Origin of the sequence: Tenebrionibacter intestinalis, assembly GCF_016632365.1 — a bacterium.
GTDB lineage: Bacteria > Pseudomonadota > Gammaproteobacteria > Enterobacterales > Enterobacteriaceae > Tenebrionibacter > Tenebrionibacter intestinalis.
Map to the genome: position 1 here is coordinate 57,672 of NZ_JAEPBH010000001.1, position 114,674 is coordinate 172,345.

At 54.6% G+C, this 114,674-nt stretch carries 109 protein-coding genes, 2 pseudogenes and 1 riboswitch (1 of these 112 only partly in view); of the genes and pseudogenes, 57 read left to right on the plus strand and 54 right to left on the minus strand.

All coding sequences use genetic code 11. The annotated features are described in order from the left end of the window. Nucleotides 1–44: 44 nt before the first annotated feature. The 3 genes from JJB97_RS00285 to znuC form a co-directional block, all read right to left on the minus strand. Entirely contained in the window at nt 45–308 is a 264-nt protein-coding gene (locus JJB97_RS00285) for a DUF2534 family protein (protein WP_238711779.1), read from the minus strand. A gap of 214 nt (nt 309–522) precedes the next feature. After that, nucleotides 523–1,308, minus strand: coding sequence for a zinc ABC transporter permease subunit ZnuB (gene znuB, locus JJB97_RS00290; protein ID WP_238711780.1), 786 nt, complete (start codon nt 1,306–1,308; stop codon nt 523–525). Next, nucleotides 1,305–2,060 carry a zinc ABC transporter ATP-binding protein ZnuC gene (gene znuC / locus JJB97_RS00295; RefSeq protein WP_238711781.1) on the minus strand — a complete coding sequence of 252 codons (756 nt, stop codon included), beginning with the start codon at nt 2,058–2,060 and terminating at the stop codon, nt 1,305–1,307. The genes znuB and znuC overlap by 4 nt, the downstream gene beginning before the upstream one ends. 78 nt (nt 2,061–2,138) lie before the next feature. Between znuC and znuA the strand changes: the two genes are divergently transcribed. From znuA to lpxM, 3 genes are all read left to right on the plus strand, one after another. Next, entirely contained in the window at nt 2,139–3,074 is a 936-nt protein-coding gene (znuA, locus tag JJB97_RS00300) for a zinc ABC transporter substrate-binding protein ZnuA (RefSeq protein WP_238711782.1), read from the plus strand. Between the two features lie 15 nt (nt 3,075–3,089). Further along, nucleotides 3,090–4,412 (plus strand): murein DD-endopeptidase MepM, encoded by a 1,323-nt coding sequence (gene mepM, locus JJB97_RS00305; protein WP_238711783.1) that lies wholly within the window; start codon nt 3,090–3,092, stop codon nt 4,410–4,412. 435 nt (nt 4,413–4,847) lie between these two features. After that, nucleotides 4,848–5,810: a lauroyl-Kdo(2)-lipid IV(A) myristoyltransferase gene (gene lpxM / locus JJB97_RS00310; protein ID WP_238711784.1), complete on the plus strand. Its 963-nt coding sequence runs from the start codon at nt 4,848–4,850 to the stop codon at nt 5,808–5,810. 99 nt (nt 5,811–5,909) lie between these two features. Here the strand turns inward: lpxM and JJB97_RS00315 are convergent, their stop codons facing one another. From JJB97_RS00315 to JJB97_RS00325, 3 genes are all read right to left on the minus strand, one after another. Then, complete coding sequence (locus tag JJB97_RS00315; RefSeq protein ID WP_238711785.1) at nt 5,910–6,047, minus strand: hypothetical protein; 138 nt, start codon at nt 6,045–6,047, stop codon at nt 5,910–5,912. Between the two features lie 228 nt (nt 6,048–6,275). Further along, entirely contained in the window at nt 6,276–7,718 is a 1,443-nt protein-coding gene (pyk, locus tag JJB97_RS00320) for a pyruvate kinase (RefSeq protein ID WP_238711786.1), read from the minus strand. A gap of 120 nt (nt 7,719–7,838) precedes the next feature. Next, nucleotides 7,839–8,708, minus strand: a complete 870-nt coding sequence (locus JJB97_RS00325) for a MurR/RpiR family transcriptional regulator (RefSeq protein WP_238711930.1) — start codon at nt 8,706–8,708, stop codon at nt 7,839–7,841. Nucleotides 8,709–9,050: 342 nt separating this feature from the next. Here JJB97_RS00325 and zwf point away from each other — a divergent pair, with 342 nt between their 5' ends. The 3 genes from zwf (at nt 9,051) to JJB97_RS00340 (ending at nt 13,238) form a co-directional block, all read left to right on the plus strand. Next, nucleotides 9,051–10,526, plus strand: a complete 1,476-nt coding sequence (gene zwf, locus JJB97_RS00330) for a glucose-6-phosphate dehydrogenase (protein ID WP_238711787.1) — start codon at nt 9,051–9,053, stop codon at nt 10,524–10,526. A gap of 226 nt (nt 10,527–10,752) precedes the next feature. After that, complete coding sequence (gene edd, locus JJB97_RS00335) at nt 10,753–12,600, plus strand: phosphogluconate dehydratase (protein WP_238711788.1); 1,848 nt, start codon at nt 10,753–10,755, stop codon at nt 12,598–12,600. Next, a complete protein-coding gene (locus JJB97_RS00340; RefSeq protein WP_238711789.1) occupies nt 12,600–13,238 on the plus strand; it encodes a bifunctional 4-hydroxy-2-oxoglutarate aldolase/2-dehydro-3-deoxy-phosphogluconate aldolase in 639 nt (212 codons plus the stop codon). The genes edd and JJB97_RS00340 overlap by 1 nt, the downstream gene beginning before the upstream one ends. A gap of 135 nt (nt 13,239–13,373) precedes the next feature. On the opposite strand, the gene purT is transcribed toward JJB97_RS00340, so the two are convergent. Continuing rightward, complete coding sequence (gene purT, locus JJB97_RS00345) at nt 13,374–14,555, minus strand: formate-dependent phosphoribosylglycinamide formyltransferase (RefSeq protein ID WP_238711790.1); 1,182 nt, start codon at nt 14,553–14,555, stop codon at nt 13,374–13,376. Between the two features lie 135 nt (nt 14,556–14,690). Here purT and JJB97_RS00350 point away from each other — a divergent pair, with 135 nt between their 5' ends. The 3 genes from JJB97_RS00350 (at nt 14,691) to ptrB (ending at nt 18,288) form a co-directional block, all read left to right on the plus strand. Further along, the gene (locus JJB97_RS00350) at nt 14,691–15,026 is read left to right on the plus strand and encodes a YebG family protein (RefSeq protein ID WP_238711791.1); all 336 of its coding nucleotides are present in this window, start codon (nt 14,691–14,693) and stop codon (nt 15,024–15,026) included. A gap of 405 nt (nt 15,027–15,431) precedes the next feature. Beyond that, nucleotides 15,432–16,097, plus strand: a complete 666-nt coding sequence (locus JJB97_RS00355; RefSeq protein WP_238711792.1) for a tellurite resistance TerB family protein — start codon at nt 15,432–15,434, stop codon at nt 16,095–16,097. Between the two features lie 133 nt (nt 16,098–16,230). Next, the gene (gene ptrB / locus JJB97_RS00360) at nt 16,231–18,288 is read left to right on the plus strand and encodes an oligopeptidase B (RefSeq protein WP_238711931.1); all 2,058 of its coding nucleotides are present in this window, start codon (nt 16,231–16,233) and stop codon (nt 18,286–18,288) included. Between the two features lie 4 nt (nt 18,289–18,292). Here ptrB and exoX read toward each other — a convergent pair whose 3' ends face one another. Together exoX and JJB97_RS00370 are read right to left on the minus strand one after the other, a co-directional pair. Next, nucleotides 18,293–18,952: an exodeoxyribonuclease X gene (gene exoX, locus JJB97_RS00365; protein WP_238711793.1), complete on the minus strand. Its 660-nt coding sequence runs from the start codon at nt 18,950–18,952 to the stop codon at nt 18,293–18,295. 176 nt (nt 18,953–19,128) lie between these two features. Next, complete coding sequence (locus tag JJB97_RS00370) at nt 19,129–19,359, minus strand: DNA polymerase III subunit theta (RefSeq protein ID WP_238711794.1); 231 nt, start codon at nt 19,357–19,359, stop codon at nt 19,129–19,131. 148 nt (nt 19,360–19,507) lie between these two features. On the opposite strand from JJB97_RS00370, the gene yobA reads away from it, so the two are divergent. The 3 genes from yobA to JJB97_RS00385 are packed head-to-tail and all read left to right on the plus strand — an operon-like array spanning nt 19,508 to nt 21,107. Next, entirely contained in the window at nt 19,508–19,879 is a 372-nt protein-coding gene (gene yobA / locus JJB97_RS00375; protein WP_238711795.1) for a CopC domain-containing protein YobA, read from the plus strand. Next, entirely contained in the window at nt 19,879–20,754 is an 876-nt protein-coding gene (gene copD, locus JJB97_RS00380; protein ID WP_238711796.1) for a copper homeostasis membrane protein CopD, read from the plus strand. Before yobA ends, copD begins: the two co-directional genes overlap by 1 nt. Nucleotides 20,755–20,768: 14 nt before the next feature. Then, nucleotides 20,769–21,107 (plus strand): YebY family protein, encoded by a 339-nt coding sequence (locus JJB97_RS00385; RefSeq protein ID WP_238711797.1) that lies wholly within the window; start codon nt 20,769–20,771, stop codon nt 21,105–21,107. Nucleotides 21,108–21,675: 568 nt separating this feature from the next. Here the strand turns inward: JJB97_RS00385 and JJB97_RS00390 are convergent. Then, nucleotides 21,676–22,392 carry a hypothetical protein gene (locus tag JJB97_RS00390; protein WP_238711798.1) on the minus strand — a complete coding sequence of 239 codons (717 nt, stop codon included), beginning with the start codon at nt 22,390–22,392 and terminating at the stop codon, nt 21,676–21,678. Nucleotides 22,393–22,603: 211 nt separating this feature from the next. Between JJB97_RS00390 and JJB97_RS00395 the strand changes: the two genes are divergently transcribed. After that, nucleotides 22,604–23,248, plus strand: coding sequence for a metallophosphoesterase (locus tag JJB97_RS00395; RefSeq protein WP_238711799.1), 645 nt, complete (start codon nt 22,604–22,606; stop codon nt 23,246–23,248). A gap of 1 nt (nt 23,249) precedes the next feature. Here JJB97_RS00395 and JJB97_RS00400 read toward each other — a convergent pair whose 3' ends face one another. The 5 genes from JJB97_RS00400 to yebS form a co-directional block, all read right to left on the minus strand. Continuing rightward, nucleotides 23,250–23,441, minus strand: coding sequence for a YdfD/YebW family protein (locus JJB97_RS00400; RefSeq protein WP_238711800.1), 192 nt, complete (start codon nt 23,439–23,441; stop codon nt 23,250–23,252). Nucleotides 23,442–23,659: 218 nt separating this feature from the next. After that, nucleotides 23,660–23,899 carry a YebV family protein gene (locus JJB97_RS00405; protein ID WP_238711801.1) on the minus strand — a complete coding sequence of 80 codons (240 nt, stop codon included), beginning with the start codon at nt 23,897–23,899 and terminating at the stop codon, nt 23,660–23,662. 96 nt (nt 23,900–23,995) lie between these two features. After that, the gene (gene rsmF, locus JJB97_RS00410) at nt 23,996–25,462 is read right to left on the minus strand and encodes a 16S rRNA (cytosine(1407)-C(5))-methyltransferase RsmF (protein WP_399197833.1); all 1,467 of its coding nucleotides are present in this window, start codon (nt 25,460–25,462) and stop codon (nt 23,996–23,998) included. 219 nt (nt 25,463–25,681) lie between these two features. Continuing rightward, nucleotides 25,682–28,303 (minus strand): PqiB family protein, encoded by a 2,622-nt coding sequence (locus JJB97_RS00415; protein WP_238711802.1) that lies wholly within the window; start codon nt 28,301–28,303, stop codon nt 25,682–25,684. After that, nucleotides 28,272–29,555 carry a membrane integrity lipid transport subunit YebS gene (gene yebS, locus JJB97_RS00420; RefSeq protein ID WP_238711803.1) on the minus strand — a complete coding sequence of 428 codons (1,284 nt, stop codon included), beginning with the start codon at nt 29,553–29,555 and terminating at the stop codon, nt 28,272–28,274. The genes JJB97_RS00415 and yebS overlap by 32 nt, the downstream gene beginning before the upstream one ends. A 125-nt stretch (nt 29,556–29,680) precedes the next feature. Between yebS and JJB97_RS00425 the strand changes: the two genes are divergently transcribed. The 11 genes and pseudogenes from JJB97_RS00425 (at nt 29,681) to rlmA (ending at nt 39,649) form a co-directional block, all read left to right on the plus strand. Then, nucleotides 29,681–30,175: a GAF domain-containing protein gene (locus JJB97_RS00425; RefSeq protein ID WP_238711804.1), complete on the plus strand. Its 495-nt coding sequence runs from the start codon at nt 29,681–29,683 to the stop codon at nt 30,173–30,175. Between the two features lie 101 nt (nt 30,176–30,276). Then, nucleotides 30,277–30,951, plus strand: a complete 675-nt coding sequence (gene proQ, locus JJB97_RS00430) for an RNA chaperone ProQ (RefSeq protein WP_238711805.1) — start codon at nt 30,277–30,279, stop codon at nt 30,949–30,951. Nucleotides 30,952–30,970: 19 nt separating this feature from the next. Next, nucleotides 30,971–33,013 (plus strand): carboxy terminal-processing peptidase, encoded by a 2,043-nt coding sequence (gene prc / locus JJB97_RS00435; RefSeq protein ID WP_263457805.1) that lies wholly within the window; start codon nt 30,971–30,973, stop codon nt 33,011–33,013. A 351-nt stretch (nt 33,014–33,364) separates the two neighbouring features. Next, nucleotides 33,365–34,246: a protease HtpX gene (gene htpX, locus JJB97_RS00440; RefSeq protein ID WP_238711806.1), complete on the plus strand. Its 882-nt coding sequence runs from the start codon at nt 33,365–33,367 to the stop codon at nt 34,244–34,246. Nucleotides 34,247–34,901: 655 nt separating this feature from the next. After that, a complete protein-coding gene (kdgR, locus tag JJB97_RS00445; RefSeq protein ID WP_238711807.1) occupies nt 34,902–35,693 on the plus strand; it encodes a DNA-binding transcriptional regulator KdgR in 792 nt (263 codons plus the stop codon). 338 nt (nt 35,694–36,031) lie between these two features. Beyond that, entirely contained in the window at nt 36,032–36,175 is a 144-nt protein-coding gene (gene mgrB, locus JJB97_RS00450) for a PhoP/PhoQ regulator MgrB (protein ID WP_238711808.1), read from the plus strand. Between the two features lie 72 nt (nt 36,176–36,247). After that, the gene (locus JJB97_RS00455) at nt 36,248–36,526 is read left to right on the plus strand and encodes a YebO family protein (RefSeq protein ID WP_238711809.1); all 279 of its coding nucleotides are present in this window, start codon (nt 36,248–36,250) and stop codon (nt 36,524–36,526) included. A 15-nt stretch (nt 36,527–36,541) separates the two neighbouring features. Beyond that, nucleotides 36,542–37,565, plus strand: a pseudogene (locus JJB97_RS00460) (MBL fold metallo-hydrolase). A gap of 531 nt (nt 37,566–38,096) precedes the next feature. After that, nucleotides 38,097–38,239, plus strand: a pseudogene (locus tag JJB97_RS00465) (DUF2627 domain-containing protein); the annotation flags it as partial. Between the two features lie 14 nt (nt 38,240–38,253). Further along, nucleotides 38,254–38,463, plus strand: coding sequence for a transcription antiterminator/RNA stability regulator CspE (cspE, locus tag JJB97_RS00470; RefSeq protein WP_001062678.1), 210 nt, complete (start codon nt 38,254–38,256; stop codon nt 38,461–38,463). Nucleotides 38,464–38,833: 370 nt separating this feature from the next. After that, entirely contained in the window at nt 38,834–39,649 is an 816-nt protein-coding gene (gene rlmA / locus JJB97_RS00475; protein WP_238711810.1) for a 23S rRNA (guanine(745)-N(1))-methyltransferase, read from the plus strand. Here rlmA and mntP read toward each other — a convergent pair. The 5 genes from mntP to manX form a co-directional block, all read right to left on the minus strand. Then, nucleotides 39,646–40,215: a manganese efflux pump MntP gene (gene mntP, locus JJB97_RS00480; protein WP_238711811.1), complete on the minus strand. Its 570-nt coding sequence runs from the start codon at nt 40,213–40,215 to the stop codon at nt 39,646–39,648. The two genes, rlmA and mntP, sit on opposite strands and share 4 nt — an antisense overlap. A gap of 8 nt (nt 40,216–40,223) precedes the next feature. Then, nucleotides 40,224–40,400, minus strand: a riboswitch (yybP-ykoY riboswitch). A gap of 196 nt (nt 40,401–40,596) precedes the next feature. Beyond that, a complete protein-coding gene (locus tag JJB97_RS00485) occupies nt 40,597–41,055 on the minus strand; it encodes a DUF986 family protein (RefSeq protein WP_238711812.1) in 459 nt (152 codons plus the stop codon). A 54-nt stretch (nt 41,056–41,109) separates the two neighbouring features. Next, complete coding sequence (locus JJB97_RS00490; RefSeq protein ID WP_238711813.1) at nt 41,110–41,961, minus strand: PTS mannose transporter subunit IID; 852 nt, start codon at nt 41,959–41,961, stop codon at nt 41,110–41,112. Between the two features lie 12 nt (nt 41,962–41,973). Beyond that, entirely contained in the window at nt 41,974–42,774 is an 801-nt protein-coding gene (locus JJB97_RS00495; protein WP_238711814.1) for a PTS mannose/fructose/sorbose transporter subunit IIC, read from the minus strand. A 62-nt stretch (nt 42,775–42,836) separates the two neighbouring features. Next, a complete protein-coding gene (manX, locus tag JJB97_RS00500) occupies nt 42,837–43,811 on the minus strand; it encodes a PTS mannose transporter subunit IIAB (protein WP_238711815.1) in 975 nt (324 codons plus the stop codon). Between the two features lie 452 nt (nt 43,812–44,263). Here manX and yoaE point away from each other — a divergent pair, with 452 nt between their 5' ends. Then, complete coding sequence (yoaE, locus tag JJB97_RS00505; protein ID WP_238711816.1) at nt 44,264–45,823, plus strand: TerC family protein; 1,560 nt, start codon at nt 44,264–44,266, stop codon at nt 45,821–45,823. A 12-nt stretch (nt 45,824–45,835) separates the two neighbouring features. Here yoaE and JJB97_RS00510 read toward each other — a convergent pair whose 3' ends face one another. From JJB97_RS00510 to pabB, 4 genes are all read right to left on the minus strand, one after another. After that, nucleotides 45,836–47,413 carry an EAL domain-containing protein gene (locus tag JJB97_RS00510; RefSeq protein ID WP_238711817.1) on the minus strand — a complete coding sequence of 526 codons (1,578 nt, stop codon included), beginning with the start codon at nt 47,411–47,413 and terminating at the stop codon, nt 45,836–45,838. A gap of 135 nt (nt 47,414–47,548) precedes the next feature. Beyond that, a complete protein-coding gene (locus tag JJB97_RS00515; RefSeq protein WP_238711818.1) occupies nt 47,549–48,913 on the minus strand; it encodes an L-serine ammonia-lyase in 1,365 nt (454 codons plus the stop codon). Nucleotides 48,914–49,109: 196 nt separating this feature from the next. Continuing rightward, a complete protein-coding gene (locus tag JJB97_RS00520; RefSeq protein ID WP_238711934.1) occupies nt 49,110–49,673 on the minus strand; it encodes a CoA pyrophosphatase in 564 nt (187 codons plus the stop codon). A 22-nt stretch (nt 49,674–49,695) separates the two neighbouring features. Further along, complete coding sequence (gene pabB, locus JJB97_RS00525) at nt 49,696–51,072, minus strand: aminodeoxychorismate synthase component 1 (RefSeq protein WP_238711819.1); 1,377 nt, start codon at nt 51,070–51,072, stop codon at nt 49,696–49,698. A gap of 110 nt (nt 51,073–51,182) precedes the next feature. Between pabB and JJB97_RS00530 the strand changes: the two genes are divergently transcribed. Next, nucleotides 51,183–51,365, plus strand: coding sequence for a YoaH family protein (locus JJB97_RS00530; protein WP_238711820.1), 183 nt, complete (start codon nt 51,183–51,185; stop codon nt 51,363–51,365). 32 nt (nt 51,366–51,397) lie between these two features. Here JJB97_RS00530 and JJB97_RS00535 read toward each other — a convergent pair whose 3' ends face one another. Then, nucleotides 51,398–51,745, minus strand: a complete 348-nt coding sequence (locus JJB97_RS00535; protein WP_238711821.1) for a RidA family protein — start codon at nt 51,743–51,745, stop codon at nt 51,398–51,400. A gap of 133 nt (nt 51,746–51,878) precedes the next feature. Between JJB97_RS00535 and JJB97_RS00540 the strand changes: the two genes are divergently transcribed. From JJB97_RS00540 to rnd, 5 genes are all read left to right on the plus strand, one after another. Continuing rightward, a complete protein-coding gene (locus JJB97_RS00540; protein WP_238711822.1) occupies nt 51,879–53,789 on the plus strand; it encodes an ATP-dependent DNA helicase in 1,911 nt (636 codons plus the stop codon). A 69-nt stretch (nt 53,790–53,858) separates the two neighbouring features. Continuing rightward, a complete protein-coding gene (gene tsaB, locus JJB97_RS00545) occupies nt 53,859–54,554 on the plus strand; it encodes a tRNA (adenosine(37)-N6)-threonylcarbamoyltransferase complex dimerization subunit type 1 TsaB (protein WP_238711823.1) in 696 nt (231 codons plus the stop codon). Between the two features lie 43 nt (nt 54,555–54,597). Further along, nucleotides 54,598–55,191 carry a Slp family lipoprotein gene (locus JJB97_RS00550; RefSeq protein WP_238711824.1) on the plus strand — a complete coding sequence of 198 codons (594 nt, stop codon included), beginning with the start codon at nt 54,598–54,600 and terminating at the stop codon, nt 55,189–55,191. Nucleotides 55,192–55,395: 204 nt separating this feature from the next. Beyond that, nucleotides 55,396–57,081, plus strand: a complete 1,686-nt coding sequence (gene fadD / locus JJB97_RS00555; RefSeq protein ID WP_238711825.1) for a long-chain-fatty-acid--CoA ligase FadD — start codon at nt 55,396–55,398, stop codon at nt 57,079–57,081. A gap of 68 nt (nt 57,082–57,149) precedes the next feature. After that, nucleotides 57,150–58,271 (plus strand): ribonuclease D, encoded by a 1,122-nt coding sequence (rnd, locus tag JJB97_RS00560; protein WP_238711826.1) that lies wholly within the window; start codon nt 57,150–57,152, stop codon nt 58,269–58,271. 157 nt (nt 58,272–58,428) lie between these two features. Here rnd and minE read toward each other — a convergent pair whose 3' ends face one another. From minE to minC, 3 genes are read right to left on the minus strand one after another with little or no spacing between them, the layout of a single operon-like run. Continuing rightward, nucleotides 58,429–58,695: a cell division topological specificity factor MinE gene (minE, locus tag JJB97_RS00565; protein WP_238711827.1), complete on the minus strand. Its 267-nt coding sequence runs from the start codon at nt 58,693–58,695 to the stop codon at nt 58,429–58,431. Between the two features lie 3 nt (nt 58,696–58,698). Next, complete coding sequence (minD, locus tag JJB97_RS00570; RefSeq protein ID WP_238711828.1) at nt 58,699–59,511, minus strand: septum site-determining protein MinD; 813 nt, start codon at nt 59,509–59,511, stop codon at nt 58,699–58,701. 23 nt (nt 59,512–59,534) lie between these two features. Further along, nucleotides 59,535–60,227 (minus strand): septum site-determining protein MinC, encoded by a 693-nt coding sequence (gene minC / locus JJB97_RS00575; protein WP_238711829.1) that lies wholly within the window; start codon nt 60,225–60,227, stop codon nt 59,535–59,537. Between the two features lie 120 nt (nt 60,228–60,347). Here minC and JJB97_RS00580 point away from each other — a divergent pair, with 120 nt between their 5' ends. From JJB97_RS00580 to lysM, 4 genes are all read left to right on the plus strand, one after another. Further along, entirely contained in the window at nt 60,348–60,623 is a 276-nt protein-coding gene (locus tag JJB97_RS00580; RefSeq protein WP_238711831.1) for a YcgL domain-containing protein, read from the plus strand. A 516-nt stretch (nt 60,624–61,139) separates the two neighbouring features. Beyond that, complete coding sequence (locus tag JJB97_RS00585) at nt 61,140–61,799, plus strand: fumarylacetoacetate hydrolase family protein (RefSeq protein WP_238711833.1); 660 nt, start codon at nt 61,140–61,142, stop codon at nt 61,797–61,799. A gap of 93 nt (nt 61,800–61,892) precedes the next feature. Beyond that, the gene (locus tag JJB97_RS00590) at nt 61,893–62,339 is read left to right on the plus strand and encodes a YcgN family cysteine cluster protein (RefSeq protein ID WP_238711835.1); all 447 of its coding nucleotides are present in this window, start codon (nt 61,893–61,895) and stop codon (nt 62,337–62,339) included. Between the two features lie 693 nt (nt 62,340–63,032). Next, nucleotides 63,033–63,476, plus strand: a complete 444-nt coding sequence (gene lysM / locus JJB97_RS00595; RefSeq protein ID WP_238711837.1) for a peptidoglycan-binding protein LysM — start codon at nt 63,033–63,035, stop codon at nt 63,474–63,476. A gap of 196 nt (nt 63,477–63,672) precedes the next feature. Here lysM and dsbB read toward each other — a convergent pair whose 3' ends face one another. Then, nucleotides 63,673–64,206, minus strand: a complete 534-nt coding sequence (gene dsbB / locus JJB97_RS00600) for a disulfide bond formation protein DsbB (RefSeq protein WP_238711839.1) — start codon at nt 64,204–64,206, stop codon at nt 63,673–63,675. A gap of 264 nt (nt 64,207–64,470) precedes the next feature. Between dsbB and fadR the strand changes: the two genes are divergently transcribed. Next, nucleotides 64,471–65,190 (plus strand): fatty acid metabolism transcriptional regulator FadR, encoded by a 720-nt coding sequence (gene fadR / locus JJB97_RS00605; protein WP_238711840.1) that lies wholly within the window; start codon nt 64,471–64,473, stop codon nt 65,188–65,190. Nucleotides 65,191–65,335: 145 nt separating this feature from the next. Here fadR and JJB97_RS00610 read toward each other — a convergent pair whose 3' ends face one another. Next, nucleotides 65,336–66,874, minus strand: coding sequence for a SpoVR family protein (locus JJB97_RS00610; protein ID WP_238711842.1), 1,539 nt, complete (start codon nt 66,872–66,874; stop codon nt 65,336–65,338). Between the two features lie 205 nt (nt 66,875–67,079). Here JJB97_RS00610 and JJB97_RS00615 point away from each other — a divergent pair, with 205 nt between their 5' ends. After that, complete coding sequence (locus tag JJB97_RS00615; RefSeq protein ID WP_399197852.1) at nt 67,080–68,483, plus strand: D-amino acid dehydrogenase; 1,404 nt, start codon at nt 67,080–67,082, stop codon at nt 68,481–68,483. A 322-nt stretch (nt 68,484–68,805) separates the two neighbouring features. On the opposite strand, the gene JJB97_RS00620 is transcribed toward JJB97_RS00615, so the two are convergent. Together JJB97_RS00620 and ldcA are read right to left on the minus strand one after the other, a co-directional pair. After that, nucleotides 68,806–70,545 (minus strand): potassium/proton antiporter, encoded by a 1,740-nt coding sequence (locus JJB97_RS00620; RefSeq protein ID WP_238711935.1) that lies wholly within the window; start codon nt 70,543–70,545, stop codon nt 68,806–68,808. Nucleotides 70,546–70,629: 84 nt separating this feature from the next. After that, nucleotides 70,630–71,544 (minus strand): muramoyltetrapeptide carboxypeptidase, encoded by a 915-nt coding sequence (gene ldcA / locus JJB97_RS00625; RefSeq protein ID WP_238711844.1) that lies wholly within the window; start codon nt 71,542–71,544, stop codon nt 70,630–70,632. A gap of 97 nt (nt 71,545–71,641) precedes the next feature. On the opposite strand from ldcA, the gene emtA reads away from it, so the two are divergent. After that, nucleotides 71,642–72,256 (plus strand): membrane-bound lytic murein transglycosylase EmtA, encoded by a 615-nt coding sequence (emtA, locus tag JJB97_RS00630; RefSeq protein WP_238711845.1) that lies wholly within the window; start codon nt 71,642–71,644, stop codon nt 72,254–72,256. 43 nt (nt 72,257–72,299) lie between these two features. Here emtA and treA read toward each other — a convergent pair whose 3' ends face one another. From treA to iolD, 13 genes are all read right to left on the minus strand, one after another. Continuing rightward, nucleotides 72,300–74,117 (minus strand): alpha,alpha-trehalase TreA, encoded by a 1,818-nt coding sequence (gene treA / locus JJB97_RS00635; protein ID WP_238711846.1) that lies wholly within the window; start codon nt 74,115–74,117, stop codon nt 72,300–72,302. A gap of 470 nt (nt 74,118–74,587) precedes the next feature. Beyond that, the gene (nanQ, locus tag JJB97_RS00640; RefSeq protein WP_238711847.1) at nt 74,588–75,055 is read right to left on the minus strand and encodes an N-acetylneuraminate anomerase; all 468 of its coding nucleotides are present in this window, start codon (nt 75,053–75,055) and stop codon (nt 74,588–74,590) included. Then, a complete protein-coding gene (gene nanK, locus JJB97_RS00645; protein WP_238711849.1) occupies nt 75,049–75,927 on the minus strand; it encodes an N-acetylmannosamine kinase in 879 nt (292 codons plus the stop codon). The genes nanQ and nanK overlap by 7 nt, the downstream gene beginning before the upstream one ends. Next, the gene (locus tag JJB97_RS00650; protein WP_238711851.1) at nt 75,924–76,613 is read right to left on the minus strand and encodes an N-acetylmannosamine-6-phosphate 2-epimerase; all 690 of its coding nucleotides are present in this window, start codon (nt 76,611–76,613) and stop codon (nt 75,924–75,926) included. Before JJB97_RS00650 ends, nanK begins: the two co-directional genes overlap by 4 nt. Before the next feature lie 10 nt (nt 76,614–76,623). Then, nucleotides 76,624–78,138 carry an MFS transporter gene (locus tag JJB97_RS00655; RefSeq protein WP_238711853.1) on the minus strand — a complete coding sequence of 505 codons (1,515 nt, stop codon included), beginning with the start codon at nt 78,136–78,138 and terminating at the stop codon, nt 76,624–76,626. A gap of 128 nt (nt 78,139–78,266) precedes the next feature. Further along, nucleotides 78,267–79,160, minus strand: a complete 894-nt coding sequence (gene nanA, locus JJB97_RS00660; RefSeq protein WP_238711855.1) for an N-acetylneuraminate lyase — start codon at nt 79,158–79,160, stop codon at nt 78,267–78,269. Between the two features lie 134 nt (nt 79,161–79,294). After that, a complete protein-coding gene (gene nanR, locus JJB97_RS00665; RefSeq protein WP_238711856.1) occupies nt 79,295–80,077 on the minus strand; it encodes a transcriptional regulator NanR in 783 nt (260 codons plus the stop codon). Continuing rightward, nucleotides 80,064–80,321: a hypothetical protein gene (locus tag JJB97_RS00670; RefSeq protein WP_238711857.1), complete on the minus strand. Its 258-nt coding sequence runs from the start codon at nt 80,319–80,321 to the stop codon at nt 80,064–80,066. The genes nanR and JJB97_RS00670 overlap by 14 nt, the downstream gene beginning before the upstream one ends. Before the next feature lie 55 nt (nt 80,322–80,376). Then, the gene (locus JJB97_RS00675; protein ID WP_238711859.1) at nt 80,377–81,882 is read right to left on the minus strand and encodes a sugar porter family MFS transporter; all 1,506 of its coding nucleotides are present in this window, start codon (nt 81,880–81,882) and stop codon (nt 80,377–80,379) included. A gap of 431 nt (nt 81,883–82,313) precedes the next feature. Next, the gene (gene iolE / locus JJB97_RS00680; protein ID WP_238711860.1) at nt 82,314–83,213 is read right to left on the minus strand and encodes a myo-inosose-2 dehydratase; all 900 of its coding nucleotides are present in this window, start codon (nt 83,211–83,213) and stop codon (nt 82,314–82,316) included. 33 nt (nt 83,214–83,246) lie between these two features. After that, entirely contained in the window at nt 83,247–84,131 is an 885-nt protein-coding gene (locus tag JJB97_RS00685; RefSeq protein WP_238711861.1) for a sugar phosphate isomerase/epimerase family protein, read from the minus strand. Between the two features lie 38 nt (nt 84,132–84,169). Continuing rightward, on the minus strand, nt 84,170–85,183 hold the full coding sequence (locus JJB97_RS00690) for a Gfo/Idh/MocA family protein (protein ID WP_238711863.1): 1,014 nt from the start codon (nt 85,181–85,183) through the stop codon (nt 84,170–84,172). 56 nt (nt 85,184–85,239) lie between these two features. Beyond that, nucleotides 85,240–87,180 (minus strand): 3D-(3,5/4)-trihydroxycyclohexane-1,2-dione acylhydrolase (decyclizing), encoded by a 1,941-nt coding sequence (gene iolD / locus JJB97_RS00695; RefSeq protein ID WP_238711865.1) that lies wholly within the window; start codon nt 87,178–87,180, stop codon nt 85,240–85,242. Nucleotides 87,181–87,671: 491 nt separating this feature from the next. Between iolD and JJB97_RS00700 the strand changes: the two genes are divergently transcribed. Next, the gene (locus JJB97_RS00700) at nt 87,672–89,585 is read left to right on the plus strand and encodes a bifunctional 5-dehydro-2-deoxygluconokinase/5-dehydro-2-deoxyphosphogluconate aldolase (protein WP_238711866.1); all 1,914 of its coding nucleotides are present in this window, start codon (nt 87,672–87,674) and stop codon (nt 89,583–89,585) included. 142 nt (nt 89,586–89,727) lie between these two features. Next, nucleotides 89,728–90,570 (plus strand): MurR/RpiR family transcriptional regulator, encoded by an 843-nt coding sequence (locus JJB97_RS00705; RefSeq protein WP_238711867.1) that lies wholly within the window; start codon nt 89,728–89,730, stop codon nt 90,568–90,570. A 52-nt stretch (nt 90,571–90,622) separates the two neighbouring features. Here JJB97_RS00705 and iolB read toward each other — a convergent pair whose 3' ends face one another. Beyond that, nucleotides 90,623–91,432: a 5-deoxy-glucuronate isomerase gene (iolB, locus tag JJB97_RS00710; RefSeq protein ID WP_238711869.1), complete on the minus strand. Its 810-nt coding sequence runs from the start codon at nt 91,430–91,432 to the stop codon at nt 90,623–90,625. 20 nt (nt 91,433–91,452) lie between these two features. Then, nucleotides 91,453–92,958 carry a CoA-acylating methylmalonate-semialdehyde dehydrogenase gene (locus tag JJB97_RS00715; RefSeq protein WP_238711870.1) on the minus strand — a complete coding sequence of 502 codons (1,506 nt, stop codon included), beginning with the start codon at nt 92,956–92,958 and terminating at the stop codon, nt 91,453–91,455. A gap of 366 nt (nt 92,959–93,324) precedes the next feature. On the opposite strand from JJB97_RS00715, the gene JJB97_RS00720 reads away from it, so the two are divergent. Continuing rightward, nucleotides 93,325–94,146, plus strand: a complete 822-nt coding sequence (locus JJB97_RS00720; protein WP_238711872.1) for a TIM barrel protein — start codon at nt 93,325–93,327, stop codon at nt 94,144–94,146. A 364-nt stretch (nt 94,147–94,510) separates the two neighbouring features. On the opposite strand, the gene ychF is transcribed toward JJB97_RS00720, so the two are convergent. Then, nucleotides 94,511–95,602, minus strand: a complete 1,092-nt coding sequence (ychF, locus tag JJB97_RS00725; protein WP_238711873.1) for a redox-regulated ATPase YchF — start codon at nt 95,600–95,602, stop codon at nt 94,511–94,513. 124 nt (nt 95,603–95,726) lie between these two features. Then, nucleotides 95,727–96,311, minus strand: a complete 585-nt coding sequence (gene pth, locus JJB97_RS00730) for an aminoacyl-tRNA hydrolase (RefSeq protein ID WP_238711875.1) — start codon at nt 96,309–96,311, stop codon at nt 95,727–95,729. A 272-nt stretch (nt 96,312–96,583) separates the two neighbouring features. On the opposite strand from pth, the gene ychH reads away from it, so the two are divergent. Next, on the plus strand, nt 96,584–96,862 hold the full coding sequence (gene ychH / locus JJB97_RS00735; RefSeq protein ID WP_238711877.1) for a stress-induced protein YchH: 279 nt from the start codon (nt 96,584–96,586) through the stop codon (nt 96,860–96,862). An 88-nt stretch (nt 96,863–96,950) separates the two neighbouring features. Here ychH and prs read toward each other — a convergent pair whose 3' ends face one another. The 3 genes from prs to lolB all read right to left on the minus strand — a co-directional run bounded on the left by prs (nt 96,951) and on the right by lolB (nt 99,487). Further along, nucleotides 96,951–97,895, minus strand: coding sequence for a ribose-phosphate diphosphokinase (gene prs / locus JJB97_RS00740; RefSeq protein ID WP_238711879.1), 945 nt, complete (start codon nt 97,893–97,895; stop codon nt 96,951–96,953). Between the two features lie 114 nt (nt 97,896–98,009). Further along, nucleotides 98,010–98,876 (minus strand): 4-(cytidine 5'-diphospho)-2-C-methyl-D-erythritol kinase, encoded by an 867-nt coding sequence (gene ispE / locus JJB97_RS00745; protein ID WP_238711880.1) that lies wholly within the window; start codon nt 98,874–98,876, stop codon nt 98,010–98,012. Further along, the gene (gene lolB, locus JJB97_RS00750; RefSeq protein WP_238711882.1) at nt 98,873–99,487 is read right to left on the minus strand and encodes a lipoprotein insertase outer membrane protein LolB; all 615 of its coding nucleotides are present in this window, start codon (nt 99,485–99,487) and stop codon (nt 98,873–98,875) included. Before lolB ends, ispE begins: the two co-directional genes overlap by 4 nt. A gap of 262 nt (nt 99,488–99,749) precedes the next feature. Between lolB and hemA the strand changes: the two genes are divergently transcribed. From hemA to JJB97_RS00815, 13 genes are all read left to right on the plus strand, one after another. Continuing rightward, nucleotides 99,750–101,006 (plus strand): glutamyl-tRNA reductase, encoded by a 1,257-nt coding sequence (hemA, locus tag JJB97_RS00755; protein WP_238711936.1) that lies wholly within the window; start codon nt 99,750–99,752, stop codon nt 101,004–101,006. 39 nt (nt 101,007–101,045) lie between these two features. Beyond that, nucleotides 101,046–102,128: a peptide chain release factor 1 gene (gene prfA / locus JJB97_RS00760; protein ID WP_238711884.1), complete on the plus strand. Its 1,083-nt coding sequence runs from the start codon at nt 101,046–101,048 to the stop codon at nt 102,126–102,128. Continuing rightward, a complete protein-coding gene (gene prmC / locus JJB97_RS00765) occupies nt 102,128–102,970 on the plus strand; it encodes a peptide chain release factor N(5)-glutamine methyltransferase (protein WP_238711885.1) in 843 nt (280 codons plus the stop codon). The genes prfA and prmC overlap by 1 nt, the downstream gene beginning before the upstream one ends. Nucleotides 102,971–102,975: 5 nt before the next feature. Continuing rightward, nucleotides 102,976–103,365 carry a SirB2 family protein gene (locus JJB97_RS00770; protein WP_238711887.1) on the plus strand — a complete coding sequence of 130 codons (390 nt, stop codon included), beginning with the start codon at nt 102,976–102,978 and terminating at the stop codon, nt 103,363–103,365. 3 nt (nt 103,366–103,368) lie between these two features. Next, nucleotides 103,369–104,178, plus strand: coding sequence for an invasion regulator SirB1 (sirB1, locus tag JJB97_RS00775; protein WP_238711888.1), 810 nt, complete (start codon nt 103,369–103,371; stop codon nt 104,176–104,178). Nucleotides 104,179–104,222: 44 nt separating this feature from the next. Then, nucleotides 104,223–105,077, plus strand: coding sequence for a 3-deoxy-8-phosphooctulonate synthase (gene kdsA / locus JJB97_RS00780; protein WP_238711889.1), 855 nt, complete (start codon nt 104,223–104,225; stop codon nt 105,075–105,077). Between the two features lie 547 nt (nt 105,078–105,624). Beyond that, nucleotides 105,625–107,064, plus strand: coding sequence for an ammonia-forming nitrite reductase cytochrome c552 subunit (gene nrfA / locus JJB97_RS00785; protein ID WP_238711890.1), 1,440 nt, complete (start codon nt 105,625–105,627; stop codon nt 107,062–107,064). 44 nt (nt 107,065–107,108) lie between these two features. Further along, nucleotides 107,109–107,672 carry a cytochrome c nitrite reductase pentaheme subunit gene (gene nrfB / locus JJB97_RS00790; RefSeq protein WP_238711892.1) on the plus strand — a complete coding sequence of 188 codons (564 nt, stop codon included), beginning with the start codon at nt 107,109–107,111 and terminating at the stop codon, nt 107,670–107,672. Then, nucleotides 107,669–108,340: a 4Fe-4S dicluster domain-containing protein gene (locus JJB97_RS00795; protein WP_238711893.1), complete on the plus strand. Its 672-nt coding sequence runs from the start codon at nt 107,669–107,671 to the stop codon at nt 108,338–108,340. The genes nrfB and JJB97_RS00795 overlap by 4 nt, the downstream gene beginning before the upstream one ends. Next, nucleotides 108,337–109,269, plus strand: a complete 933-nt coding sequence (gene nrfD, locus JJB97_RS00800) for a cytochrome c nitrite reductase subunit NrfD (protein ID WP_238711894.1) — start codon at nt 108,337–108,339, stop codon at nt 109,267–109,269. Before JJB97_RS00795 ends, nrfD begins: the two co-directional genes overlap by 4 nt. Continuing rightward, nucleotides 109,262–110,962 carry a heme lyase NrfEFG subunit NrfE gene (nrfE, locus tag JJB97_RS00805; RefSeq protein WP_238711896.1) on the plus strand — a complete coding sequence of 567 codons (1,701 nt, stop codon included), beginning with the start codon at nt 109,262–109,264 and terminating at the stop codon, nt 110,960–110,962. Before nrfD ends, nrfE begins: the two co-directional genes overlap by 8 nt. After that, a complete protein-coding gene (locus tag JJB97_RS00810) occupies nt 110,959–111,348 on the plus strand; it encodes a cytochrome c-type biogenesis protein CcmH (RefSeq protein ID WP_238711897.1) in 390 nt (129 codons plus the stop codon). Before nrfE ends, JJB97_RS00810 begins: the two co-directional genes overlap by 4 nt. Next, entirely contained in the window at nt 111,345–111,869 is a 525-nt protein-coding gene (locus JJB97_RS00815; protein ID WP_238711898.1) for a TPR domain-containing protein, read from the plus strand. Before JJB97_RS00810 ends, JJB97_RS00815 begins: the two co-directional genes overlap by 4 nt. Nucleotides 111,870–111,901: 32 nt before the next feature. Here the strand turns inward: JJB97_RS00815 and chaA are convergent, their stop codons facing one another. Next, the gene (gene chaA, locus JJB97_RS00820; RefSeq protein ID WP_238711899.1) at nt 111,902–113,002 is read right to left on the minus strand and encodes a sodium-potassium/proton antiporter ChaA; all 1,101 of its coding nucleotides are present in this window, start codon (nt 113,000–113,002) and stop codon (nt 111,902–111,904) included. Between the two features lie 415 nt (nt 113,003–113,417). Here chaA and chaB point away from each other — a divergent pair, with 415 nt between their 5' ends. Further along, nucleotides 113,418–113,651 carry a putative cation transport regulator ChaB gene (gene chaB / locus JJB97_RS00825; protein ID WP_238711900.1) on the plus strand — a complete coding sequence of 78 codons (234 nt, stop codon included), beginning with the start codon at nt 113,418–113,420 and terminating at the stop codon, nt 113,649–113,651. 137 nt (nt 113,652–113,788) lie between these two features. Here chaB and JJB97_RS00830 read toward each other — a convergent pair whose 3' ends face one another. Further along, a complete protein-coding gene (locus tag JJB97_RS00830; RefSeq protein WP_238711901.1) occupies nt 113,789–114,142 on the minus strand; it encodes a DsrE/DsrF/TusD sulfur relay family protein in 354 nt (117 codons plus the stop codon). Nucleotides 114,143–114,536: 394 nt separating this feature from the next. Here JJB97_RS00830 and JJB97_RS00835 point away from each other — a divergent pair, with 394 nt between their 5' ends. Beyond that, nucleotides 114,537–114,674: the start of a YchO/YchP family invasin gene (locus JJB97_RS00835; RefSeq protein WP_238711937.1), read on the plus strand. 1,275 nt of this gene lie beyond the right edge of the window; 138 of the gene's 1,413 nt are visible here — the first part of the coding sequence; it begins with the start codon at nt 114,537–114,539; the stop codon falls past the right edge of the window.

Below are 114,674 nucleotides of genomic sequence, written 5' to 3' on the forward strand. Positions count from 1 at the left end.
ATACGTCCAGGACCGGGGCGATGGCCCCCGGTTTGTGCCGTCAGCTAGCTGTCGTGGTTAGATTTTGGGCCAAGAAAGTAAAAGGCGAAAGGCAACGAACCGATAATCGTAAACATGATGCTATAAATGAAAACCCAGGCGCCCTGTATCACAAACAGCCCCAGCGACCAGTTCTCAATAGGTAAATTGTATTGATCTTCCACACCCTTAAACGTCACGCGCGAAATGACTGAAACGGCAATGACAAATACTACCGCGGCGGCGATAAGGAATTTTTTAAAGTCGCGAGTGCGCGTGATTGGCAACATAATTTCCTCCCTGACGATAGAAAAACGTGATTGTTGGCGGCGCGACCGGGTAGGGTATCGGAGGCGTTGATATACAGGGTAACTGCGCCGGGCGCAAACTTCATCTGTTAATTTATCCATTGTCTACTGAGCGCGGTGGGCTGCAAAAGGTTATCGGGACGCCTCTTTATTTCATCAGGGTATCCCGGGCCTGCAGCAGGCGGCTTACTGTCGGTTAATCCACCTGGCGGCGCATCATGCTGAGGATAAACAGCAGCGCGGCGGCCAATACCACCGAGGGGCCGGCGGGGGTATCATAACAGGCAGAAAAGGCCAGCCCGCCCGTAACGGCGAGCGCGCCGACAACCACGGCGAGCCATGCCATCTGTTCCGGGGAGCGGGCGAAGCGACGGGCGGTCGCGGCCGGAATAATCAGCAGTGAGGTAATTATCAGCGCGCCGACAAATTTCATTGCCACACCGATGGTGAGCGCGGTCACCAACATTAGTATCAGCCGTACGCGCTGTAGCGAAACGCCATCCACAAAAGCCAGGTCCTGGCTGATAGTCATGGCAAGCAGATTACGCCACTGCCAGCACAAAATAGCGACTACAGCGGCGACGCCTGCGGCGAGGGTCAATAAATCTTCAGGCGTGACCGACAGCAGGTCGCCAAACAGATAGGCCATTAAATCAACGCGAATGCCGGACATCAGGCTAACCACAACCAGGCCAAGGGAGAGGGCGCTGTGGGCCATGATGCCAAGCAGCGTATCAATGGCGAGGTTCGGACGTTTTTCCAGCCATACCAGCGCCAGCGCCAGCAGCAGCGTGACGGCGATGACTGCGTAAAACGGATTGATATTCAGCAACAGGCCAAACGCCACGCCGAGTAACGAAGCGTGGGCCAGAGTATCGCCAAAATAGGACATGCGGCGCCAGACGACAAATGAACCCAGCGGGCCGGCCGCGCAAGACAGCATAAGCCCGGCAAGCCAACCGGGAAGCAATAGTTCAATCATGGCTGGTCGTTCCCCTTGCGCAACACAATTTTGCCCTGCAAATCGTGACGATGGTTGTGATGGTGGCGATAAATGCCAAGTTGCTGAGCGCCGCGCGTGCCGAACATTGAGATAAATTGCGGATGCGCGCAGACCGCCTCCGGCGTGCCGGAACAGCAAATATGATGGTTAAGGCATAGCACTTCATCGGTTTTGGCCATCACCAGATGAAGATCATGAGACACCATCAGCACCGCGCAGCCAAGTTCGCGGCGCAGTCTGTCGATTAAGTCGTACAGCGCCAACTGGCCGTTGACGTCTACGCCCTGCGTAGGTTCGTCGAGCACCAGCAGTTGCGGTTGATTAAGCAGGGCGCGCGCCAGCAGTACGCGCTGGGTTTCGCCGCCGGATAGTTTCTGCATCGGCGCATCCATAAGATGGGCGGCCTGTACGCGCGTCAATGCAGGCTGGATATCGTTTTTCCTGACGCCAGGACGCAGGCGCATAAAGCGACTGACCGTAAGCGGTAAAGTGGCATCGAGGTATAATTTCTGCGGGACATAGCCGATGCGCAGATTGTGGTTGCGCTTGAGTGTACCGCTATCCGGCGCTATCAGGCCCAGCACCACGCGCACCAGCGTTGATTTCCCCGCGCCGTTGGGACCCAGCAGCGTCAGTATTCTGCCTGCCCGCAAATTTAGCGAGATATCAGTAAGTACGCGACGCGCGCCAAAGGAGACAGCGATGTTTTCCAGCGAGACGAGAGTGGTCATGTTGTTTTAAACGTTGCAGAAGTTATCGAATGTTATAATATCACACTTCCTTTCTTCAAAACGATGACCAGACGCATTATGTTACATAAAAATACGCTTCTTTTCGCTGCTTTTTCCGCCGCGCTGTGGTGTGGGATAAGCCCCCTCGCTCAGGCAGAGATTGTGACCTCAATAAAGCCGCTTGGCTTTATTGCTTCCGCCGTCGCAGATGGCGTAACAAAGACCGCTGTTTTGCTGCCTGACGGGGCTTCAGAGCATGATTATGCGCTGCGCCCGTCGGATATAAAACGCTTACAAAACGCGGAGTTGGTGATATGGACAGGGCCGGAGATGGAGGCGTTTATGATCCGGCCTGTAGCACGGCTTCCTGCGCAAAAAAAGCTTGCCCTGGTGACGCTTGATACCGTGAAGCCGCTGCTTATCAAAGGGGACGCTGCCGGCGATCGTGAACATGGGCATGACCATGAAAAAAGTGACGCAGATCACCATCATGGCGACTACAACATGCATTTATGGCTATCCCCAGAGATTGCAAGGCTTTCAGCGGTTGCAATCCATCAGAAATTAGTTGAACTTATGCCTGAAAATAAGAACAAATTGGATGCTAACCTTCAGCGTTTCGAGGCAGAATTAGCAAAATCCGATAGAATGTTGGCAAACAAGCTGTCACCGCTAAAAGGAAAAGGGTATTACGTGTTTCATGACGCCTATGGGTATTATGAACAACATTTTGGACTCACGCCGTTGGGCCACTTTACCGTCAATCCTGAAATCCAGCCGGGTGCGCAGCGCTTACATGAAATCAGAACACAATTGGTTGAGCATAAGGCGGTATGCGTCTTTGCTGAACCGCAATTCAGGCCGGCCGTGATTGAAGCCGTTGCCAGAGGAACGCGGGTTCGTATGGGGACGCTTGATCCTCTTGGCACCGCCATCCCGTTAGGTAAAGACAGCTATACGCAATTTCTTACACAACTTGCGCATCAATACGCCAGCTGCCTGAAAGGAGAATAATGAGGAAGTGAATACGTGCAACAGATAGCCCGCTCTGTCGCCCTGGCGTTTAACAGTTTACCGCGACCGCACCGCGTGATGCTTGGGTCGCTTACGGTTCTTACTCTTGCGGCCGCTGTCTGGCGGCCCTTTGTGTACCACACCGAATCAGCACCTGTCGCGAAAAGCATTACCCTGGGAAAAGATGATATACGTTCCCTGCTGCCTGAAGCCAGCGAGCCTATCGATCAGAACGCGCAGGAGGATGAAGCGATTCCGCAGGATGAGCTTGACGACAAGATAGCTTCAGTGACTGGCCTGCATGAATATGTGGTTTCCACTGGCGATACCCTGAGCAGCATCCTTAACCAGTATGGCATTGATATGACGGAAATCGGCCAACTGGTGCAGGCTGATAAAGATTTGCGTAACCTGAAAATCGGCCAGCAACTTTCCTGGACCCTCACTGCCGAGGGCGATCTTAAGTCACTGACGTGGGAGATGTCGCGCCGCGAAACGCGCACCTACGAACAGGCCAAAAACGGCGTGTGGAAGATGAAGAGTGAAACCCAGCAGGGAGACTGGGTTAACAGCTTGCTTAAAGGCACCTTCAATGGCAGCTTTGTGACAAGCGCGCGCTCGGCTGGCCTGACGACCACCGAAATCAACGCGGTGATTAAAGCAATGCAGTGGCAGATGGATTTCCGTAAGCTTAAAAAAGGTGACGAATTCGCTGTGCTGATGTCGCGTGAAATGCTCAACGGCAAGCGCGAGCAGAGCCAGTTAGTCGGCGTACGCGTGCGCAGCGGCGGCAAAGATTACTATGGCATTCGCGCCGAAGACGGAAAATTCTACGACCGTACAGGCGCCGGGCTGGCGAAGGGGTTTATGCGTTTCCCAACTTCGCGGCAGTTTCGCGTTTCTTCTAACTTTAACCCGCGTCGCGTTAACCCTGTGACCGGGCGAGTGGCCCCCCATCGCGGCGTAGATTTCGCGATGCCGCAGGGAACGCCTGTTATGGCGGTGGGTGACGGCGAAGTAGTGGTTGCCAAGCGCAGCGGCGCAGCAGGCTACTATGTGGCTATCCGCCACGGGCGTTCTTATACCACTCGCTATATGCATCTGAAAAAGCTGCTTGTTAAGCCCGGCCAGAAGGTAAAACGCGGCGAGCGTATTGCACTGTCTGGCAATACCGGGCGCTCCACCGGCCCGCATTTGCATTATGAAGTGTGGATTAACCAACAGGCGGTTAACCCGCTGACGGCTAAGTTGCCGCGTTCGGAAGGGTTGACTGGCGCAGAGCGTCGCGAATTCCTGGCGAAAGCCAAAGAAGTGGTGCCGCAGCTTCGGTTTGACTGACGAAGGGTATCCTTCTGCGAGCCGGGCAGTAGGGGCCGTTGTCAATCGTCGGGCCGAAGGATTTCGGCGCGAAATGGCAGAAAATGGCCGCAGGTAAATCACCCCCCATGATTTTCGTCTGAGAGTAAAAAGAGGGCAAAATCAGGCGCTTGCTCCCTTTGTCAGCACGCCAGGCCGGTCTGTGACCGGCTCAGCTTGTTGACACAGAAAGAAAAAACGGGATTTTTCCTTCTTTGTGGTAAGCAGGCGAAAATCAATGCGTTGATTTTCCTTATTTTTTATTGCATTTCATCCATCCTGTCTGCGACAGGATGGAGTTTGTCAGCAGTCTCGACCGGTCTGTGACCGGCTTTTTCTTTGGAAATGCCCCAGCTACCGGTAAAATACCCGCCGCTTGTCACGTCACTAACCAATCGGCTTCGTGCCGGGAAGAGCATGGAAAAACAAAAAAAATCCGCTAACGAATTTATACCTGCGTTCCAGAAATCCTTCCTGCATCCACGTTACTGGGGATCCTGGCTGGGCGTATTGACATTTGCCGTGTTGGCCTGGACGCCTGCGGCTATTCGCGATCCGCTGCTGGGCGCGCTGGGCCGCGCCGCCGGCCGACTGGCTAAAAGCGCGCGTCGCCGGGCGCGAATCAACCTGCTGTACTGTTTTCCCGATATGCCCCCGGTAGATCGCGAAGCTATTATCGATCGCATGTTCGAAACCGCGCCGCAGGCGATGGCGATGATGGCCGAGCTGGGCTTGCGCGATCCGAAGAAGGTGCTCCGGCGCGTTGACTGGCACGGAAAAGAGAGCATAGATGAGATGCGGGCTAGCGGTGAAAAAGTGATTTTTCTCGTCCCACACGGCTGGGCGGTAGATATTCCGGCGATGTTAATGGCAGCCAGCGGCCAGAAAATGGCGGCTGTGTTCCATAATCAGGGCAATCAGCTATTTGATTACATCTGGAACCGCGTGCGTCGTCGTTTCGGGGGAAGAATGCATGCCCGTAATGACGGCATCAAGCCTTTTATCAGCTCAGTTCGCCAGGGCTACTGGGGCTATTATTTGCCAGATCAGGATCATGGCGCCGAACATAGCGAATTTGTCGATTTTTTTGGCACCTATAAGGCAACGCTGCCCGCCATTGGCCGTCTGATGAAGGTGTGCCGCGCTCGTGTTGTGCCACTGTTTCCGGTATACAACGCCCGTACGCACAGGCTTGATATCCACATTCGCCCGCCGATGGACGACCTGCTGGAAGCGGATGACCGGACGATTGCGCGCCGTATGAACGAAGAAGTGGAAATTCTGGTAGGCCCGAACCCCGAACAGTATACGTGGTTATTAAAACTGCTTAAAACGCGTAAAGCCGGTGAACCGGAGCCTTACGTACGCAAGGACCTTTGAATAATGGGGAAATAACGAGGGCATACCTCCTTTATCATCCGTGCAACGAGGCTGTCTGGCGCATGCTGGCCACCTGAGATTAAGTCTATGTTCCATCCACTAAAGCCCGGTGACAAATGAGGCTTCGGATGAACGGGCAAAGCGGGCCATCGCGGCCCGCTTTGCAGGCGCCTGCGCCATAACGAAATTCGCGCTCACCGCCAGGTAATCAGCCTGCGGCTGTCTCGTTCGCTCCATCCTGCCATTCCGGGCGCGCTGCCCGCCTGTTCAGCGGACGTCAGCGCTCCATCTGTAAGCCTGTAGGCGTTAAAAGCGAACAGGGATGCTGAAAGAAAATAAAAAAGAGGCCCGGGTCGGGCCTCAATGTGGCATGGTTTTTTTGACAAGAGTAGGAGTCGTTATTCACACACAGGCTTAACCGGCGGTTAACAGCCTGTCTGGCCTTTTTTGTTGATGTACGCTCCTTTAGTCCGCGGTCAGTATACGCGTGGTATTGGTAGTGCCGATCGTGCCCATGACGTCCCCCTGTGTGATGATAACCAGATCGCCGGACATCAGGTAGCCTTTATCGCGCAGCAGCGTCACGGCGTCATGCGCAGCGGCCACCCCTTCACTCTGGCTGTCGAAATGAACCGGCGTGACGCCGCGATACAGCGCCGTCAGATTTAGCGTACGCTCATGGCGCGACAGGGCGAAAATCGGCAGGCCGGAGCTTATGCGCGAAGTCATCAGGGCAGTACGGCCGGATTCGGTCATTGTAATGATGGCCGACACGCCTCGCGTATGGTTTGCCGCATACATTGCCGACATGGCCAGCGCTTCTTCCACGTTGTCGAACTGCACATCCAGGCGGTGTTTGGAAACATTGATACTGGGGATCTTTTCTGCGCCCAGACATACGCGCGCCATTGCAGCCACGGTTTCCGCCGGATATTGCCCGGCGGCGGTCTCGGCCGAGAGCATTACAGCATCTGTGCCGTCAAGTACGGCATTTGCCACGTCCATAACCTCAGCACGCGTCGGCATCGGGTTGGTTATCATGGATTCCATCATTTGGGTCGCGGTGATAACGGCGCGATTGAGTTGACGAGCGCGACGAATCAGCGATTTCTGGATCCCGACAAGCTCAGGATCGCCTATCTCCACGCCAAGATCGCCACGGGCGACCATGACCACATCGGAAGCCAGGATAATATCATCCATCGCCTCTTCGCTGCATACTGCTTCAGCGCGTTCTACTTTGGAAACAATATGCGCATCACAGCCGGCGTCGCGTGCCAGACGGCGGGCGTAATTCAGATCTTCGCCGCAGCGCGGGAAGGAGACGGCCAGATAATCCACGCCTATTTTGGCCGCGGTGAGGATATCAGCCTTATCTTTTTCGGTCAGGGCCTCTGCGGAAAGCCCCCCGCCAAGCTTGTTGATGCCTTTATTGTTAGAAAGCGGGCCGCCGACGGTCACTTCGGTAAACACTTTCATGCCCTGAACTTCCAGCACTTTCAACTGAACGCGCCCATCATCAAGCAGCAGGATATCGCCGGGTACGACATCCGCCGGCAGGCCCTTATAATCGATACCGACTTTTTCTTTATCGCCTTCGCCTTTACCCAGGTTGGCGTCGAGCAGAAATTTGTCACCGACGTTCAGGAAAACTTTGCCTTCTCTGAAGGTGGAAACGCGTATTTTAGGTCCCTGGAGATCGCCCAGAATCGCGACGTGGCGGCCCATTTTTGCTGCAATTTCGCGCACTTTATTCGCCCGAAGCAGATGGTCTTCCGCCGTTCCATGAGAGAAGTTCATGCGTACAACGTTTGCGCCAGCAGCGATAACTGCTTCAAGATTATTATCGCGATCGGTTGCCGGGCCTAACGTGGTGACAATTTTGGTTCTGCGTAGCCGTCTGGACATTTAATACTCCGTTGACTGAAACAACCTGGTGCCAGGTGAACTGTAAAATCGAGGGGTAAGTCGGTATATGACCCGATACATTACCCGAATGGCTTTGACTGTGACAACGTTGTTATACATTCACGACGTTTTGCCGGAAACAGATGTCGCTTTATCAAAGCGTGATACCCGCAACGCTTCCTTGACCCGCTTCAAGTTATCTCTAAATTTTGCGCCACGCCGCAGGGTGAAACCGGTTGCCAGCACGTCAAGCAGCGTTAGCTGGGCCAATCGCGATACCATTGGAATATAGATATCAGTATCTTCCGGCACGTCCAGCAGCAGCGCCAGGCTGGCGACATGGGCCAGCGGCGTGTCGGCAGTCGTGATGGCAATGACCATCGCGCCGTTTTCCTGGGCCAGTTGCGCCAGTTCGACAATCTGACGGGTGCGGCCGGTATGAGAGAACAGCACAACGGCGTCGCCTTCGGCGCAGTTCATGCAGCTCATGCGCTGTAAAACGATATCGTCAGTCCAGAATACCGGCACGTTGAAGCGCAGAAACTTATTCATGGCGTCATGGGCTACGGTGGAAGACGATCCCAGACCGAAAAATGAAAGTTTTTTAGCCTGCGTCAGCCAGTCCACTGCACGGTTTATGGCGTTCATATTCAGCCCGTGACGAACCTGGTCAAGACTTGCCATTGCCGATTCGAAAATTTTATCACTGTAGGCCCGCACGTCGTCGTTTTCGTCAACGTTGCGGTTTACCCAGGGGATGCCGGTAGCAAGGCTCTGCGCCAGCAATAATTTGAAGTCAGGGAAACCACGGGTATTGAGGCTGCGACAAAAACGGTTCACCGTGGGTTCGCTCACGCCAGCCTCGGCGGCCAGTGCGGCGATACTTTTGTGAATGGCGTCCTGCGGCGCTGCCAGAATGGCGTCGGCCACTTTACGCTCCGATTTGCTCAGGCTTTCCAGTCGCGCCTGGATATTTTCCAGCATATTCATCATCGACAAAGTTCTCATACAATGTTTGATACCCCCGACCGGTGAAAATCGCGTGTCGGTGAGGGGTTGAATATACTCTGCGCTGCTCAGGCCGCGGTACCGACAGACAGAGGATGGTGTTGTTTTTTTTCATTACATGATCGCGCTCCGCTTTCCTGAACGGGCGCAGCAAAAGAAAATAGACAAATTCGCCAGGCCGTATAGCGTGCGAGCAGTCAGTTTCTGGGCGAATGGCACAACCAGTGTTCCGCGCTTTCGGCAAATGAAGTACAGTGCAGCGTAATAAAATTACACGTTGAGCCTGGCCAGAGCGCCGGGCTGGCCGATAACGAGGAGAACAACATGGCAGTAACGCAAATAGCTCAGGCGTGCGATCTGGTCATTTTTGGGGCAAAAGGCGATCTCGCGCGCCGCAAATTGCTACCATCCCTGTATCAGTTAGAAAAGGCAGGCCAGATTAACCCCGATACCCGCATTCTCGGCGTCGGGCGTGCGGACTGGGATAAAGCCGCATACACCAATGTTGTGCGTGACGCGCTCGAAACCTTCATGAGTGAGGAGATTGACGAGGCGTTATGGGACAAACTTAGCGCGCGCCTGGACTTTTGTAACCTTGATGTTAACGATATCGCAGGGTTCAGCAAACTAAGTAAAATGCTGGATCAAAAAAAACGCACCACCATAAACTATTTCGCTATGCCGCCAGACACTTTTGGCGCTATCTGCAAGGGCTTAGGCGCGGCGAAGCTCAATGCCAGGCCCGCGCGCGTGGTAATGGAAAAACCGCTTGGCACGTCGCTGGAAACATCTCAGGAAATCAACGATCGGGTCGGTGAATACTTTGATGAAACCCAGGTGTATCGTATTGACCACTATTTGGGCAAAGAAACGGTGCTTAATCTGCTGGCGCTGCGCTTTGCTAATTCGCTGTTCGTCAATAACTGGGACAACCGCACCATTGATCACGTGGAAATTACCGTAGCGGAAGAAGTGGGCATTGAAGGGCGCTGGGGATATTTCGATCAGGCCGGCCAAATGCGCGACATGGTACAAAATCACCTGCTGCAAATACTTTGCATGATTGCTATGGCGCCGCCGCCGGACCTTAGCGCCGACCACATCCGCGATGAAAAAGTAAAAGTATTGCAGGCGCTACGCCGTATCGACCGCACCAACGTGCGTGAAAAAACCGTGCGCGGCCAGTACACCGCCGGTTTTGCTCAGGGTAAAAAAGTACCGGGTTATCTGGAAGAAGAAGGGGCCAATAAGAGCAGCAACACCGAGACGTTTGTCGCTATCCGCGTGGATATTGATAACTGGCGCTGGTCCGGCGTGCCGTTTTACCTGCGTACCGGCAAGCGCCTGCCGACCAAGTGTTCTGAGGTCGTGGTGTATTTCAAGAACCCGGAATTGAACCTGTTTAAAGAATCCTGGCCGGAATTACCGCAAAATAAGCTGACCATCCGCCTGCAGCCTGATGAAGGCGTGGATATCCAGATACTGAATAAAGTGCCGGGTCTTGACCATAAGCACAACCTGCAAACCACCAAACTTGATTTAAGCTATTCCGAAACCTTTAACCAGACACATCTGGCCGATGCTTATGAGCGGCTGTTGCTGGAAACCATGCGCGGAATTCAGGCGCTGTTTGTACGCCGTGACGAGGTTGAAGAGGCGTGGAAATGGGTGGACTCCATTACGGAAGCCTGGGAGGCGGATAACGATGCGCCGAAACCGTATCAGGCTGGCACATGGGGGCCGGTTGCTTCCGTGGCGATGATCACACGCGACGGGCGTTCATGGAATGAATTTGAATAAGCGCGGGGGCGCTTTTGTATTTTACCGGTAACATGATCTAACGCATAAGTCGTATACTTTTTTTGTCTGTAAAGCCTCGCGAGGTTCTCCCGTGAGGCTTTTTTATTTACACTGGCAAAAGCGTTTTCGCCCTGCACCGGCCTGTAATATGCGTTTGGCGGGGCTTTTCGTTCCGTTTGCAAAGAATGTGTTCTACTCAGGGCATTACAGATTATAAGGAGTCTCTGTGAATCCAGAAATGTTACGGGTAACAAATCGCATCATCGAACGCTCTCGACCTACCCGCGAAGCTTACCTTGCAGGCGTTGACGCCGCGAAGACAAATACAGTACGTCGTTCTACGCTGGCCTGCGGCAATCTGGCCCACGGTTTTGCAGCCTGCCAGCCTGAAGATAAGGCGGCGTTAAAGAGTATGTTGCGTAACAACATCGCTATCATCACCTCTTATAACGACATGCTCTCCGCCCACCAGCCTTACGAACATTATCCGGAACAAATACGCCAGGCGCTGCACAGCGTTGGCGCTGTAGGGCAGGTTGCAGGCGGCGTGCCCGCTATGTGCGACGGCGTGACACAGGGGCAGGACGGCATGGAGCTGTCGCTGCTGAGCCGGGAAGTGATTGCTATGTCTGCGGCCGTAGGGCTTTCCCATAATATGTTTGACGGCGCGCTGTATCTTGGCGTTTGCGATAAAATTGTACCAGGGCTGGCGATGGCGGCCCTTTCTTTTGGGCACCTGCCTGCGGTATTCGTACCGTCAGGGCCAATGGCAAGCGGCCTGCCGAATAAAGAAAAAGTGCGCATTCGCCAGCTTTTTGCCGAAGGTAAAGTGGATCGCAGCGCGTTACTGGAATCTGAGGCGGCGTCTTATCACGCTCCCGGTACCTGCACCTTCTACGGTACTGCCAACACAAACCAGATGGTGGTGGAATTTATGGGAATGCAGTTGCCGGGCGCTTCGTTTATTCACCCTGACGCGCCGCTACGCGCAGAGTTGACTGCCGCCGCAGCGCGCCAGGTGGTGCGTATGACCGGCAATGGCAACGCCTGGATGCCGCTGGGAAAAATGATCGATGAAAAAGTGGTTGTAAACGGCATTGTGGCGCTGCTGGCGACTGGCGGCTCCACCAATCATACCATGCATCTGGTCGCGATGGCGCGCGCGGCGGGCATCATTATCAACTGGGACGATTTCTCTGATCTGTCAGAATCCGTGCCGTTAATAGCGCGTTTATATCCTAACGGCCCGGCGGATATTAATCACTTCCAGGCGGCGGGCGGCGTGCCGGTGCTGATGCGTGAACTGCTCAAAGGGGGGCTGCTGCATGAAGATGTTAATACCGTAGCCGGCTTCGGTCTGCGGCGTTACACCCTGGAGCCGTGGCTTAATGCCGGTAAACTGGACTGGCGTGAAGGCGCAAACGCCTCTTTGGATAAAGACGTTATTGCCGCTATCGACAAGCCGTTTTCCCGACATGGCGGCACCAAAGTACTCAGCGGCAATCTGGGGCGCGCGGTTATGAAAACCTCCGCTGTACCGCAGGCTAACCTGGTTATTGAAGCGCCAGCGGTGATTTTCGAAAGCCAGCACGATGTCGTGCCTGCGTTTGAAGCGGGTAAACTGGATCGCGATTGCGTCGTGGTGGTGCGTTATCAGGGGCCGAAAGCGAACGGCATGCCAGAATTACATAAACTGATGCCGCCGCTCGGTGTATTATTGGACCGCGGTTTCAAAATTGCGCTGGTGACCGATGGTCGCCTCTCCGGCGCTTCCGGGAAAGTACCCTCTGCTATCCACGTTACGCCGGAAGCGTATGATGGCGGCCTGTTGGCGAAAGCGCGCGATGGCGACCTGATTCGCGTTGACGGCCAGACCGGCGAACTGACGCTGCTGGTAGACAGCGTCGCGCTGGCGCAGCGTGAAGCGTATCGCCCCGATCTGAGCGCTGTGCGTAGGGGAAGCGGGCGTGAAATGTTTAACGCGCTGCGTGAAAAGTTGTCAGGCGCGGAGCAGGGCGCAACCTGTATTGAATTTCAGGAAGTTGGTTTAACCTTCACGAGAGAGAGTCTCTGATGAATAAATGGAAAACAAGTGCGGAACAAATTCTGACTACCGGCCCGGTTGTACCGGTGATTGTGGTCAAAAAAATAGAGCACGCCGTACCGATGGCAAAAGCGCTGGTCGCAGGCGGCGTGCGCGTACTGGAGGTGACCCTGCGCACCGAGTGCGCAATGGAGGCGATTCGCCTTATCGCTGACGAAGTGCCGCAAGCCATTGTCGGCGCCGGTACCGTAATTAATTCACAGCAGCTTGCCGATGTCACCGCGGCAGGCGCGCAGTTTGCTATTAGTCCGGGCCTGACTGAACCGCTGCTCGATGCCGCAACGAAAGGCAGCATTCCGCTCATCCCCGGTATTAGTACTGTTTCTGAACTGATGTTGGGAATGGATTACGGTCTGCGCGAGTTTAAATTTTTCCCGGCTGAGGCCAACGGCGGCGTGAAAGCGCTCCAGGCCATCGCCGGCCCATTCTCACAGGTACGCTTTTGCCCTACCGGCGGCATCTCTGCGGCTAACTATCGGGATTACCTGGCGCTGAAGAGCGTGCTGTGTATCGGCGGATCGTGGCTGGTGCCGCAGGATGCGCTGGATACGGGCGATTACGCGCGCATCACTCGCCTGGCGCGCGAGGCGGTTGACGGCGCGAAATAACTCGCACAAGCAAAGCCACGCGCGCCAGGCTTTTATATCGCCGTGGCTTTGCGTAACGCCGGTGTTTTGTTATGACGGGGCAACACATGCCCCCGTTTATATTTGCGGCGTATGTGCAGGCTTGCGCGGTTGACTTTAGCGCATCGGTCCCTCAACGCACAGTTTTGCGACCGCGCTCTTTGCTCGCCCAACCGCGCTGTCTACGGTTTCACCCGTTGCCAGCGCCACGCCCAGCCTGCGTGAACCGTCGATTTCCGGCTTGCCGAACAGGCGTAGCTGCATGCCGGCTTCGCAGGCGACGGCAGGGTTAATAAAGCGTATATCGTTGCTTTTCAGCGACGGCAACAGCGCCGCTGATGCCGCCGGGCCGTACTGGCGAATGGCGCCGACAGGCAGGCCGAGAAAGGCGCGCACGTGCAAAGCGAACTGCGATAAATCCTGTGAAATCATTGTGACCATACCAGTGTCGTGCGGGCGCGGCGAGACTTCGCTGAATATCACTTCATCGCCGCACACAAACAGTTCTACGCCGAACAGGCCATAGCCGCCGAGCGCGCGGACGATTTTTTCCGCCACAGCCTGCGCTTTTGCCAGCGCAGCAGGGCTCATCTTCTGCGGCTGCCAGGATTCACGGTAATCCCCGTCCTGCTGACGGTGGCCAACGGGCGCGCAAAAATGGATACCATCAACTGCGCTGACCGTAAGCAACGTAATTTCAAAATCGAAATTTACAACCGATTCCACAATGACGCGGCCGGCGCCGGCGCGGCCGCCCTGTTGCGCGCAGTCCCACGCTTTAGCAAGCTGTGATGCGCTGCGAATAAAATATTGGCCTTTGCCGGAAGAACTCATGACCGGTTTGACGATACAGGGCAAACCTACCTCGCTAACCGCCTGATGAAACGCGGCTTCGTCGTCGGCAAAACGATAGGCCGAGGTGGGTAACGCCAGCGCTTCGGCGGCAAGGCGGCGAATACCTTCGCGATTCATGGTTAGCTGCGTGGCTCTGGCGCACGGTGCCACGCGTAACCCCTGGCGCTCAAGGGCGACCAGCGCGTCAGTGTCGATGGCTTCGATTTCCGGCACGATATAATGCGGCTTTTCGAGCGCAACCAGCGCTGCAAGCTGAGCGCCATCAAGCATATTGATAATATGACTGCGGTGCGCAACCTGCATAGCAGGAGCGTCGGCATAACGATCGACTGCAATAACTTCCAGACCCAGGCGTTGGCACTCAATAGCCACCTCTTTTCCCAACTCTCCTGAACCCAGCAGCATAACGCGCGTGGCTGAAGGACGCAGCGCGGTTCCTAACATAACAACCTCTCGTTCCCGGTAAAAAAACCGGCGCAGTATAAACGAAAACGATTGCGTATGCAGCCGTCTGGCAAATTGTTCACGCAACGCATTTTTGTTATACTGTTTATTAATACAGTGGATCCGGAGCTGCACATGACGGTAGAAATTAAATACGTGGTTGTCAGGCAAGGTGAGGAAAAAATGTCTTTTGCCAGTAAGAAGGAAGCTGATGCCTGGGATAAAATGTTGGATTTGGCCGAGGCGATGGGCGAGTGGTTAACCCGCTCGCCGGTGATGCTGGAGCCGGAACAGGTCGACGGGCTTGCTATGTGGTTGGCGCAGGAAAAAGATGCGCTTAACGCATTGCTGAAAACCGGCAAGCTGCCGAAGGAGGCCGCTGCGCCGCTGGCGGCAGACAGTCCGGCTGCCGCGTCGGATGAAACGCCCCCTTGCGCGCGCGGCGCTAAAAAAACGCGCGCTGCTGCCTGAGCGGCGCAGGTGGCAGGCTATCCCGGCGTCTTACGTAATGAACGTGGCGAAGTAAAAGAAGAAAGCGTAGCGATAAGCCGTGGCTACGCCCGCATGGGGCGGTCTTTGCGTGGCCGGATTACCGGCACATTTTATCCGGCTGTTGTTATACGGCGACGCTGCGCGGCGCCGTTATAATTGACGTTGACGCACATGAGAGAAAACGCAGGCGCTGCTTTTCCGGAGGGGCCAGCCGACATTTCATGCGCTGTTTTCCCCAGTTTATTTTACAGGCGGTTGGGGCCAAACCCGGTCGCCCCCGGCGTTTTGCGCAGTCTACGTTTTGCTTTATTTTCTTTTCCCTACGCTTCCTGACAATGGATGTCATACGCTGCGGGTATCACTGGCATATTCCCGGAGGAGATAATGGCAAACTGGTTAGGCCAACTGCAGACGATGCTGGGGCAGGCAAGCGGCCAGCATCAGGAAAATAAGCAGGAACAGGGGTTGAGCAAACTGCTGGCGCCAGGGGCGCTCGGTGGCCTGGCAGGCCTGTTAGTCGCCAGTAAATCATCGCGCAAGCTATTAACCAAATATGGCGGTAGCGCGCTGCTGATTGGCGGCGGCGCGCTGGCAGGTTCGCTGCTCTGGAATAAATATAAAGATAAAATCCGCCAGTCTCACCAGGGAGAACCCGAGTGGGGCCGACATACGACGCCGCTGGATATGCGTACCGAGCGGTTGATTCTGGCACTGGTTTTTGCCGCAAAAAGCGACGGCCATATTGACGATAAAGAACGTCAGAATATTGAGCAACATCTGCGCGAGGCAGGCGTGGAACAGCAGGCGCGCGCGCTGGTGCAGCAGGCCATCGAGCAACCGCTCGATCCGCAGCGTCTGGCTCAGGGCGTGCAGAATGAGGAAGAAGCTCTGGAACTCTATTTCCTTAGCTGCGCGGCTATTGATATCGACCATTTTATGGAACGCAGCTACCTTAATGCGCTGGGTGATGCGTTGAAAATCCCCCAGGACGTGCGCGAGGGTATAGCGCACGATATTGCACAACAGAAACGCCAGCTCCCCGCAGGTTAGCGATATTTACCCGGCTTGTGGCAAACGTGTCCACGGGCCGCGCTGGAACCTTTCGTTTCAGGCACCGCTTGCAAGTCTTGCTGCTTTTGCACACCCTTAAAGGAGTGTGACAGACAAAAAAGAAGACGACGACATGCCTCCAAAAGCGAAAAAAGTGCCGCACGCCCTTACCATTCATGGGGATACACGCATTGATAACTACTACTGGCTTCGGGACGACGACCGATCGTCTCCTGATGTGCTGGATTATCTTCATGAAGAAAACGACTACGGTCGGCGTATCATGGCATCTCAGCAGGCGCTTCAGGACAGTCTGCTAAAGGAAATGGTAGGGCGCATTCCCCAGCGTGATGTTTCAGCCTCCTGGGTGAAAAACGACTATCGCTATCGCTATATTTTTGATGAAGGCTGCGAATATGCTATCTGGCAGCGCCAGTCTGCGCAGCGTGAAGAATGGGAGCCGTGGGATAATCTGCTGGACTGTAATAAACGGGCCGCGCACAGCGAATTTTATACGCTCGGCGGCCTGTCTGTTACGCCTGACAATACCGTAATGGCGGTCGCGGAGGATTTCCTGTCGCGTCGTCAGTACGGTATCCGTTTTCGCCACCTTGCAACCGGCAACTGGTATCCTGAGCTACTGGAAAATGTTTCGCCCGATTTTGTGTGGGCGAACGATTCAACGACGCTTTATTACGTGCGTAAACATCCGGTTACGCTGCTGCCTTATCAGGTATGGCGCCATACGGTGGGCAGCCCGTCGCGCGATGACGAGCTGGTTTATGAAGAGCGGGACGATACGTTTTACGTTAGCGTTCATAAAACCTCGTCGCGCCATTTTATTATTATCGCGCTTAATAGCGCCACCAGCAGCGAAGTGCTGCTGGTGGATGCCGAAATGCCCGATGCTCAGCCGCAGGTTTTTTTACCCCGCCGCCGGGACAGGGAATACAGCCTCGATCATTACCAGCACTATTTCTGGATACGCTCTAATCATGAGGGGAAAAATTTTGGTCTGTATCGCACCCGGCTGCGCGACGAGCGGCGCTGGGAAGTGGTGATCCCAACGCGCGAGCGCGTCATGCTGGAAGGCTATACATTATTTACCGACTGGCTGGTTGTGGAAGAGCGCGAGCGCGGGCTGACCAGCCTGCGACAGATCAACCGTAAAACCGGCGAAGAGAGCGGAATCGCGTTTGACGATCCGGCCTATGTGACCTGGCTTGCCAATAATCCGGAACCGGAAACGGCGTGGTTACGTTACGGATACTCATCGATGACAACCCCGGATACGCTATTTGAGCTGAATATGAATACCGGCGAGCGGCGCATCCTGAAACAGACCGAAGTCAACGGCTTTGACGGCGATAACTATCGCAGCGAGCATCTGTGGGTAAAAGCGCGTGACGGAGTGGAGGTACCGGTATCGCTGGTGTATCACAAAAAGCATTTTCAACGGGGGAAAAACCCGCTGCTGGTATACGGCTACGGCTCTTACGGCAGCAGCATCGACGCTGATTTCAGCACCAGCCGCCTCAGCCTACTGGATCGCGGGTTTGTTTACGCCATCGCTCATGTGCGCGGCGGCGGCGAGCTTGGGCAGTGCTGGTATGAAGACGGAAAGTTCCTGAAAAAAATGAACACGTTTCATGACTATCTCGACGTATGCGACGCGCTGTTAAAGCAGGGCTATGGCGCGCCGGGACACCTTTACGCGATGGGGGGCAGCGCGGGCGGGATGCTGATGGGGGTGGTTGTTAACCAGCGCCCGGAACTGTTTCACGGGGTAGTGGCGCAGGTGCCGTTTGTTGACGTTGTGACCACGATGCTTGATGAGTCTATTCCGCTGACTACCGGCGAATTTGAGGAGTGGGGGAATCCGCAGGATGAGAACTATTACTGGTATATGAAAGAATACAGCCCCTATGACCGCGTGGAGGAAAAAGCATATCCGCATATGCTGGTGACAACCGGACTGCATGACTCCCAGGTCCAGTACTGGGAGCCGGCGAAATGGGTAGCGAAGCTGCGGGAAATGAAACGCGACGATACGCTGTTGCTGCTATGCACTGATATGGATTCCGGCCACGGCGGCAAGTCCGGGCGGTTTAAATCCTGGGAAGGGGTGTCGCTGGAGTATGCGTTTCTGGTTGCGCTCGCGCAGGGCACGCTACCGGTTAAAACGCTTTAGACTGTTACGTATCCAGCCAGTGGCGCAGCGTCAGACGCAGCTCGGGCGTCATCGTCTTAAGATTACTGGACATCCAGCGCAGATAACCGGGATCGCGTCGGGCGATATCTTCAAACGACTCGCCGCGATATTTACCAAACGGCAGCGCCTGCAGCAGCGTCGGACGTCCGGTAATAGCGGCCATTTGTTCAGGCGTCCAGCCCGACACTTCCATAATGTGCAACAGTAACGCAGCGGTAATATAGCAATCAAACAGCGCACGGTGATGATGCAGCCCCTCAGGCGTATCAATGTGCAGCTTTAGCGATTTATAAAGCCCCATATTGCTGTATTTAATACCCGGCCACAGATGACGCGCCAGGCGCAGGGTGCAGATCCATTCTCCCCGCATATCCGGCAGTACGCGGCTGTCGAAGCTGGCGTTATGGGCAACATACCAGGCGCTACCGAGATAGCGCGGGATTACGTCTTCAATCCAGGGCTTAGCCGCCACCATCTCTTCAGTAATACCGTGTATCGCCATAGCCTGCGGGCTGATGGGCCTGTCGGGGCGCACAAGGTCGCTCATTGGGTTGGCAATACAGCCGTCGATGATATCGACTGAGGCGATCTCCACAATCCCTCCCTGCAAACCGCAGGTTTCAGTATCGATAATTCGTAGCATAGCGATTATTCAGAAGATGCCGCCACGGGCGACAGGTCAACATAATGTGGCATGATAACGTTAAACAGATGCATTTGCTTATCCGATTGCAGAATAGCTCTGAGCCGTAATACCGATAGCGTGCGCCGATAACGCTGTCATTTCCCGGCTTATCGCCCTTTCTGCGGGGCTGCCGGTTATTTGCTTGTCGGTTCCCACGGCAGACGCGAGAGATTGACTGAGGCCAGACGGTGAGCGATTAACCGCTCCCGAAACCAGTCGCGCAGTTTTTCAGGTTGTTCTCTTTCCACGGCTTCAGCGATAACCGGCATATTGTAACGTTCTTTGAAAGCGACGCTGGCAGCGGCAAGATCTACGTTGACCTTATCCATCTCGCTTTGCTCCAGCTCCGCCAGGTTATATTTCATATCGACCTCCGTACTAACGGCGTTGACGTTACTGCGCGCAGCGCGTATTGACAAGTATTTCTGCTTTATTGAATGGCAGAAAGATGGATCCGGGGTTGTGCGAGGGGTATTCTGGGCGCTTATTTTCATAAGTAAAGGGAATGACCGTATGGCCTTACGTATCAATTACCTTGCATCTGCGCTTCTCATCGCTTCTTTTTCTCCCGCTGTTGTTTTCGCCCACGCGCACCTGGTATCACAGATACCGGCGGCGGACGCCCGCGTGGGCGCTGCCCCACAAACGCTAACGCTGCGCTTTTCTGAAGATGTGGAGCCATCGTTTAGTGGCGTAACGCTGAGCGGCCCGCAACGGCAAAAAATCGCTACCGAAACCGCACGCGTCGATCCGGGTGACAACCGAAACCTGATTGTTGCGCTACAGGCTACGCCGGGAGTGGGCGAATGGCGGGTTGACTGGCATGCTGTGTCGGTTGATGGTCACAAAACCCACGGCAGCTATCGTTTTCACGTAGAGCAATAATGCTTGATGCTGCTTTTGTCTGCCTGAGGTTCGTCCACTTTCTGGCGCTGATGCTGCTGGCTGGCGCCGCCGTCTGCAGCGAGTGGTTGGCGCGCGGAGATTTTCGCGCCGTGATGGCGCGTCGTCTGGCGTGGCTATGGTTGCCGTCGGGGATGATTAATGCTGTCGCCGTGCTGTTGATTGTGGCTCTACAGGCGGGGCTAATGGGGCAGGGCTGGGGAGATGTCTTCAACCCTGCTGTCTGGTTAGCGGTGCTGGGTACGCGTTTTGGCGCCGTCTGGCTGTGGCAGATTATGTTGGCCGCTATTACTTTAACTGCGGTGGCGCTTCGTCCATACCGCCTTCAGCCTCTGCTAATCTGCCTCGCGGCTGTACAACTGATAATGCTGGCGGGTACTGGCCATGCCACGATGCATGAAGGCGTTACCGGGCTGCTACACCGCCTTAATCACAGTCTGCATTTGCTATCAGTGGCATGGTGGATAGGCGGGCTGCCGCCGCTGCTAATTTGTATGCGTATGGCGCATAAGCCGCGCTGGCGTGAAGCTGCGACTGGCGCGATGATGCGGTATTCGCGCTACGGCCATATTGCGGTGGCGCTGGCGGTCATCACCGGTATAGTGAACAGCCTGTTCATACTGGGTTGGCGATGGCCCTGGCACAGTGGTTATGTGCATCTGCTGTTGGTAAAAATTGCGCTGGTGGCGGCCATGATCGGCATTGCGCTGGTCAACCGTTATGTCCTGGTGTCGCGCTTTACGCGTGATGGCTTTCGCGCTCAGCGCACGTTTGTGATGTTGACACAACTTGAGGTGGCGCTGGCGCTGTTGGCGCTGGCGGGCGTGAGTCTTTTTGCCACCTTACAACCTTTTTAATTGCGGAATGGTTAATGATGAAAAAATTACTGACAACGCTGTTGCTTGCGGCTTCAGGCGCTGCTCTGGCGGCGCCGCAGATAATGACGGTAAGCCGATTTGAAGTGGGCAAAGATAAATGGGCTTTTAACCGTGAAGAGGTCATGCTCGCCTGCCGCCCCGGCGGCGCGCTGTTTGTGATTAACCCGAGTACGCTGATGCAATATCCGCTTAACGATGTAGCGGCAGCACAGATTAAAGAAGGCAAAACGCGCGGTCAGCCGATTGATGCTATTCTGGCAGACAATCCCGCCGCGCCGGGGCAGAAGATGAGTCTGGCGCCGTTTATCGCGCGCGCGCAGAAGCTTTGTTGATGCCGTAAATATAAAAAACCGCCAGGCTTCCTTACCGGAGCGGCGGTTTTTTCTAAGGAAAAACAAGAGAGCACAGGATTTTTCTCTGCCTTACCGGCAATAAGCTGGAAAACCTGCGGCGTTCGACTACTCTTATAAAGCAAGGCGACTTAGCCTGCATTAATGCCAACTTTTAGCGCACGGCTCTCTCCCAAGAGCCATTTCCCTGGACCGAATACAGGAATCGTATTCGGTCTTTTTTTATCTTTTTTAAAACAAACGGTTACAGTTAAGATGCCGAAATCCTTCGTATAGCTGTATTCCCGCTTTGTTTTTATACCACAACAAAAATTACTTTAACAATTAATTTACGGAAAAATAATCCTGTCATCCGATGCTCACTTATCGCGTTTACCTGATTTGCCTTTGTTGGGGCCTGCGTCGGGTAGCCTGACAGACCTGGGGGCAAAAATAACATCCTGTGCGCCTTTGTATTGCCCGGCCCCGGATGCCCGATGCTTCGGTTTTAATGCGCAGGCGCCCCTTTACGCGGGTTCTGGCGGCGCATCGGCAGGTGGCCTGTAGGCGCTCAGTTTAGCGAATCACGGATGGGGTTGGCAGAGGCGCAATAAGCCAGGTTTTCAGTTGCCTGTAGAGGCTCCTGGAGTGGAGCAGGCCGGTTAAGTAAAAGCGCGCGCGTTTTCGTTTTCAGGCCCGGACAAAACCATACGCTGGAAAATAAACACAGCGTATAGCCCATCAGTTCAGTGCCTTCTTCAATAGCGGTTTTAACCGCCATGACATAATTATCCCCAAGCAGCGTCTGCCAGAATGCGCTCATCCCAAAAAGGCGGGAAAAAATCAGTATAGTGACCAGCCCGCAAAGGGTATAACCCGATGCCGGGTGGCGGGTGAACGCATTAAGCCCCGGCAGCACGGAGTGGCGCCAGCGCCGGGCGAACCACAGCGCCGCCGCGGTAGTGATAAGCGCAAACCACAGCCACGCGCCGTGATAAATAGCGTCAAAATAGTAATCCAGCTCCCGGATGAGCAGCGCAGCATAAAAACCGGCAATAAGTATGCAACCCCCGCGCAGCGCGGGCGTTTTTAGCGCACTGCGCAACCACAGCGCGGCACAGGCCAGTAAAAGAGCTTCCTGGGTGAATTCAGTCACTGATATTTCACCAACATGGTTATGTAAGCACAGCACGTCTACAAAAAGAATGCCGACAGAGAGCGCCGCACAGTTGGCCAGCAGCAGAAAAATAATGAATGTATTCAGCGCGGGACATTTACGTCTTAGCATATATCACCTCAATGTTTCTGTTTATGGAAACATATCGTGGTTAATTAAATAAAATTTGTTGAATTCTGCTAAAAAACGCCTTTTATTTTCCTGTTTGTGCTGTTGTGTGTTGAATTATCCACAATAAGCTTATTTATTAACCTGCAGAATAGGGGAAGGCTTTTTTATAGACAGGGACCAGGTGGTTATACTTTTTACTCTGAGGCGAAATATGTATCAGCGAATTAACGGCGCGGCGTGGCGACATATTTGGTTGGTTGGCGATTTGCACGGTTGCCTGGCGCTGTTTGCCCGTCACCTGAGGCGGCTGCGATTTAATCCCTGGTCCGACCTGGTTATCTCCGTAGGCGATCTTATCGATCGTGGGCCAGATAGCCCTGGTTGTCTGGCATTGCTTGATAAACCCTGGTTTCGCGCTGTGCGTGGAAACCATGAAGAAATGGCAATGGATGCGTTGCGTAGCGAAGACGTGTCAGCATGGTCGTTAAACGGCGGTAACTGGTTTCGCCAGCTTGATAAGCTGGCGCGTGCGCAGGTTCAGGCGCGTTTGTACCGGTGCGCCGAGCTACCGCTGATTATTGAACTGCATGTCCAGGGGAAAACAGAGATCGTTGCACATGCGGACTATCCTTCCGACAGCTATGTCTGGGGTAAACCGGTAGACAGACAGCGGGTGGTATGGGGGCGGGAGAGGATTACACGCCACCTGCGCGGGGAGGGAAAAGCAATAGCGGGCGCCGACCGCTTTTGGTTTGGGCACACGCCGCTACAGGAGCCGCTGCACTTTTATAACCAGCATTATATTGATACAGGGGCGGTATTTGGCAACCGGCTGACGCTGGTACAAATGCAATAGCTCAAAAATCGCTGTATTCGTGAGCGGGATTCCAGAAACCACTGATGAATTCCTCCACGGGATAACAACCGCCGTGACGAATGCGCTGTTCTTTCATTGCTGACAGACACTGCGCTTCAGTATTGAATACCTCAATAACAAGATCGTCACAGCCTCCGTGCAGATAGCAGACAAACAAAACCAGCGCGAACATGACAACCCCAACTCCACCCTCTTCGCGGTTAAGTGTAGGGCAAAGCGGCGGTAAGGAAAATAATGATAAGTTAACGAGGCTATAAGCCGGACAGCTTCGTCCCGAATCGATTGAAAGCTAAATAAAAAAATCAAAAAGGCGGATTATAACGAAGGTAAAACCCTATTTTCCTTTTTGGCAATATGCGCAATAACCCGTCTGGCGACGGGTTTGGGGGGTCAGCCTATGCGCATAATCCAGGCGTGATTGCTGCGGTCGTAATGCTCAAGGTAGAGAAGAGAGTGTTCGCCGTTAAGCAGTGCAGGAACGCTGCTTTCGTGATCCCAGGCATCAAGCTGCATGCACAGATCGGGATCGGAATTGCAGGGGATACTTAAGGTTCTCTCACCCTGAGTTTCGCTACTTAATTCGGCATCGTCGATTTCGAAATTGCCGATTCTGACGCTGGTTTTAGCCATAACAAGCTCCCTGATTTTTCGATAGTCTGGTATGACCAGATATGGCCATACAGATCCAGAGTAGCCTGTTTTACGCCTGTTGCCAGGGGAAAAAGGTTAATTATTATCCGCGATAAGCGTGTCAGCAAACAGTTTACCGTCCCGCACCAGTTCGCGGGGATAGCTATTTTTCAGACGCGAGCCCACCCGCTTAGCCAGCCCCAGGACGGCGCCTTGCCAGGTTACAATAACGACATCATGCGTTGGCGTCGCGCGCGGATAAATATCCCGTCCGCGAAACCATTCCTGCGCCTCCTGCGCGCTCAGCGCCCAGGCGCAGTCGTGGCCTGCGTCGGCAAGCGCAATGACGGCTTCGTGCTGCCAGCGGTAGCCTTTATTAAAAACTTCCGCAAGGCGAAGACCGATACGGGAAAAGCGTACTTTGCCCAGCAATGGCGCGATATCGGCAGGAAACAGCCACAGCTCTTTATCTCGCTGCCACAGCGTGTGCGCATCCGGCAAGCGTAAACCGACCCGGGCTGCCGCCAGCCTGACCTCGTCCTGCTCGCGCGTTTTTAGCGGTGTGAAAGGAAAATTGCCGGTTTTATAACGCGGGGCAGGCAGTGGGGCAACGCTGCCCGTTTTATGCAGGCGTGCGACGAAAAAGCCTTCGCAGTCGTATATTTGCGGGAAGACATGCAGAAAACCTTCGGCAGTAAGCGCTTTTTCGGCGCCGTCGAACAGATTGTTGAGCGGCACGACTTCCAGCGCGTTGGGATAACGCTCCAGTAGCCAGCGGCACACCTGCTGATTTTCCTGCTGGTTTAGCGTGCAGGTAGAGTAAACCAGCATCCCGCCGGGGCGTAGCGCATGAAAGGCGCTGTCAATAAGCGCACGCTGGGTTGCGGCAATTTCGCTGTTGCTGTCGGGCGACCAGTTGCGCAGGGCGTCCGGGTCTTTTCGTATCACGCCCTCGCCTGAACAAGGCGCGTCAAGCAGAATGGCGTCAAAGGTTTCAGGCAGGGCGGCTGCGAACACCCGGCCGTCAAAATGGGTCAGCGCTGCATTGCTGACGCCGCAGCGGCTGATATTGGCGTGCAGAACCTTGACGCGGCTGGCGGCATATTCATTGGCGAGAATGACGCCACGGTTTTCCATGCGCGCTGCGATTTGCGTGGTTTTGGAGCCGGGCGCGGCCGCCATATCCATAACGCGCAGCGGCGCGTTGCCGTCGGCAAAGAGCGCGCTGACCGGCAGCATGGAGCTGGCTTCCTGAATATAAAACAGCCCGCACAGGTGCTCTGCGGTGCTGCCCAGCGGTAGCGCATCTTCGTCGTCACGCGTTATCCAGAAGCCCTCGGGGCACCAGGGAACGGGCGACAATCGCCAGCCGTAGGGCGCTACGCGGGCAAGGAAATCTTCGACGCTGATTTTTAGCGTATTGATGCGCAGGCTGCGGCGCAGCGGGCGCTGGCAGGCAGCAATAAAATCGTTGAAATCATGCGCGGCTGGCATAGCGGCGCGCATAGCGTCAAGAAACGCCTCAGGTAAAAATGAAGGGTTCTGAACCAAAGGATGCCCCATCAGAGTGCTCTGTATAAGACGCAATCCTACCATATGCGCCCCGATAACTCATCGGGGCGCTTAGATTGATGACAAAGCGGATAAAAGCGGGGGGATTGCTCTCTTTTTCTGTTTACCGAAAACCCATTTTTTTGATTTTACGAATTATTTTTTTGCGCTTCGGGCCAAAGGCGTTTGGCGGCAGTCTCTACGCCCCGGGATTTCATCGGAGCGCTGCGGTTAGCGGGGTAGGGCCGTTCCCCATTCGCGCCACTCTTTGGGCTCATTATCAAGGAGCAGGAAGTGTTTGCCCGGCTGCGCTTTTGGCGCCAGCGGGGTGCCCGGCGGCGTGGCAAACTGGATGCCGCCGCGAATGAATTGATTAAATGTGCCGGTTTTCACCACTCCGCCTGTCAGCCCAAAATCCAGGCTATAGCCGGAGGCCAGCCAGAATACGGAACTATTACGCACCAGATGCTGATAGCGCTTACTGATGCGCAGCCCCACCATTACGCGATCGGAAAGATCGCCAAGGCGCATACCGGTTACGGTGCCTACCTCCATCCCCCGAAACAGCACGGGCGTTCCGACGCTGAGCGCGCCGGCGTCTGGCACTTCAACTACAATACTCAGGCCGTCAAGATAGCGAGAGTCGGTAATGGTGGCTTCCTGGATTTCGAAACTGCGTCGTGGGCCGCCGTGTCCCGGTTCTACATTGATATAGGGTTGTAAAATGGTGTCGAGGTTTTCCACCCCGGCGGCGGAAATTTTCGGCGTAATAATGGAAAAACGCGTGCCGCCGCGAGCGAAGCTGTCAACGTATTGCGGGTATAGCACCGCAGTGGCCTGTACCTCGCTGCGATCGGTGAGTAGCTTGAGCGATGCTAGCTGACCGATATCAATACCCAGATAGCGAATGGGCATCCCTGGCGAGAGCTTGCCGGCATCAAACGCGTGCAATGTAATCTGGCTACCGACTGCGCGCGCGGCGGTTTCTGAAGGGTAGAGCACGCGTTTGCCGCTTTTTCCTGCGCCTGAAAGGTTGTCGAAGCTAATGGCGCCTTTCAGCGCGCGAGATAGCGGCGATGCCTGCACGGTCAGGCCGCTGCCGTTGAGCTGCACCTTTGCGCCGCCTTCAGCCCAGAATATGCTGTCCGGGGTGAGCAGATGACGGTACTGCGGCTTAATATAGACGTCGATATCGAAAGCGTTGCTGCGTGGGCGAATAACAATGACTTCGCCTACCTCAAATTTGCGATAGAGCACAACGGAACCCGTCTGTACATTGGGCAGACTGGAGGCTGAAAGCGTCAGTGTGGGCGTGGGGCGTTCGCCCTGGTTGTTTTCAATAGCGCGATCGAGGTTGGCATAGAGCGGGTAGGCGGATTTTAGCGCGCCGTTTTTGCCCGGCAGAATACGGATGCCGCCGTTAATCCACTCCCCGGCGCTGGCGCCGAGAAACTCCACGCCATCTATGCCCACTTTTACATCCACGCGGCTATTTACTACAAATTTACTGTCGCCTTTAATCAGCGATTTGTACTGAGGGTCGATGGCGATAGTGAATTTAACGCCGCCGGCGGTAAGGCTGCGATCAATCACCTGGCCTACCTGTACGCCGTGTAACTTTAACGGTTGACCGGCTTCAATCCCGTAACTTTCCGGCGCATTAAGCGTCAGTTTCAGTACGCCTGGCCGCTGGAGCGGCGTTTTGTTTTCAGCTAAGACTACGAAGTTATCACGCGCCGCCCCTTCGCCGGGGATAAGTTCAAAAGACGCGCCTTCCAGAAGACTGTTGATGCCCGGGTTGCTGAGCGACAATTCAGGTTTACGTAATTCAATGCGCGTATGTGTACGCATCAGGCTAACGACGCTCGGATCGACGGTCAACACGCCGGTCACGCCACCGTTTTCCTGAAGATCAAGTTTGGTGAGCGTTCCCACTTCCAGCCCCTGGTACATTAACCGCGTTGCGTTGGCCTTAAGGCCATCGCCGCCGGGCAACTGTAGCTTGATTTGTACGCCGCGCTGACTGTGCGCCAGGTCCGGATAAAGCGTAAATGTCGTGTTCTGCCGGGCGGCATCGGAGCCTGTTGGCGAGTCGAATGCGATAGCGCCATTAACCAGTGCGCTCAGGCTTTCCAGCGATACCCGGGCGCCGCTGAGCCCCACGTCGGCCTTCACGCCTGAAACGTTCCAGAAGCGGCTGTCCTGTTTTACCAGGCTTGTAAAGCGCCGATCGATGATCACATCAATGGTTACCCCCTGATTACCGGGATTAATCGCGTAGTCATACACGCGACCGACCGGAATTTTGCGGAAGTAAACCTGCGAACCGCTGTTGAGCGAACCGAGGTCGGGCGAGGTTAAATGGATCATCAGCTCGCCGTTATTAAGATGGTATTTGGGCTGTGTATCCAGCGCGACAAAGTGATCCTGCGCTTTGCCCTTGCCTGGCATCATGCCGATATAGTTACCGCTCACCAGCGCATCCAGCCCGGAAACGCCCGCCAGAGAGGCTTTAGGCGTTACCAGCCAGAACTGGGTTTCAGCGCGCAGCGCGTCCTGCATATCGCTTTTTATGCTGACCGTTACTTCAATTTTGCGCAAATCTTTACTGGGGCGCACGGTTTGCACGGTGCCTATCTCCACGCCCTGGTAGCGTACTGGCGTGCGTCCGGCGATGATGCCGTCTGCGGAGATAAAATCGATTGTGACGGTCGTTCCGTGCTCCTGCCAGGTCTTCCAGCCCAGCCACAGAGCAATAAGCAGCGCGATGACCGGCAGTAGCCAGAAAGGGGAAATACGGCGTTTTGTTTTAATGTGCGCTTCAGTCGGTGAAGCTGGCGTTTCCTGACTCATGTGCATCCCAAAGTAATCGGCTGTCCAGCCATTCCACTGCAAGAATAGTCAAAATTACCGCAGCGCCGAAATAGAACGCCGCAGGCCCCATTGTAAAAGCCAGAAGTTGGTCGCGATTGACCAGTGACATGGTCAGTGAAATAACAAACAGATCGAGCATCGACCAGCGCCCGATCCAGGCGATAAAACGCAGCAGCAGGACGCGCGCGCGCAGGCCCTGCACGCATTTGAAATGAATGCTAAGCAGCAGCGTAATCAGCACCAACACCTTAGTGAAGGGCACCAGTATACTGGCGATAAACACTACGCCCGCCACGGCGGCGTTGCCGGAGGCAAGCGATATAATGCCGGAGAAAATGGTATCTTCCTGACGCGCGCCGTTAACGTAAACGACTGAGACAGGTAGAAGATTAGCCGGAATCAGAAAGATCAGCGAGGCGATCAGCGCCGCCCAGCACTTTTGCAGGCTCATTGGACGGCGTTGAGTCAACGGTATGTGGCAGCGTGGACAGCGGCCATGCGCGTCCGGCAGCCCGGTGAAATGGCAGCCGAGACACACGCGCAGCTTATCGCTGTAATAACGCGCGGCGGGTTGGGGGTAAAAGCGCAGCCAGAGCTGCTCAATGTTAAGATGAATGAGCGTCAGGATACTGAGCAACGTCAGCGCAACAAAAGCCCATAGCCCATAGCCGTGGGTAATATAGGCGTATTCCTGCACTTTAATTGTGGCAACGGCAATGCCAACCAAATAGATATCCAGCATAACCCACTCTTTGAGCCGCGCCAGCATCAGTAAAACTGGACGCAAATTTACGCCAAGGCGGTTGCCAAGCCACAGCCAGATAATGGCTAGCGCAAGCGTAACGGGAGCGCCCACGGCGCAAAACAGTATCATTGAAGCGGTTATCGGATCGCCTTGCTGTGCTATCTGCCAAATCCCCTGCATAACGTTGGCATTGATATGGCTGCCGAGCAACCACAGTTCAAGCAACGGCGCGCCCCAGGCGAAGGGCATCAGCAGCAGCATGGCGACCGCCATGCTAATAAGGCGAGACAGCGGCCAGTCACGGCCGTTGTGTACTTTGGCGTGACAACAGGGACAGTAAGCGTTTTGCCAGGGTTTCACCATCGGCAGCAGAAAGGGAGTATCGCATTCAGGGCAACGTTGATAGCGCGGGCGCGGTAAGGCTGCGCCGATGCGCTGAATGACGAGGGGGGTGTCCTGTGTTAAAAGCCGGTGTTTTAGCGCCATAATCGCTTTTTCTTTTTTTACATTCGCTCATCATAGTAACGTATTCGTGATTTGCCTTGAGCATGACAGCATTTAATGCTTAGTTTAACGGGGCAATAAACTGTGAAAAGGTAAGTAAGAAATCAATGGGCAAGGAACAATTTTACGCGGAGCTTAACCGCGATTTTCGAGCGCTAATGGCAGGCGAGACGCATTTTCTCGCCGTGCTGGCGAATACCAGCGCGCTGCTTTTTGAGCGCCTCGCTGGCGTAAACTGGGCCGGTTTTTATCTTCTTGAAGGCGATACGCTGGTACTTGGGCCGTTTCAGGGTAAAATTGCCTGTGTGCGCATCCCGGTTGGCAGGGGAGTATGCGGCACGGCGGTTGCGACCCGTGAAGTTCAGCGCGTGGAGGATGTTCACGCATTTGAAGGCCATATTGCCTGCGATGCGGCCAGTAAGTCTGAAATCGTTCTGCCGCTGGCGTTCAATAATCAGATTTTTGCTGTTCTTGACATTGACAGTACTGATACGGGGCGATTTGACGCGCAGGACGAGCGCGGCCTGCGCGAGCTGGCGGCGAATCTTGAGACGGTAATTGCCGCGACTGATTTTAAAAAATACTTAGCCTTTGGCGCATAAGAAACAACGGTTAACGTAGCATTTGCCGATGGGGTCATTATAATGGCGCCTGTTCATGCCTGCGGCCTGGCCGGCAAAGCCCGTTGTAATCAGGAAATTTCATGGAAAATCAACCCAAGTTGAACAATAGTAAAGAAGTGATCGCCTTTCTGGCTGAGCGTTTCCCGCAATGCTTTAGCGCTGTAGGTGAAGCTCGCCCCCTGAAGATTGGCATTTTTCAGGATCTGGTTGCGCGCGTGGAAGGCGAAATGCAGCTTAGCAAAACCCAGCTTCGTTCCGCGCTGCGTTTGTATACGTCCAGTTGGCGCTATCTCTATGGCATTAAATCCGGCGCTATCCGCGTTGACCTTGACGGCAACCCGTGTGGAGAACTGGAGGAACAGCATGTAGAACATGCCCGCAAACAGCTTGAAGAGGCGAAAGCCCGCGTCCAGGCGCAACGCGCCAGCCAGCAGGCTAAAAAACGCGAAGCCGCGGCCGTTGCCAGCCAGGAAGACGCGCCACGCCGTGAGCGCAAGCCCCGTCCCGCGCCTCGTCGTAAAGAGAACGCTGAACAGCGTAAGCCGCGCGCGGAAAAACAAACGCGTGAAAATGCCGCAACGCGTCACACGCCGGTAACCGATATTTCCGCACTGAAGCCGGGCCAGGTCGTAAAAGTTAAAGCAGGTAACAACGCGATGGACGCAACCGTTGGAGAAATCACGAAAGACGGTGTCCGTGTGCAGTTGGCCTCCGGTATGTCATTGATTGTACGCGCAGAACATTTATTGTTCTGAAACGGAGGTCGACCAGGGCATGAACGCTTTATGTAAGATGACGGCCGCCGCCAGTCTGTTTCTGTTCGCGGGAAGCGCGCTGGCGGTGGGCAACATCACGCGCGCTGACCAGATTCCTGTTCTGAAAGAAGAGCCTCAGCACGCGACGGTGAGCGAGAGAGTAACCTCGCGTTTTACCCGTTCGCACTATCGGCAGTTTGATCTTGACGACGCCTTTTCAGCAAAAATTTTCACACGTTATCTTAATCTGCTGGACTACAGCCACAATGTGCTGCTGGCAAGCGATATCGAGCGGTTCGAAAAACAAAAAACAACCCCTGGCGACGAGCTGCGCAGCGGCAAGTTGACGGTGTTTTACGATCTGTTTAACCTGGCGCAGAAGCGGCGTTTTGAACGTTATCAGTATGCGCTCGCCGTGCTTGATAAGCCGGTGGACTTCACCGGCAACGATACGTTTGATCTCGATCGCAGCAAGGCGCCGTGGCCGGCCAGCGAGGCTGAGATAAATCGTCTCTGGGATGCGAAAGTAAAATATGACCGTTTAAGCCTGAAGCTTGCCGGTAAAACGGATAAAGAAATTCATGATACGCTGGCGCGCCGTTATAAATTTGCCATTCGCCGCCTTGCGCAGACCAAAAGCGAAGACGTTTTCTCGTTGGTGATGACCGCTTTCGCCCGTGAAATCGATCCGCATACTAACTATCTTTCTCCGCGCAATACTGAACAATTCAACACAGAGATGAGCCTTTCTCTTGAAGGCATCGGCGCGGTATTGCAAATGGACGATGATTATACCGTCATCAACTCGATGGTTGCCGGCGGCCCGGCGGCAAAAAGCAAATCTATTAGCGTGGGCGATCGCATCGTTGGCGTTGGTCAGCCCGGTAAGCAGATGCAGGATGTCATTGGCTGGCGTCTGGATGACGTGGTCGCGCTTATTAAAGGGCCGAAGGGCAGTAAGGTGCGCCTTGAAATTCTGCCGGCCGGTAAGGGAGCAAAAACCCGTATTGTGACGCTAACGCGCGAACGCATTCGTCTTGAAGATCGCGCAGTGAAAATGACGGTGAAAAACGTCGGTAAGGAAAAAGTCGGCGTACTGGATATTCCGGGTTTCTATGTGGGGCTGACTGATGATGTAAAAGTGCAGCTTCAGAAGCTTGCGAAGCAGAATGTCAGCAGCGTTATCATCGATCTGCGCACTAACGGCGGCGGCGCGTTAACCGAAGCGGTATCGCTTTCCGGGCTGTTTATCCCTTCCGGGCCTATTGTGCAGGTGCGCGATAATAACGGTAAAGTGCGCGAAGATAGCGATAACGACGGTATGGTGTATTACAAAGGTCCGCTGGTAGTCCTGGTTGATCGCTTTAGCGCCTCCGCGTCGGAAATTTTCGCCGCTGCGATGCAGGATTATGGTCGCGCGCTGATTGTTGGGGAGCCAACCTTTGGAAAGGGCACCGTACAGCAATATCGGTCCCTGAATCGTATCTATGACCAGATGCTGCGCCCGGAATGGCCAGCGCTGGGGTCGGTTCAATACACCATCCAGAAATTTTATCGTATCAACGGCGGCAGTACGCAGCGTAAGGGCGTGACGCCGGATATTCTGATGCCGACCGGTAGCGAGGAAACTGAAACGGGTGAAAAATTTGAGGATAACGCGCTACCCTGGGACAGCATCAAAGCCGCGACCTGGACGCGGTCAGACGATCTGACGACGTTTGTGCCCGCATTGCTTAAGCTACATCAGGCGCGTATTGCGAAAGACCCTGAATTTCAGTACATCTTAAAGGATATTGCGCGCTATCGCGCCATGAAGGACAAGCGTAACACTGTTTCGTTAAATTACGCGCAGCGTGAAAAAGAGAACGAGGAAGATGATGCTACCCGCCTGGCGCGAATTAACGATCGTTATAAGCGCGCCGGGAAGGCAGCGCTGAAGAAACTGGACGACCTTCCCAAAGATTACCAGGAGCCAGACCCCTATCTTGATGAAACGGTGCTCATTGCCAGCGATTTGGCAAAAATGGAAAAAGAGCGGCCAGCGCCGCAGCCGGGCAAATAAACGAGCGGACAGGCACAAGAAATTGTGCCTCGGCGTGTTGATAAAGAAGGAAAAACGGGTTTTTCCTTCTTTTTGGTAAGCAGGCGAAAATCAATGCATTGATTTTCCTTACTTTTTAATTGTGTTTCATCCATCCTGTCTGCGACAGGATGGGGTTTGTCAGCAGTCTCAGGCACAAGAAATTGTGCCTGTTTTTTATCCCTCTTTTTTTGAGTCAGCAAAATGCTACAAAATGTAAAGTTGTGTCTTTTTAGACACCTGACGGCGCTGAAAGCTTGAAAACGAGGTGACACCCCATCAGGATGTAAGGAATCGTGCAGTGCATTTGTTAATTAGAGGTAAAAATAAATTATGATGCGAATCGCGCTTTTCCTGATGACCAACCTTGCTGTCATGGTTGTTTTCGGGCTGGTGCTGAGCCTGACGGGAATACAATCCAGCAGCGTTCAGGGATTGATGATTATGGCGCTGTTGTTTGGCTTTGGCGGCTCGATTGTTTCGCTGCTTATGTCCAAATGGATGGCGCTGCGCTCCGTTGGCGGAGAGGTGATAGAGCAGCCGCGCAATGAAACGGAGCGTTGGCTGATGGAAACTGTCCAGCGCCAGTCGCAGCAGGCGGGCATTGCTATGCCGCAGGTTGCTGTCTATCACGCGCCGGATATTAACGCCTTCGCGACCGGCGCACGCCGCGATGCGTCGCTGGTCGCTGTCAGTACCGGCCTGTTGCAGAATATGAGCCAGGACGAAGCTGAAGCGGTTATTGCGCATGAAATTAGCCATATCGCAAATGGCGACATGGTGACAATGACCCTGATACAGGGCGTAGTAAATACCTTTGTTATCTTCATTTCGCGTATTGTTGCCCAGATTGCGACCAGCTTCCTGAGTGGTAACCGCGACGATGGCGAAAGCAACAACGGTAACCCGATGATTTATTTTGCCGTGGCGATGGTGCTGGAACTGGTGTTTGGTATTCTGGCGAGCATCATTACGATGTGGTTTTCCCGCCACCGTGAATTCCACGCTGACGCCGGCTCTGCGAAGCTGGTGGGGCGTGAAAAAATGATTGCTGCGTTACAGCGCCTGAAAACCAGCTACGAGCCGCAGGAAGCAAGCAATATGATGGCGTTTTGTATCAACGGCAAAGGCAAGTCGTTAAGTGAAATGTTCATGACGCACCCGCCGCTGGATAAGCGCATCGAAGCGCTACGCAGCGGGCAGTATCTGAAGTAATACTCACCGTAACATAAAAAGCGTGCCCGGCACGTTTTGAGACTGCTGACAAACCCCATCCTGTCGTAGACAGGATGGATGAAACACAATAAAAAATACTGAAAATCAAAGCATTGATTTTCGCCTGCTTACCACAAAGAAGGAAAAACCCCCGCTTTTTCCTTCTTTGTCAACAACCTGAAAGCGTGCCCGGCACGCTTTTTTACTGTGAAACCTTATGAAAACCGGTGAATGTCTCAGCCCTATGCAAAGTTGTTAAGCCTTATGCTTGCCCTGAATGACCAGACGCAATAAAAGTCCCGGCCGAAATACAAGGGGGTTTCCGCTGTCGCGGCCTTAGCCTGAGACAGGCGTAATCCGCCCTCCGGCGCGGCTATGCGCCCCCCCGCAAGGATCAGGGAGCGCGCGGCTTGTGTGCGAAAACCGTTTGAACATTAACGTGACCTGGAGCGGCGCCGCTTTCGCACAACAGGGTTGTCTGTCTGAAAACGGCAAGCCCCTCAGCGGTAAGTATGGCCTGCCTCATTTTAACACTCTGCTTGCGGGGGGCCGGCAGTGATGACTAAAAAGCAGAGACTGATTGCGGGGGGCGTCAGGTTAAATTTATACTAAAAAACAGTTCCATTTTTTATAAAACATTTTCGCTGAGGTGATAATGGCAGGTTCTGATTTGGATAAACAGCCGGATTCGGTTTCTTCCGTGATGAAGGTCTTTGGCATTCTTCAGGCTTTGGGGGAAGAGCGAGAAATAGGCATTACCGAGTTGTCCCAGCGCGTACTGATGTCAAAAAGCACCGTTTACCGCTTCTTGCAAACGATGAAAACGCTGGGCTATGTGGCTCAGGAAGGAGAGTCAGAAAAATATTCGCTCACGCTTAAGCTGTTTGAATTGAGCGCACGCGCTTTGCAAAACGTAGATCTGATACGTATTGCAGACATTCAAATGCGCGAACTGTCGCGCCAGACCAGAGAGACAATTCATCTCGGCGCGCTGGATGAAGACAGCATCGTTTATATTCATAAAATCGACTCAATGTATAACCTGCGTATGTATTCGCGCATTGGTCGCCGTAACCCGTTGCACAGTACCGCTATTGGTAAAGTGCTGCTGGCGTGGCGGGATATTAACGAGGTTCAGGACATCGTTAACCATATTACCTTCACTCGCAGTACCTCGCGCACCATTGGCGGCCCTGATGCGTTGCTTGCTGTGCTCGAACAGGTGCGTAAGCAGGGGTTCGGAGAAGATAACGAAGAGCAGGAGGAGGGGCTACGCTGCATCGCCGTGCCTGTTTTTGACCGCTTTGGCGTGGCGATTGCCGGGCTGAGTATTTCTTTCCCGACGCTGCGTTTCTCAGAAGAAAAACTGCGGGAATATGCGGCATTGCTGCATTGCGCCGCGAAGGTGATTTCTGAGCAAATGGGCTACCACGACTATCCATTCTGATATCGCCCCCTTGCCTTGTGTAGCGCAGGGGCTATTTCCCGCTGTCGATAACGGTATCCGTTTTTACACAACGCCAGGCAGTCGGTAATGCCGATAATGCCGCGTGCGGTCAGTTAATGGCGCTCTCGCCCCGGCCAGTTAACGACAGGTACCGTCCGCGGGCGAATGAAATTGCGCATCATCCCCCGGGCATAATGACAGGCCTTCTGTTATGGGCCCCGGTATAGGGCAAGCGCTGAAACAATATGATGATTTCTGAAAGAAAAAATGCGTGCTGTGAAGGATCAGTTTAGGTTGGCGTTGATAAGCTAAGCTCCTTTTTATTACCGGAGAACGTGATGAAAAAATACCGGTGGCTCATTTTTATTGCTATTGCGCTTGTATGTTTGTTGATGTGGATACAGATGTTGAATGTGCTGTGCGACCAGGACGTTCAGTTTTACAGCGGGGTGTGCGTGATAAATAAATTTATACCGTGGTAAAAGTTTTTTACGGTCTGTGGGTATCGACCAGGTTAGCCGGTGCTAGAATGCAGGTTTGTTCGAAATGGCACGATGAATGAACTTAGCATGAATACTTTAAATATCGTTTCGCTCGCGGTTTCCTTCGGGGTTTTGATTATCGGGCTTGTCGCCTGGTACTTTGTCAATCGCGCAAGCGTTCGCGCCAGTGAGCAAATTGCCCTGCTGGAGGCGCTGCTTGAGCAACAAAAGCGCCAGAGCGCGCTGCTGCGTCGCCTTTGCGAGGAGAAAGCGCCGATGTCGTTCGCAATGGAGACGGACAACGCGCGTGATGACGAAGATGGTTTAGTTCGCCTGGTGGCTGAACGGTAATTTTTCCGGCCTGCAATGGCCCGATGCAAAGGTGCGAATGTGGTCTGGAAAAATCCCTGGTATAAGCCTGATTATTCACATCATTCGCCTGATGGTTTTCACAACGTTGAACCTGAGGAGCAAAAGGCAGGCGATGTCAGGCGCTGGCGTCGGGAACGTAAGGCGAGCGGGGCGCCGAAGCCGCCAAAAGAAGGTTACGACGCTTTTCTGGCGCGTTGGTGGCAGCCAGCCCGGCTTGATGAGCAGGGTGATGGCGTTTGGTGGCTTGGCCATGCGACGTTGCTTTTACGTATCAATGACCGTTACATTCTGACCGATCCGATATTTTCGCAGCGCGCTTCGCCGCTGCGTTTTCTGGGGCCACGGCGACATACGCCGCCTGCGCTCGCGCCTGGCCGCCTCCCGCCCGTCTCTGCCGTAGTCATTTCTCATAATCACTACGATCACCTTGATGCTGCCAGCATACGCTTTATCCATCGTCATTTCCCTGCAGTCCATTTTTATGTTCCTCTCGGCCTTGGGCGCTGGTTCAGGCGTTGTGGCATAACGAACGTAACAGAGCTGGACTGGTGGCAAAGTCGGCGTGATGACGAATTCACTTTCCACGCTGTACCGGCCCGTCACTGGAGTATGCGCACGCTCTGGGATCGCAACCGTTCGCTGTGGTGTGGTTGGGTTATTGAAAGCGCGCGGCTGCGATTCTGGTTTATCGGAGACAGCGCAGACAGTGATTTACTGCGTCAAATCCCCCGGCGGCTTGGGCCGCTTGACGGTGCCGCTATTCCGACAGGCGCCTTTGAGCCGCGCTGGTTTATGGCGAACCACCATATGGGGCCTGTCGAGGCGGTAGCGCTATGGCGGGATATAGGGCGGCCGCCGTCAAATACCTGTTCACTGGGGAGCGTTTGAACTGGCGGATGAGGCGCTGGACAGGCCGCCTCAGCTAGTAAATGAAGCCATGTCTGAAGGGGAGGTGGCCTCGGCGTTGTTCTGTCCACGTCGAATAGGGGAATTTATGCCGCTAACGGGAAACAGATAAGCCTGTTATCTCTTTAATAGCCAGGCGTGCCTACAACAGAATGAAAGGTAGAAATGGAGCCGGCTATTTATGGCTTATGGCGGTCTGCCGGTTTTAACGCAATGCGATGAATTAAATAATATTGTTCAGGAATAATAAATTCAAAGGCGTAAAAATAATATTTAAAGGTAAACTGGAAAAAATAGAATAAATTGACTAGGCTTAAAGATTGCCGATAAAAAAGTCATTCTATTATATGTAACCGTATAAATCATAAGTACGTAAAACGGTGTGGATAATTCTTTATGTTTCGCTTTCTGGACGGATAAATCGCTTTGCGCTATTGTAAAAAAGGAAGGGAAGCGAGGGTTTAAATGCACAATTCAGCAGCAGATGCGGGCGGCATCTAAGTTTCTGTGTACATAAAGGCATAATGCGTAGCGGCAACTTTCTGAATTATGTGCGACGGATCGTGGCACGTTTAAAAATGGCTTGCCATAATTAACGTTGTATGTGATAACACGCTGGGTTAAACGAGGTATCGCTCTGTTTATTTGTGGCATTATCAGTAAAGAAGACCTGAGTAAAAACGTTGTCGTTGAATACCGCTTCTCTGCCGAACTTTATATTTAGTGCCTCAAGCAGTAATGTCTCTGTTTTATCTATGTATGCGCCTGTGGGCGAAGAAAACAATCGAAGGAATTTGTAAATGGCAAAGATTAAAGGTCAAGTCAAGTGGTTCAACGAGTCTAAAGGTTTTGGATTCATTACCCCGGCAGACGGCAGCAAAGATGTGTTCGTGCACTTCTCCGCTATCCAGGGTAACGGGTTTAAAACGCTGGCCGAAGGCCAGAACGTTGAATTCGAAATTCAGGATGGCCAGAAAGGCCCGGCAGCAGTTAACGTCACTGCTATCTGATTTCGCCTGACGCTGACCGTATATCGAACCCCGTCGCAAGCGGGGTTTTTTATTGTCTGTATTCAGGCTGCGGCCTGGTCAGCCGATCGCTTAAGGCTCAGGGAGTGTCGCAGGTTGGGGAAAATAGGGAAATTTTTCGTCGGTGAGCGGGTTAATGGATCTATTGGCGTTCTCTTAGCTATCCCGACGCGCCTGTTCAGGCTAAGCCGGCCTGTATTAGCAAAATGGATTACGCGGGCATAAGAGATGGAAAAACGCGAACCGCGCGCGGGTAAAAATCAACCCACCGGTTTCCTGCGCTATGTCGGGCGTTTTACCGAATACCGAATAGCGGTACACTTGCCGCCTTTCACTGCCAGCAGGAGTTTTTATGTCTTTTCTTTGCCCAATTTGCCACGCGCCGCTGGCCGATGAAAAAAACGCGCTACGCTGTAGCGCAGGCCATTATTTCGACAAAGCGAAAGAGGGATATGTTAACCTGCTGGCGGTGCAGTACAAACGTTCACGCGAGCCGGGCGACAGTGCGGAAATGATGCGCGCGCGCCGCGCGTTTCTGGAAGCGGGCCACTACGCGCCGCTGCGCGACGCCCTGGCGCAATTGCTGGCTGATGCGCTGCCCGGGGAAGGCGCTGAAATTCTGGATATCGGCTGTGGGGAAGGCTACTACACCTCGGCATTCGCGCAACTGGCCCGGCAGCGCGGTGGGAGCGGCTATGGGCTGGATGTGTCCAAAGCTGCGGTGCGCTACGGCGCCAGGCGTTACCCGGACGTACATTTTTGTGTGGCATCAAGCCATCGTCTGCCGTTTGCCGACGCTACATTTGACGGCATAACGCGTATTTACGCGCCGTGTAGCGCGCAGGAGCTGGCGCGGGTGGTAAAACCCGGCGGTGTTGTTCTTACCGTTGCGCCAGGGCCTCGCCATCTGGTGCAGCTTAAGGCGCTAATTTATCAGGAAGCGAAACTTCATCCTGAACGTGAAGAGTTGCTTGATGGCTTTAACCTGGAGTCGCAAAGTACGCTGGCTTATCCGCTTAGCCTGAACGGGCGACATGCCTGCGCGCTGCTGCAAATGACCCCGTTTGCCTGGCGCGCGCGACCGGAAGTAAAAACGCGGTTGCTGGAAGCCGTCTCGTTTAAGTGTGAAACTGATTTTGCGGTGCGCTTGTGGCGCCGGAGACGTTAATGAGCCATAAAATGGCTGTAGAGAATTTGTACGCCGATACCGATAAGCACCAGACCGCCGAGGATCTCGGCGCGTTTACCGAGTAATGGGCCGATAAAGCGGCCAATCATTATGCCAAGCGTGGTCATGATGAGCGTGGCGAAACCAATAGCCAACGCCGTCCACCAGATATTGACCTGCAAAAACGCAAGCCCTACGCCAACGGCCATCGCATCAAGGCTGGTGGCGATTGCAGTCGTCGCCAGTAACCAGAAACCGTGACGATGGCGTGGTTCGTTTTCGTCTTCGGGGGCGCCGAAAAGACCTTCATAAAGCATACGTGCGCCAAGGAGCAACAGCAAAAAGAAGGCGATCCAGTGGTTCCAGTTCAACACAAATTGACTGGCAAACATACCCATAGCCCAGCCGACAAGCGGCGTACTGGCTTCGATGGCACCAAAAATCAGACCGGTGCGCAGCGCTTCGCGAAATTTAGGTTTGTAGAGCGCAGCGCCTTTGCTAATGGAGACGGCGAACGCATCCATAGACATGCCGAAAGCGAGGAAAAGCGTGGCGGAAATATTCATCTGTCTGCTCTGACCGGGAAAACCCTATGACACGACGCTGCCCCCAGTATCAGCAGTCGACGTGCCCACGGTCTCGCCTGCCCGAATGCTTATCCGAACCGTACGCGCCACGTTGATAAGCAACGAGTATGTTGACGCGCACATTTTCTTTGCAGAAAACTGGCTACTCCCCAATAGACGGGCGTCACAATACCATATTTTCAGATGTCGTCCAGAAAAAGCGGGAATAAATTTTCTGGTTAATGATAACAATATTCATTTGCTATTATTTGAGGCATTTTTGTTAATAAATTATGTTTTCCTGTTACGGATAAAATATAGCAAAGGCTATATGCACAATTTTATTTAATTATAATAACTGCGCGGGTTTTCTGATTTAATTTATTGAACGGTAAGCATAAATTGATATATTTTTTCCAGATCATTAATATGCTTTACGCGAATATAGAGGCTTTTTCGTTCTAATTTCACCACCAGTACGCCATCCTGCGACAAATTCATTGCCGTTATACGGTGATAATCTATCCAGATGCCGGAATAAAAAAAGCCCTGGTCTTTAAAGCGAATTGACGGTTGTTTTAGCCAGCCGCTATAAATTGCCAACAGCGCCACAACGCCCAATAACCATGTCGTAAGCACCGGGCCGTGCGCGGTAATATTATTGTAAATCAGTATGGCAACGAGCGCGGTGAAAATGGCTATGTCGACAGGGCTGCGGCGCAGCAGCGCCACCTTCAACCGTGTAGGGCCACGGCGGCTATCGAGTATCCATTCATCGTAAATGGCCCAGCCGAACAGCAGGAGAATAAAAACAACCAGCAGGCTCTGCGTCAGCGTCATGGCGTTACCCTGTAAACATGCCGGGGCTTAGCCCCGGCGTGGAACACATTAACATTACAGACCAAGCAGACCGATTGCGTAGCCTACTATCCCAATGACGAAGAAACCGCAGATAATCCACAGCGCATTTACTTTCTTACGCAGCAGCCACATACAGGCAAAGGTCAGCAGCAGAGGAACAAGACCGGGCATTAACTGGTCGAGTATATTCTGAACGGTAGTGATTTTCTCCGCGCCGGTCTGATCGGTAACTTTTGAAACCACCATCGGAATATTGACGTGCGTCCATTTATTTACCAGCGCGCCCATAACAAACAGGCCGAGAATTGACGCTCCTTCCGTCAGTTTTTGCAGAAAGCCGCCACCCATATCCTTAACTATATCCACGCCCTTGCGATAGCCGTAGGCCACGCCGTAATAGCGGGTGAGCAGGCGCACCAGATTGAACAGCACAAAGAACAGAATGGGGCCGAGCAGACTGCCGCTCATGGCGATACCGGCGCCAAGCGCGGCGAACACAGGGCGAACGGTGCCCCAGAAAATCGGATCTCCCACGCCGGCCAGCGGCCCCATCAGGCCAACCTTGATGCCGTTGATGGCCGCATCGTCTATCGGCGCGCCGTTGGCGCGTTGCTCCTCCATTGCCAGAGTAACGCCCAGCACCGGGGCAGCTACGTAAGGATGCGTGTTGAAAAATTCCATGTGGCGTTTAATCGCCTGGCGGCGCGCGTCATTATTTTCCGGATAAAGGCGACGGATTACCGGCACCATAGAAAAGCAGAAGCCAAGCGCCTGCATACGTTCGAAGTTCCATGAGCCCTGAAACAGGTTAGAACGCAGAAATACACCGCGAATATCGCCCGGAGTCAGCTTTTTCTCAGGGGTTGTTTTAGTCATATCCACCATATCATCCACCTGTTAATCCAGTTCGTTATCGAGATCGTTATGGGTTGCTACCGTCTGCGCCGGGGCCGCAGAGCGGTTATATTTCGGGCTTAGCTGGATGTAGAGGATGGCCATCACCGCGCCAATAACGCCCAGCGCTACCAGGTTAAAGTCAGTAAAGGCGGCAGTCACGAAGCCAAGATAGAAGAACGGCATCAGGTAGCCCGCGCGCATCATGTTAATTACCATCGCGTAGCCGACGACTACGATCATACCGCCGGCGATGTTCAGGCCGTTGGTCACCACTTGCGGAATGGCGTTAAGCAAATTCTGCACTTCGCTGGTGCCGACAGAAATTGCCACGATCACCGCCGGTATGGCAATACGCATCGCCTGGAGGAGCAGCGCCGACACATGAAGCCAGGACAGGGTCGTGAGGTTGCCTTTTTCTGCCGCGCTGTCTGCTGCATGCTGGAAGCCTACGGTAATGGTGCGCACGATAATCGTCAGCACCTGGCCTGCCGCCGCCAGCGGAATTGCCAGCGCGATACCGGCCCCAATGCTCTGATGTCCGGCAATAACGAGTATCGTGGAAATAATTGACGCCAGCGCGGCGTCAGGCGCGACGGCAGCGCCGATATTCATCCACCCCAGCGCTATCATTTCAAGCGTACCGCCGATAATGATGCCGGTTTTCATGTCCCCGAGCACGATGCCAATTAGCGTACAGGCCACCAGCGGGCGATGAAACTGGAACTCATCAAGAATGGATTCCATACCTGCAATGCAGGCGACGATGAATATCAGCACAATTTGAAGCGTGGTCATCTCCATTGTACTTCTCCTGTGTAATCAGACTATTGTAAAGGCTGAGTCAATAAAACCGCGTCTTGCGGCTATTTGTTCACTTTGCTAATTAAATCCATCATTTTCAGGCGCGGATCGCTTGAGACTTTGCGCACCTCCAGTTCGATACCGCGCTTATTAAGCCAGTTAAACGCATCGATATCCTGTTGGTCCACAGAGACGGCGTTATTGACCTGGGTTTTTCCCTGCCGATAAGCCATACCGCCGATGTTGACGGTGGTAATTTTCACGCCGCCTTCAACCAGACGCACCACGTCGGTGGGGTTGGTAAACAGCAGCATCACGCGCTCGCGCGCGTATTTGGGGTTGTTATAAACGCGAATCATTTTGGCGACGTCAACTACGTGGGCGCTTACCCCAGGCGGCGCGACTTGCGTAAGCAGCGTTTTGCGTACCGTGTCGGCGGCGACTTCGTCGCTGACTACGATAATGCGCGTAACGTTGGTTTCTTTTGTCCAGCGGGTTGCTACCTGGCCATGAATCAGACGGTCGTCAATGCGTGCAAGCCCAATCACCATGTAGTCATTCGGGCCCATTGGCTTAAGGGGGGCTGCTGGCGTTGTGCTGGCCGGCGCGGCGGCTGGAGCAGGCGTCGCTTTTTCAGCAACGTTCGCTTTGAGCGCTTTTACGCCTTCGCGCCCGGTTTCCAGCGCTACAGCAATAAGTTCATCAAAGGTCGGGTTGTCGTCGCGGGCCATCAGGGTTTCCACCAGCATCGGGATATTAACTCCCGCTATGACCTCATACTGGGGTTTATCCACTACAATGCGGCTGGCTGCGTTAAACGGACTGCCGCCCCAGGTATCTACCAAAAACAACACGCCCTGTGCGGTATCGAGTTTTTCAAGCTGAGCATGATATTTTTCGATCAGGGTTTCTGCGTTTTCCCCTGGAACGAAATCAATCCAGCCCACGTTTTGTTGCTCTCCAAGCAGCATCTCAGCTGTTTTTAACAACTGTTCCGCTGCCCAGCCGTGCGTACCTATGACAATAGCAATGGTCACTTGCTACCTCCTGTGTTGGCTTCACTCACTCTTATACTTTCGGCAAGAATGAATCGATTCATACAAGGGTTGATTTCGGAACGTCATGACTTACCGCGAATAATTTTAGGGAGTGAAAATATAATTTTTGTGATGTGCTTCCGTAATTTAGAGTGAGGCAACAATTAATTTCACAGTGTAAAATATGGCCCCGCCCGGATAAAAAATGCAAAGTCAGGTAAATCTTTGCCAAAACGTAAACGGCTTTGTTATGGTTAACTTCCGTATTTGTTAATTGAGGAACTTTGGGCAGTTGCCCTCCGTATGGACCGTCACCGACGTCTTTTCACTCACAGGCCGGATTACACCGCCTTTATTGCAGGCGCAGCGAGCCTCATCTCCAGTCATTTATTCTTTTTAGCGCCCGGGCGTAGCAGGGTGCCGTTTAGCGTTTCCCGTTGCAGGAGTTTGTTATGGAAATTTTAATGGATCCCTCGATTTGGGCGGGGTTATTGACGCTGGTTGTGCTTGAGATTGTTCTTGGCATCGACAACCTGGTATTCATCGCGATTCTGGCAGATAAGCTGCCGCCAAAGCAGCGTGATAAAGCGCGCCTGATTGGCCTTTCGCTGGCGTTGATTATGCGCCTTGGGCTGCTCTCGTTAATTTCCTGGTTGGTCACGCTCACAAAACCGCTCTTTAGCGTGGGCGACATGACATTTTCCGGGCGTGACATGATTATGCTGATCGGTGGTTTGTTCCTGCTCTTTAAGGCCACAACCGAGCTGCATGAACGGCTGGAAAACCGCCAGCACGACGGCGAACACGGGAAAGGCTATGCCAGTTTCTGGGTTGTAGTATTACAAATTGTCGTGCTGGATGCGGTTTTCTCGCTTGATGCGGTGATTACCGCCGTCGGTATGGTGGATCATCTGCCTGTCATGATGGCGGCGGTGGTTATTGCAATGGCAGTCATGCTGCTGGCGTCAAAGCCGCTGACAAATTTCGTTAACGCGCATCCAACCGTGGTTGTGCTGTGTTTGAGTTTTCTGCTGATGATAGGCCTAAGCCTGGTGGCGGAAGGGTTTGGCTTTCATATACCGAAAGGCTACCTCTACGCGGCAATTGGTTTTTCCATTGTCATCGAAGCGTTTAATCAGATTGCACGCCGCAATTTTATCCGCAACCAGTCGCGTCGCCCGCTGCGCGCGCGCGCCGCAGAAGCGATTTTGCGCCTGATGGGCAACCATGCGCCTGCGGTGGCGCGCAATGGAAGCGGCAGCCCGACGCTGATGCCAATCCAGGCTGAAGCGTTTGTTGAAGAAGAGCGTTATATGATAAACGGCGTGCTTACGCTGGCATCACGTTCGCTGCGCAGTATCATGACGCCGCGCGGTGAAATCAGTTGGGTGGATGCGAATCTGTCGGTAGACGAGATCCGTCAACAGTTGCTCTCATCACCGCACAGCCTGTTCCCGGTATGCAGGGGCGAGCTGGACGAGCTGATTGGCGTAGTGCGCGCTAAAGAGCTGCTGGTCGCTCTTAATGATGGCGCTGATGTGGCCGCTATTGCGGCAGCGACGCCAATGATTGTGGTGCCGGAAACGCTTGATCCTATCAATCTGCTGGGTGTGCTGCGCCGCGCGCGCGGGAGTTTTGTTATCGTCACGAATGAATTTGGCATAGTGCAGGGGTTGGTTACGCCGCTTGATGTTCTGGAGGCGATCGCCGGTGAATTCCCGGATGCGGATGAAACGCCGGAGATAGTGGCTGACGGCGACGGCTGGCTGGTTAAAGGATCGACCGATTTGCATGCGCTTCAGCAGCGTCTTAATCTTAACACGCTGGTGAACGAGAAGGAGGGTATCGCTACGGTAGCAGGGCTGGTGATAGCCGCTAACGGGCAGATACCGCAAGCCGGCGATGAGCTCCACCTGCCGCCGCTGCGTATTCAGGTGCTGGAGGCCAACGACTATCGCGTTGATCTGGTGCGCGTTATCCATGAAACGCCGCCAGAAGACGAGGAAGAATAACCCGCAGTCGGGTCAGACCCTGGTCTGGCCCGGCGTCGACAGCCGCTGGTGTCTTTCCAGCCAGGCAGGGAATTCGCCAGGCGGCATCGGGCGGGCAAACAACCAACCTTGTAAAATTTGCACCTGCTGGCGACGCAGGTACTCCTCCTGTAGCGCGGTTTCCACACCTTCAGCGACCAGCGTAATTCCCAGCCGCTGCCCCAACTCAATAATCATACTGATAACGCGCGAATTGACCGAATCGGTGCCGATAGCGGCGGTAAATGATTTATCGATTTTCAGCACGTCGGGCTTGAGCATCTCAAGCCAGGCGAGAGAGCTGCGTCCAGTGCCAAAATCATCAATAGCTAACCGGACGCCGAGCGCGCGCAATTGTCGAAAAACCTGCGGGTCGAGATGCTGAAGATCCTCGCGTTCGGTGAGCTCCAGCATCAGCCGCTGCGAAGGTCGGCATGCAAACCAGTAGCGCTTAAGATCGTTGAGAATCAAGCCATTACGAAAGTGATCGGCGGCAACATTAATGCCAATGTGAAAATCGCTGCTGGCGGGGAAAATGTCGATATGTTTTATGGTACGGTCAATAACGTAGCGAGTGAGCGGCACTATCAAATTTTCCTGCTCGGCGAGAGGAATAAAAATGTCGGGCGATATCCAGCCCTGGCGAGGATTATTCCAGCGCAACAGCAGTTCCACGCCGGTGCAGGCGTGGGTTTGTGCATGGACTAACGGCTGACACCAGATCTCAAACTCGCCCCGAGCGATCCCTAAGGTAATTTCTCGTGAGAAACTCATACGGCTGGCGCTGGCCTGCCAGGCCATGTAGCCAATCAGCAGCGCCAACAGGAGCGCCAGCGGCACCTGGCTGGGTAAACGTTGAACCGCCAGGGTGCTGGCTGATGGGCCAATAAGTGAAATAGAAAACGGCTGTCGCGCGGAGTGAAACTGTGTTTCCTTATCATCTGTTCCCGGCGGCGGAAAACCCAGCGCGTTGCTGCCGTAGACCAGGTGGTTATCGCCAACATTCAGCGCCGTGCGTACAACCCAGGGCATTTCGGACGCAGACATCAGTTGCGTGAGCAGCGCGATATTGATTACCTGCATTGCCCCGTCAAGGCCGCTATCGCCGACCGATGTCCATTTCACCAAAACAGGCGAGCCTTTTAGCAGAGAATTATCCACCGACAGTTGCAGCGATGCATGCCGGGAAGGGAGCGTCGGTTCCAGCATATTGACAGGTACGGCGCGATTGCCAAACACGCTGGAGCAGTAAAGAATGCCATTCTTAATCAGCGAGATAGCACGCAGCGTACGGGCGCGGGCGACATATTGCCTCAGTTCCCCCTGCACCGCATTGCAGGGTTTGCCGACAAGCGGCGCGACGCGCAGACCCAGTTCGTCATGTGGCGAGAGCAGGTTTTCCATTGTGGCGACAGCGTAGCTGCCATATTCATCCACTCTTTGCAGATTGACGCTGCGGATGGTGAGAAAGCGCACGCCCAGCGTGGCTAAAAAAGTTAACACTGCCAGCGACAGGGCGAGGGTTATTCGCCGGCGGCGATAGTTTCTGATGATGTGCTGCGCCGTTTGCATCCGTGTTTCCTGCCAGAAGTGGGCCCCGAATCGGGTCGGAGGATGTGGTCAAGTGTAGCGGGGGAAAAGCGGCGTGATGGAGAAAATCACGCACCCGCCTGTAAAAGGCTGCGGGTGCGTCTGTTGATACGCAGGTCAGTCGCATTGCACCTTAATGGCAAGGCCGCCGCGCGAAGTTTCACGGTATTTAGCGTTCATGTCTTTGCCGGTCTCGTACATTGTTTCAATCACTTTATCAAGTGAAACCCGGGGTTCGCTGGTGCGGCGCAGTGCCATTCGCGCAGCATTAATCGCTTTGACTGATGCGATGGCGTTGCGTTCGATGCAGGGAACCTGAACCTGGCCTGCTACCGGATCGCAGGTGAGACCAAGATTATGCTCCATGCCAATTTCAGCGGCGATGCATACCTGCTCGGGACTGGCGCCCAGCAGTTCGGCCAGGCCGGCAGCGGCCATTGAGCAGGCAACCCCCACTTCGCCCTGGCAACCGACCTCCGCGCCAGAGATAGAGGCGTTCAACTTATACAAAATGCCGATAGCGCCCGCGGCTAAAAAGTAGCGAAGATAAATATCCGGCGTCACCGGTTCGATAAAGCGATCGTAGTAGGCCAGTACGGCAGGAACGATGCCGCAGGCGCCATTTGTGGGGGCGGTCACCACGCGGCCGCCGGCGGCATTTTCTTCGTTGACCGCCAGCGCAAACATATTAACCCAATCCACCACATTCATTGGATCGTTGGACAGGCTGCCGCTGGAAACCAGCATTCGACGTAGCGCGGCGGCGCGGCGCGGTACCCGTAACGGCCCTGGCAGCACGCCTTCGGTATTAATTCCGCGATCGATACAGGCGCGCATGGTTTGCCATACGCGCTCAAACCAGGCATCGATATCGCTTTTAGTATGTAGCGCCAGTTCGTTGCGCAATACCATGCCTGAAAGCGACAGCCCCGATTCGCGGCAGTGCGCCAGCATCTCTTTTGCGCTGCGAAAGGGGTAGGGTACATCAGCTTCGTTCAGCGCTGACTTGCCAAAATGCGCTTCATCAACAATAAAGCCGCCGCCGATAGAGTAGTATGTATTGTTATAAATTTCGCGATCGCCAGACCAGGCATGGATTTGCAACCCATTTTCGTGCAGCGGCAGATTACTGTTGTGAAAGCGTAGGGCTTTATTTAGTGGAAAATCGACTTCGCGACGGCCGTTGGCCAGAAGCAGGCGGCCGCGGTCTTGCACATCGCGGATAAACGCAGCGATAGCGTCGATATCAACATTATCCGGCGTATTGCCCGCCAGGCCCATAATAATAGCGATATCGGTATGGTGCCCTTTACCCGTAAGAGAAAGCGAGCCGTACACGTCGACGACGACGCTATCTACCTGCTCCAGTAATCCTTTTGCGATCAAATCGTCAATAAACTGCTTTCCGGCCTTCATCGGTCCGACGGTATGCGAGCTGGAAGGGCCAATGCCGATTTTAAACATATCGAAAGTGCTAATCACAATGCTACTCCTGCCTGGGCGCACGCCGGGCGCCGAACGCGCTGCAAATGTGGCTAGTGTAAGGGCAACCGCGCCGTGAAATTGAACTATTCACATGAATAAAACTAATTGCCAGCCTCAATTTTATTTATATCGAATGCGCAGTTATTCGCATCATACTCACTCCCCTTTGCTGCTTTACAGAATGGCAAGCTGGTTAATAACGGTAGCCCGTTTGCAGCGCCAGCTCACGGATTATGCCTGCGGTCATGCCCCATACGAAGTATTGCTCATACCATGACAGCCAGACACGGCGCTCGCCGTTGTGGCGCTTCACATCCAGTGGGTGATAGCGCCCCAGGCGTAGCGCCTCCTGAAGGGGCATTTCAAAAACCGAAGCGACTTCATCCTCGCACGGGCGATACGGTATATCCGGCGGAATGAGGCCCACTACGGGGGTAACGCGAAAACCGCTGATGCTGTCTACAGGCGGCAGAATACCCACTACTTCGACGCAGGCGGGCGGGATGGCGACTTCTTCATGCGCTTCGCGTAATGCTGCGACAATCAGCGAGCTATCGCTACTGTCCATTGCGCCGCCGGGGAAGGCAACCTGACCTGGATGTTTACGCAGGCGTGAGGAACGCTGGGTTAATAACAACCCTGGGCGCGTGCGGCGCACCACCGGCACCAGTACTGCCGCCTGGCGCTGGTTGGCGGCGCTGGCGCGCGGCTGCGGGCGTAGCAGCAGGAAGCGGGAAAGGAAATCGTCAAGCGTCATAACGTGGGGGTGGGGCATCGTTTTATTGCTCAGTGAGGCGCAGAATGCGGTTAACTTTAGCAAACGTTTCCTGATATTCCGCCTCCTCAATGCTGTCAGCCACAATACCCCCGCCGGCGGAGCAGTGTAGCCGCCCGCCGCAGGCAATAAGGGTGCGAATGGTAATGCTGGTGTCCATGCGTCCACAAAAGCTGATATAGCCAATACTGCCGCACCAGGCATTCCGGCGCTGTGGTTCCAGTTCCTCAATAATTTCCATCGCCCGCACTTTCGGAGCCCCGGTAATGGAACCGCCGGGAAACGCAGCACGCAGCAAATCGGTGGCGTGAAGCCCGTCGGCCAGCCTGGCGGTAATCGTGCTGACCAGATGATGTACTGCCGCAAAGGGTTCCACCGCGAACAGTTCCGGCACGCGCACGCTGCCGGGCTGAGCCACTCGCCCTACGTCATTTCGCAGTAAATCGACAATCATCAGGTTTTCAGCGCGATCCTTGGGAGAGCTGGCAAGCCGCTGCGCCTGACGCGTATCGGCGTCAGGATCGGACAGGCGCGGTAGCGTACCTTTAATGGGGCGGGTCTGAATTTCACCGTGCGTCAGGCGAATAAAACGTTCCGGCGACAGGCTGAGAATCGCGCCTTCAGGCAGCCTTAGAAAGGCGCTAAAGGGGGCGCGATTATCTGCATTGAGTTTAACGAATGCCGGCCATTCATCACCCTGGTAGCCCGCGCTGAAGCGCTGCGCAAGGTTAACCTGATAGCAATCGCCGCTGAGCAGGTATGCCTGTACACGGCGGAATTTTTCACCGTATTGCGCGCGCGATAAATTACTTTGCCAGGCAGTGGTTAGCCGCAGCGGCGCGTGTTTGATACGGGGGAGGGCGTTTAGCCAGGCCAGGCGCGCGCCGGCATCGCGCTGGCTTACCAGAGTGACGCGCTTAAGTTGGTTATCGACAATCAGCGCCCAGTCGTAAATGCCGACTGCCATATCCTCAATGGGGATGTCGGCGGCAGCGAGAGTGGGCAGTGTTTCAAAACGTCTGCCGAGATCGTAGCCGAAAAGCCCTATCGCGCCGCCCTGAAAAGGCAGATCGTCTGTTTGCGCTGCGGTAACGTTCTGCTCCGTCATGACATCGGCCAATCGTTTTAGCGGATCGTCGAGGGTACTGACCGGCGCTTTTCGGGGATCGGCATAGTCGATTCGCGTGGTGGTGCCGGTGGTTCGCAGCGTTACGCAGGGCTGCGCGGTCAGAATATCAAAGCGGCTGCCGGCATGGTTTGCGTATCCGGAGTGCAGCAACATCGCCCACGGCAGCGTATTTAAGGCGCTAAACCAGTGTTCGGCGGCATCCGCGCGCCAGGGCAGGGCGACAGTGGTTAAATGTGTTGCAATTGTTGACATGGCGGCTTTATCGACAACGGAAAAACGCTAAGCATGCCATATCCACACGCGTCTGGCATCTGCGGCTGGCGCGTGAAATAATAGCCGCCGCAAAAATTCAGGAGTTGACCATGTTTACAGGCCTTCCTTCTCTAACTCATGAGCAGCAGCAAAAAGCCGTTGAGCGTATTCAGGCGCTGATGGCGCAGGGCGTCAGCAGCGGCGCGGCCATTGCGCAAGTGGCGCAGGAAATACGCGAATCACACAACGGCCATCGTATCGTAGCGCGCTTTGACGATGACGAGCAGCCATAAATTCGCCTCCCGGAAAGAGAGGCGCGGCGGCGTCAGTCAACGGCAGCGATAATTTTAATCTCAACCTTAAACGCCGCTTTCATCAGCGCGGCCTGCACGGTGCAGCGCACCGGCGCGTGGCCTGCCACCACCCACGCATCCCATGCGCGGTTCATTTCGGCAAAATCGGCCTTATCGGCGAGAAAAATAGTAGCGTCGAGAATGCGGGTTTTGTCGCTACCCTGTTCAGCCAGCATGGCGTCAATCTGGCGCAGCGTATTTTGCGTTTGCGCAAAGGCATCTGCGTCAAGATTCTCAGGCACGCCTGTGTAATACAGCGTGTGGTTATGAATGACCGCGTCCGACCAGCGGGATTCCGGTTTGATACGCACGATTGACATCAATTGCCTTCCTTATCTCTTCGTGAACGGAAAAAACGCCAAGCCTGCCACAATCCGTCGCTGGCGTCACCTCTTCGCTGGCGTTAGCGCTACGGCCCTGACATAATTACCGGCCATTTCACCAGGGGGTAGCGTGACGGACGATTTTGCATCAGATGGCCAACTGGCGCGAGCCATTCCCGGCTTTAAACCGCGCGAGCCGCAGCGCCGGATGGCGCAGGCGGTGACAAAGGCTATCGAAACCGGCACGCCGCTGGTGGTGGAAGCCGGCACCGGCACAGGCAAAACTTACGCCTATCTTGCGCCGGCGCTGCGCAGCGGTAAAAAAGTGATTATCTCTACCGGCTCTAAAGCGCTCCAGGATCAGCTTTATAGCCGTGATTTGCCAACGGTACGCCAGGCGCTGGCGTACACAGGCAGGCTGGCTTTGCTGAAAGGACGTGCTAACTATTTGTGTCTGGAGCGGCTTGAGCAGCAGGCGCTGGCGGGTGGCGACCTCCCTGTGCAGTTGCTAAGCGACGTGGTGCGGCTGCGTAGCTGGTCGTCGGAAAGCGCTGACGGCGATATCAGCACCTGCCGCGACGTGGCTGAAGACTCGGCGGTATGGCCGTTGGTTACCAGCACAAACGATAATTGCCTGGGCGCCGACTGCCCGCTTTATCAAGAGTGCTTTGTTGTCAAAGCGCGCAAAAACGCGATGGATGCAGACGTGGTAGTGGTAAACCATCACCTTTATCTCGCTGACATGGTGGTAAAAGAGAGCGGTTTCGCGGAGCTTATCCCGCAGGCCGACGTCACCATTTTTGATGAAGCCCACCAGCTACCGGATATTGCCAGTCAGTATTTCGGCCAGACGCTTTCCAGCCGTCAGTTGCTGGACCTGGCGAAAGATTTTACCCTTGCCTGGCGCACTGAAGTTAAAGATACACAGCAATTGCAAAAGTGCGCCGACAGGCTTGCCCAGAGCGCCCAGGATTTTCGCCTGCAGCTTGGCGAACCGGGCTATCGCGGCAACCTGCGCGATCTGCTGGCCAATGCAGCCATTGAGCGTGCGTTGCTGCTTCTCGACGATGCGCTGGAGCTGTGTTACGACGTAGCAAAACTCTCTTTGGGGCGTTCTGCGCTGTTGGATGCTGCGTTTGAGCGTGCCACGCAGTATCGCGCCTGCCTGCGGCGCCTGAAGGAGACCAGCCTGCCGGGTTACAGTTACTGGTATGAATGCACATCGCGCCATTTTACGCTGGCGCTAACGCCGCTCACCGTGGCGGAAAAATTTCGCGAGGTAATGGCGCAGAAAAAAGGCGGTTGGGTGTTTACATCGGCAACCTTGTCGATAAACGATCGCCTGGGCTATTTCACGGAACGCCTGGGTGTTGAAGATGCTGAAACGTTGCTGCTGCCAAGCCCCTTTGATTATGCGAAACAGACGCTATTGTGCGTGCCGCGCGCGCTGCCAGTGGCGCGCCAGCCGGGGAGCGCGCGGCGTCTGGCGCAGATGCTGCGTCCGATGATTGAAGCCAACAATGGCCGCTGTTTTATGTTATGCACTTCTCATGCCATGATGCGCGAAATTGCTGGCGAATTTCGCGCCACAATGATGCTGCCGGTACTGCTCCAGGGAGAAACCAGCAAGGGCCAGCTTTTGGCGCAGTTCCTGGAGGCCGGAAACGCGCTGCTGGTGGCGACCAGTAGTTTCTGGGAGGGCGTGGATGTGCGCGGCGATGCGCTGTCGCTGGTTATTATCGATAAGCTGCCGTTTACTTCGCCGGATGACCCGCTGCTTAAGGCGCGAATGGAAGACTGCCGCCTGCGTGGCCTCGATCCGTTTAATGAAGTACAGTTGCCGGAGGCGGTCATTGCTCTTAAGCAGGGGGTTGGCCGCCTTATTCGCGATATTGACGATCGTGGCGTTCTGGTTATCTGCGACGAGCGCCTGGTATCGCGCCCTTATGGCGAAGTTTTCCTGAACAGCCTGCCGCCCTCGCCCCGTACCCGGGACATAAAACGCGCGGTGACGTTCCTCACAACCATGCCGGAACGGTAATTTGTGCCAGGCTATGGTATGATGCGCGCCGTTTTTTCTCCCTGCATCGTCACAGAGGTTGACTGAGCCATGCGAATTCTCGCCATTGATACCGCCACGGAGGCCTGTTCGGTTGCGCTGGAGCTGGATAACGCCACTCTCAGCCATGTTGAGCTATGTCCGCGTGAACATACGCAGCGAATATTACCGATGGTACGCGATATCCTGAACCAGGGCGGCATAAACTTGTCTGAGGTAGACGTGCTGGCGTTTGGCCGCGGGCCTGGTAGCTTTACCGGCGTGCGCATCGGAATCGGCATAGCCCAGGGGCTGGCGCTGGGAGCGGCGCTGCCGATGGTTGGCGTATCGACGCTTGCCGCAATGGCGCAGGGCGCATTTCGCAAACAGAGCGCCACCCGTGTGCTGGCTGCTATCGATGCGCGCATGGGCGAAGTCTATTGGGCGGAGTATCAGCGCGACGCCAGCGGTATATGGCGCGGCGAGGAGACCGAAACAGTACTTAAACCTGAGGCCGTGTGCGCACGGCTAAAGCAGCTTGAAGGCGACTGGGTTACGGTTGGCACAGGCTGGCAGGCGTGGCCGATGATGGCTAACGACTGCGGGCTTGCGTTAAAGGATGGCGGGGTGCTGTTGCCCGCCGCGGAAGATATGCTGCCGCTGGCGCGTTACGGCGTGGCGCAGCAGCGCACCGTTGCGGCGGAGAAGGCTGAACCGGTCTATCTGCGTAATGAAGTGGCATGGAGAAAGCTGCCGGGGCGTGAATAAAAGTCCGCGCGCATTGCGCAAGGCGAGTGTAAGGAGCAACGAAATGGCGGTGCAAATAAAGAAAGCAGGCTGGCTGTCAGCCGCTGTGCTGACGCTGATGCTGAGTGGTTGTGCGACGGTGCCGGATGCCATAAAAGGCACCAGCCCGACGCCACAGCAGGATCTGGTGCGGGTAATGAACGCACCGCAGTTGTACGTTGGCCAGGAGGCGCGTTTTGGCGGCAAAGTGGTGGATATTAAAAATCAGCAGGGCAAGACCCGGCTGGTCATTGCCGCAATGCCGCTCGACGATATGGCGGCGCCTGTGCTGGGCAGCGCATCGCGCGGGCGCATTTATGCCGATCTGAGCGGGTTCCTCGACCCGGAGGATTTTCGCAACCAACTGGTGACGGTAGTTGGCCCGATTGTCGGTACTGAGCAGGGCAAGATCGGACAGTCGCCTTATACCTTCATGGTTATGCGCATCGATGGTTACAAACGCTGGCGCATTGCTCAGCAGGTCGTGATGCCGCCACAGCCAATGTATCCGTGGATATGGGGGCCTGGCCCCTGGCGCCATCATGGCTACTGGGGCGGACCGTGGGGGGGCTGGTATAATATCGGTCCCGCGCGGGTGCAAACCTTCGTAACTGAATAATGTTTTTATTTTTAAGTAACTTAGACAGCGACTGGTTCGCTGTCTCTTTGTTTCCAGGATGGAACGGAAATAATTAGTGATGGGCTTCGCAACCTGATAACCGGCTCATAACCAAACTGGTACGCTGAGTTAATACTATGTTAAAAGCGCGCCTGTCAGTCGGAGGTTGTGATGACGACGAATAATAATCTCAGAGGTGGAACCTTGCAGAAAGTTTGGCTTAATCGCTATCCGGAGGATGTTCCGGCACAGATAGACCCCGATCGTTATTTATCTCTGGTAGAACTTTTTGAACGCTCAGCAAACCGTTTTGCCGACAGCCCGGCCTTTATCAATATGGGCGAGGTGATGACTTTTCGTAAGCTTGAAGAACGCAGCCGCGCTTTCGCCGCTTATCTACAACAGGGGCTGGGTCTACGTAAGGGCGATCGCGTGGCGCTGATGATGCCTAATCTGCTTCAGTATCCGGTAGCATTGTTTGGCATCCTGCGGGCGGGCATGGTGGTGGTCAATGTTAACCCGCTCTATACGCCGCGCGAGCTGGAGCATCAGTTAAACGACAGCGGCGCGAGCGCTATTGTGATCGTTTCTAACTTTGCGCATACGCTGGAGAAAGTGGTTGATAATACTCGCGTTAAGCATGTCATTCTGACGAGGTTGGGCGATCAGCTATCCACAGCCAAAGGAACGCTGGTTAACTTTGTGGTGAAGTATATCAAGCGCCTGGTGCCAAAATATAACCTGCCGCATGCTACGTCGTTTCGTCGGGCGCTGCAAAGCGGTTATCGGATGCAGTATGTCAAACCGGAGCTTAACGGCGATAACCTGGCGTTTTTGCAATACACCGGCGGGACTACGGGCGTCGCTAAAGGCGCGATGCTAAGCCACCGAAATATGCTGGCGAACCTGGAGCAGGTCAAGGCTACTTATGGGCCGCTGCTGTACGAACAGCGTGAGCTGGTGGTAACAGCGCTACCGCTTTATCATATTTTTGCGCTCACGATGAACTGCCTGCTGTTTATCGAACTCGGCGGACAGAATCTACTCATTACCAACCCGCGTGATATTCCAGGCCTGGTTAAAGAACTGGCAAAATATCCGTTTACCGCGATTACCGGCGTTAACACGCTATTTAACGCATTATTAAATAATGCCGAGTTTCATAAACTTGATTTTTCAACGCTGCATCTGGCGGCCGGCGGCGGGATGCCGGTTCAGCACGTAGTCGCGCAACGCTGGGAGAAACTCACTGGCCACTATCTGCTGGAAGGTTATGGCCTGACGGAGTGCGCGCCGTTGGTCAGCGTTAACCCGCATGATATCGACTATCACAGCGGTAGCATTGGCCTGCCGGTGCCCTCCACCGATGTGAAGCTGCTTGATGATAACGACCAGGAGGTGGCGACAGGCGTGCCGGGCGAGTTGTGCGTTCGCGGCCCGCAGGTCATGGTCGGTTACTGGAATAGCCCGGACGCCACCGGGGAAATCATGAAGGATGGCTGGCTACGCACCGGTGATATTGCGGTGATGGATGAAGAAGGTTTCCTGCGCATTGTCGATCGTAAAAAAGATATGATTCTGGTGTCGGGTTTTAACGTTTACCCTAATGAGATTGAAGAGATCGTGATGCAGCACGACGACGTAAGTGAGGTTGCCGCCGTGGGGATCGCTTCTGAGGCAAGCGGCGAAGCGGTGAAAATTTTCGTGGTTAAAAAATCGCCTTCGCTCACCGAAGATGCGCTAATCGCTTTTTGCCGTCGCCATCTTACCGGTTATAAGGTACCAAAGAGCGTGGAGTTTCGCGACGAGCTGCCTAAATCCAACGTGGGCAAAATTTTACGTCGGGAATTGCGTGACGAAGCCTGCGAGAAAAGCAACAATAGCGCCTAACCTCACGTCAGTTATACTTACGCTGGCCATGCTGGCGTTTTTTTATGGCCAGATAAAGAGAAAACAGTTTGAATTATCAGTTGATTAAAGATTGCGTTCAGTTAGCTCAGGCGTGCGAGCAGGCGCGGCGCGCGCCTGCCGTCGCGCTGGATACCGAGTTTGTACGCACGCGTACCTATTATCCACAGACCGGGTTGATTCAGCTCTATGACGGCGAAACGGTTTCGCTAATCGACCCCCTGGCGATTGACGATATGAGCGCATTTCGCGACCTGCTGCTGGATATTTCCGTAACCAAATTTCTTCATGCGGGTAGTGAAGATATGGAAGTCTTTCTCAATGCGTTTGGCGTGATGCCGGGACCGTTTATTGACACCCAGGTATTAGCGGCATTTTTGAATCATCCGCTTTCTACCGGGTTCGCCACTATGGTGGAAACCTACAGCGGCGTGGTGCTGGATAAAAGCGAGGCGCGTACCGACTGGCTGGCGCGTCCGCTTACGCCAAAGCAGTTGAACTATGCGGCGGCGGACGTATGGTACCTGCTGCCGATAGCTCGACGTTTAATGGACGACATCGCCGGCACGGGTTGGCTGGAGGCGGCGCAGGATGAGTGCCGCCTGATGCAGCAGCGTCGCGCGGAATTGCCGGATCCGCAAGAGGCGTATCGTGATATCGGCAACGCCTGGCAGTTGCGTACCCGCCAACTGGCGTGCCTGAAGCTTATGGCGGCCTGGCGGTTAAATAAAGCGCGTGAACGCGACCTGGCTGTGAATTTCGTGGTTCGCGAAGAGCACCTCTGGCAGGTAGCGCGATACCTGCCCGGTTCGCTGGGTGAGCTGGATAGCCTTGGGCTTTCCGGCAGTGAGATTCGCTATCATGGTAAAACGTTGCTTGGCTTCGTTGAGCAGGCAAAAGCCCTGCCGCAAGCACAGCTACCGGAACCGGCGGTGAATCTGATTGATATGCCCGGTTATCGGAATGCGTTTAAACTTATCAAAGCGCTGGTGCAGGATGTGGCGAAAGATAACGGGCTAAGTCCGGAGCTTATTGCCTCGCGTCGCCAGATTAATCAACTGTTGAACTGGCACTGGAAACTCAGGCCGTTTGCGCTGCCGCCTGAACTGGCGAGCGGCTGGCGCGATACGCTGTTTGCCGGGCGGCTTCACGCGCTACTGGCGGAGGTTTGATTAATATGTCTGAAGTGCGCCTTACGCGAAATGCCGCGCGGCGGTAACGGTGTGCGCAGACAATGGATGCGGATAAGGGCGTGAGAATGGCTCTGCCGGGCGCGTTATAAAGCCGGACAAAAATAACCCCGGCAGTGTATTGCCGGGGAGAGGAGGTTTAACGCATCTCTTCCGTTTCCGGCAGCGTTACGTTGAGTTCGAGCACGGAAATATCTTCACCTTTTTGTTCCAGCTGAACGCTGACCATCTCAGGATCGATTTTCACGTATTTGCAAATCACGTCCAGAATGTCGCGCTTAAGCTGCGGCAAATAGTGGGGTTCAGAATCTCCACGGCGACGCTCTGCAACAATAATTTGTAGTCGTTCTTTGGCGATACTTGCTGTGCTCTTTTTTCGGGAAAGAAAAAAGTCGAGTAATGCCATGAGTTATCCTCCGAACAGGCGTTTGAGGAAACCTTTCTTCTCTTCTTCTATGAAGCGGAAAGGGCGTTCTTCTCCCAGCAGGCGATCTACGGCATCCGCATAGGCTTTTCCTGCGTCTGAGTCAACGTCGAGGATGACAGGCTCGCCCTGGTTTGAGGAGCGCAGCACTGATTGATCTTCCGGGATCACCCCAATAAGCGGTATGCGGAGGATTTCCAGCACATCTTCCATGCTTAACATATCACCACGGTTTACGCGACCCGGATTATAGCGGGTCAACAACAGGTGCTCCTTTATCGGATCTTCACCATTTTCAGCGCGGCGTGATTTTGAAGACAGGATCCCCAGAATGCGGTCGGAATCGCGAACGGATGACACTTCCGGGTTAGTCGTAATAATGGCCTCATCGGCGAAGTAGAGCGCCATCAGCGCGCCTGTTTCAATACCAGCCGGCGAATCGCAGATGATAAAGTCAAACTCCATTTTGTTTAATTCGTCGAGGACGTTGCCCACGCCTTCACGCGTGAGCGCGTCTTTATCGCGCGTTTGCGATGCCGGGAGAATAAAGAGATTTTCAGTACGCTTATCTTTAATCAGCGCCTGATTGAGGGTCGCATCGCCCTGAATAACGTTAACAAAGTCATAGACCACGCGGCGCTCGCATCCCATGATCAGGTCAAGGTTACGCAGGCCGATGTCGAAATCGATAACGACGGTCTTTTTCCCCCTTTGGGCAAGACCCGTAGCGATGGCCGCGCTGGAGGTTGTTTTACCAACGCCCCCTTTACCCGAGGTAACTACAATAATGCGTGCCATAAGGTATTCCTTGTGAAAAGGGCTTAATTAAAAGGTTGAACAGCCAGTGCGCCCGCGACGAGCCGCAGTCTGGCTGCTTTGCCAAAAAAATTGGGTGGAATTTGTTCGCTCAGCCAGTAAACACCGGCGATTGAAACCAGTTCCGCCGTGAGTGCCGTACAAAAAATTTGCGCTTCCCGCTCGCCGCTGGCGCCGGCCAGCGCACGGCCCCGCATAACGCCATAGATATGGATGTTGCCATCGGCAATCAGTTCTGCGCCAGCGCTGACGTGGTTAGTGACGACCAGGTCACAGTCTGGCGCATAAATTCGCTGACCGGAACGCACCGGCGTATCAATAATGCGCGTTTTTGTGACAGGGACCACAGCAGGTTCACGGGGTTTTGGTTTATCGGCCGCGCCCGGTTTTTCTTTAGCGCCGTTGAGCAGGGGAAGGGCGGCGGTTTCAACAGCCTGCCGTAGTTCGTCATCCTTACAGCCGCTAATACCGACAATTCGCAGGCCGGTTGAGGAAACTGCCTGCTGCAGCGCGGCCCAGTCAACCGGACCCTTCAGCGCGGCAACGTTAAGCACAACAGGAGCGTGTTTAAGAAATGCGGGGGCCTGGGCGATTTTTTCCAGCAATGCCTCGCGGATGACGTCAGGCCGTGTGTCATGAAGATGAACCACTGAAAGGGTGAAACTGCTGCCTTTTAGCTCGATGGGCGTATTTAACATCCTGCCTTACTCAATTCGGTTATGCCGCCGGAGGCGGGACGATATTCCGCTATACAGCAGGCATGTTATAGTCAGCGCTATATTCAGGCAAGTCGCCGCAGATGAAATCAGAGCAAAAGAATGAATTGTGTAATTTATCGAAGTACGAAACGCGATCAGACATATCTTTATGTTGAAAAAAAAGACGACTTTTCACGTGTTCCGCCAGAACTGATGAAAAGTTTTGGCGAACCCAGGCTTGCGATGATATTCCCTCTGGATGGGCGTAAAAAACTGGTAAATGCCAGCCTGGAAAACGTGATACGGGCGCTTAAAGATCAGGGTTATTATTTACAGTTGCCGCCGCCGCCGGAAAGTTTGCTTAAAATACACCTCGATAGCCAGCGCGGAAATTAACGTACTTATGGCTGGCCGCTTTCCTGGCTACACTCAATACAGCATTGCTGAAAAAGCCAGGGAAGCTTTCGTGCCGTTTTCACTTTTTCGCGCTATGTCCGGCGCGGGTTCGCCGTAAAACGCGACTCCCCGCTGCCTTCCCCGGCAGGGCGGCCGATGCGAGCGCCGCGCCTTGCTTTGATAGCGCTTAAGCGCTTTCCCGGGCCGCCGCGGTTGACAGCGCCCTTGCCCACGTCCATTTTTGGCCGGGTTATTCAGACTGTCGGCAATAGTCAGCTCAAACAACGTTAAGGCTTAAAGCTTATCCGGTAAAATAATGCTGCCGGGCGTAACCAGGACGCGAGTACAAATACAGCGTCTTTGCGGGGCAGTGCGCCTGAGTGGGAAAACGCACAGCGCAGCGGGGGCCGTTTTTGCTATTTCGCTAACGGCGCAGGGTTGTTGACCGGTGCCATTATACAATAGCGTTACGCGGGCGCGCAGAGTAGTGTTCGTTAAAATACACAGAGGTCCACTATGTACCAACATCACAACTGGCAGGGCGAGTTGCTGGATTATCCGGTAAGTAAGGTGGTTTGCGTAGGCAGCAATTACGCTAAACATATTAAGGAAATGGGCGGCGTGGCGCCCCAGGAGCCGGTACTTTTTATTAAGCCTGCCACATCGCTGTGCGATCTTCGCCAGCCGCTGGCGCTGACGCAGGGGTTGGGCGATGTTCATCATGAAGTGGAACTGGCGATTTTGATTGGCGCAACCCTCAAGCAGGCGACGCCGGATCATGTGCGACAGGCCATTGCCGGATATGGCGTTGCGCTGGATCTGACGCTACGTGATTGCCAGACTGCGTTGAAAAAAGCGGGGCAGCCCTGGGAAAAGGCGAAAGGATTTGATAATGCCTGCCCCGTTTCCGGGTTTATTCCCCGCGCTGAGTTTCAGGGCGATCCGCAAAATACATCGCTGTCTTTGACGGTAAACGGCGAAGTGCGCCAGCACGGTTCGACAGCAGATATGATACATCCTGTTTTGCCGCTGATAGCCTATATGAGCCGCTTTTTTACGCTTCATCCTGGCGACATTGTCCTGACCGGTACGCCCGAAGGCGTTGGCCCGTTGTACAGCGGGGATGAGCTTATCGTTAGCGTTAACGATAATGAGGTTGTAACGCGTGTTTTATAAAGCGCGTTTTCTGCCGCTTAACCAGCGCCTGCGCTTGCATCTGCCGCCCATACTCTTTATAACGTGCAGCTTATTTCCCTGCGGACAATGCTGATGACTGATAAACCCTTCTGGCAAGCTAAAACGCTTGATGAAATGAGCGACGAGGAGTGGGAATCGCTGTGCGATGGCTGCGGCCAGTGCTGTTTGCATAAGCTTATGGATGAAGATACTGACGAAATTTACTTCACCAACGTTGCCTGTCGGCAGCTTAATATTAAAACCTGCCAGTGTCGCAACTACGCGCGCCGTTTTGAATACGAACCAGATTGCATCAAACTGACGCGCGATAACCTGCCAACCTTTGAATGGCTGCCGCCGAGCTGTGCCTATCGCCTGCTGGCTGAAGGGAAAATGTTGCCGCTCTGGCACCCGCTGCACACGGGCTCCAAAGCGGCGATGCATGCTGAACGTATTTCTGTGCGTCATATTGCCGTGCGCGAAACTGACGTGCGCGACTGGCAGGCGCATATTTTAAATAAGCCGGAGTGGGCGAAGTAGCGAATGCGAATTTACCGTCAGAAAATGTGGTTTATTGCACGCCCTTTCGTTAGCTGACGGTGGCGGTAGATAGCCTTAGAATGTTTAGTTTGCTTTTGGTCGCGCAGACAGGCTAAAAGAGAAAACGGTTAAACCGGTTGTCATTATAAAGTGTGATTGCCGGATATTTTACATGACATTTACCGTCAGGTCCTGGGATTGTTAAGCGCGCTTTTATATTCTGCGCAGTTATTTTTATTGCGACATTGTACGGACGTCGATGCGTGATTTTTATTGCCGCAGCCATATTTATGCCTTGCCGAAAATGGGGGAGCGATGACGATTGTTTATGCTATCTGTATTCGCAGGTAAGGTTGTGGCCGTACAGACGTTAGCCGGCATACATTGATTAGCCAGTCGTAGCATTTGCCTGCGTTATCTCATAAGGCGTAGATATTATTTATCCTGTTTTCAGTATTAACGGACAACAGAATTACCTCTAACCCGGATTGTGACAATTTTTTGCTAACAGGATACGCATTTCATTTAAGTGGTCAGCGTTTATACAGGCCTGTAAATAAAAAACGTTAAGGGGCTGTATAATAATCCGATAATTAATTATAAATTTAGCGCTTCGCTTTACTTTTCACGAAAAGTTGTCACACTTTTACCTGGGGGCGGGGTATCTGCCCGGACCATGATTAAGGAGATGAGATGGGACTGTTTAATTTTGTAAAAGAAGCTGGCGAAAAGCTTTGGGACAGCGTAACCGGCAACGGTGATTCTGCCCGTAAAGGTAAAATCGAAGAGCATTTGAAAAAAGCCGGCATTCCGGGCGCGGACAAAGTGGACGTAAAAGTCGAAGGCGATAAAGTTATCGTTAGCGGCGACGGCCTGAGCCAGGAAGAGAAAGAAAAAATCCTGGTCGCGGCAGGCAATGTTGAAGGGATTAAAGACGTAGAAGATCAGGTCAGCGTGGCTGCCGGTGAAACGCAAAGCAAGTTCTATACCGTGAAAAAAGGCGATACGCTGAGCGCGATTGCAAAAGAAGTCTATGGCAACGCCAGTCTCTATAACAAAATATTTGAAGCTAACAAGCCTATGCTGTCTCACCCGGATAAAATTTACCCCGGACAGGTGCTGCGTATACCTCAGTAAGCGCGGCGTTGTAAGGGCCGCTATACGCAGGCCCTTCAGCTTGAGGAGAAAGGGGACAAAACGTGATGCAGTCTTCTTTTTAGACCTTGCCCGATAAACAATGTCAGTATTTTTCTAACGCCTGAGGCCGACGATGTTCGGCCTCAGGCGCGTTAACAGGCATCAGGGCCTTCATGCGCAGGCCCTTATTATGCGCTTAGCGGTAAAACAGCTCGCCGCGGCGCTTAGGTTTAAAGAATTGCGCCAGTAAAACCAGTAGCGCAACCACAAGGTAAGCGGCAAAGATAACGACCAGCCACTGCGGCATCTCCAGCCCTAAAAATTCCCACTGACGCACGGAGCAGTCGCCGGTTGCGACAAACATCTGCGGCAGCCACTTATCCAGCGGCAACCAACCTGGAAAACGCGCAGCAAAATCACAGGTCTGAAAAGGTGAAGGGTGAAGCTGCATTTGCGTGTGTTTCCAGGCCAGCTCGATGCCGCGCCAGGCGCTGTATATCCAGACCGCCAGCGCAGCAAGACGCAACGGCGATTTTGGCGCAATTGCCCCCAGTAAACCCGCCCCCATAACACCTAAAAGCGCGCAGCGCTCGTAAATGCATAACACACACGGCTGGAGTTTCATTACGTGCTGGAACCAGAGCGCTACCAGCTCCAGAGCAAAAGCAGTCAACGCCAGCAGTAGCCATGCGCTGCGGCCGTGTGAGGACCGGTTAAGTGATCGCAACATAAAAATCTTCCCTGCAAGATTAGAGTCAGGCGCAGTGTAAACCACTTTGCCCATGCAGCCACTAGCCTAGCGCGTAATAGGTTGTAAAGCAGCCCTTTTACGGCAAATTTCTGTCAGTTGCCTGGCAGGAATGCGCTTTTGGGCCGTCCTGCGTATAAATTTATATCGGCGATTGTTTTTTGTCGTATGGCTGCGCTATCTGCCCCGTACGTCATCTGGTATGATCAGTAGATTGCTACCCATCTGAGTAATGGAAAACCGACTATGGTGATTAAGGCGCAAAGCCCGGCTGGCTTCGCGGAAGAGTACATTATTGAAAGCATCTGGAACAACCGTTTTCCTCCGGGTTCTATTCTCCCTGCCGAACGCGAGCTTTCCGAGCTTATCGGCGTGACCCGCACCACGCTGCGCGAGGTATTGCAGCGGCTTGCCCGCGATGGCTGGTTAACTATTCAGCATGGGAAACCGACCCGGGTAAACAACTTCTGGGAAACGTCCGGGCTGAATATTCTGGAGACGCTGGCGCGTCTTGATCATGACAGCGTGCCGCAGTTAATTGATAACTTGCTGTCGGTACGTACCAATATCTCGGCGATCTTTATTCGCACCGCGCTGCGTCAGCACCCTGAGGCGTCGCAAAAGGTGCTGGAGATCGCAAATGAGGTAGAAGATCACGCAGACGCTTTCGCCGAACTGGATTACGGTATTTTTCGCGGGCTGGCGTTTGCCTCGGGCAATCCCATTTATGGCCTTATTCTTAACGGCATGAAAGGGTTGTATACCCGTATCGGGCGCCACTATTTCTCAAGCCCTGAAGCGCGAAGCCTGGCGCTTGGTTTTTATCATAAGCTTATGAAGCTAAGCCAGGACGGGCTTTATGATCAGGTGTTTGACGTAGTGCGTCGCTACGGGCGCGACAGCGGTGAGATCTGGCATCGTATGCAAAAAACGATGCCAGGCGATTTGGCTATTCAGTCGCGATAAATTCCGCCGGCTTGCCGGCAAAACCGGTTCGGGCGTATTTGCGATAAATTATTCGCAAATACGCCTGGAAAGCAACGCGATGGATTTTGGTTGATAGCCACAGCGATGGGCAAAACGCCGTATTGCCCTTTTTTATCCGCGCCTGTTAGCTTGCCGCATTCGCGCGTGGCGGACAGCGTTCGAGCAGCTCAATGCTGCCGTCGCTGTTTTGTTGTTCAAGCAATACGTCAAACCCCCATAGCCGATGCACATGCCTGAGCACTTCGCGACACCCTTTATCCAGTGGCGCGCGATTATGCGGAATATAGCGCAGCGTCAGCGCGCGGTCGCCGCGTAGATTTACGTTCCATACCTGAATATTAGGTTCCAGGTTGCTCAGGTTATACTGGGCGGAAAGCTGATTGCGAATCTCACGATAGCCTTCTTCATTATGGATAGCGGCAATCTCAAGGTAGTTATTACGGTCATCGTCCAGCACCGCGAACAGCCGGAAGTCGCGTATCAGTTTAGGCGACAGAAACTGGCTGATGAAACTTTCGTCCTTGAAATCACGCATCGCGAAGTGAAGCGTCTCCAGCCAGTCTTTACCGGCTATATTCGCAAACCAGTGGCGATCTTCCTGCGTTGGCGTCTGGCAAATGCGTTTAATATCCTGGAACATCGCAAAACCGAGCGCATATGGGTTGATGCCATTGTACCAGGGGCTGTTATAGGGGGGCTGGTATACCACATTCGTATGGCTGTGCAGGAATTCCAGCATAAAGCGCTCGCTGACCTTACCTTCGTCATACAGATGATTAAGTATTGTGTAGTGCCAGAAGGTCGCCCAGCCTTCGTTCATCACCTGGGTCTGTTTTTGTGGATAGAAATACTGACTCACCTTGCGTACGATGCGTACAATTTCACGCTGCCACGGTTCCAGCAGCGGCGCGTTCTTTTCCAGAAAATAGAGCAGATTTTCCTGAGGCTCGACGGGATAGCGGCGGCTGGTTTCCACCGCCCGCTCTGCTTCGCGATGGGGAAGCGTACGCCAGAGCAGATTAACCTGGCTTTGTAGATACTCTTCGCGGCTTTTCTGCCGCGCTTTCTCCTCCTGCAATGAAATTTTTTGCGGACGTTTGTAGCGATCTACGCCATAGTTCATCAGCGCGTGGCAGGAATCCAGCAGCTTTTCAACTTCGTCCATACCGTAGCGCTCTTCGCAGTCGGTAATATAGTTGCGGGCAAAGATCAGGTAATCGATGATAGAGCCAGCATCGGTCCAACTGCGAAACAGATAATTATTTTTGAAAAAGGAGTTATGGCCGTAGCAGGCATGGGCCATGACCAGCGCCTGCATGGTAATCGTATTTTCTTCCATCAAATAAGCGATGCACGGATTGGAGTTAATCACAATTTCATATGCCAGCCCTTGCTGGCCGTGTTTATACATCTGCTCGGTTTCAATGAATTTTTTGCCAAATGACCAGTGGGGATAGTTAATAGGCATCCCGATACTGGAGTAAGCGTCAATCATCTGCTCAGAGGTGATGACCTCTATCTGATGCGGATAGGTATCGAGCCGGTAAAATTTTGCCACCCGATCAATTTCGCCAAGATAGTCCTCAAGTAGTCCGAACGTCCAGTCCGGTCCGTCGCTCAGACGTTGTGACGTCTGCAGAGTGGTGTCCTTAACAGTAGCCATCAGCGCGCCCTCGTTGTTGAGACTCTCTCTGAATGGAAAGCCTACTCTCAAGCATAGAACAAGCGCCGGAATTCTGGCGTACAGGGGCGTTTTTTCTACTGTATTGCTAAGCGTGTTAGCACAAAACATGGCGTAAGGAGGCGTAGGGGGAAGTAACACTTGCTTCAGAAAACAGGAAAACGGATTTTCTGATGAATCCGACGTAATGTGCAAGCCGTCACTCTGGCTGCAACCGGTGTTGAATAATATTTTCATCTGGGTTATCAGTTTGTGCTTGAAATGTTGTGCTTTACGCTCATCAGAGGTGGTTATGCGAATCGTGATACTGGGAAGTGGCGTTGTGGGAGTCACCAGCGCCTGGTATTTATGTCAGGCAGGGCATGAGGTGACGGTTATCGATCGTAATCCAGGTCCGGCACAGGAGACGAGCGCGGGTAACGCCGGGCAAATCTCGCCGGGTTACGCTACCCCCTGGGCGGCCCCGGGCATTCCGCTCAAGGCTATCAAGTGGCTGTTTCAGCGCCATGCGCCGCTGGCCATTCGTCTGGATGGAAGCTGTTTCCAGCTTAAATGGATGTGGCAGATGCTGCGTAATTGCGATGCCCGACACTATGCCGTGAACAAAGAGCGTATGGTGCGCCTGTCTGAATACAGTCGCGATTGTCTGCGCGCGCTGCGGGCAGAAACCGGTATCCATTACGAGGAACGCCAGGGCGGCACGCTGCAGCTTTTTCGCAGCCAGGCGCAGTTTGATAATGCCGCACGCGATATTGCGGTACTCAGAGAGGCGGGCGTGCCTTACGCCTTACTGACATCTTCTCAACTGGCGCAGGTCGAACCGGCGCTGGCGAGTGTGGCGCATAAGCTGACCGGCGGCCTGCGCTTACCGAATGACGAAACCGGCGATTGCCAGCTTTTTACCCAGCGGCTGGCTAAGATGGCGCAGCAGGCAGGCGTCGTGTTCCGCTACAGCGCCTGCGTTGAGCGTCTGTTAGCCGAAGGCGATCGAATCAGCGGCGTGCGCTGCGGCAACGACACTGTAACTGCCGACGGCTACGTGATGGCGTTTGGCGCTTATTCCACGGCGCTGCTCAAAGGGCTGGTGACGATTCCGGTTTATCCGCTTAAGGGGTATTCGCTCACCATACCGATTAATGAAGCGGACGGCGCGCCGGTTTCTACGGTGCTTGACGAAACTTATAAAATTGCCATTACCCGTTTCGATCATCGTATTCGCGTGGGGGGAATGGCGGAGATTGTTGGCTTCAATACTGCGCTGGCGAAAGCGCGACGTGAAACGCTGGAGTGGGTGGTGCGCGATCTCTATCCGCGCGGTGGGCATATTGAGCAGGCAACATTCTGGGCAGGCCTGCGTCCTATGACGCCTGACGGTACGCCAATCGTTGGTCGCACGCCGTATCGTAACCTGTGGCTCAATACCGGGCATGGCACGCTTGGCTGGACAATGGCCTGCGGCTCCGGGCGGTTGTTGAGCGATATTATTTCCGGGCGTACCCCCGCCATTGCCTTTGAGGATCTGGCCGTAGCGCGCTATAACCCGGGTTTTACGCCACGCCGGGCGTCGCGTCTGCATGGCGCTCATGGTTGATAAGGCGCCCTGGCGATTTGTCTCGCCTGTGCCGGACAGTTTTTTGTGCTTCGCGGCCTGCGACATACCGTTATTTAGCCTGCGCCTGAGGTGACAGTGTAACTTGACGGCGGGGCAGTCTGGTGCCGCTGCGCGCGGTATTGTTTGGCGCTGTTAGCGCAGCCATGCGGCTGCGTTGGCGTGGCGGCGCAGGAGAAAGTCGCCAAAGGCTGCCCTGAACGGTTTTTTCATTAAAATTTTCAAAATCAAGCCATTGATTTTGTTTTGATTTCAGTAAATCAGGCAACGCGCGTTATTATGCCCACTTTATCATCAGGCTGGATTAGCCTTTTTGCGCGCTTGCCTGCGTTACTACCCGCACCCCAATTTTACGTATCCGGTTATCTTCTTTTTCCGCCACGGTCCACACCATACCGGCGTATTCCACCCGGTCGCCGACCACCGGCGCGCCGCCAAGGTGTTGTTGCACCATTTCGCCAAGCGTTTGTTCACGGTCTACGTCGCTGTCCATCGCCAGACCATACAGGGCGGCAACATCGCTAAAGGGCGTGTTTGCTTCAAGAATAAAATCACCAAAAAAGCGCTGATCGAGTGAAACGGGCGGCGTCTGGCTAAATAGTTTGCCGAGCGCAGGCAGGTCGCGCTCGCGACCAATCACGCACAATACGTCGCCTTCGTGCAGCCGCATGTTTCCGGTAGGGTGTAGCAGACGGTTATCGCGAAACAGCGCGGCGATGCGCGTCTCTTTTGGCATATGCAGCTCGCGTAGCGCGGCGCCCACACACCACTTATCGGCGCTCAGTTGATAGACGAACTGTTCCCACGGGTTGTCCGGATGAATATCCAGCCCAACGCGCGATACCGGCCAGCCGGTAAGCGGCACCACGACTCTGGCCCGCCTGGATGCCCAGTCAAGCGTTGTGCCCTGAAACAACAGCGAGACCAGCACGACAAAAAACGCGACATTAAAAAACAGCCGCGCATGCTCCAGCCCCGCCATCATCGGGAAAACGGCGAGAATAATGGGGACTGCGCCGCGCAGCCCTACCCAACTGATAAAGAGCCGTTCGCGAAGAGTAAAGCTGCGAAATGCCAGCAGCCCGACGAAGACCGACAGCGGGCGCGCAAAGAAAATCATCCACAGAGAGAGGATCAGCGCAGGCGCGGCTATTGACAGCAGATCGGTGGGGGTGACCAGCAGGCCCAGTACGAGGAACATGCCGATTTGCGCCATCCACGCCAGCCCGTCAAAAGTTTGTAGAATGCCGTAGCGGTTGCGGATAGGGCGATTGCCGAGCAGGAAACCGCACAGGTAGACTGCCAGTATGCCGCTGCCGTCAAGGGCGGTAGTAACGGCAAAAACGACAATGCCGCCGCTTAGCGCCAGCAGTGGATAAAGCCCCTGCGGAAGCGTAATGCGGTTAATGGTTTGCTGAAGTAAAAAACCACCCAACCCGCCAAGCGCGACCCCAAGCCCAAACTGGCGCAGCAGATCCAGCATAAAAAGCCAGCTTAGCCCGGTTTCGTGGCGCTGAATCATCTCAATAAGCGTAATGGTCAGAAATACCGCCATAGGATCGTTGCTGCCGGATTCAATCTCCAGCGTGGAGCCTACGCGCTCATTAAGCCCTTTATCGCCAAGCAGAGAAAATACGGCCGCAGCGTCGGTGGAGCCGACAATTGCGCCTACCAGCAGGCCATCCATCACGTTGAGATTAAACAGCCATGCGGCGGCCATGCCGGTGAGCCCGGAGGTAATAAGAACGCCGACCGTAGCCAGCGACAGCGCCGGTCCAAGCGCGACCCGAAACGAGCTGGCCCTGGTGCGCATGCCGCCGTCAAGCAGAATTACGGCCAGCGCCAGGTTGCTGATGAGGTAGGCAAACGGGTAGTTGTCAAACGGAATGCCGCCGGGGCCGTCAATGCCCGCCAGCATGCCAATAGCGAGAAAAATAACCAGGATAGGAATGCCAAGACGCGAAGATAACGTACTTAATAAAATACTGAAGGTGACCAGCACCGAGCCTACTATAAACAGATTAAATATCGTCCCGGCATCCAAAGTAATATTTCTCCCGATGATTGATACGCGTCTGGATTGAGTATCGGACATCTGAGCGGCGCTGGCGCTGTCTGGCGCGTTTTTTTATACCAGCGTCGGATGTCCGCTGAGCGTAAGGTGGGCGTAGGCGCCGTCATAAATCAATTCGCCTTGCGCCCCCAGCGGCAGTGTTACGGTAGCCGGTTCATGGCCGAAAGCCAGCCCGGCGATAACCGGTATTGCTATGCGGCGACGCACTGCCGCTATCACCTGCGCGAGTTCGTAGCCATTATCGTAATCATTTGGCTTTGCGGCGCTGAAGCTGCCCAGCACAAGCGCGCTCTGGCGCGCCAGTACACCGGCGTGATAAAGCTGAAGCAGCATACGCTCTACCCGATACGGATGCTCGTTAATATCTTCGACTACAAGAATGCCGTTGTCTGTCTGCGGCATCCACGGTGTGGCGAGCAGGGCGGTCAGCATCGCCAGGTTGCCGCCCCAGACCATGCCGCGGGCGCTGAATGGCTGTGGCGCGCTGCTGGCCCAGCGCAGGGTGAAGCGAGGCTGGCGCAGCGCCTGCCAGAAGTGGTCAATAGTGAATTCACTCAGCGTCCCGGCGCCGAAGTTTCCCGCCAGCATCGGGCCGCTGAAGGTTATCACGCCCTCGCGCGCCAGCAGCGCCAGTTGAAAAGCCGTGAAATCGCTGTGGCCGCAAATCAGCAGCGGGCAGCGGCGCTGGCGTTCGCCAATGGCGGCGTAATCAATATTTTCCAGCAATCGGCTTACGCCATAACCACCGCGTACCGCCAGCACAATAGCCTGTTCTTCAGGTAGTTCCGCCAACTGATTGAGATCTGCAAGGCGTTCGGCGTCGCTGCCCGCAAAGCGCTGCCAGCGGCGCGGGATAACTTGCGTATTCTCCACACGATGCCCGCCTGCGCGCAGATGAGCTACGCCTCGCTCGGCTGCCTGTTGTTGAAGGCAATAGCCTGAGGGCGCTATCAGGTGAAAAGTCGCCATTGCAATTCCTTGCTGATTTAATTTATGAATTCGTTATGATGCCGTCTGGCGCTGCGGTTGTCATCTGCGATCGCTCATCAACTTAAAGGGCAGGGCTGTGAAGTTAAAAGGGGTTATTATCCTGTGTCTGGTGCTTGTAGGGTGTTCAGGGAAGACGCCAAAAAATCAGCATACGCCGTGGGAGGCCCGGCGTCCCGTATCCGGCGCGCAAATCTGGATGCCGATTACTGAGCAGGCGGGAGAGGCCTGGGGCGTCAGCCCGCAATTATTAACGGCCATAATTGCCGTGGAGTCTGGCGGTAATCCGACGCTGGTAAGCAAATCTAACGCTATCGGACTGATGCAGATTAAGGCATCCACCGCTGGGCGCGAAGTCTGGCGTTACCTTGGGCGTAGCGGTCAGCCGACTTCGCGCGAGCTTAAGGACCCGGCACGTAATATCGATATCGGCGCAGCGTATCTGAGCATTCTTGAGCGAGGTATTTTGCGCGGTATTGATAATACGCAAACTCTGCAATACGCGCTGATTGTTGCCTATGTTAACGGCGCTGGCGCGCTGTTGCGCATGTTTTCTTCCGATCGTAATGAGGCGATTGAGCAAATTAACCGCCTCTCGCCGGCGCAATTCTGGCAGTACGTGATGGATAACCATCCCTCTGCACAGGCGCCGCGTTACCTGTGGAAAGTCAGGCAGGCGCTGGAGGCGACGTGATGACTTCAGGCCTGCAACTGGCAGGCCCGGTCAGCGCGCCGCGCTACGGTGTGGTCGCCGGGTTTTGCACAGCGCCTGAGATATTTTCCATTGTCGCATCCTGGCTGGCGCTGCTCGCGGGTCGTCGTGCGGGTTGCGCGCTTCTTACGGACTGCGGCGTGGCGCTTTGTGGATTGCGCATAGCCTGGCTGGCTGCGGGCGTTCGGCCAGGGCGCTCCTGCGGTACGTTGTCGCAGGCTGTTTCTTCGCCGCACAGCAAATCCAGCATTTTTAGCGTTACGCCGTTAGTCCAGCCGAAGCCGTCCTGCAATGGATATTCGCCGCCGCCGCCCGTGCCGGTTGAGCTGACATCATACTTCTCCACCAGCCTTTGCTCGCGGTTGTAGGTGTGCTGGACGTTGGTCAGGAAACGCCAGATCACTTCCATTGCCAGCCCTCGCTGGCCGTAATGCTGTAGTCCGACGACGGTGACCCACTGAAGCGGCGCCCAGCCGTTGGGGGCATCCCACTGCTGGCCGGAGTTTACGCAGGTGGCGGCGATACCGCCGGGTTTGAGCAACAGTTTGCGCACCGCCGCAGCGGTTTTAGCCGCGCGTTCTTCAGATGCCAGCTTTACGTACAGCGGAAACATTGCCGCGGCTGTGAGCGGGGCACGCACCGCCTGAGTTTTTATATCATAATCGGCGTACCAGCCGCTTTTACTGTTCCAGAGGTGGGTTTCTATCGCCTTCCGGCGCCGGTCGGCCAGTTCGTCATAGCGCTGCGCGTCGCTGATATCGCCTGTTTCGCGGCTGGCATACGCCAGCGTTTTTTCCAGTTGATACAGCAAAGCGTTGAGATCGACAGGTACAATTTGCGTGGTGCGCAGCGTGCCGAGGTTTTGCGGATCATCCATCCAGCGTGAACTGAAATCCCAGCCGGACGCCGCCGCCGCGCGTAAATCGCGATATACCTCGGCGGCGGGGCGATTCGGGGTATTTTGGGCGGTTGTGATATCGTCAAGCCAGGACTCCGGGCGCGGTACGTCGCGCTCGTCCCAGTAGCGGTTAAGCAGCGTGCCGTCGGGCAGCTTCGCCACGCAGGCATGGGCTTCTCCCGCTTTCAGCGTTTCGCTGCCCGCCATCCAGTATGTGTACTCTTTTTTTAATTGCGGCAGATATTTTTTTAAAGCGTCGGGGTTGTGACTTGCCAGCAACGCCACCATCAGGGCGAAAAACGGCGGCTGGGAGCGGCTAAGGTAATAGCTGCGATTGCCATTTGGAATATGGCCCCAGCGGTCAATTTCATAAGCAAAGTTGTCGACCATATCCTGGACTTGGTTCCAGCGCTGGCTTTCGGCCAGGCCAAGCATAGTGAAATAACTGTCCCAGTAATACACTTCACGAAAGCGTCCCCCGGGTACGATGTAGGATTTGGGCAGAGAAAGGAGAGAATCCCACAGGCCTGGTCGCCCGGTCGAACGGGTAAGCGCCGGCCACAGGCCGTTAATATGCGCACGCAGGGTTTGCCCCTTTGGCGGCACGTAGTTTTCTTTTGCGCCGGTGTTTGGCAGGTTGAAATTCAGTGACACAAAATGGCGCAAATCAAAACCAGACTGACCGCGCTGCATGCGGTAATCAGCCAGAATTTTCATTGGATCGCTTTTGGCCACCGCATCGGCAAAGGTTTTCTGGTCGGGATAGAGTTTTGCGCGTTGCACGGCGTCAAATAATGGGCCAAGCAGCACGTCTGGCGGTTGCGGCGCGGCGCCGTATGTGGGCGCGTTGGCCGCCAGCGCGGGTGAGAGGATGAATAATCCGCTTAATGCCAACCGGGCGGTAAAAATAAGCGCAGGGGCACGGCGTAAACGGGGGCTGAACATTGACGATTCTCCTTAACAAAATACGCGATAGTGAAGGGTTGCAATCAACGCTATGAAAACCTTAGTCGAGTTCACCGCCAGCCAGGGGAGCGGGGGAAAATTCTGTGACGTCGGGCATAGGTCGTTCTGCGCCGCCGGGGTGGCAATACCGGCGGCAGCGCTTCGGCTTCCTGCTCCGTTAAATTCGCGCGTGCGCGTCAGGTTAACCGGGAAACGGTTTTAGAAAGATCTCTGGCAAAGCGGATAAACAGTTCCAGACGGGTTTTTATCCTCGTGCGGGTTTTCTTAAGTCCGGCTGATGCGCGCCCGATGTCTGGAAAATATGCCCCCAGGAGTCCTGCGGGCATACTTGTTGAGGGCTTAATGCGTAAGGGAGGTATCTGCTTTATGCGGTAAAACAAATATTGAGCGTATCATTGTTCAGCGGCGCGGGCTTACCTGAACGTATTGTTTCGACTATCGCTGGTTTTTTACGGCCTCAATAAATCGATATGCACCTTAACCACCGCTTTCTTAATTATCTGCGGCGATACCGCAATACACCCCGGCTTATGCGGTTCGCCTGGCGTAAATACTGCGAACATTCCCGGCGTTAGCGTTAAAACCTGCTCATTTTCAATGGCGCTGCAAAGCTGATAATCCTCTTCGGGGCGGCTTTTTTCACACTGGCGCGCAGAAGCGGCTATACCGAACAAAATGCGCTCTTCGCCGCTGAGTAAAAGCTGGATATCAATATACTGCGCATGCACTTCCGCTTTTTTACTTTCCGCAGGCTGCGTGGCGAACACCATAATATTCATAAAGATGTCGTCACCGCGCAGTTCGAAGCGCCCGGGCGGCTTATTCTCAGGGCGGCAGCTTAACGCCAGCGTTAATGCTTCGACCAGAACGGGGTGTAGCCCGGCACGGGCCAGCGTCTGAATATCCCCTGTTACCATAATTCCTCCCGCCGGGCCAGCAACGCGGCCCCCAGTAAGCCGGCGTTATGCCGGTAATAGGCCGGTTGCAAAGCGACCTGATACGCCGCCGGTTCCCGGGCAAGGCAGGTTTTTACCCGCGCCAGATAGCCTTCTGCCAACCCGACGCTGCCGCCGATGACCACACACTGACAATCAGACATTGCTTTTACGTCAGCGATTAAACCAGCCAGCGCTTGCGCCGAACGCTGGATGAGCCGGGCCGCTTGCTCATTGTCCTGCCTGGCGTGAGTAAAGATCGTTTTCGTATCGCACCCGGCGAGGTCGCCCTGCGCCGCGGCCGAAATCCCGCGTCCGGAGGCGATAGCTTCCACACAGCCGCGACGGCCGCATCCGCACACGGGCCCGTTCGGGTCGGCCAGCGTATGGCCAAAGTGCCCGGCAAGGCCGCCGCTTCCCGTGACAAGCCGGCCTGCGCTTACTATGCCGCCGCCTACGCCGGTAGAGACGGTCAGAAAGACCATATCGCGATAAGCGCCGCGCAGGGCATAATATTCCGCCCATGCCGCAGCCTGTGCGTCGTTAACCGCAAGCGCAGGCAGACCGGTTATTGTTTCCAGCGCCTTTACCAGCGGGAAATGCGCTAATCCGCCAAGATTATGTGGGTTAATTGCCAGCAGCGTGCCGTTACGGATAATCCCGGTAGAGGCAATCGCCACGCGCTGCGCCTGAGCAAACAGCGGCGCAACCAACGCCTGCAACGCCGCATGCAGCGCATCTGGCGTTTTGCTGGCGGGAGTTGGCCTTTCACGGTGTTGAAAAAGATTGAGGGCGTCATCCACCAGCGCGGCAGCCAGTTTGGTCCCGCCAATATCAATAGCCAGCGTAATCATAATGCCACCTGTTTTAACGCTGTGTTATACCACTGGCAGATATGCTCCAGGCGGGTGATGGCGGAGCCGACCGTGACGGCCCAGGCGCCGTGGCGCATCGCATTGGCTGCCTGCGCAGGGGTATTGTAGCGCCCCTCGGCGATCACCCGACAACCGGCGTCGCTTAACGCTTTAACCAGCGCTAAATCCGGTTCTTCTGGCGTTATCTGTGTGGTGTAGCCAGAAAGCGTGGTGCCGATAATCTCTGCGCCCAACCGCTGGCACATTATGCCGTCTTCATAGGTTGAACAGTCGGCCATCGCCAGCAACGCGTGATGGTGAATTCGCGCTAACAGCGCCGCTACTGTAACCGGACGAACACGCTCGGTGCCATCAACGGCAATAATATCGGCCCCGCCTTGCGCCAGCGCATTAACATCATCAAGCAATGGCGTAATACGCACCTGTGAAGCGTCAAGGTCGCGTTTAAGGATACCGATAATTGGGATGGAGACTACGGCGCGTGTTGTGCGTAAATTCGCTATGCCTTCGATACGCAGCGCCACCGCTCCTGCCTGCTGCGCGGCCAGGGCCATTGCGGCGACAATCTCAGGTTTATCCAGCGGGCTTTTTGGCACCGGCTGGCAGGAGACAATCAGGCCGCCCGTTTCTGCAATTTTTTTATCCAGTTGTTCCAGTAAAGACATCGTCACATCCTCAGGGAATCGCCCGGCGCTTGCCGGTTTTCGTGGGTTTTACTAACCGGGTTGCGCCGTTGCGAAATGGCGTCGCGCCACTGAATGGCTTACCGTCGATGGCATCGTGGGTGCGCATTGCCTGCGGGCGGATCCAGCGCTGGACGCGCGTCGGCATATCGAGGCCGATCAGAATAATCACCACAAAAGTCAGGCTAAAAGAAAGCGTGCCCAGCGCAGTACCTAAATCCAGGCGCTGGGCTATTAACGCGCCGAGGACTGGCGCCAGCGCGCCGCCTAATGCGCCGACGTTGTAAGTGAAGCCCAGCCCTGCTGCGCGCTGATCCGTATCGAAATAACCGCCGATAAGTTTTGGTAAAATCCCTGAAATGCCTTGCCCCAGCATCTGTTGAAAGAAGAGCAACAGGCCCAGCACCCAGACGTTTGCCCCGCCAATCATAAACACAGGAACGATCAGCAACTGTGAGGCCAGCAGACTCCAGACATAGGCTTTACGGGTACCCAGCCAGTCGCCGAGAAAACCGCCAACGCAGCAGCCCACCGCTGCGCCGAAGCCGCTGAAGAACAGCACGCTGGCAACGGTATGCGGGCCGTAGGCCAGTTCAGTTTTCAGATAGGTAGGCAGCAGCGCCTGGATAGGCCAGGAGTAGAGAAAGGCGAAGAGTACTACCACCATCAGCATGACGCCGGTTGGCCAGCGTTTAGCGCTGGTTTGTACCATAAAGCTGATAAAGATAAAGGCGCAAGCCAGCCCCAGCAGCGCCACCAGCCCGGCAATACGCGCCTGGGCGGCAAAGCAATACCATAGCGATGCGCCCGCGGCAAAGGTCATGATGATATTCATCACCCGGTACTGACCGCGATAAAGTATATCGACCATTGTACGCACCGGCGCTTTGCCTTCATGCTTCTCTTGCCAGTCTTCCGCCTCCGGAATATTTTTACGCAGCCAGAGAGCAAAGATAATCGGGACAATGCCGATGAAAAAGAGCGCGCGCCAGCCCCATACGGGCACGACAAGACTATAGACCTGCGCGGCGACCACTGCGCCGACGGAGAAGCCGGAAATCAGAAAGCCGCTGGCTTTGTTGCGCAATTTTTTCGGCCAGCTTTCAATAACATAAGTGGCGCTGGATCCGTATTCTCCTGCCATGCCCATGCCAATAACCAGACGGGCGATAAACAAAGAGGTGTAGCCGGGCGCAAAACCGCAGGCGAGCGTCCCTGTTGAAAAAAGGATAATGCTGGCGACCATCGCCAGGCGGCGGCCGTAGCGGTCGGCCATTGCGCCGAGCATCAGGCCGCCAAACCAGCGAGAGATAAACGCAGCGGAGATAAGGCTTGCCGCCTGCACCGTGTTTAAACCGAACTCACCCTGTATTTCAGTAAGCACCAGGGCGATTAAGACAAAATCAAAACCATCAAGCAAATACCCCAGCCAGGCAGCGGAAAATGCCCGCCACTGCGCCCGGTTGAGATGGCGGTACCACGGGATATTCTGGGTTGGTTTACTCATAGTGAGCTCCCGCAGTGGGCCGTGCCCACGCGCTTTGATAGAAGTGGTCATCGTTGTTGCCGGATAGCCGCCAGGCCTGCCTGTGCGTCAGGCGCGGCAGGCCTGGCGTTAGCGCCATCGGGCGAGAATTAGCCGCGCTGGCGCAATAGCCGCTGCGCCAGCGTTTTCAACTCCGGCAGAAATTTTTCGTCCACCGGCGCGAACGGTTTACGGCACAGCGGCCCGCAGATCACGCCCATGTAGTGAAGAACGGTTTTCAGGCCGCGGAACACGCCGACTCTGATTAACAGGTCGATAACCGTGTTACATTCACGCTGCAACTGTTGCGCCTTCGCGACATCTCCCGCTTTCAGGGCCTGCGCGATCTCTTTGTAGCGCCAGCCCATAATGTTGTAGGTACTGCCGATCCCGCCATCTGCGCCTGCCAGCAGGCCGGAGGCGAAAATCTCATCGTATCCGTTGTACAGCACCAGGTCAGGATGCGCCCGGCGAATCTGTTCCATCTGATAAAGATCGCCCGAGGTTTGTTTTAGCGCCGCGACGCCGGGCAGCGTGACCAGTGTGTTTATCTGATCCAGCGTTAGTTTTACGCCGCTCAATGCAGGAATGTTATAAACCACCATAGGCAATCCATCCGCTGAATCGATAATGGCGCGATAGTGCTCGCAATGTTCTTCAAAGCTGAACGGATAGTAAAACGGCGTTAGCGCAGAGACTGCGTTAAAGCCGTAGCGTTTTGCCGCCGCCGCCAGATGTTGGCTTTCCGCCGTGCTGACGCAACCGACGTGCGCAATCAGCGTTATTTTTCCTTGCGCTTCTTCAGCCACAATTTCAAGCACCGCTTCGCGCTCGGCCAGATTCTGAACAAAGGCTTCCCCGGTAGAGCCGCCGACGTATATCCCGTCAACGCCTTGTTCAATATTGAAGCGCACCAGTTTACGCAGGCTTGCCGGGTCAATTTTCTGCTGTGCGTCGAAAGGGGTGAGAAGCGCGGGCATCACGCCACGTAAATTATCAGCCATACCTACCTCATCGTGCGGTTTAATTGGAATAACTATGTACCTTTATACCTGTTATACCAGATTGTTTTTAAAGCGCCCTCATGCAGAAAGCTTATTGTGCGATCGGCTTCACTAAACCGATCGCGATATGTGGATTACTTAGGGGATTTTTGCGCTTTGCCTAAGGCATGCCAGGTGGCGGAAACGCTATTAAGGTGGGTTTGTAGCGCGCGGTCGGCCTCGTCCGGGTCGCGGGCGCGGATGGCGTCAACAATGGCGATATGTTCCTGATAGCTGACGTTATTATGATGATAAAGCGCGTGTTCTGAGACTTTCGGGCGTGCGGCGATTAACCAGTCAAGCAGTGCGACGTGGATAGCCATAAAGATTGGATTGCCGGGGATCTCCGCCAGCACGCGATGAAAATCGACGTCTGAGCGAATAAATTGCGCGTTGTTATCCAGAGACTGGCGGTTTATCTCCAGCGCTTTGCCCAGCAACGCTACCTGTTCATCGGTAGCATGTTCGGCGGCATAGCGTACCAGGCTTGATTCAAAAAAGAGACGTAGCTGTTCGAAGTGGGCAATACCATCGGGATGAGAGAGGAAGTCCTTCGCCATCCCGGAAAGTTCGCTGATGATGGTGTCCGCCGACGGGCGTGAGACGCGCGCGCGCTCGCCGTTGTTGATTTGTACCAGACCCTTACGTTTCAATGCGGCCAGCGCTTCACGCACTGACGGGCGGCCAACATTAAAAAATGCCATCAGCTCACGCTCAGACGGAAGTTGCCCTCTCTCGCCAAACTCGCGACGGCGAATCATCTGCTCCAGCTCTTCTTCCACTATCTCTGACAGCTTTTTGCGCGCCAGCGGGCGGCGACCCAAACTGTTGCCAATGGTTTGTCGGGGATTATCTGACGAGTGGTTAAAAGCGCTCATGAAGTACCGTTTGAACTGGAAGAAAGAGGAAAAATTCTCGCTTTTTCATCATATCACAAAATGCGTGGTTGAAATGAACGCAGGTGGAGAAGGGGAAGGCAATAATGGCCGCCCTGCAATAAAAGCTGCCATGTGACAGCTCAGATTGTTGACAAAGAAGGAAAAACCCCCGTTTTTTCCTTCTTTGGGGTAAGCAGGTGAAAATCAATGCATTGATTTCCCCTGGTTTTTTATTGAGTTTCATCTCTCCTGTCTGCGACAGGATGGGGTTTGTCAGCCGTCTCAAGCCTGGTCGTCTGTTATAGCCTCGCTTTGTTAATTTCGTTGCCGTAGGCCTTGCGTTTTTGGGCGCGATGCGGCCCCTCAGGGCTGTTATTCAGCCAGTCATGCAGATAGTGCTCTATCTGTTCAAGGCTGCGATGGCGCGTCTCAGGCACGCATTTGATTACGAAAGTCGCCCCTGCCAGCCCGACTGCGGCAAAAATGAAGAAAGTGCCGGAGAGTCCTACCCATGCAAGCAGGATCGGGAAGAAAAACGAGATAAGAAAGTTGGCTATCCACATGGCGAACACCGCGCCCCCCATGAAAATACCACGCAGGCGGGTAGGGAAAATCTCCGAGAGCAGCAACCAGGTTACAGGCGACAACGCGCCCTGCTGGAAGCAGAGAAACATCAACATTCCTGCCAGTACCATATATCCCCGCAGGGGGTCCGGCTGACCATTGATGGTTTCCGGCAGTATATAACTGATGACGCCAATGAATACCAGGCAGGCCGTACAGCCGAACTGGCCAAGCATTGTCATCGTGCGGCGACCAATTTTGCCCAACATCCAAATTCCGACAAAGGTCATCAGTACCGAAACCGCCCCGTTGGCGACAGTGGCGAACAGCGCGCTGTTGTCAGACATGCCAACGGCAGTCAGTACCGTCGGCGCGTAATACATAATGGTGTTGACGCCAGTCATCTGCTGGATAACCGCAATGCCGATGCCAATCAGGAAAAGCTTAAACAGCCACGGCGTGAGGAGCTCGTGCAGGCGCGGCGCGCCCTGGGATCGCTGCTCTTGCAGTGTCTCTTCAATTTCCATTAACTCCCAGTCGACATCCTCCGGACGACGGGTACGCTCCAGCACCTGGCGCGCTTGAGCAAGGCGGCCCTTCATGGCGTACCAGCGCGGGCTATCTGGCATAAACATCATACCGAACCACAGCAGCACGGCAGGCAGCGTCGCCACTGCCAGCATCCAGCGCCAGGTTGACTCGCCCCCCCAAAGTTCATGAAACGTGGCATTGGAGATGTAGGCCAGTAATTGTCCCGTCACAATCATGAGTTCCTGCAGGGTGACTAACTGGCCGCGTTTATGGGCAGGCGCGATTTCAGCGATGTAGACCGGAACCGTGGCTGCCGCGCCGCCGACTGCTACGCCAAGCACCAGACGAAAGAAAATCATCCACGCTACGTCAGGCGCCATCGACGTGCCTGCCGCGCCGATAGCAAAAATGACCGCGAGATAAATGATGATTTTCTTTCGTCCCGCAGCGTTTGCCATATGCCCGGACAGCAACGCGCCGAAGGCCGCGCCAAAAAGCAGAGAGCTGGTAATAAGACCGGTCGTCAGCGGAGTGAGATGCAGTTCGTTACCCATAAACAGCAGCGCGCCGGAAATGACGCCCGTGTCGTAACCAAAAAGCAGCCCGCCGAGTGTGGCAATCAGCGCAATCACTTTAACAAACGGCGATGTCGGCGCATTGCTGTTTGGCCCTGATGCTCTGTTAAGGGTGAGATATTGTTCTTTAGTCATAAAAGACTCCAGTAACTTGCCGTTCAGGGAAAAGAGGCGGCGCTCTACAGCAGCGCCGGGCTCTGATGGTGTTATATTCACCTTGTTTAATTTAGATCGAAAATTTCATTTAAATAAATAATGGAATTTAAGTTTTGGGTGCTGTGTCAGATTTTGTTATTTTTTTGTGATAATAATCACCTGGAAGCGATGAGCATATTCTTGCCGACGGAATCCCGGAAGAAGTTATTAAATTAATTCATTGAATTTTAAAATAATTTAATGGTGTCGTGGCGTGGGTGAAAAACAGACAGGGTAAGCGTTTGAAATATTTCCATTATCAAATCAAAAGATAATGAAAAATTATTTTCATTTTACGCTGGGTGATATGCAGTGGGCCGGGCGCAAAGGCAGACGATGCGTTTGCATCGTCTGCCTGCTTCGGTGAGGGATCAGATCCCGGCGGTTTCCCGTAAATAACGACGTGCTTTAACCGCATATTCGAAAGGGTTGGCAAGCGCAGGGTCTTGCTCAGCCTCAACCACCATCCAGCCACGGTACCCGGCGTTGTCCAGCAACTTAAAAACGGGATTAAAATCGATAGCCCCATCCCCGGGTACGGTAAATGTCCCTTGCCTGACGCCCGCCAGGAAAGAAAGCCCCTCACGTTTGACCCTGGCAATCACCTGCGGGCGAACATCCTTCAGATGAACGTGATTTACGCGCTGGATATGCTTTTCCAGAATGGCCAGCATCGATGCTTCGCTCCCTTCGCAATACCACGCATGACCGGTATCGAACAACAGAAATACGCAATCATCCACCAGTGACATAAACTTATCGATTTCCGCAGCAGTCTGGATGCCGGTGCCCATATGATGATGCAAACAGACCTGCATCCCTTTTTCAGCGGCGAGATATCCCAGCGTGTTATAACCTTCGGCCACGCGCGCCCACGCTTCCTCGCTAAAACAGGGCTTATCTGGCCCCATAACCGGCAGGGCTGTGCACTGTATGCTGCCGCTCTGTTCTGAACAGCCGATGACCTTTGCGCCCATCGCGTGCAGGAAATTCATATGGTTGACAAAGCTGTCTAAGGTTTTTTCCCGCTCTCCCGCTGCAAAAAAGGTGCTGAACCAGGCATTGCAAATTTCGATACCGCGGATTGCCAGCATCGGTTTGAGAATTTCAGGTTCACGGGGATATTTGCTGCCGACTTCGCTGCCGGTGAAACCCGCCAGCGCCATCTCGCTGATGGTTTGCTGAAAAGTATTTTCGCTGCCAAGTTCCGGCATATCATCGTTGGTCCAGCCAATCGGTGCGATGGCCAGCCTGACATGTTGCTTATTCATAACACGCCTCTGTAGTCAAAAAGGGGCTTCGGCTCAGTAGTCGAGCAGTTCGCGTTCAATTCGTTCACGGGTTTCCACCGCCTGATACTGCATCTTCTCCGGATAGCCAAACAGCGATGCGGCCACGATAGGTTCGCCGCCCACCTTAAATGTCTGGCGGGCGAAGTTCATCTTGCGAAGAGTGCTGAACAGCGCAGGGAAGTCCACGTCGCCTTCGCCCACCCCAACGTGTTGATGAATGGCGGCATCCACTCCAGGCGGATTAACAATGTAGCGACAATGCCTGGTGTGATTCATTGTGTCGGCGATGAGCACATGCGAAAGTTCGTCGCCTGCATAACGCAGCATGTTTTCTACTTCGCCTTTGCCTTTGTCATAGAAAAAGGTATGCGGAACGCTATAAACGTATTTAACATTGTCGCTGCGAAACGACTTAACGATATCGACGGTTTCGTTGTTCTCCTCGCAGAAATCCCAGGGGTGCGCCTGGATCTCCACGCGGATCCCCTCGCGCTCAAAAACCGGCAGCAGATCTTCCATAGAGCGGTAGAACATCTCTTCACAAATCTCTGGCTGGTTTGGATCGCCTGAAAGTTCGGTATTGATGACCTGTACGTCCATTTCCAGCATAATTTCGATGAGCCGCCTCCAGTTTTTCACGGCTGCCTGGCGACGCAGTTCATCCGGGCCAGACCAGCGATAAACACAAATAAACGAGGAAATCTCAGTGCCGGTTTCGCGCAGCGCTTTTTTATACTCCGCTATCACTTCGCGGCCCGCTTTCGGATGTTTATAGAAAGGGTTAATTTGCGGATGCGGCGACTGTTCGATGTACTTATAACCCCAGTCAGCGACCTGGTGGACCATGCGGGTAATGCCGAGATCCTTGATAACATCGACGTCAAAAGCGATTTTCATGGTAAATCTCCTTTGGATTCATGCGCGCGAAGCCGCGCTTAGCGCAGGTAAAAAGCTGGACGTTCCGGCATATTGATGGGTTCCTGCGCGCCGCTCTCCTGCGCCTTAAGGCAGGCATCCGCCGCTACTGACGCGGCATAGCCGTCCCATGCCGACGGGCCGCGCAGCTCGCCTGCCTGTACATCGCGAATAAAGGCCTGAAGCTCTACGTCGTAGGCTTTAATAAAGCGATCTTTCCAGTCCGTCAGGATGGTCGTGGAGAGTTTCGCGGTTTGACGCGTCTGCACGGACGAGGGCTCTGGCAGGCGCGCAATCCCCTCTTCGCCGACCACTTCGCACTGAATGTCATAGCCATAGCGGCAGTTAACGAAGATCTCAACGTCAATAAGGATGCCTTTACGGGTTTCCAGCATCACAATTTGCGGATCTTTAAGCTGTGCATGGGTGTGCGATGTGGCGCGCGGGAAGCGAACCTGTACGGAACGATAATCATCGTTGAGCAGCCAGCGCAGCACATCCAGCTCGTGGATAAGCGTGCTGGTGATTGCCATATCGGTCGTGTAATTGTCCCCAACTTCCGGATTGCGGTGCGCGCAGTGCAGCATTAACGGGGAGCCAATTTCACCGCTGTCGATAACGCTTTTCAGCGCCTGATAGCCTTCATCGTATGGACGCATAAAGCCAACCTGTACCAGACGGCGACCCGCTTTCATCTCTGCGTCTACCACGCGGCGACAGCCTTCGGCGGTCATCGCCAGCGGTTTTTCGCAAAATACGGGTTTACCCGCCTCGATAGCCGCCAGGGCAAAGGCTTCATGAGTCGGATCCCAGGAAGTAATAATCAGCGCGTCGACATCGGGGGCGTTAATCACATCCTGACCGTTGGCATAAACTTCAGCTTGTAGTCCAGATGCGTTGACTGCCGCCCGGGCATTATCCAGATTGATATCGGACACGGCGACAACGCTCGCGCCCTGCAAGACTTGGGTGCAGCGACGGATATGTTCTTTGCCGATAGCGCCTGCGCCAATCACGCCTAATTTAAGCGACATAGTAATAATCTCCGGAATATCAGGGTTGAGGTAAAATGTGTTGGCATCGCCCGGGCTCAGTAAGATCGCGCCTGGGCGCGTTTTTCATTAATTTGCTGTGCAACCCGCTGGATACGCGCGGATAGCGCATGTTGTGCGACGCCTACGTTCCACCAGCTACCATATTTATGCGCCATGGTTTTTGGCAGGACTTTGATGTCAATAAGGGTACTTACGGTCGCTTGCTGCGAGGCAGCCAGCGCATGCCTGAGCTCGTCAAGCGTAGTGACGCGCCAGGTTTTGCAGCCATAACCGGCAGCGATGGCAGCAAAATCCACCGGCACCAGGCCGCCTTGTAACTGCCCGTTTTCCGGCGAACGGTAGCGAAATTCAGTGCCATAACTCTCCATGCCGTGCTCCATTTGCAGGTTGTTAATGCACCCGTTAGCCATATTGTCGAACAGCAACACGTTGATTTTCGCCCCCTCCTGCAACGAGGTCACCAGCTCGGAATGGAGCATCATAAATGCGCCGTCGCCCACCAGCGCATATACCTCGCGTTGCGGTTCGGCAAGTTTGACCCCCAGCGCGGCATTCACCTCGTAGCCCATGCAGGAGTAACCGTACTCAACGTGGTAAGCGTTAGCCGCGCGGGTACGCCATACGCGTTGCAAATCGCCTGGCAAGCTGCCCGCGGCAGCGACGATCGCCGCCTCCTGCGGCAGTTGTTCGTTGAGCAGGCCCAGAACGCTGCTCTGGGTCAGGGTCGAGTCAGTCAGTTGACGAAATTCGCGATACACCGATTCCCTGTCCAGATGGTCATCTATCTCGGGAATAAATGCGTTTTCCTGCCATGTGGCCTGATAAACCCGCTGCGTTTCCTTCATCTGGCGATTTTGCACGCAGACTATCTGGTCATCCCAGCCTGCCTGCCAGCCTTTATCGCTGAGCGCTGCGTTCAGCGCGGTCAGTGCTTCGCGAGCATCTGACAACAGCGCAATGCCGTCGAGTTTCCATGCATCGAAGTTGCTGACATTGATATTGAGAAAGCGCACCGTCGGGTGCTGGAAAATCCATTTCGACGAGGTCGTAAAATCGGTAAAACGGGTGCCAATGCCGATCACCAGATCGGCCTCTTTTGCCAGTATATTCGCCGCCAGACAGCCGGTTTCGCCTACACCGCCAACATTAAAAGGGTGTGAAGAGAGCAGGGTGCCTTTTCCGGCCTGGGTTTCGGCAAAGGGGATGCGATAATGTTCGGCAAACTGCGCGAGCGCTTCGCCGGCAGCGGAGTATTTGACGCCGCCGCCGCATATAATGAGCGGCTTGCGGCTTGCTAATAGGGCAGTAACCGCATCATTTAATTGCGACGCCGAGGGGGGACGGCGGTCGAGACGGTGGACGCGTCTGGCAAAGAAGGCGTCCGGGTAGTCCCACGCTTCACCCTGAACATCCTGCGGTAGCGCCAGCGTGACCGCGCCCGTTTCGGCAGGGTCGGTCAGAACCCGCATTGCGTTAATGCAGGCGCTCATAAGCTGTTCCGGCCGTGTAATGCGATCCCAGTATTTGCTGACGGCGCGAAAGGCATCGTTGGTGCTAATGCTCAAATCGTAGCTCTGTTCAACCTGTTGCAGAACCGGATCGGGCTGACGGGTGGCGAACACGTCGCCGGGCAGCAGCAATAAAGGGATGCGGTTCGCTGTGGCGGTGGCTGCTGCGGTGATCATATTGGCGGCGCCGGGGCCGACGGAAGAAGTGCAGGCGAGGATCTGCCTGCGTAAAGATTGACGAGCAAAACCAGTGGCAACGTGTGCCATGCCCTGTTCATTACGCCCCTGGTAGAGGCGCAATTCGCCGCTGTTCTGCTCAAGCGCCTGGCCGAGCCCCAGTACGTTACCATGTCCGAAAATGGCGAAAATGCCTTTGACGAATTTAACGGTTTCGGCATCCACTTCCAGATACTGGTTATCAAGAAACTTCACCAGCGCCTGCGCCATTGTCAGTCTCTGCTTGCCCATCTTTCTTTTCCTTGTATCAGCCAATGTCATTCAGGCGCGCACTGAATACGCTTTATTAACCCATCGCGCCCGCTGGAATCCGTCTGGATTATAAGCAAACATATTTTCCATAAAATAAAAATACAGTTGAAATATTTCATTTTGTGAGGACAATCATACTCTGTTTCATCATGCCGCTATTTTTGTGGCAAGTATCGCGAAATGATTAAAATCTGCGGCATATCCGCGTTTGACAGGCCTGTAAGCGCTCTGTTTTTCTTTTCATCCCGCCTGCTGAGCAGGCGTTTAAAATACAGATGACGCTACAGCATTTTGATGAAAGTAGATTGGAATAGCCTTCACATTTTTGGTTTTTAAATTTCATATAAATTTGTAAATGAAATATTTATTTCTCATACTGCGTTAAACCGTTCACCCTCAGACTGCTTGCGGGTGCGCTGTCGATTTACCAGCCCTCACGTGAAGCAGGTATGTAAAAGGAAACTGTAGCGATGAATGCACCAATTAAGCGGCTCGATATAATTTGTATTGGTCGGATTGCCGTAGATCTTTATGCCAGGCAGATCGGCGCCAGACTCGAAGATGTATCCAGTTTCGCCAAATATCTGGGCGGTTCCTCGGGCAACGTGGCCTTTGGCACCGCAATTCAGGGACTGAAATCTGCGATGCTGGCTCGTGTGGGCGATGAACATAACGGACGTTTTTTGCGTGAAACGCTCCAGCGGGTCGGCGTGGACACCGACTATTTGATCACCGATAAACAACGTCTGACGGCGCTGGTCATGCTCGGCATTAAGGACCAGGAGACGTTTCCGCTGATTTTCTACCGGGAGCGCTGCGCGGATATGGCGCTCACGCCTGATGACATTAACGAGGATTATATCGCCTCCGCCCGCGCCGTCGCGGTGACCGGGACACACCTTTCTCACCCCAATACGCGCGCCGCAGTGTTAAAAGCGCTGGATTATGCGCGACGTCATGGGCTGCGTACCGCGCTGGATATCGACTACCGCCCGGTGCTGTGGGGGCTTACCTCCCCCGGTGATGGTGAAACGCGCTACGTTGAATCGGAGCAGGTGACGCGCCAGCTTCAGGAGGTTTTGCACCTGTTCGATTTGGTTGTGGGTACAGAGGAAGAGTTTCACATCGCCGGCGGAAGTACCGACACCCTGACGGCGCTGAGAAATGTGCGTAATGCCACCGGCGCCGCGCTGGTGTGCAAACGCGGCCCGATCGGCTGCGTTGTAGTGGAGGGTGAAGTACCGGATAGCTGGGAGGACATTAAGCTTCATCAGGGCGTGCGTGTTGAGGTTTTGAATGTGCTGGGGGCAGGCGACGCGTTTATGTCCGGCCTGTTACGCGGCTGGCTGAACGATGAGGGTTGGGAGCAGGCCTGCCGTTATGCCAATGCCTGCGGCGCGCTGGTCGTGTCGCGGCACGGCTGCGCCCCGGCCATGCCGACCCGCACCGAGCTGGATGATTATTTGCGTCGCGCAGCGTCAGTGCCGCGCCCGGATCTCGACGAACGTTTAAACCATCTTCATCGTGTCACGTCACGCCGTCAGGCATGGCCGGAACTGTGTATCTTCGCTTTCGATCACCGTAAACAATTAGCGGAGCTGGCGCGTGAAACGGGCTGTGATGAATCACACATTCCCGCGCTTAAAGCGTTACTGTTACAGGCCGCGAAAGAAGCGGCGAAAGAGGCGGGACTGGAGGGCCGCAGCGGCGTGCTGGTGGACAGCACCTATGGTCAGCGCGCGCTCAATGCCATTACCGGTCAGGGATGGTGGATTGGCCGCCCGATTGAGCTCCCCGGTTCGCTACCGCTCCGCCTGGAGCATGGCGACATCGGTTCGCAACTGGCGAGCTGGCCGCTTGAACATGTGGTTAAATGTCTGGTCTTTTATCATCCGCACGATCCGGCAGCGTTGCGGGAGCAGCAGGACGCGTTGTTGTCAGAGGTGTGGCAAGCCTGTAAGCAGTCGGGCCATGAGCTGCTGCTGGAGGTGATTCAGCCAGAGCATGGGCCGGTAAGAGATCAGCGGCATTATTATGCGATGCTGGCTCATTTTTACCGGCTTGGGATCAAACCGGACTGGTGGAAGCTGCCGCCCCTGGCAAGCGAGCACTGGCAGAGCATTGGCGAGCTGATTGCGCAGGAAGATCCCTGGTGTCGCGGCATTCTTCTGCTTGGCCTTGACGCCCCGAATGCGCAGTTGCGGGAGGGCTTTGCCGAAGCTGCGATGCATCCTGTCATCAAAGGTTTTGCAGTGGGGCGTACCATTTTTGGGCAACCTTCGCGCCGTTGGATGCAGGGGGAGCTTGATGACGAGGCGCTCATCAATGAGGTGAAGATGAATTATCTCACCCTGATTAACTTTTGGCGCGAAGCTCGCCGCTAATCTACATGCAGGGTGGCCTGGCCATCCTGTTTCTGCCTGCCATATGGAATGAATCACTTATTTCATTCTGGAAAATGAAAAATTCAATTCATTTGATACACTGTTATCGCTTTCTTTTTTTTCCCCTTTTCAGGTTCAATACATGGCAAATAATCCAACCCAGCTCTCGATTCTGCAAGATGATATTCGTCGCCGTTATGATGAACTCAGCAAGCGCCTGAAACAGGTGGCGCGCTATATTCTGGACAACAGCAACAGTGTGGCGTTCGATACCGTCGCCTCAATCGCCAAACAGGCGGATGTACCGCCTTCAACGCTGATTCGTTTTGCCAACGCCTTTGGTTTTAGTGGTTTTAACGAAATGAAACAGATGTTCAGACAGCATCTGATGGAGGAGACGGCTAACTATACCGAACGGGCTCGCCTGTTCCGCCAGACCGCCAGTGAAGAGGCCAGCGCGCCTGAAACGCCGGGTGAAATCCTCAGCATGTTTACGCTGGTTAACGCCCAGGCGCTGCAGCAACTGGCGGTGCAGATCCCGCCGGATGACCTGGAGAGGGCCGTTTCACTGCTGGAGGAGGCGGAAAATATCTATGTCATTGGCCTGCGTCGTTCGTTCAGTGTTGCCTCATATTTAACTTACGCGCTGCGTCATCTCGATCGTAAAGCTTTTCTTATTGATGGGCTGGGCGGCATGTTTACTGAACAACTCAGTCTGGTAGGAGAGAACGATCTGGTGGTGGCGGTCAGCTTCTCGCCATATTCGCGCGAAGTGGTAGAACTGGTACAGTTGGGCGCCCAGCGTAAAGCGCGGCAGATTGCTATCACCGACAGCCAGGTCAGCCCGCTTGCCGCGTTCAGCGATGTTTGCTTTGTGGTGCGCGAGGCGCAGGTGGACGGCTTTCGCTCGCAGGTCGCCTCGCTCTGCCTGGCTCAGACCCTTGCCGTCTCACTGGCGCTTGGCAATACAAAAGCGGCGCAGTAGCGCTTATGCATAATAAAAAAAAACGGCCCGACAGGGCCGTTTGCAAACACGCCTAAGGACGCGGATAGCCCTCGCTGTTGATCCAGGCGTGATCCGCTTCCCAGCTAAACAGCCATTTGCGATCCGGCCCGGCCATCACATTAAGGTAATAGCTGTTGTAGCCGGCTATCGCCGCCACCGGATGATAACCCCGCGGGACCATCACCACATCCTGATTGTAAGGCGCCATACAGACGTCCAGGCTGCGGTCGTCGGTATAGACACGCTGAAAGGCGAAGCCCTGCGGCGGATCGAAGCGGTGGTAATAGGTCTCTTCAAGCTGCGTCTCTTTGCCCGGCAGGCTCGTGTCATGCTTGTGCGCAGGCCATGAACTGGTGGCGCCTTCGTCGGTGTAAACCTCCACCACCAGCAGCGAATTCGCCGGCTGAGTATCCGGCAGAATATTATGCACTGTTCGCTGATTACGCCCTTTACCGCGATGCTCGACATTAACCTCCCCGGGCGTAATTACCCGTGCGGGCAGATCGCCGCAGCCCGGCGCACTACATAGCGCCAGCTCCAAATCGGCATCCGCCGTCACGCTGACGGTTTCGCCCGGCGGAATGTAAACTGACCACGGCGGCGTGCGCTCAAACGGCGACATGCGGCCGCCCAGCCCCGGGAAGTCCGCCGTGCGGGTTTTTACCGATGCAAGCCCTGCTACCAGAACTAAGCAGAACTCCCGCTCGCCGCTGTCAAAGTCTAACGTTTCGCCTTTTTTCAACATCCACACATCAAACCCAATATAGCGCCAGCCGGCGTTTTGCGGCGTGATGTGCTGTAACTGACGCTTACTGCGCTGCGCCTTTACCAGTAACGACATCGCTCCTCCTGAAAAATTCATTAACCTAACGTTGGCATACTGAATTCAGAAACCGTCTGTTGCCCCTGCGGCCAGCGCACAGTAGCCGTTTTCATGCGGGTATAGAAACGCACGCCATCCGGACCATGGACGTTTAACGCTCCGAAAACGGAGCGCTTCCAGCCGCCGAAACTATGGAACGCCATCGGCACTGGCACCGGCACGTTTACGCCTACCATGCCAGCCTGCACATCGTGTACAAATTCGCGTGCCGCATGGCCGCTGCTGGTGAAAATCGCGCTGCCGTTGCCAAACTCATGGCTGTTAATCAGTGCAAGCGCGCTGGGGTAGTCCGGCGCGCGAACAATGCCCAGTACCGGACCGAAAATCTCCTCACGCCAGATAACCATCTCCGGCGTGACGTTATCAAACAGCGTGCCGCCAACGTAGTAGCCGGCTTCGTAGCCGGGTAGAGTAAACCGGCGTCCATCAACCACAAGTTTCGCGCCTTCGTTAATTCCTTTTTCGATGTAGCTCAGCACTTTTTTCTGGTGCGCGTCGGACACCAGAGGGCCCATTTCATTCTCTTCTGACTGGCGCATACAGCCAGGGCCTATACGCAGCGCTTCAACGCGGGGTGTAAGACGCGCAATGAGCTTGTCGGCTGTTTCGTCGCCTACCGCGACCACCACAGGCAACGCCATGCAGCGTTCGCCCGCCGAACCGAATGCGCCTCCCATAATGGCATTTACCGTTGCATCGATGTCGGCATCCGGCATGACAATGGCGTGGTTTTTAGCCGCACCGAATGCCTGTACGCGTTTGCCGTAAGCGCTGGCGGTTTTATAGATATGTTCTGCTACGTTGGAAGACCCGACAAAGCTGACCGCCGCAATGCGCGGATCGGTGTAGAGCTGTTCGGCCTCGTCGTTACCGCAGTGTATTACGTTGAACACACCATCCGGCAGTCCGGCCTCTTTCAACAGTTGCGCAAGTCGCACCGCCGTAGTCGGGGCCAGGGCAGGGGGCTTGAGCACAAAACTGTTGCCGCAAGCGAGCGCAATCGGGAACATCCACATAGGCACCATTGCGGGAAAATTAAACGGCGTGATCCCCGCGACCACCCCAAGCGGTTGCATCAGCGAGAAACTATCGACGCCGGTACCGACATCCGAAGAGTATTCCCCTTTAATAAGATGCGTAATGCCACAGGCAAACTCCACTACTTCCGTGCCGCGGGTCAGCTCGCCCAGCGCGTCTGACCAGACTTTGCCATGCTCGCTCACGATAATGGCCGCCAGCTCTTCCGAGTGCTTTTCGAGCAACATTTTAAAGTTAAACAGCACGCGGGCGCGGCGCAGCGGCGTTGTGTTTGCCCAACCGGTAAAGGCCTCATGCGCGACCTGAATCGCAGCCGAGACCTCGTCGGATGTGGATTGCGTCACCTCACGCACAGCTTTGCCCGTTGCCGGATCATAGACGGCCTGTGTGTGGTGGCTGCTGCTGATACAGACTTTCCCGCCGATAAAGTTTCCTGTGATATTCATACTTAGCCTCGTCGTCTGGAGGTGGGATCAATGCCGGAGCCGTAAGGCTCGCGAAGAAGTGGCAGTGACTATCCTGTATAAATGAAATGAATATTTCAATAAATGTTTGTATGAAATTTTATTTTAGTGAGCGCGCTCGCATTTATGCCTCGTCCTCGTCCACTGACAAAGCGACCTGCTATTAGCTTTCTGTTCAAATGCTTAACGTACGTTACGGGTGAGTGTCAGGCCAGGGCAGCGAAATTTAATACTTTTTTTGCGAAGTCGATCAATTAAGTCTGGTTTAGAATATGGCTTATATATGAAATAAATGTTTTGTATAAAAATATATTGGCTTCTTCATTTCGTTATTGTCCGGAGGACACGATGGAAATTGCATTAAATCGCTTCTGCGTTAACCGTAAAATCGCCCCGGGGCTGGATATTCCCGCATTTTTTAAACTGGTAAATCGCGTTGGTCTTAATAAGGTTGAGCTGCGCAATGATATGCCAGGCGGCAAAGTGACCGATGATTTGAGCCATCAGCAGGTGCGTTATCTTGCTGAGCAATACAACATAGATATTGTCACCATCAATGCCGTCTACCCCTTTAACCAACCCACGCCGGCGGTATGCGCCCTGACGGATTCGCTTCTGAAGGAGGCGCAGCAGGTGGGCGCCGGGGCGGTTGTGCTATGCCCGCTTAACGACGGAACGGCTATTGACGATCAGAGCGTCGTGACGGCGCTGCAAACGCTGTCAGCAATGTTTGATCGCTACGGCATTCAGGGGTTAGTTGAACCGCTGGGCTTTCCACAAAGCTCGCTGCGATCGCCGGCGCTCGCCCAGGCTTTAATCCGTGAAGCTGGCGTACCTTTTAAACTACTTATCGATACGTTCCACCACGCGCTGTATCCCGCGGCGGCGAGCGAAATTAACAGTGTTGACATCACAATGATTGGTCTGGTGCATCTTTCCGGGGTGGAAGCTCCCGGGCCGCTGGAGACGCTCACAGATGACGATCGGGTTATGCTCACCTCCGGCGATCGGTTAGATACCCTCGGGCAGATCAAGGCGCTTGAGTCACGTGGCTATAAAGGGCTTTACGCCTTCGAGCCGTTCTCCTCCGCGCTGGCTTCATGGAGGGAGGCAGATATTGCAGATGCGATCCGCAGCAGTATTGAGCGCATTCAACAGCACTGCGCCTGATAGCAATCCATACCTGCAATACAACGCAGCCATACCGGTAATGTGAGCATACTGAAACCGGACAGGCGGTGGCGCTCCGGCGCTTTGAAAACCGCTGCTGCGCTAAAGCGAAATTAAATGAGACGACATGAAATAAAAATCCGAGACTGCTGACAAACCCCATCCTGTCGCAGACAGGATGGACGAAATACAATAAAAAATAAGGAAAATCAATGCATTGATTTTCGCCTGCTTACCACAAAGAAGGAAAAACCCCGTTTTTTCCTTCTTTGTCAACAATCTGAATCCACGCAAGTGCGTGGATTTTAGAGCGTTTTTCGGCTTTCATGAGGTTTGCTGAACCCCCATGAGACAACGCGTTTTATTAGACGTTGAACAGGAAATTCATCACATCGCCATCTTTTACGATGTAATCTTTACCTTCCGCGCGCATTTTTCCGGCTTCCTTCGCACCCTGTTCGCCTTTGAAGGCGATAAAATCTTCATAAGCGATGGTCTGGGCGCGGATAAAGCCTTTTTCAAAATCGGTGTGAATTTTACCGGCAGCCTGCGGAGCGGTGGCGCCCACCGGAATGGTCCAGGCACGCACCTCTTTTACGCCTGCGGTGAAATAGGTTTGCAGGTTTAGCAAAGTATAACCGGCGCGGATAACGCGGTTCAGGCCCGGTTCTTCAATACCCAGCTCCTGCATAAACTCGTCGCGTTCTTCATCATCCAGTTCGGCGATATCGGACTCAACGCTGGCGCATACCGGCACGACCACGGAGCCTTCGCAGGCCGCAATTTCGCGAACCTGATCCAGGTAGGGGTTGTTCTCAAAACCGTCTTCGTTGACGTTAGCGATATACATCGTTGGCTTCAGCGTCAGAAAACTCAGATAGCGGATCAGCGCTTTTTCTTCTTTAGACAGATCGAGCGCGCGCAGCATTCCCGCTTGTTCCAGGTGCGGCAGGCATTTTTCCAGCACTTCCAGCTCTGCTTTGGCGTCTTTATCGCCGCCCTTGGCTTTTTTCTGAATACGATGGATAGCGCGCTCGCAGGTATCGAGATCCGCCAGCGCAAGCTCGGTGTTGATAACATCAATGTCTTCTGCCGGGTTTACGCGGCCAGAGACGTGGATGATATTGTCGTTCTCAAAACAGCGTACCACGTGACCGATAGCTTCGGTTTCGCGGATATTGGTCAGGAACTGGTTACCCAGACCTTCGCCTTTTGATGCGCCTTTTACCAGCCCTGCGATATCGACAAATTCCATCGTAGTCGGCAGCACGCGCTGCGGATTAACGATCCCGGCAAGTTTGTCAAGACGCGGGTCAGGCATGGGGACTACGCCGGTGTTTGGCTCAATAGTACAGAACGGGAAGTTGGCCGCCTCGATACCTGCTTTAGTCAGCGCATTGAACAGCGTGGATTTACCGACGTTCGGCAAGCCGACGATACCGCATTTGAAACCCATGGTTTATCACCTTAAATTACCTGACATCAGGGGCTTAAGCCTGCCTGATGATAAAAAGAGTTAACTTTGCGCATTATACACGTAAACCCCGCCTGTGGGGCAGGGAAATCGCCTGTACAGGCCGCTATTGCGCTTTGAAGGTATGCAGGCGGCTGGTTGCTTTGGCCAGCCCCTCTTTCAGCCATACCTCGGTGCAGCGCGCCGCTTCGTCTATGGCTTCGTCGATAAGCTTCTGCTCGCTGGCAGGAGGTTTGCCGAGCACAAAACCGACAACTTTGTTTTTATCGCCGGGATGGCCAATTCCCACACGTAAGCGGTGAAAATTAGGGTTATTGCCCAGTTTGCTGATGATGTCTTTTAGACCGTTATGGCCGCCGTGTCCGCCGCCGAGTTTGAATTTCGCCACGCCAGGCGCCAGATCCAGCTCATCGTGCGCGACCAGGATTTCATCCGGCGCGATGCGAAAAAAGGTCGCCATCGCCGCCACGGCTTTGCCGCTCAGGTTCATAAAGGTGCCAGGCACCAGCAGTCGCACATCTTCACCTGCGAGGTTGATACGGGCGGTATGGCCAAAAAATTTCGCTTCGTCTTTTAGCGGCTGGCCGTGTCGCTCAGCCAGCAAATCCACATACCATGCCCCGGCATTATGGCGAGTGGCGGCGTATTCCGCGCCGGGATTGGCGAGGCCGACAATCAATTTTATTGTCACATTCACAGTCCTAGAAAAAAGTTTTCGGCACGTAGTTTACTGTGGCCGGACACCGTTGACAAAGCGCAGGTTTATAGCGGTAACGTACGGAAATAATCACAATGTCAGATTATTGCAAGTGTTATGTATTCAGTAGGTTAATTGTAAAGTAATGTCTTTTGAATGTTCCTGAATGTGATCGTTACCGCAATGAAGAACAATCTGTATGCCTATACTTGCCACACAAGGAGAGGGGATATCCCCTTGCCGACCCGAAGATCCGGAGGTGACAGATGAAGCGAAAAAATGCCTCGTTGCTTGGTAATGTACTGATGGGGCTGGGGTTGGTTGTAATGGTAGGCGGCATTGGGACAGCAGTTCTCAATCAGCTTCCGCAATTAAATATGCCGCAGCTACTTGCTAACGCAGCCGTGTTTGGTATTTTTATTGGCGCGCTGTTTTGGTTAATTGGCGCACGTATCAGCGGCCAGGAGAAAATTGCTGACAGGTACTGGTGGCTGCGTAACTACGATAAGCGCTGCAAACGCCAGCAAGGCCCCCACCATAGTTAAATAAATGCTATAAAAAAACGGCCTCCGGGAGGCCGTTTTTTGTGGGCGCCGTCCGAACGCCCCAAACCCGCTGCCGCGAACTTGCGGGTTAATCAAACATAGCGGAAATAGATTCTTCGTTGCTGATGCGGCGAATCGCCTCAGCCAGCATGCCAGACAGCGTCAGGGTACGCACGTTCGGTAGCGCTTTGATGTCATCAGAAAGCGGGATGGTATCGCAAACGACGACTTCATCAATAACGGAGTTACGCAGGTTAGTCACTGCGTTGCCGGAAAAGATGGGGTGAGTCGCATAGGCAAATACGCGCTTGGCGCCGCGTTCTTTCAGCGCTTCTGCGGCTTTACATAGCGTGCCGCCGGTGTCGATCATATCATCGACCAGCACGCAGTCGCGGCCGGCAACGTCACCGATGATGTGCATGACCTGAGAAACGTTCGCGCGCGGGCGACGCTTGTCAATAATGGCCATCTCGGTATCGTTGAGCAGTTTCGCCACTGCACGGGCGCGTACAACGCCGCCAATATCCGGAGAAACGACGATCGGGTTTTCCAAATTCTGTTGCAGCATGTCCTCAAGCAGAATCGGGCTGCCGAATACATTATCAACCGGAACGTCAAAGAACCCCTGGATCTGTTCAGCGTGCAAATCAACAGTCAGGACGCGGTCAACGCCGACGCTTGACAGAAAATCGGCAACCACCTTTGCAGTGATCGGTACGCGGGCGGAACGCACGCGACGATCCTGACGGGCATAGCCAAAGTAGGGGATAACGGCGGTGATACGGCCTGCGGAAGCGCGGCGCAGGGCATCAACCATGACCACCAGTTCCATCAGATTATCGTTTGTGGGCGCGCAGGTTGACTGGATGATGAAAATATCACCACCGCGAACGTTTTCGTTAATCTGTACGCTTACTTCGCCGTCGCTGAAGCGTCCGACAGCGGCGTCTCCAAGTGAAGTATACAGGCGGTTGGCAATACGTTGAGCCAGTTCCGGGGTGGCGTTACCAGCAAAAAGCTTCATATCAGGCACGAGTTGAACCTCAGGCATGCGTCCAGTGGTGGATGGCGGTTACGGATGGGGCGTCCGCCATCCGGGCGGTGTAGTTTACGAGCACGATGCAGCGTCTGAAACAAGGTGACCCTGTCACCAATACCCGGCTTGCCCGGAGATGGCTTTGTGCAGCGCAGAGAGATTGGCGCCTCGCGCCACAAAACCCTGCGTCCACTCCGGGGCTTGCTTTAGCACCTGGCGGGCAGCGGATTCGGTGTCAAATTCAGCAAACACGCAAGCTCCTGTGCCGGTCAGGCGCGACGGCGCGTATTCTAACAGCCAGGAAAGCAGAGCATCAACCTCACGAAAACGTTTTCTTGCGATAACTTCACAATCATTGCGGAATTCACACTTCATCAACGTTTCAATTGACCGCGCGGGGGTATTGCGTACTAACTCGGGGTCCTGGAAGATAAGCGGCGTTGGGATGCTCACCCCAGGGTGCAGCACCAGATACCATTTTTCCGGCGGATTGACCGGCGTCAGGCGTTCGCCCACGCCTTGCGCGAATGCCGCATGGCCGCGAACGAAGACCGGCACATCGGCGCCCAGCTCCAGCCCTAGCGCAGCCAGGCGTTCGATATCGATACCGCATCCCCAGAGCTGATTTAGCGCAACGAGCGTCGTTGCCGCATTTGATGAACCGCCGCCCAGCCCGCCGCCCATCGGCAGGCATTTTTCCACCGCAAGATCCGCGCCCGGCGCAGCTTTGCCCAGCCGCCGCGCTTCGTTTATCAGCAGGCGTGCGGCGCGCATAATCAGGTTTTGCTCATCCGGCACGCCGTCTACCGGCGTTAGCAGGCGAATGCGCCCGTCGCGGCGCGCAGCGAGAATAACCGTATCCCCGTAATCCAGAAACTGGAATAGCGTTTGCAAATTGTGGTAACCGTCGGGGCGGCGGCCGGTGATGTATAAAAAAAGGTTCAGTTTGGCCGGAGAGGGCCAGCGCGTCGCCGTCATTTCACTATCCAGTTATCCATTTTTAGCTTAATGCGCTGTTCGCCGTCGCTCAGTTCCATATTGACGGGAAACGCCGGCTCTGTGCGGGTGTAGCCGCTATACACCACTTTCCAGGTTTTGCCGCCGCGTTTGTAGCTCAGTTCGCGAAGGCGGAATTTATCATCCAGCGTGTAGTCGGCGGCATCCCCCGGCAGGCCGAGGATCCACTGACGCAGGCTTTCAAGCGGAATGGGCATCCCGGTCAGGCGTTGCAGCATTTCCTCGGCGTCCTGCGCCTGATAGCGTTGGCCTTTATTATCAATGAGTTCAGCGCCGCCAGGCCCGGCGGTGAGCGATAGCTCAGTGCTGCCAAGCGGATTGGTGAGCAGCAGGCGATAGCGATCCTGGCCGGTCTGTTGCCAGAAGAAGCGCGCGTAAACTTTCTGGCTGTCAGAAAGGTAGGCAAAAGCGCCACGGGTTTGATACTGGCTTAATTCGTTAACCTGCGTAACGTGTTGTTTCCACTGCGGCGAATCGGGACTTTTACCGGGGCCTTCAGGCGGATGCGTCATACAAGCGGCAAGCATCAGGCTTGCCAGCGGCAGCAGTCGAACGGGGCTGAATATCGTCATAGCGCGATAAATCCTTGAGAACCGACAAAGTTGTAGGCGTAAATACAGTGTTACGAATATAGAGCATCAGGAATTGAGTGTGTATATAATTATTTTGCCGCCGGGTGTATGACACGGTGCGTCAGGGATGAAGTTCACCATAATTTGTAAGTCGGCATGGACAGCTATTGCGGCGTAAAAGGGCGTTCTCTTTTATTGGCAGTGCGCATCCTGTATTATGCGTACAGAAATCCTTATCAAGACCGGTATTACTCCCGCACACATGACTCTGTTAGCTCTGGGAATCAACCACAAAACAGCCCCCGTATCGCTGCGCGAACGCGTGACGTTCTCGCCGGATACGCTTGACCGGGCGCTGGACAGCCTGTTGGCGCAGCCGATGGTACAGGGCGGCGTGGTGCTTTCCACCTGTAACCGTACGGAGCTTTATCTGAGCGTGGAGCAGCAGGAAAACCCGCACGACGCGCTGATTCGCTGGCTATGTGATTACCACAAGCTGGATGAGGCGCAAGTGCGCCATAGCCTCTACTGGCTTCAGGATAACGAAGCGGTCAGCCATCTGATGCGTGTTGCCAGCGGTCTGGATTCCATGATCCTGGGCGAACCGCAGATTTTAGGTCAGGTGAAAAAGGCCTTTGCCGATTCTTCCCGCGGCCACGTCGGCGCCAGCGAGCTGGAACGCATGTTCCAGAAGTCATTTTCCGTAGCGAAGCGAGTACGTACCGAAACGGATATCGGCGCCAGCGCTGTCTCCGTAGCTTTTGCCGCCTGCACGCTGGCGCGGCAAATCTTTGAATCGCTCTCTGAGGTGACCGTTTTGCTGGTTGGCGCTGGCGAAACCATTGAACTGGCGGCGCGACATCTGCGTGAGCATCAGGTGCGTAAGATGATTATTGCCAACCGTACTCGCGAACGTGGCAGGTTGCTTGCCGCCGAAGTCGGCGCGGAAGAAATAGGCCTGCCGGATATTGACGCTCGCCTGCCGCAGGCCGATATCATTATTAGCTCCACCGCCAGCCCGCTGCCGATTATTGGCAAAGGCATGGTTGAGCGGGCGTTAAAAGCGCGTCGCAACCAGCCGATGCTATTGGTGGATATTGCCGTCCCGCGCGATATTGAGCCGGAAGTGGGCAAGCTTGCCAATGCTTATTTGTACGGCGTGGACGATTTGCAGGCTATTATCCAGCACAATATGGCGCAACGCCAGGCGGCGGCCGTGCAGGCGGAGACAATCGTTGCCCAGGAAACCGGCGAATTTATGGCCTGGCTGCGCGCGCGGAACGCCGCGCAGAGCATTCGCGAGTATCGGGGCAAAGCGGAAGCCGCGCGCGACGAGCTGACGGCGAAGGCAATGGCCTCGCTGCAACAAGGCGCTGATGCGCAAACCGTACTCCAGGAGCTGGCGTGGAAACTGACCAACCGGCTTATTCACGCACCCACCAAATCTCTGCAACAGGCTGCCCGTGACGGCAATGATGAACGTCTGCATATTTTGCGCAGCAGCCTCGGGCTGGATTAGTCCTTCTTAACCCTATTTTTATAAGGTGAATCCCCCTCCATGAAGCCTTCTATCGTTGTCAAACTGGAAGCCCTGAACGAGCGTCACGAAGAAGTTCAGGCGCTGCTTGGCGAAGCGGACATCATCGCCGATCAGGAGCGGTTTCGCGCTCTGTCGCGGGAATATGCGCAGTTGAGCGATGTTTCCCGCTGTTTTTTGCAATGGCAACAGGTACAGCGGGATATTGAAACGGCCCGCGAAATGCTTGACGATCCGGAAATGCGCGATATGGCGCAGGATGAACTGGACGCGGCGCATGCGCAGAACGCCACGCTGGAACAGCAGTTGCAGGTATTGTTGTTGCCGCGCGATCCGGACGATGAGCGCAACGCCTTTCTGGAAGTACGCGCAGGCACCGGGGGCGATGAGGCGGCGCTGTTTGCCGGCGATCTGTTTCGCATGTACAGCCGCTATGCCGAGGCTAAGCGCTGGCGGGTGGAGATAATGAGCGTCAATGAAGGCGAGCACGGTGGATACAAAGAAGTTATTGCTAAAATCAGCGGCGACGGCGTTTATGGCCGCCTGAAATTTGAATCCGGCGGTCACCGCGTGCAGCGCGTGCCTGCGACCGAATCCCAGGGCCGTATCCACACCTCCGCCTGTACTGTGGCGGTTATGCCGGAATTGCCGGAGGCTGAGCTACCGGATATTAACCCGGCGGATTTGCGCATCGATACCTTCCGCTCATCGGGCGCGGGCGGCCAGCACGTTAATACTACCGATTCGGCTATCCGTATCACTCACCTGCCGACTGGCATTGTGGTGGAGTGCCAGGATGAACGCTCGCAACACAAAAACAAAGCGAAAGCGTTGGCGGTACTGGGCGCGCGTATTCATGCCGCTGAAGTGGCCCGGCGACAGTTGGAAGAAGCCTCAACGCGGCGCAACCTGCTTGGCAGCGGCGACCGCTCCGATCGTAACCGCACCTATAATTTCCCTCAGGGCCGCGTGACCGATCACCGCATCAACCTTACGCTATACCGCCTTGATGAAGTTATGGAAGGCAAACTTGATATGTTAATTGAACCTATTGTGCAGGAATATCAGGCGGATCAACTGGCGGCGTTGGCTGGGCAGGAGTAATGAATTATCAGACGTGGCTAAAGCAGGCTATTGCGCGGCTTTCGCAAGGGGACAGCCCGCGCCGTGACGCGGAGGTCCTGCTTGGCCACATTACAGGGAAAACCCGCAGTTTTATTTTTGCTTTTAGCGAGACGCTGTTGACGCCGGACGAGCTGATGCGGCTGGATGCGCTGCTTACGCGTCGCGCCCTCGGCGAGCCGATAGCGTATTTAACCGGCGTGCGTGAGTTCTGGTCGCAGCCGTTGTTCGTCTCTCCTGCCACGCTTATCCCGCGTCCGGACACCGAATGCCTGGTTGAACAGGCGCTTGCGCGCCTGCCTGCCACAGCGTGTCGAATACTTGAACCCGGCACCGGCACGGGGGCCATTGCGCTGGCGCTGGCCCGCGAACGCCCGGATTGTGACGTTATTGCGCTCGATTTGATCCCCGAAGCGGTTGCACTGGCGCAGCGTAACGCAGATCATCTTGGTTTGCGCAATGTTACGATTGCGCAAAGCAACTGGTTTGCCGCGCTGGGCGCGCAGCGTTTCGATTTGATCGTTAGCAATCCTCCTTATATTGACGCCGCCGATCCGCATCTGTTTGTAGGCGATGTGCGCTTTGAGCCGTTAACCGCGCTGGTGGCCGGGGAGCAGGGCCTTGCGGATTTACGGCTGTTGATAGAAGAAGGGCGTAGGTTTTTGCAACCGGGAGGTTGGCTGCTGCTGGAACATGGCTGGCAGCAGGGCGCTGCCGTGCGCGCGCTGTTTGAGACGGCGGGCTACCGGCATATTGAAACCTGCCGGGATTATGGCGGCAACGAAAGGCTCACTGCGGGACAATATATAACAATGATGGAGTAAGACATATGGTGACCTATTTTGCGCTTAAGCATCTGCACGTGTTGACGGTTTTGATTTCCGTCTCACTTTTTATTCTGCGCTACTGGTGGCAGTATCGTGCTTCGTCGATGGCTGATGCGCGCTGGGTGCGTATTGTGCCGCATATTAATGATACCGTCCTGCTGCTCAGCGGCGTGGCGTTAATGGCCATCACGCGTTTCTGGCCGTTCACGCCGCAAGGCGCGTGGCTGACGGAGAAGCTGTTTGGCGTTATTATTTACATCGTACTGGGCTTTATTGCGCTCGGGCGTCGCCCGCGCAGCCGGCAGATTCGTTGGTTTGCGTTCCTGCTGGGGTTGGTGGTGTTGTATATCATCGTCAAGCTCGCCACCACAAAAATACCGTTATTGGGGTAAGTCATGGAGTCGTTGGCCAAATTCGATTTTGATCAGGCGCCGCTGTGTGAAGGGATTATTCAGATATCACAGCAAATTCGCGAAAATTTTCCTACGCAGCAGGTGCGAGCCCAGCTCGATCAACTGGCTGCGCAGGCTCGCGAAGAAATTTGCCAGGGCCTGCATCACGATTTACAGCTAGAGAAACTACTTGAGCTGTTTTACAAAAAATGGGGTTTTCGCGATACAGGCGGTATTTACCGTCTGTCAGACGCGCTGTGGCTTGATGAAGTCCTGAATAAACGCCAGGGGAGCGCTGTTTCCCTGGGGGCTATTCTGCTGTGGGTGGCCGAAAGCCTGGATATCCCGCTAATGCCGGTTATTTTTCCAACGCAACTGCTGTTGCGCGCCGACTGGCTGGACGGCGAAATGTGGCTTATCAATCCTTTCAATGGCGAAACGCTGGACGAGCATACGCTGGAGGTTTGGCTTAAGGGCAATATAGGTCCGGCGGCGCAGCTTTTCGACGAGGACCTTGATGAATCGGACAATATCGATGTTATTCGCAAACTGCTCGATACCCTGAAATCATCGCTAATGGAGGAGCGGCAGATGGAGCTTGCGCTGCGCACCAGCGAAGCGCTGTTGCAGTTTAACCCGAACGATCCGTATGAAATTCGCGATCGCGGCCTGATTTATGCTCAACTCGACTGCGGCCACGTAGCGCTAAGCGACCTGACTTATTTCGTCGAGCAATGTCCGGAAGATCCGATAAGCGAAATGATTAAAGCGCAGATCAATTCGATTTCGCACAAACAGATTACGCTGCACTAGCAGCCGGGCGCCGCCCGTTCGACTCACACCAATAAGGCGAAGATATGAAACAAAAAGTGGTTAGCATTGGCGACATCAACGTGGCGAACGATCTGCCGTTTGTACTGTTTGGCGGTATGAATGTGCTGGAGTCTCGCGACCTGGCGATGCGCATTTGTGAACACTACGTCACCGTGACGGACAAACTCGGCATTCCTTACGTCTTTAAGGCTTCGTTTGATAAGGCCAACCGTTCTTCCATCCACTCTTACCGCGGCCCTGGTCTGGAAGAGGGGATGAAAATTTTTCAGGCGCTGAAGGAGACTTTTGGCGTAAAGATTATCACCGACGTGCATGAGCCGCAGCAGGCGCAGCCGGTCGCTGACGTTGTGGACGTGATTCAGCTTCCGGCCTTCCTGGCGCGCCAGACCGATCTGGTGGAAGCGATGGCAAAAACCGGTTCAGTTATTAACGTCAAAAAGCCTCAGTTTGTCAGCCCAGGGCAGATGGGCAATATCGTGGATAAATTCCACGAGGGCGGCAACGACAACATTATCCTTTGCGATCGCGGCAGTAACTTTGGCTACGATAACCTGGTGGTCGATATGCTTGGCTTTAGCGTGATGAAAAAAGTCTCCGGCAACGCGCCGGTGATTTTTGACGTGACCCATGCGCTACAGTGCCGCGATCCGTTCGGCGCGGCTTCCAGCGGTCGTCGCGCGCAGGTGACCGAGCTTGCGCGCGCCGGTATGGCGACCGGCCTGGCGGGCCTGTTTATCGAGGCGCATCCGGATCCTGAAAATGCGAAGTGCGACGGCCCGTCTGCGCTGCCGCTGGCGAAGCTGGAGCCCTTCCTCAAACAAATCAAAGCGATTGACTGTCTGGTGAAAAGCTTCGACGAGCTCGATACCAGCCGTTAATTGCGCCCGTTACGCTAAGCCGGCCCGCGTTTACGCAGGGGCGGCTTTTTTTTACTAAAAACATACCCGCCACATGGTTAATAGCCTACCTTAAAGCCGCCTTATTACTTCTGTTTTTAAATTTACAGCCCGGGCTACTCCATTAACCGCTAAGATGTGTCCCTTCAGGCTATAAGCGACGCCGCCTTTTGCGTCGGGGGTTTTTTACGGTCGGTTATCACCGCGTTTTTACAGAGCGTGAAGACGGGTAAACCGCCTGTATCGACAAATTTTTGCGCCTTTTACGTTAAACCATATCCAGGGCGGGCTAACGCGCGCCATACCATCACCTTTGCCGACAGGGCGCTCGCTGCAACAGATATTTCACCAGTGTGCATCGACGCTGCGGCACGTCACATCTGTAACGCCATATTTCTGTTTACGCCACAAGCTTTGATCAAAAACAACACATTAAATGCTACTTCAGGAGTAGAAAGGAGTCGTTGAGCATATTTGTTGTGCAATTTTCATTAGTTAGCCAAAAACTAAAATTCAGGATGAGTAAAATATGGCCAGACTATTTTCACTGCCGTGCGTAGTCATTTTATACCTCTGTGCGGCGTTTAACGCGGCGGGCGCTGAGGTGCCCGCCGCGACTCAAAAGGCGGCGCCTCCGCTTAACGTTGAAGCGCGCAATACCCGTTTTGCCGAACGCCACCCCGATCAGTTCGCTTCATGGCAGGCAACCTCTGAACAGGGAGCGCGTGAAGATGCGCTGGCAGACGATCCGCGTCTGGTTATTTTGTGGGCCGGTTATGCCTTCTCCAAAGACTATAACAAACCTCGCGGCCATGCTTATGCGCTTACGGACATGCGCGAAACGTTGCGCACCGGGGCGCCGCAGGGCAGTGAAGACGGGCCGCAGCCGATGGCGTGCTGGAGCTGTAAAAGTCCGGATGTGGCGCGGGAAATTGCGCAAAATGGCGAGGATAATTATTTCCACGGTAAATGGGCGCGCGGCGGGCCGCTTATTGTCAACCAGCTTGGCTGCGCAGACTGCCACAATACCGGATCGCCTGAATTTGCTCGCGGCGAACCGGCGCTAAGGCTTTCGCGCCCGTACGCTGCCCGCGCCATGGAGGCAATCAATACGCCTTTTGAGCACGCCAGCCGTTTCGACCAGCAGTCAATGGTTTGCGGTCAGTGTCATGTAGAGTACTACTTTAGCGGCGACAACAAGCAGGTGACCTTTCCCTGGAAAAAGGGGACGGCGGTGGAAAACATAGAAGCGCTGTACGATGAACTCAGCTTCAGCGACTGGACGCACCAGCTTTCCAGGACGCCCATGCTCAAGGCGCAGCACCCGGAATATGAAACCTGGAGTAAAGGCATTCATGGGCAGAATAACGTCACCTGTATTGACTGCCATATGCCCAAACTGCAAAACAAGCAGGGTAAGCTCTATACCAGTCATAAAATCGGCAACCCCTTTGATAACTTTGAACAAACCTGTGCAACCTGCCATACACAGAGCAAAGACGCGCTTAAAAACGTGGTAGCCGAGCGCAAACGCGCGATTGAAGAAATTAAGCTGAAGGTGGAAGACCAGCTTGTACACGCGCATTTTGAAGCAAAAGCGGCCTGGGATGCGGGCGCAACGCAGAAAGAAATGGCGCCGGTTTTACTGAATATTCGCCATGCCCAGTGGCGCTGGGACTTCTCCATAGCCTCTCACGGTATCCATATGCATGCGCCGGAAGTGGCGCTGCGTATGCTCGGCACGGCCCTGGATGAAGCCGCTCAGGCAAGGGTGAAGCTGCTGCGTATACTCGCAACCAAAGGCATTACTGCGCCCGTGGCGTTGCCGGATATCTCCAGCAAAGAAAAGGCCCAGCAGGCCATTGGCCTGAATATCGCGGCTGATGCGAAAGCAAAAGCGGCCTTTATTGAAACGGTTGTGCCGCGGTGGGAGAAAGAGGCGCAGCGTACCGGATTGTTGGACAAATAACCCCCAACGCCCCGGGAATGGGGCGCACCGCGAGTGGAGCCATTATGAGCGTGATTCGTTCGTTTTTAGCGGCCGGGGGGCTGGCGTGCAGCCTGTGGCTGGCGTTGCCTGCGGCGGCGGCCGCGCCGTCGTCCGAGCCGTCTGATATTGCCGCCGTGGCGTTGCAGCGCAGCCGCGACAGCGCCTGCCTTGACTGCCATAAACCCCATAAAGACGGGATGCTGGGCCAGCATAATAAGGCGACCAACCCCAATAACGGTCTGCCGGTAACCTGCACAGACTGCCACGGCAACCCATCGCCAAAGCACCGTGAAGGCGTGCGTGATGTGATGCGTTTTAACCATGCGGATTATAGCGTCGCGGAGCAAAACGGCGTCTGCTTCGCCTGCCATCAGCCGGAAAAGCTGCAAAAAGCCTTCTGGCCGCACGATGTCCATCTGGCGAAAGTGACCTGCGCCAGTTGCCATCGCCTGCATCCTGAACAGGATGCGGTAACCGGCTTTAATGATAAGGCGCGTATCAAACTGTGCGTTGATTGCCACAGCGAGCAGCGCAATAACCCGGCATTCAATCCGGCTTCGGTGTGGCCGGATAAGGAGCGACCATGAGCTATTCCCGTCGCCGCTTTCTCGCCGGAGCGGGCGTGCTGGCATTGGCCGGGTTACCTGCCTGCGCGGTGCTGGCGCGCAGCGAAAATATCGGCGGGGTTCGTTACGGTATGGTGCATGATGAAACCCGCTGTATCGGCTGCACTGCCTGCGTGGACGCCTGTCGCGAGGCGAACCTGGTGGCGGAAGGCGTTTCGCGTCTGTCCATTATCCGCAGCGAACCGGTGGGGGATTTTCCGGATGTGAAATACCGCTTCTTCCGCCACTCCTGCCAGCACTGCGACCGCGCGCCCTGTGTTGCGGTATGTCCGACCGGGGCATCGTTTCGTGATGCGGCAACCGGCATTATCGATGTGAATCCGGATTTGTGCGTGGGTTGCCAGTACTGCATTGTGGCCTGCCCGTGGCGGGTACGTTTTATTCATCCCGTTAGCCGCACGGCGGATAAATGCGACTTCTGTCGAAAAACCCGCTTAAAAGAGGGGCGTCAGCCCGCCTGCGTAGAGGTCTGTCCAACCAGGGCGCTGACCTTTGGCAATCTCGACGATCCGCAAAGCGAGGTATCGAAGCTGATTGCCGGCCAAACAACCTACCGCTACAAGCTGGCGCTGGGCACTTTGCCAAAATTGTACCGTGTGCCGTTCCGCTATGGGGAGGTAAAACAATGACCCAGGCGTTTCATTTTCCTGAGCTGGTGTGGGACTGGCCTATTGCAATCTATCTGTTTCTGATTGGCGTTTCTGCCGGGTTGGTCATGGTAGCGATTTACCTGCGCCGTAGCCTGCCTGAGGTTGACGTTACCCGCAGTCCGGTCATGTTAACCACCCTGTGGCTGGCGCCTGCGTCGGTAGCGCTGGGGCTGATTATTCTTATCCTGCATCTGACCCGCCCGCTGGCGTTCTGGAAGCTAATGTTCCACTACAGCTTTACGTCGGTGATGTCGATGGGCGTTATGCTATTTCAACTCTATATGCTGGTGCTTGCGCTATGGCTGGCGATGTTGTTTCGTACCGATCTGTTACGGTTGTTGCGCCGCTGGTTGCCGCCGCTGGCGGCTATTGCCGCGCTGCTGGATCGCGTTAAACACTGGCAGGCGAGCCTGGAAAACATCATGCTGCTGCTGGCGGCGCTGTTGGGCGCCTATACCGGCTTTTTGCTTTCGGCGCTGAAGGCGTGCCCCTTGCTGAATAATCCGGTATTGCCGGTGCTGTTTTTATTCTCCGGGCTGTCGTCAGGCATTGCTGTGGCTATGCTGGCGGCGATGCGCAGTGAAGATAAACGGTTTATGCATCGTCTGCACTGGTTGGAAAAGCCGGTATTAATAATGGAGGTTTTCCTGCTGCTGGCGTTGTTTGTCGGCATGTTACTGGGAGATGAAGGTAAGCTGCGCGCGCTTCATGCGGCAATGGGCGGCGGTTTCTGGACGCAATGGTTCTGGTGGGGCGTGGTGGGCGTCGGATTTATCGCGCCGCTATTGCTGCGCGGCTGGTTACGCAGGCCGCGCATACAGTTAATACTTGCCTGTTCCTGTAGCCTGCTGGGCGTACTGATGCTGCGCTTTTTTATCCTCTATGCGGGGCAGATGACCGTTGCCTGATTACATTGCAACCTGGCTGCCGGAAGTGGGTTACTTTTGTCTGCTGCTGGCGCTGGCAGTCTATTTACTGGCGTTGGCGCGCGGCGTCAGGCGCTGTTTTCACCAGGGCGCTTTACGGGGGGGCGGGCCGCTTCAGGGTTGCGCAATTGCCGCGCTGCTTCTGTTGCTGGCGTGGGCGCTGTTAACGCTGGCGTTTGTACAGAATGACTTCACGCTGCGTTATGTGTTGCAGCAAAGCAACCGGGAACTGCCCCTGGCTTATCGGCTGGCGGCGCCCTGGGGCGGTCATGAAGGATCGCTATTGTTCTGGTGTCTGTGCCTGGGGTTATGGCAGACGTGGATAACCCGACACCTGCGTGGCGGGAAGTTACAAATCTTCACTACGCTGTTCATTACGTTTGCGCAGGTAGGGCTTCTGCTTTTTATTGTTATATTTTCCGATCCGTTTGTCCGCCAGTTTCCGGCGCCGGTGGACGGGCGCGATCTCAACGCAATGCTGCAACATCCGGCTTTAATATTCCATCCGCCACTGCTGTATCTGGGCTATGCCGGTATGCAGGTTTGCTGTGCGTTGCTGCTGGCCGGGTTGTTTTGCCGGGTGCCGGGACGGGCGCTGGCGCGCCGCTGTATTGGTAGCCTGACGCTGGCGTGGGCGCTGCTGACGGCAGGCATTGCGCTGGGTTCATGGTGGGCCTATAGCGAACTGGGGTGGGGGGGCTGGTGGTTCTGGGATCCGGTAGAAAATGCGGCGCTGTTGCCCTGGCTTACCGGCGCGGCCTGTCTACATGCGGTACTGATAATGCGACGCAGCGGCCATCTGGCGCGTAGCGCTGCGCTACTGGCGGCCGTTAGCGCGCTGCTGGCGCTGACAGGCACGCTTATTGTTCGCTCCGGCATACTGCAATCGGTACATGCGTTTGCGTTGGATGAAGTGCGCGCGCTGCCGCTGTTTGCGTTTTTCATTGTACTTAATAGCGCAATGCTGTGGGGTTTTGCTGTCGGCGCGCGCCGCTATCGCGCCACGCCTGCAGGAGCGGCATTGCCTTCGCTGTGGCTGACAGGCGGCATTGGAACGTTCTGCGCGGTCGCGCTGGTCGTATTGGTGGGGACGCTGTTTCCGATGGTTTGGTCGTTCAGCGGCGCGGGGAAAATCTCCGTGGGCGCGCCCTATTTTAACCGGGTATTGCTGCCGTTTGGGTTGCTGGCCGTTGTGTTGATGCTCGCAGGTAGCAGAAGGCGAAATATACCGATGTGGCTGGCGCACGCGGGGGTGCTGATATGCGCTATCGGTATCGCCAGCTCGGCCTGGCTGAAGACGGAAATCAGCGTCGCGCTGTTGCCTGGTGAAAGCGTTCAGCTTGATGTTTATCGTTTTACCCTACACGAGGGCGAGCTGGTTACGGCCGGTAATTATACCGCCCAGAAAATGAGTATTGACGTGCAGCGTGCAGATAAGCTGGTCGCGCGGCTGCATCCTGAACGTCGGTTTTATACTGTCCGCAACCAACGTATGTTTGAGCCGGGCATCGCTACAGACGGCTGGCGAGACTGGTATGCGCTGGTTGCGCAAAAACAAGGCGATCGCTATGCGGTGCGCCTGATGGTCCAGCGTGGCGTGCGGTTTGTCTGGTTTGGCGGCGGGTTAATGGCGCTGGGGGCGCTTGCTGCGGCTCTGAGCAGGAGGAGCGGATGAGGGGGATTGGGATATTTCTGGTCTGGGCTTTTCTACAGAGCGCGGCGGTAGGCGCTGTCGTGGATACCTGGGCTTTTCGTTCGCCCCTAGCGCAATCGCAGGCGTTGTCGGTGGCGGCCAGTTTACGCTGCCCGCAGTGCCAGAATCAGAACTTACTCGAATCCACCGCGCCGGTAGCGGTAACCATGCGACATACCGTATTTCGTATGACTGAAGAAGGGAAAACCCCGGCTGAGATAGCGGACTATATGGCGGCGCGCTACGGTGATTTTGTGCGCTATCAGCCGCCGCTGCGCGGCGCGGCGTGGTTGTTATGGGCATTACCGCCGCTGCTTTTCGTCGCGCTGGCGGCGGCGCTGTGGCGCTGGCGACGGAGGCTGTCGTGAAACGAACGATTCTGGCTGCCTGCCTTTTGGCTGCTATGGCCTACGCTGCCAGCGGGCGTTGGCAGGGGGTGATTCAACAGCCGAACGTCGCGCAGAAGAAGACGCAACCGACTCAGCTTACTCCGCGCAGCGGTGACGACTGGGCCCGCCTGGGCGATGAACAGCTTCGCGCCGATAGTTATGAGGAGGCCCTTGAGGCCTATCGCCAGGCAATGCGTCTGCGTGGCGGCGACGCCAGACTGTATGCGGCCTACGGTACAGCGCTTTACTGGCAGGCAGGCCAGACGATGACCCCGCAGGCCCGGGCATGGCTGGACCAGGCGCTGGAATCCGATCCACAGGAGGTGACGGCGCTGCTGCTGCTGGCGTCTGAGGCTTTTATGCAGGCTGACTATACGCAGGCGGTATCGCGGTGGAAGCAGGCGCTGGAAACAACATCAGCGCGGGTGAATCGTGAACGCGTCATTGAGGCGATTCACATGGCGCAGCAGCTTGAACAACAAACCGGCGCCCAGCCCTGAAAAGAGGCGGGCCGGTAAGGCCCGCTGCAAAATCAGGCAAAAATAGTTATCAGGTAGGCGGCAAACAGCGCCAGGTGCGCTGAGCCGTTCAGTACATTGGTTCGGCCAGTAGAAAATGAAAGCTGGCACAACATCAGCGAAGCCAGCATTACAACCATTTCCGGCGCGCCCAGTGAGAAGATCAGCGTATTACCGGTCAGCATGGCAATTAACGTCACCGTCGGCACCGTCAGGGAAATGGTTGCCAGCACTGAGCCGAAAAACAAGTTCATCGCGCGCTGTACCTGATTGTTTAATACGGCTTTAATTGCCCCCAGACCTTCCGGTGATAAGATCAGCAGCGCCACGAGAAAACCGGTGAAGGCAACCGGCGCGTTCATCCAGGTCAGCAGCGACTCAAGCGGCACCGCGTTCATCTTCGTGACGGAAATAACGGCTATCAGGTGGATAATCAACCACGCCGCATGCCATTTATTGCTGTGCGCAGAAGGCTTGCCGTGGTGCGGATCGTCGTCATCGCTCTCGTCCTCATGCTCGTACACAAAAAGACTTTGGTGTGTTTTGGTCTGGATAAGCAGGAATACGCCATACATGGCGGCAGAAATCAGCGCGACTAACAGCGACTGCCCAACGGTAAAGTTGCCAGTCGGCAACGCCATGGGAAAGACCAATACAATAACAGCCAGAGGAAACAGCGCGATAAGATACTGCTTAATACCAAACAGGTTGACATACTGCGTGGCGAACTTGCGCCCGCCCATCAGTAGTGCGAAACCGACCAGACCGCCGGTGACAATCATAATGATGGAATAGAGTGTATCGCGCATCAGCGTCGGCGCGGCATCGCCAGTCGCCATAAGCGCGGAAATAAGGCTTACCTCAAGAATAACGACGGAAAGGCTCAGAATGAGCGAACCGTAGGGTTCGCCAAGACGATGGGCAAGTACATCGGCATGGCGTACTACGCTAAAGGCACTGGCGAGAATGCCGATTAGCGCAAGAACATTAATACCCGCCACGGCAGGCAGCGACTGGCTGCTGCCCCAGAAAAACAGCACGACAAGCGCTAACGCCGGAAAGATGAGGGAGGTCTCCTTATGGCGGGTTTTCACTACGTCATGGTTTTTTGTCATTCTAATTCTCCAGAATTGCAGGTAAAGGGCTGGCACTCATTATAGTAAGTCTATGAATGGTCGATAAAATACCAAATATTTCAAAATTTATCCGGTTTTTTACGAAAATTTACCGCATAACTTAAAAAATAGCCCCATAGCCTGTAATTTTATATTATTTAAATAATACTCTTATTTTACAATCAGTTATGCTTTTAGTTATTCAATTAATCATTATTTCGCGAAGGGGCTGTTTCACTTGCATGCCTGGCGCCTGGTCCAACCCACATCGATGACGCAGGCCGTTTCATTGCCAGCCGTGCAGGATACGAAACGTACAGATAATCCGTAAGGATTATCCCTTTAAACTGCCGGGCAAAAATAGCGCTGCCAGACCAGGCTAAAATAAGGTTATTTGCCTGAATGAGGAAATATTATGCCTTATGACACCCGAAGCGAACTGCCGGAGAGCGTACGCGGCGTATTGCCCCCGCACGCCCAGGATATCTATAAAGAGGCGTTTAACAGCGCCTGGGAGCAGTATCGTGATAAATCAGCGCGGCGCGGTGATGCGAGCCGTGAAGAGACGGCGCACCGCGTTGCCTGGAGCGCGGTAAAACAGCGCTATGAGAAAGGTGACGACGAACGCTGGCATCCAGTAAAATCATAACGCATGCATTTTATCATGCGCAGACGCCGGGCTTTAAAAAGGCGCGTGAAATAATAAGTGAATGGCCTCAATGGGGGCCAGGGCGCAAGTGTGGGTAAGGGGGGCGCGCCGGGGAAAAGGGCCTGGCGCGCGCCCGCTCAGAAAGTGAGGACTTTATCGGCTGCCAGCGTCCACTCCGCCAGCTCTATTAGTGTACCGATTTCAACCCCGTCGATTAGCGGCAGGGGCGTAATGCCACGGCCATCGGCGCAGGTTTTACATAGCTTCACTGCCACACCCTGAGCCGTCAGAATTTCCAGCATTTGCTGGATGCTATATCCTTCGGCGGGTTTCTGGCTGCGCAGCCCGGCGGTGACCGCGTCCGACATCAGAAACAGTTTTAGCGCCGGCGCGTTGTTTTGTTCACGTAGCGCAATCGCAAGGCGCAGGCTGTTAAACAAGGATTCGCTGCCATACGCGGCGCCGCTGGCAATAATTAATACTTTCTGCATTTTTTCTTCCTTATGGCTTGCAGTACGTATCTGCATTAACGGGGGGAGTATATGCCTGCGATACGGCTATCGCCAGGCCACTGTAAACGCAGAGTTATTCGCCTTCGCATCGTTTGAATAACTGAGAGCAACGGCTGCGCGGCTTTAACGAGACGTGCGGATTCGGCGTCTCGTTGTTGTAGGTAACGTTCAGCAAGCCTGGTCTGTCTGCAAATGGTATATTTCTGTTTTTGCAAAGAAATTTTGTTGAGAAGCCTGCTTCTGTAACAAATGGCGAGAGTTTCAGGCGTATCCCCGTAAGGGCTGCGCCTGTTGTAAAATAACAAAATATTATACTCTACCGCCTGGTAATAAATTTCCCATACCAGGCTGGAACCGTTACATTATTTGAGTGATGCAGTACGCGTATTTACCTGTCTTTGTTTTCATTTCCACGCTCTGCCTGGCGGCTGAGGGCGCTAGCGCGCAGTCTTCTTTTATTCAGCGCGCAGACAATCCATTCGTTAATAATGGCGATATGTTGCCCGATCTT

Excerpts from the sequence above, each read along its gene's own strand:
- htpX (WP_238711806.1), top strand. The coding sequence starts at position 33,365 with ATGATGCGAATCGCGCTTTTCCTGATGACCAACCTTGCTGTCATGGTT.
- nanQ (WP_238711847.1), bottom strand. The coding sequence starts at position 75,055 with ATGGTAACAGGGGATATTCAGACGCTGGCCCGTGCCGGGCTACACCCC.
- chaA (WP_238711899.1), bottom strand. The coding sequence starts at position 113,002 with ATGACAAAAAACCATGACGTAGTGAAAACCCGCCATAAGGAGACCTCC.
- nanA (WP_238711855.1), bottom strand. The coding sequence starts at position 79,160 with ATGGCTGATAATTTACGTGGCGTGATGCCCGCGCTTCTCACCCCTTTC.
- rsmF (WP_399197833.1), bottom strand. The coding sequence starts at position 25,462 with ATGGGGCATCCTTTGGTTCAGAACCCTTCATTTTTACCTGAGGCGTTT.
- ychF (WP_238711873.1), bottom strand. The coding sequence starts at position 95,602 with ATGGGTTTCAAATGCGGTATCGTCGGCTTGCCGAACGTCGGTAAATCC.
- ptrB (WP_238711931.1), top strand. The coding sequence starts at position 16,231 with ATGCCTCCAAAAGCGAAAAAAGTGCCGCACGCCCTTACCATTCATGGG.
- JJB97_RS00355 (WP_238711792.1), top strand. The coding sequence starts at position 15,432 with ATGGCAAACTGGTTAGGCCAACTGCAGACGATGCTGGGGCAGGCAAGC.
- prc (WP_263457805.1), top strand. The coding sequence starts at position 30,971 with ATGAACGCTTTATGTAAGATGACGGCCGCCGCCAGTCTGTTTCTGTTC.
- fadR (WP_238711840.1), top strand. The coding sequence starts at position 64,471 with ATGGTGATTAAGGCGCAAAGCCCGGCTGGCTTCGCGGAAGAGTACATT.
- JJB97_RS00830 (WP_238711901.1), bottom strand. The coding sequence starts at position 114,142 with ATGCAGAAAGTATTAATTATTGCCAGCGGCGCCGCGTATGGCAGCGAA.
- JJB97_RS00705 (WP_238711867.1), top strand. The coding sequence starts at position 89,728 with ATGGCAAATAATCCAACCCAGCTCTCGATTCTGCAAGATGATATTCGT.
- JJB97_RS00325 (WP_238711930.1), bottom strand. The coding sequence starts at position 8,708 with ATGAATATGCTGGAAAATATCCAGGCGCGACTGGAAAGCCTGAGCAAA.
- JJB97_RS00685 (WP_238711861.1), bottom strand. The coding sequence starts at position 84,131 with ATGAAAATCGCTTTTGACGTCGATGTTATCAAGGATCTCGGCATTACC.
- purT (WP_238711790.1), bottom strand. The coding sequence starts at position 14,555 with ATGTTAGGAACCGCGCTGCGTCCTTCAGCCACGCGCGTTATGCTGCTG.
- JJB97_RS00675 (WP_238711859.1), bottom strand. The coding sequence starts at position 81,882 with ATGACTAAAGAACAATATCTCACCCTTAACAGAGCATCAGGGCCAAAC.
- nrfA (WP_238711890.1), top strand. The coding sequence starts at position 105,625 with ATGGCCAGACTATTTTCACTGCCGTGCGTAGTCATTTTATACCTCTGT.
- JJB97_RS00715 (WP_238711870.1), bottom strand. The coding sequence starts at position 92,958 with ATGAATATCACAGGAAACTTTATCGGCGGGAAAGTCTGTATCAGCAGC.
- JJB97_RS00490 (WP_238711813.1), bottom strand. The coding sequence starts at position 41,961 with ATGGTGGATATGACTAAAACAACCCCTGAGAAAAAGCTGACTCCGGGC.
- iolB (WP_238711869.1), bottom strand. The coding sequence starts at position 91,432 with ATGTCGTTACTGGTAAAGGCGCAGCGCAGTAAGCGTCAGTTACAGCAC.
- JJB97_RS00585 (WP_238711833.1), top strand. The coding sequence starts at position 61,140 with ATGTACCAACATCACAACTGGCAGGGCGAGTTGCTGGATTATCCGGTA.
- prmC (WP_238711885.1), top strand. The coding sequence starts at position 102,128 with ATGAATTATCAGACGTGGCTAAAGCAGGCTATTGCGCGGCTTTCGCAA.
- JJB97_RS00550 (WP_238711824.1), top strand. The coding sequence starts at position 54,598 with ATGGCGGTGCAAATAAAGAAAGCAGGCTGGCTGTCAGCCGCTGTGCTG.
- JJB97_RS00615 (WP_399197852.1), top strand. The coding sequence starts at position 67,080 with ATGTGCAAGCCGTCACTCTGGCTGCAACCGGTGTTGAATAATATTTTC.
- pyk (WP_238711786.1), bottom strand. The coding sequence starts at position 7,718 with ATGTCCAGACGGCTACGCAGAACCAAAATTGTCACCACGTTAGGCCCG.
- JJB97_RS00405 (WP_238711801.1), bottom strand. The coding sequence starts at position 23,899 with ATGGCTAAAACCAGCGTCAGAATCGGCAATTTCGAAATCGACGATGCC.
- JJB97_RS00285 (WP_238711779.1), bottom strand. The coding sequence starts at position 308 with ATGTTGCCAATCACGCGCACTCGCGACTTTAAAAAATTCCTTATCGCC.
- JJB97_RS00650 (WP_238711851.1), bottom strand. The coding sequence starts at position 76,613 with ATGTCTTTACTGGAACAACTGGATAAAAAAATTGCAGAAACGGGCGGC.
- JJB97_RS00655 (WP_238711853.1), bottom strand. The coding sequence starts at position 78,138 with ATGAGTAAACCAACCCAGAATATCCCGTGGTACCGCCATCTCAACCGG.
- sirB1 (WP_238711888.1), top strand. The coding sequence starts at position 103,369 with ATGGAGTCGTTGGCCAAATTCGATTTTGATCAGGCGCCGCTGTGTGAA.
- exoX (WP_238711793.1), bottom strand. The coding sequence starts at position 18,952 with ATGCTACGAATTATCGATACTGAAACCTGCGGTTTGCAGGGAGGGATT.
- pabB (WP_238711819.1), bottom strand. The coding sequence starts at position 51,072 with ATGTCAACAATTGCAACACATTTAACCACTGTCGCCCTGCCCTGGCGC.
- JJB97_RS00495 (WP_238711814.1), bottom strand. The coding sequence starts at position 42,774 with ATGGAGATGACCACGCTTCAAATTGTGCTGATATTCATCGTCGCCTGC.
- JJB97_RS00455 (WP_238711809.1), top strand. The coding sequence starts at position 36,248 with ATGAATGAACTTAGCATGAATACTTTAAATATCGTTTCGCTCGCGGTT.
- treA (WP_238711846.1), bottom strand. The coding sequence starts at position 74,117 with ATGTTCAGCCCCCGTTTACGCCGTGCCCCTGCGCTTATTTTTACCGCC.
- JJB97_RS00580 (WP_238711831.1), top strand. The coding sequence starts at position 60,348 with ATGAATTGTGTAATTTATCGAAGTACGAAACGCGATCAGACATATCTT.
- minE (WP_238711827.1), bottom strand. The coding sequence starts at position 58,695 with ATGGCATTACTCGACTTTTTTCTTTCCCGAAAAAAGAGCACAGCAAGT.
- znuA (WP_238711782.1), top strand. The coding sequence starts at position 2,139 with ATGTTACATAAAAATACGCTTCTTTTCGCTGCTTTTTCCGCCGCGCTG.
- copD (WP_238711796.1), top strand. The coding sequence starts at position 19,879 with ATGCTTGATGCTGCTTTTGTCTGCCTGAGGTTCGTCCACTTTCTGGCG.
- zwf (WP_238711787.1), top strand. The coding sequence starts at position 9,051 with ATGGCAGTAACGCAAATAGCTCAGGCGTGCGATCTGGTCATTTTTGGG.
- prfA (WP_238711884.1), top strand. The coding sequence starts at position 101,046 with ATGAAGCCTTCTATCGTTGTCAAACTGGAAGCCCTGAACGAGCGTCAC.
- JJB97_RS00400 (WP_238711800.1), bottom strand. The coding sequence starts at position 23,441 with ATGTTCGCGCTGGTTTTGTTTGTCTGCTATCTGCACGGAGGCTGTGAC.
- ispE (WP_238711880.1), bottom strand. The coding sequence starts at position 98,876 with ATGACGGCGACGCGCTGGCCCTCTCCGGCCAAACTGAACCTTTTTTTA.
- tsaB (WP_238711823.1), top strand. The coding sequence starts at position 53,859 with ATGCGAATTCTCGCCATTGATACCGCCACGGAGGCCTGTTCGGTTGCG.
- lpxM (WP_238711784.1), top strand. The coding sequence starts at position 4,848 with ATGGAAAAACAAAAAAAATCCGCTAACGAATTTATACCTGCGTTCCAG.
- JJB97_RS00530 (WP_238711820.1), top strand. The coding sequence starts at position 51,183 with ATGTTTACAGGCCTTCCTTCTCTAACTCATGAGCAGCAGCAAAAAGCC.
- JJB97_RS00610 (WP_238711842.1), bottom strand. The coding sequence starts at position 66,874 with ATGGCTACTGTTAAGGACACCACTCTGCAGACGTCACAACGTCTGAGC.
- ldcA (WP_238711844.1), bottom strand. The coding sequence starts at position 71,544 with ATGGCGACTTTTCACCTGATAGCGCCCTCAGGCTATTGCCTTCAACAA.
- iolD (WP_238711865.1), bottom strand. The coding sequence starts at position 87,180 with ATGGGCAAGCAGAGACTGACAATGGCGCAGGCGCTGGTGAAGTTTCTT.
- JJB97_RS00370 (WP_238711794.1), bottom strand. The coding sequence starts at position 19,359 with ATGAAATATAACCTGGCGGAGCTGGAGCAAAGCGAGATGGATAAGGTC.
- JJB97_RS00510 (WP_238711817.1), bottom strand. The coding sequence starts at position 47,413 with ATGCAAACGGCGCAGCACATCATCAGAAACTATCGCCGCCGGCGAATA.
- mntP (WP_238711811.1), bottom strand. The coding sequence starts at position 40,215 with ATGAATATTTCCGCCACGCTTTTCCTCGCTTTCGGCATGTCTATGGAT.
- mgrB (WP_238711808.1), top strand. The coding sequence starts at position 36,032 with ATGAAAAAATACCGGTGGCTCATTTTTATTGCTATTGCGCTTGTATGT.
- JJB97_RS00415 (WP_238711802.1), bottom strand. The coding sequence starts at position 28,303 with ATGAGTCAGGAAACGCCAGCTTCACCGACTGAAGCGCACATTAAAACA.
- JJB97_RS00390 (WP_238711798.1), bottom strand. The coding sequence starts at position 22,392 with ATGCTAAGACGTAAATGTCCCGCGCTGAATACATTCATTATTTTTCTG.
- kdgR (WP_238711807.1), top strand. The coding sequence starts at position 34,902 with ATGGCAGGTTCTGATTTGGATAAACAGCCGGATTCGGTTTCTTCCGTG.
- nrfD (WP_238711894.1), top strand. The coding sequence starts at position 108,337 with ATGACCCAGGCGTTTCATTTTCCTGAGCTGGTGTGGGACTGGCCTATT.
- JJB97_RS00590 (WP_238711835.1), top strand. The coding sequence starts at position 61,893 with ATGACTGATAAACCCTTCTGGCAAGCTAAAACGCTTGATGAAATGAGC.
- JJB97_RS00770 (WP_238711887.1), top strand. The coding sequence starts at position 102,976 with ATGGTGACCTATTTTGCGCTTAAGCATCTGCACGTGTTGACGGTTTTG.
- znuC (WP_238711781.1), bottom strand. The coding sequence starts at position 2,060 with ATGACCACTCTCGTCTCGCTGGAAAACATCGCTGTCTCCTTTGGCGCG.
- nanK (WP_238711849.1), bottom strand. The coding sequence starts at position 75,927 with ATGATTACGCTGGCTATTGATATTGGCGGGACCAAACTGGCTGCCGCG.
- lolB (WP_238711882.1), bottom strand. The coding sequence starts at position 99,487 with ATGACGATATTCAGCCCCGTTCGACTGCTGCCGCTGGCAAGCCTGATG.
- nrfB (WP_238711892.1), top strand. The coding sequence starts at position 107,109 with ATGAGCGTGATTCGTTCGTTTTTAGCGGCCGGGGGGCTGGCGTGCAGC.
- ychH (WP_238711877.1), top strand. The coding sequence starts at position 96,584 with ATGAAGCGAAAAAATGCCTCGTTGCTTGGTAATGTACTGATGGGGCTG.
- JJB97_RS00720 (WP_238711872.1), top strand. The coding sequence starts at position 93,325 with ATGGAAATTGCATTAAATCGCTTCTGCGTTAACCGTAAAATCGCCCCG.
- JJB97_RS00700 (WP_238711866.1), top strand. The coding sequence starts at position 87,672 with ATGAATGCACCAATTAAGCGGCTCGATATAATTTGTATTGGTCGGATT.
- kdsA (WP_238711889.1), top strand. The coding sequence starts at position 104,223 with ATGAAACAAAAAGTGGTTAGCATTGGCGACATCAACGTGGCGAACGAT.
- JJB97_RS00690 (WP_238711863.1), bottom strand. The coding sequence starts at position 85,183 with ATGTCGCTTAAATTAGGCGTGATTGGCGCAGGCGCTATCGGCAAAGAA.
- yebS (WP_238711803.1), bottom strand. The coding sequence starts at position 29,555 with ATGGCGCTAAAACACCGGCTTTTAACACAGGACACCCCCCTCGTCATT.
- JJB97_RS00535 (WP_238711821.1), bottom strand. The coding sequence starts at position 51,745 with ATGTCAATCGTGCGTATCAAACCGGAATCCCGCTGGTCGGACGCGGTC.
- JJB97_RS00340 (WP_238711789.1), top strand. The coding sequence starts at position 12,600 with ATGAATAAATGGAAAACAAGTGCGGAACAAATTCTGACTACCGGCCCG.
- JJB97_RS00385 (WP_238711797.1), top strand. The coding sequence starts at position 20,769 with ATGATGAAAAAATTACTGACAACGCTGTTGCTTGCGGCTTCAGGCGCT.
- minD (WP_238711828.1), bottom strand. The coding sequence starts at position 59,511 with ATGGCACGCATTATTGTAGTTACCTCGGGTAAAGGGGGCGTTGGTAAA.
- JJB97_RS00795 (WP_238711893.1), top strand. The coding sequence starts at position 107,669 with ATGAGCTATTCCCGTCGCCGCTTTCTCGCCGGAGCGGGCGTGCTGGCA.
- nanR (WP_238711856.1), bottom strand. The coding sequence starts at position 80,077 with ATGAGCGCTTTTAACCACTCGTCAGATAATCCCCGACAAACCATTGGC.
- JJB97_RS00350 (WP_238711791.1), top strand. The coding sequence starts at position 14,691 with ATGACGGTAGAAATTAAATACGTGGTTGTCAGGCAAGGTGAGGAAAAA.
- dsbB (WP_238711839.1), bottom strand. The coding sequence starts at position 64,206 with ATGTTGCGATCACTTAACCGGTCCTCACACGGCCGCAGCGCATGGCTA.
- JJB97_RS00670 (WP_238711857.1), bottom strand. The coding sequence starts at position 80,321 with ATGAAACTCAATAAAAAACCAGGGGAAATCAATGCATTGATTTTCACC.
- znuB (WP_238711780.1), bottom strand. The coding sequence starts at position 1,308 with ATGATTGAACTATTGCTTCCCGGTTGGCTTGCCGGGCTTATGCTGTCT.
- iolE (WP_238711860.1), bottom strand. The coding sequence starts at position 83,213 with ATGAATAAGCAACATGTCAGGCTGGCCATCGCACCGATTGGCTGGACC.
- hemA (WP_238711936.1), top strand. The coding sequence starts at position 99,750 with ATGACTCTGTTAGCTCTGGGAATCAACCACAAAACAGCCCCCGTATCG.
- JJB97_RS00520 (WP_238711934.1), bottom strand. The coding sequence starts at position 49,673 with ATGACGCTTGACGATTTCCTTTCCCGCTTCCTGCTGCTACGCCCGCAG.
- proQ (WP_238711805.1), top strand. The coding sequence starts at position 30,277 with ATGGAAAATCAACCCAAGTTGAACAATAGTAAAGAAGTGATCGCCTTT.
- JJB97_RS00395 (WP_238711799.1), top strand. The coding sequence starts at position 22,604 with ATGTATCAGCGAATTAACGGCGCGGCGTGGCGACATATTTGGTTGGTT.
- JJB97_RS00485 (WP_238711812.1), bottom strand. The coding sequence starts at position 41,055 with ATGACGCTGACGCAGAGCCTGCTGGTTGTTTTTATTCTCCTGCTGTTC.
- lysM (WP_238711837.1), top strand. The coding sequence starts at position 63,033 with ATGGGACTGTTTAATTTTGTAAAAGAAGCTGGCGAAAAGCTTTGGGAC.
- JJB97_RS00810 (WP_238711897.1), top strand. The coding sequence starts at position 110,959 with ATGAGGGGGATTGGGATATTTCTGGTCTGGGCTTTTCTACAGAGCGCG.
- rlmA (WP_238711810.1), top strand. The coding sequence starts at position 38,834 with ATGTCTTTTCTTTGCCCAATTTGCCACGCGCCGCTGGCCGATGAAAAA.
- chaB (WP_238711900.1), top strand. The coding sequence starts at position 113,418 with ATGCCTTATGACACCCGAAGCGAACTGCCGGAGAGCGTACGCGGCGTA.
- yoaE (WP_238711816.1), top strand. The coding sequence starts at position 44,264 with ATGGAAATTTTAATGGATCCCTCGATTTGGGCGGGGTTATTGACGCTG.
- JJB97_RS00315 (WP_238711785.1), bottom strand. The coding sequence starts at position 6,047 with ATGGAGCGAACGAGACAGCCGCAGGCTGATTACCTGGCGGTGAGCGCG.
- yobA (WP_238711795.1), top strand. The coding sequence starts at position 19,508 with ATGGCCTTACGTATCAATTACCTTGCATCTGCGCTTCTCATCGCTTCT.
- cspE (WP_001062678.1), top strand. The coding sequence starts at position 38,254 with ATGGCAAAGATTAAAGGTCAAGTCAAGTGGTTCAACGAGTCTAAAGGT.
- JJB97_RS00425 (WP_238711804.1), top strand. The coding sequence starts at position 29,681 with ATGGGCAAGGAACAATTTTACGCGGAGCTTAACCGCGATTTTCGAGCG.
- minC (WP_238711829.1), bottom strand. The coding sequence starts at position 60,227 with ATGTTAAATACGCCCATCGAGCTAAAAGGCAGCAGTTTCACCCTTTCA.